At 68.9% G+C, this 94,629-nt stretch carries 88 protein-coding genes and 10 pseudogenes; 54 read left to right on the top strand and 44 right to left on the bottom strand.

Annotated elements, in window-relative coordinates; all coding sequences use genetic code 11:
- A pseudogene (locus ALI22I_RS05525) lies at window positions 1-338 on the top strand (thiopurine S-methyltransferase); the annotation flags it as partial.
- Between the two features lie 120 nt (window positions 339-458).
- On the opposite strand, the gene ALI22I_RS54455 reads toward ALI22I_RS05525, so the two are convergent.
- From ALI22I_RS54455 to ALI22I_RS05505, 3 genes are all read right to left on the bottom strand, one after another.
- The gene (locus ALI22I_RS54455; protein WP_274522751.1) at window positions 459-587 is read right to left on the bottom strand and encodes a hypothetical protein; all 129 of its coding nucleotides are present in this window, start codon (window positions 585-587) and stop codon (window positions 459-461) included.
- A gap of 957 nt (window positions 588-1,544) precedes the next feature.
- Entirely contained in the window at window positions 1,545-3,593 is a 2,049-nt protein-coding gene (locus tag ALI22I_RS05510; RefSeq protein ID WP_077004438.1) for a heavy metal translocating P-type ATPase, read from the bottom strand.
- A 3-nt stretch (window positions 3,594-3,596) separates the two neighbouring features.
- Window positions 3,597-3,998 (bottom strand): ArsR/SmtB family transcription factor, encoded by a 402-nt coding sequence (locus ALI22I_RS05505; RefSeq protein ID WP_077004437.1) that lies wholly within the window; start codon window positions 3,996-3,998, stop codon window positions 3,597-3,599.
- 405 nt (window positions 3,999-4,403) lie between these two features.
- Here ALI22I_RS05505 and ALI22I_RS05500 point away from each other — a divergent pair, with 405 nt between their 5' ends.
- Window positions 4,404-5,108, top strand: coding sequence for a DUF3152 domain-containing protein (locus tag ALI22I_RS05500; protein ID WP_077004436.1), 705 nt, complete (start codon window positions 4,404-4,406; stop codon window positions 5,106-5,108).
- Window positions 5,109-5,183: 75 nt separating this feature from the next.
- Here ALI22I_RS05500 and ALI22I_RS05495 read toward each other — a convergent pair whose 3' ends face one another.
- Window positions 5,184-5,729, bottom strand: coding sequence for a TetR/AcrR family transcriptional regulator (locus ALI22I_RS05495; RefSeq protein ID WP_077004435.1), 546 nt, complete (start codon window positions 5,727-5,729; stop codon window positions 5,184-5,186).
- Window positions 5,730-5,883: 154 nt separating this feature from the next.
- Between ALI22I_RS05495 and ALI22I_RS05490 the strand changes: the two genes are divergently transcribed.
- Entirely contained in the window at window positions 5,884-7,059 is a 1,176-nt protein-coding gene (locus ALI22I_RS05490; RefSeq protein WP_077004449.1) for a cytochrome P450, read from the top strand.
- Window positions 7,060-7,064: 5 nt separating this feature from the next.
- Window positions 7,065-7,694, top strand: coding sequence for a class I SAM-dependent methyltransferase (locus ALI22I_RS05485; protein WP_077004448.1), 630 nt, complete (start codon window positions 7,065-7,067; stop codon window positions 7,692-7,694).
- A 1,319-nt stretch (window positions 7,695-9,013) separates the two neighbouring features.
- Here ALI22I_RS05485 and ALI22I_RS05480 read toward each other — a convergent pair.
- Window positions 9,014-9,823, bottom strand: a complete 810-nt coding sequence (locus tag ALI22I_RS05480; RefSeq protein WP_238598128.1) for a tyrosine-type recombinase/integrase — start codon at window positions 9,821-9,823, stop codon at window positions 9,014-9,016.
- Window positions 9,824-9,991: 168 nt separating this feature from the next.
- Complete coding sequence (locus ALI22I_RS05470; RefSeq protein WP_179118107.1) at window positions 9,992-10,291, bottom strand: AbrB/MazE/SpoVT family DNA-binding domain-containing protein; 300 nt, start codon at window positions 10,289-10,291, stop codon at window positions 9,992-9,994.
- Between the two features lie 486 nt (window positions 10,292-10,777).
- Between ALI22I_RS05470 and ALI22I_RS05465 the strand changes: the two genes are divergently transcribed.
- The 4 genes and pseudogenes from ALI22I_RS05465 to ALI22I_RS05455 all read left to right on the top strand — a co-directional run.
- On the top strand, window positions 10,778-11,353 hold the full coding sequence (locus ALI22I_RS05465) for a Uma2 family endonuclease (RefSeq protein WP_179118106.1): 576 nt from the start codon (window positions 10,778-10,780) through the stop codon (window positions 11,351-11,353).
- A gap of 242 nt (window positions 11,354-11,595) precedes the next feature.
- On the top strand, window positions 11,596-11,796 hold the full coding sequence (locus ALI22I_RS53110; protein WP_238598127.1) for a hypothetical protein: 201 nt from the start codon (window positions 11,596-11,598) through the stop codon (window positions 11,794-11,796).
- A gap of 75 nt (window positions 11,797-11,871) precedes the next feature.
- Window positions 11,872-12,621: an integrase core domain-containing protein gene (locus tag ALI22I_RS52080; protein WP_238598126.1), complete on the top strand. Its 750-nt coding sequence runs from the start codon at window positions 11,872-11,874 to the stop codon at window positions 12,619-12,621.
- 38 nt (window positions 12,622-12,659) lie between these two features.
- A pseudogene (locus ALI22I_RS05455) lies at window positions 12,660-13,043 on the top strand (transposase); the annotation flags it as partial.
- 39 nt (window positions 13,044-13,082) lie between these two features.
- Here the strand turns inward: ALI22I_RS05455 and ALI22I_RS05450 are convergent.
- Entirely contained in the window at window positions 13,083-15,887 is a 2,805-nt protein-coding gene (locus ALI22I_RS05450) for an AfsR/SARP family transcriptional regulator (protein ID WP_338013464.1), read from the bottom strand.
- Between the two features lie 150 nt (window positions 15,888-16,037).
- Between ALI22I_RS05450 and ALI22I_RS05445 the strand changes: the two genes are divergently transcribed.
- Both ALI22I_RS05445 and ALI22I_RS05435 read left to right on the top strand, forming a co-directional pair.
- Entirely contained in the window at window positions 16,038-16,616 is a 579-nt protein-coding gene (locus ALI22I_RS05445; protein ID WP_077004432.1) for a DUF2690 domain-containing protein, read from the top strand.
- Between the two features lie 990 nt (window positions 16,617-17,606).
- Complete coding sequence (locus ALI22I_RS05435) at window positions 17,607-18,380, top strand: maleylpyruvate isomerase family mycothiol-dependent enzyme (RefSeq protein WP_077004430.1); 774 nt, start codon at window positions 17,607-17,609, stop codon at window positions 18,378-18,380.
- A 31-nt stretch (window positions 18,381-18,411) separates the two neighbouring features.
- Here ALI22I_RS05435 and ALI22I_RS53105 read toward each other — a convergent pair whose 3' ends face one another.
- A complete protein-coding gene (locus tag ALI22I_RS53105; protein ID WP_077004429.1) occupies window positions 18,412-18,669 on the bottom strand; it encodes a hypothetical protein in 258 nt (85 codons plus the stop codon).
- 69 nt (window positions 18,670-18,738) lie between these two features.
- Between ALI22I_RS53105 and ALI22I_RS55365 the strand changes: the two are divergent.
- Window positions 18,739-18,999 (top strand): annotated as a pseudogene (locus ALI22I_RS55365) (recombinase family protein); the annotation flags it as partial.
- An 89-nt stretch (window positions 19,000-19,088) separates the two neighbouring features.
- On the opposite strand, the gene ALI22I_RS05425 reads toward ALI22I_RS55365, so the two are convergent.
- Window positions 19,089-19,595: a helix-turn-helix domain-containing protein gene (locus tag ALI22I_RS05425; protein ID WP_077004428.1), complete on the bottom strand. Its 507-nt coding sequence runs from the start codon at window positions 19,593-19,595 to the stop codon at window positions 19,089-19,091.
- Between the two features lie 460 nt (window positions 19,596-20,055).
- On the opposite strand from ALI22I_RS05425, the gene ALI22I_RS05420 reads away from it, so the two are divergent.
- Both ALI22I_RS05420 and ltrA (ALI22I_RS05415) read left to right on the top strand, forming a co-directional pair.
- Window positions 20,056-20,739, top strand: coding sequence for a hypothetical protein (locus ALI22I_RS05420; RefSeq protein ID WP_202970700.1), 684 nt, complete (start codon window positions 20,056-20,058; stop codon window positions 20,737-20,739).
- A gap of 741 nt (window positions 20,740-21,480) precedes the next feature.
- Complete coding sequence (gene ltrA / locus ALI22I_RS05415) at window positions 21,481-22,734, top strand: group II intron reverse transcriptase/maturase (protein WP_077004427.1); 1,254 nt, start codon at window positions 21,481-21,483, stop codon at window positions 22,732-22,734.
- Window positions 22,735-22,975: 241 nt separating this feature from the next.
- Here the strand turns inward: ltrA (ALI22I_RS05415) and ALI22I_RS53100 are convergent, their stop codons facing one another.
- Window positions 22,976-24,046, bottom strand: a complete 1,071-nt coding sequence (locus tag ALI22I_RS53100; RefSeq protein WP_077004426.1) for an integrase core domain-containing protein — start codon at window positions 24,044-24,046, stop codon at window positions 22,976-22,978.
- A gap of 82 nt (window positions 24,047-24,128) precedes the next feature.
- On the opposite strand from ALI22I_RS53100, the pseudogene ALI22I_RS05405 reads away from it, so the two are divergent.
- A pseudogene (locus tag ALI22I_RS05405) lies at window positions 24,129-24,561 on the top strand (error-prone DNA polymerase); the annotation flags it as partial.
- 958 nt (window positions 24,562-25,519) lie between these two features.
- Here ALI22I_RS05405 and ALI22I_RS05400 read toward each other — a convergent pair.
- A complete protein-coding gene (locus ALI22I_RS05400; protein ID WP_077004424.1) occupies window positions 25,520-25,795 on the bottom strand; it encodes a hypothetical protein in 276 nt (91 codons plus the stop codon).
- A 224-nt stretch (window positions 25,796-26,019) separates the two neighbouring features.
- On the opposite strand from ALI22I_RS05400, the gene ALI22I_RS05395 reads away from it, so the two are divergent.
- The 3 genes from ALI22I_RS05395 to ALI22I_RS05380 all read left to right on the top strand — a co-directional run bounded on the left by ALI22I_RS05395 (window position 26,020) and on the right by ALI22I_RS05380 (window position 28,976).
- Entirely contained in the window at window positions 26,020-26,475 is a 456-nt protein-coding gene (locus ALI22I_RS05395; protein ID WP_077004423.1) for an integrase, read from the top strand.
- Between the two features lie 251 nt (window positions 26,476-26,726).
- On the top strand, window positions 26,727-27,824 hold the full coding sequence (locus ALI22I_RS53095; protein WP_077004422.1) for an integrase core domain-containing protein: 1,098 nt from the start codon (window positions 26,727-26,729) through the stop codon (window positions 27,822-27,824).
- A gap of 480 nt (window positions 27,825-28,304) precedes the next feature.
- On the top strand, window positions 28,305-28,976 hold the full coding sequence (locus tag ALI22I_RS05380; RefSeq protein ID WP_077004444.1) for an AIM24 family protein: 672 nt from the start codon (window positions 28,305-28,307) through the stop codon (window positions 28,974-28,976).
- 152 nt (window positions 28,977-29,128) lie between these two features.
- On the opposite strand, the pseudogene ALI22I_RS47365 reads toward ALI22I_RS05380, so the two are convergent.
- The 4 genes and pseudogenes from ALI22I_RS47365 to ALI22I_RS05355 form a co-directional block, all read right to left on the bottom strand.
- Window positions 29,129-29,948, bottom strand: a pseudogene (locus ALI22I_RS47365) (transposase family protein); the annotation flags it as partial.
- A 130-nt stretch (window positions 29,949-30,078) separates the two neighbouring features.
- The gene (locus ALI22I_RS05370; RefSeq protein ID WP_077004420.1) at window positions 30,079-30,852 is read right to left on the bottom strand and encodes an alpha/beta fold hydrolase; all 774 of its coding nucleotides are present in this window, start codon (window positions 30,850-30,852) and stop codon (window positions 30,079-30,081) included.
- A gap of 527 nt (window positions 30,853-31,379) precedes the next feature.
- A complete protein-coding gene (locus ALI22I_RS53090) occupies window positions 31,380-32,267 on the bottom strand; it encodes a transposase (protein WP_238598125.1) in 888 nt (295 codons plus the stop codon).
- Window positions 32,268-32,545: 278 nt separating this feature from the next.
- On the bottom strand, window positions 32,546-35,416 hold the full coding sequence (locus ALI22I_RS05355; RefSeq protein ID WP_077004419.1) for an AfsR/SARP family transcriptional regulator: 2,871 nt from the start codon (window positions 35,414-35,416) through the stop codon (window positions 32,546-32,548).
- A 295-nt stretch (window positions 35,417-35,711) separates the two neighbouring features.
- Between ALI22I_RS05355 and ALI22I_RS05350 the strand changes: the two genes are divergently transcribed.
- The 7 genes from ALI22I_RS05350 to ALI22I_RS05320 all read left to right on the top strand — a co-directional run bounded on the left by ALI22I_RS05350 (window position 35,712) and on the right by ALI22I_RS05320 (window position 40,598).
- The gene (locus ALI22I_RS05350; RefSeq protein WP_077004418.1) at window positions 35,712-36,458 is read left to right on the top strand and encodes a hypothetical protein; all 747 of its coding nucleotides are present in this window, start codon (window positions 35,712-35,714) and stop codon (window positions 36,456-36,458) included.
- A 24-nt stretch (window positions 36,459-36,482) separates the two neighbouring features.
- Window positions 36,483-36,800, top strand: coding sequence for a hypothetical protein (locus ALI22I_RS05345; protein WP_077004417.1), 318 nt, complete (start codon window positions 36,483-36,485; stop codon window positions 36,798-36,800).
- Window positions 36,800-37,573, top strand: coding sequence for a WXG100 family type VII secretion target (locus tag ALI22I_RS05340; protein WP_077004416.1), 774 nt, complete (start codon window positions 36,800-36,802; stop codon window positions 37,571-37,573). Before ALI22I_RS05345 ends, ALI22I_RS05340 begins: the two co-directional genes overlap by 1 nt.
- 175 nt (window positions 37,574-37,748) lie before the next feature.
- A complete protein-coding gene (locus tag ALI22I_RS05335) occupies window positions 37,749-38,051 on the top strand; it encodes a hypothetical protein (RefSeq protein ID WP_077004415.1) in 303 nt (100 codons plus the stop codon).
- A 37-nt stretch (window positions 38,052-38,088) separates the two neighbouring features.
- Window positions 38,089-39,339 (top strand): hypothetical protein, encoded by a 1,251-nt coding sequence (locus ALI22I_RS50440; protein WP_077004414.1) that lies wholly within the window; start codon window positions 38,089-38,091, stop codon window positions 39,337-39,339.
- Window positions 39,340-39,344: 5 nt separating this feature from the next.
- The gene (locus ALI22I_RS05325; protein WP_077004413.1) at window positions 39,345-40,169 is read left to right on the top strand and encodes an ESX secretion-associated protein EspG; all 825 of its coding nucleotides are present in this window, start codon (window positions 39,345-39,347) and stop codon (window positions 40,167-40,169) included.
- Between the two features lie 24 nt (window positions 40,170-40,193).
- The gene (locus ALI22I_RS05320; protein ID WP_077004412.1) at window positions 40,194-40,598 is read left to right on the top strand and encodes a hypothetical protein; all 405 of its coding nucleotides are present in this window, start codon (window positions 40,194-40,196) and stop codon (window positions 40,596-40,598) included.
- 32 nt (window positions 40,599-40,630) lie between these two features.
- On the opposite strand, the gene ALI22I_RS05315 is transcribed toward ALI22I_RS05320, so the two are convergent.
- The 3 genes from ALI22I_RS05315 to ALI22I_RS05310 form a co-directional block, all read right to left on the bottom strand.
- Complete coding sequence (locus ALI22I_RS05315; RefSeq protein WP_179118105.1) at window positions 40,631-40,858, bottom strand: hypothetical protein; 228 nt, start codon at window positions 40,856-40,858, stop codon at window positions 40,631-40,633.
- Window positions 40,859-40,919: 61 nt separating this feature from the next.
- Window positions 40,920-41,084, bottom strand: coding sequence for a hypothetical protein (locus tag ALI22I_RS50435; RefSeq protein ID WP_179118104.1), 165 nt, complete (start codon window positions 41,082-41,084; stop codon window positions 40,920-40,922).
- Entirely contained in the window at window positions 41,053-41,658 is a 606-nt protein-coding gene (locus ALI22I_RS05310; RefSeq protein WP_077004410.1) for a hypothetical protein, read from the bottom strand. The genes ALI22I_RS50435 and ALI22I_RS05310 overlap by 32 nt, the downstream gene beginning before the upstream one ends.
- Before the next feature lie 186 nt (window positions 41,659-41,844).
- Between ALI22I_RS05310 and ALI22I_RS05305 the strand changes: the two genes are divergently transcribed.
- Both ALI22I_RS05305 and ALI22I_RS05300 read left to right on the top strand, forming a co-directional pair.
- Entirely contained in the window at window positions 41,845-42,879 is a 1,035-nt protein-coding gene (locus tag ALI22I_RS05305) for an endo-1,4-beta-xylanase (RefSeq protein ID WP_077004409.1), read from the top strand.
- 535 nt (window positions 42,880-43,414) lie between these two features.
- A complete protein-coding gene (locus tag ALI22I_RS05300; RefSeq protein ID WP_443216896.1) occupies window positions 43,415-44,110 on the top strand; it encodes an IS630 family transposase in 696 nt (231 codons plus the stop codon).
- On the opposite strand, the gene ALI22I_RS05295 is transcribed toward ALI22I_RS05300, so the two are convergent.
- Window positions 44,055-44,993: a helix-turn-helix domain-containing protein gene (locus ALI22I_RS05295; RefSeq protein ID WP_083751438.1), complete on the bottom strand. Its 939-nt coding sequence runs from the start codon at window positions 44,991-44,993 to the stop codon at window positions 44,055-44,057. The two genes, ALI22I_RS05300 and ALI22I_RS05295, sit on opposite strands and share 56 nt — an antisense overlap.
- Before the next feature lie 190 nt (window positions 44,994-45,183).
- Here ALI22I_RS05295 and ALI22I_RS05290 point away from each other — a divergent pair, with 190 nt between their 5' ends.
- The 5 genes and pseudogenes from ALI22I_RS05290 (at window position 45,184) to ALI22I_RS05275 (ending at window position 50,175) form a co-directional block, all read left to right on the top strand.
- Window positions 45,184-45,486, top strand: coding sequence for a hypothetical protein (locus ALI22I_RS05290; RefSeq protein ID WP_077004407.1), 303 nt, complete (start codon window positions 45,184-45,186; stop codon window positions 45,484-45,486).
- Window positions 45,487-45,564: 78 nt separating this feature from the next.
- Complete coding sequence (locus ALI22I_RS05285) at window positions 45,565-47,544, top strand: glycoside hydrolase family 31 protein (RefSeq protein ID WP_077004406.1); 1,980 nt, start codon at window positions 45,565-45,567, stop codon at window positions 47,542-47,544.
- Window positions 47,545-47,668: 124 nt separating this feature from the next.
- Window positions 47,669-47,845 (top strand): annotated as a pseudogene (locus ALI22I_RS53085) (IS5/IS1182 family transposase); the annotation flags it as partial.
- Window positions 47,846-47,933: 88 nt separating this feature from the next.
- Window positions 47,934-48,356, top strand: a complete 423-nt coding sequence (locus ALI22I_RS52045) for an ABC transporter permease subunit (protein WP_077004405.1) — start codon at window positions 47,934-47,936, stop codon at window positions 48,354-48,356.
- A 16-nt stretch (window positions 48,357-48,372) separates the two neighbouring features.
- Window positions 48,373-50,175: a family 43 glycosylhydrolase gene (locus tag ALI22I_RS05275; protein ID WP_077004404.1), complete on the top strand. Its 1,803-nt coding sequence runs from the start codon at window positions 48,373-48,375 to the stop codon at window positions 50,173-50,175.
- Window positions 50,176-50,377: 202 nt separating this feature from the next.
- On the opposite strand, the gene ALI22I_RS05270 is transcribed toward ALI22I_RS05275, so the two are convergent.
- The 4 genes and pseudogenes from ALI22I_RS05270 to ALI22I_RS55350 all read right to left on the bottom strand — a co-directional run.
- Complete coding sequence (locus tag ALI22I_RS05270; RefSeq protein ID WP_202970696.1) at window positions 50,378-50,815, bottom strand: GH36 C-terminal domain-containing protein; 438 nt, start codon at window positions 50,813-50,815, stop codon at window positions 50,378-50,380.
- 388 nt (window positions 50,816-51,203) lie between these two features.
- Window positions 51,204-51,977, bottom strand: a complete 774-nt coding sequence (locus tag ALI22I_RS55360) for a hypothetical protein (protein ID WP_443216895.1) — start codon at window positions 51,975-51,977, stop codon at window positions 51,204-51,206.
- Window positions 51,978-52,046: 69 nt separating this feature from the next.
- On the bottom strand, window positions 52,047-52,799 hold the full coding sequence (locus ALI22I_RS55355) for an IS630 family transposase (RefSeq protein ID WP_443216894.1): 753 nt from the start codon (window positions 52,797-52,799) through the stop codon (window positions 52,047-52,049).
- Window positions 52,800-53,043: 244 nt separating this feature from the next.
- Window positions 53,044-53,817: pseudogene (locus tag ALI22I_RS55350) on the bottom strand (IS3 family transposase); the annotation flags it as partial.
- 157 nt (window positions 53,818-53,974) lie between these two features.
- On the opposite strand from ALI22I_RS55350, the gene ALI22I_RS05245 reads away from it, so the two are divergent.
- A complete protein-coding gene (locus ALI22I_RS05245) occupies window positions 53,975-54,772 on the top strand; it encodes a leucine-rich repeat domain-containing protein (protein WP_238598119.1) in 798 nt (265 codons plus the stop codon).
- Between the two features lie 172 nt (window positions 54,773-54,944).
- Here the strand turns inward: ALI22I_RS05245 and ALI22I_RS05240 are convergent, their stop codons facing one another.
- Entirely contained in the window at window positions 54,945-55,181 is a 237-nt protein-coding gene (locus tag ALI22I_RS05240; RefSeq protein ID WP_083751436.1) for a YraN family protein, read from the bottom strand.
- Between the two features lie 48 nt (window positions 55,182-55,229).
- On the opposite strand from ALI22I_RS05240, the gene ALI22I_RS05235 reads away from it, so the two are divergent.
- From ALI22I_RS05235 to ALI22I_RS05225, 3 genes are all read left to right on the top strand, one after another.
- Window positions 55,230-55,604 (top strand): hypothetical protein, encoded by a 375-nt coding sequence (locus ALI22I_RS05235; protein ID WP_077004400.1) that lies wholly within the window; start codon window positions 55,230-55,232, stop codon window positions 55,602-55,604.
- Window positions 55,605-55,696: 92 nt separating this feature from the next.
- Window positions 55,697-56,824 (top strand): sensor histidine kinase, encoded by a 1,128-nt coding sequence (locus ALI22I_RS05230; protein WP_143531980.1) that lies wholly within the window; start codon window positions 55,697-55,699, stop codon window positions 56,822-56,824.
- Window positions 56,821-57,447, top strand: coding sequence for a response regulator (locus tag ALI22I_RS05225; RefSeq protein ID WP_077004398.1), 627 nt, complete (start codon window positions 56,821-56,823; stop codon window positions 57,445-57,447). The genes ALI22I_RS05230 and ALI22I_RS05225 overlap by 4 nt, the downstream gene beginning before the upstream one ends.
- Here the strand turns inward: ALI22I_RS05225 and ALI22I_RS05220 are convergent.
- The gene (locus ALI22I_RS05220) at window positions 57,330-58,373 is read right to left on the bottom strand and encodes a glycosyltransferase 87 family protein (RefSeq protein ID WP_274522752.1); all 1,044 of its coding nucleotides are present in this window, start codon (window positions 58,371-58,373) and stop codon (window positions 57,330-57,332) included. The genes ALI22I_RS05225 and ALI22I_RS05220 overlap by 118 nt on opposite strands.
- Window positions 58,374-58,808: 435 nt before the next feature.
- On the opposite strand from ALI22I_RS05220, the gene ALI22I_RS05215 reads away from it, so the two are divergent.
- Window positions 58,809-59,351 carry a VanZ family protein gene (locus tag ALI22I_RS05215; RefSeq protein ID WP_179118103.1) on the top strand — a complete coding sequence of 181 codons (543 nt, stop codon included), beginning with the start codon at window positions 58,809-58,811 and terminating at the stop codon, window positions 59,349-59,351.
- A 2-nt stretch (window positions 59,352-59,353) separates the two neighbouring features.
- On the opposite strand, the gene ALI22I_RS50430 is transcribed toward ALI22I_RS05215, so the two are convergent.
- On the bottom strand, window positions 59,354-59,806 hold the full coding sequence (locus tag ALI22I_RS50430) for a hypothetical protein (RefSeq protein WP_179118102.1): 453 nt from the start codon (window positions 59,804-59,806) through the stop codon (window positions 59,354-59,356).
- Between the two features lie 482 nt (window positions 59,807-60,288).
- Here ALI22I_RS50430 and ltrA (ALI22I_RS47350) point away from each other — a divergent pair.
- Window positions 60,289-61,197 (top strand): annotated as a pseudogene (ltrA, locus tag ALI22I_RS47350) (group II intron reverse transcriptase/maturase); the annotation flags it as partial.
- A 305-nt stretch (window positions 61,198-61,502) separates the two neighbouring features.
- Here the strand turns inward: ltrA (ALI22I_RS47350) and ALI22I_RS05200 are convergent.
- A complete protein-coding gene (locus tag ALI22I_RS05200; protein ID WP_077004394.1) occupies window positions 61,503-62,705 on the bottom strand; it encodes an FAD-dependent oxidoreductase in 1,203 nt (400 codons plus the stop codon).
- Between the two features lie 108 nt (window positions 62,706-62,813).
- Between ALI22I_RS05200 and ALI22I_RS05195 the strand changes: the two genes are divergently transcribed.
- The 3 genes from ALI22I_RS05195 (at window position 62,814) to ALI22I_RS05185 (ending at window position 64,284) form a co-directional block, all read left to right on the top strand.
- Window positions 62,814-63,494, top strand: a complete 681-nt coding sequence (locus ALI22I_RS05195) for a TetR/AcrR family transcriptional regulator (protein ID WP_238598117.1) — start codon at window positions 62,814-62,816, stop codon at window positions 63,492-63,494.
- Between the two features lie 80 nt (window positions 63,495-63,574).
- Window positions 63,575-63,730 (top strand): arsenate reductase/protein-tyrosine-phosphatase family protein, encoded by a 156-nt coding sequence (locus ALI22I_RS05190; protein ID WP_202970694.1) that lies wholly within the window; start codon window positions 63,575-63,577, stop codon window positions 63,728-63,730.
- A 161-nt stretch (window positions 63,731-63,891) separates the two neighbouring features.
- Window positions 63,892-64,284 (top strand): transposase, encoded by a 393-nt coding sequence (locus ALI22I_RS05185; RefSeq protein ID WP_238598116.1) that lies wholly within the window; start codon window positions 63,892-63,894, stop codon window positions 64,282-64,284.
- Between the two features lie 125 nt (window positions 64,285-64,409).
- On the opposite strand, the gene ALI22I_RS50425 is transcribed toward ALI22I_RS05185, so the two are convergent.
- Window positions 64,410-64,553, bottom strand: coding sequence for a hypothetical protein (locus ALI22I_RS50425; protein ID WP_179118101.1), 144 nt, complete (start codon window positions 64,551-64,553; stop codon window positions 64,410-64,412).
- A gap of 89 nt (window positions 64,554-64,642) precedes the next feature.
- Between ALI22I_RS50425 and ALI22I_RS05180 the strand changes: the two genes are divergently transcribed.
- Window positions 64,643-65,878, top strand: a complete 1,236-nt coding sequence (locus tag ALI22I_RS05180; RefSeq protein WP_238598115.1) for an MFS transporter — start codon at window positions 64,643-64,645, stop codon at window positions 65,876-65,878.
- A gap of 316 nt (window positions 65,879-66,194) precedes the next feature.
- Here ALI22I_RS05180 and ALI22I_RS05175 read toward each other — a convergent pair whose 3' ends face one another.
- The 8 genes from ALI22I_RS05175 to ALI22I_RS05140 form a co-directional block, all read right to left on the bottom strand.
- A complete protein-coding gene (locus ALI22I_RS05175; protein ID WP_202970692.1) occupies window positions 66,195-66,914 on the bottom strand; it encodes an SDR family NAD(P)-dependent oxidoreductase in 720 nt (239 codons plus the stop codon).
- On the bottom strand, window positions 66,911-67,843 hold the full coding sequence (locus ALI22I_RS05170) for a fumarylacetoacetate hydrolase family protein (RefSeq protein ID WP_077004389.1): 933 nt from the start codon (window positions 67,841-67,843) through the stop codon (window positions 66,911-66,913). The genes ALI22I_RS05175 and ALI22I_RS05170 overlap by 4 nt, the downstream gene beginning before the upstream one ends.
- A gap of 620 nt (window positions 67,844-68,463) precedes the next feature.
- Window positions 68,464-68,820, bottom strand: a complete 357-nt coding sequence (locus ALI22I_RS05165) for a nuclear transport factor 2 family protein (protein ID WP_077004388.1) — start codon at window positions 68,818-68,820, stop codon at window positions 68,464-68,466.
- Complete coding sequence (locus tag ALI22I_RS05160; protein WP_077004387.1) at window positions 68,817-69,755, bottom strand: VOC family protein; 939 nt, start codon at window positions 69,753-69,755, stop codon at window positions 68,817-68,819. The genes ALI22I_RS05165 and ALI22I_RS05160 overlap by 4 nt, the downstream gene beginning before the upstream one ends.
- Entirely contained in the window at window positions 69,752-70,780 is a 1,029-nt protein-coding gene (locus ALI22I_RS05155) for an amidohydrolase family protein (RefSeq protein ID WP_077004386.1), read from the bottom strand. Before ALI22I_RS05155 ends, ALI22I_RS05160 begins: the two co-directional genes overlap by 4 nt.
- Window positions 70,777-71,901 carry an FAD-dependent monooxygenase gene (locus ALI22I_RS05150; RefSeq protein WP_077004385.1) on the bottom strand — a complete coding sequence of 375 codons (1,125 nt, stop codon included), beginning with the start codon at window positions 71,899-71,901 and terminating at the stop codon, window positions 70,777-70,779. The genes ALI22I_RS05155 and ALI22I_RS05150 overlap by 4 nt, the downstream gene beginning before the upstream one ends.
- 21 nt (window positions 71,902-71,922) lie before the next feature.
- Window positions 71,923-72,891, bottom strand: coding sequence for a cyclase family protein (locus ALI22I_RS05145; RefSeq protein WP_238598114.1), 969 nt, complete (start codon window positions 72,889-72,891; stop codon window positions 71,923-71,925).
- Window positions 72,888-73,868, bottom strand: a complete 981-nt coding sequence (locus ALI22I_RS05140; protein ID WP_238598113.1) for a fumarylacetoacetate hydrolase family protein — start codon at window positions 73,866-73,868, stop codon at window positions 72,888-72,890. Before ALI22I_RS05140 ends, ALI22I_RS05145 begins: the two co-directional genes overlap by 4 nt.
- Here ALI22I_RS05140 and ALI22I_RS05135 point away from each other — a divergent pair.
- Window positions 73,855-74,829: a LysR family transcriptional regulator gene (locus ALI22I_RS05135; RefSeq protein ID WP_238598112.1), complete on the top strand. Its 975-nt coding sequence runs from the start codon at window positions 73,855-73,857 to the stop codon at window positions 74,827-74,829. The two genes, ALI22I_RS05140 and ALI22I_RS05135, sit on opposite strands and share 14 nt — an antisense overlap.
- A gap of 161 nt (window positions 74,830-74,990) precedes the next feature.
- Here the strand turns inward: ALI22I_RS05135 and ALI22I_RS05130 are convergent.
- The 3 genes and pseudogenes from ALI22I_RS05130 to ALI22I_RS05120 all read right to left on the bottom strand — a co-directional run.
- Window positions 74,991-75,134: pseudogene (locus tag ALI22I_RS05130) on the bottom strand (IS5/IS1182 family transposase); the annotation flags it as partial.
- A gap of 201 nt (window positions 75,135-75,335) precedes the next feature.
- Window positions 75,336-76,337, bottom strand: coding sequence for a PDR/VanB family oxidoreductase (locus ALI22I_RS05125; RefSeq protein WP_077004384.1), 1,002 nt, complete (start codon window positions 76,335-76,337; stop codon window positions 75,336-75,338).
- Complete coding sequence (locus ALI22I_RS05120; protein WP_077004383.1) at window positions 76,337-77,470, bottom strand: aromatic ring-hydroxylating dioxygenase subunit alpha; 1,134 nt, start codon at window positions 77,468-77,470, stop codon at window positions 76,337-76,339. Before ALI22I_RS05120 ends, ALI22I_RS05125 begins: the two co-directional genes overlap by 1 nt.
- A gap of 109 nt (window positions 77,471-77,579) precedes the next feature.
- Between ALI22I_RS05120 and ALI22I_RS05115 the strand changes: the two genes are divergently transcribed.
- Both ALI22I_RS05115 and ALI22I_RS53080 read left to right on the top strand, forming a co-directional pair.
- A complete protein-coding gene (locus tag ALI22I_RS05115) occupies window positions 77,580-78,164 on the top strand; it encodes a PadR family transcriptional regulator (protein ID WP_077004382.1) in 585 nt (194 codons plus the stop codon).
- Between the two features lie 127 nt (window positions 78,165-78,291).
- Window positions 78,292-78,675, top strand: a pseudogene (locus ALI22I_RS53080) (transposase family protein); the annotation flags it as partial.
- Window positions 78,676-79,044: 369 nt separating this feature from the next.
- Here ALI22I_RS53080 and ALI22I_RS05105 read toward each other — a convergent pair.
- The 4 genes from ALI22I_RS05105 to ALI22I_RS05090 all read right to left on the bottom strand — a co-directional run bounded on the left by ALI22I_RS05105 (window position 79,045) and on the right by ALI22I_RS05090 (window position 83,144).
- Window positions 79,045-79,824 carry an SDR family NAD(P)-dependent oxidoreductase gene (locus ALI22I_RS05105; protein WP_077004381.1) on the bottom strand — a complete coding sequence of 260 codons (780 nt, stop codon included), beginning with the start codon at window positions 79,822-79,824 and terminating at the stop codon, window positions 79,045-79,047.
- Window positions 79,821-81,128 carry a histidinol dehydrogenase gene (hisD, locus tag ALI22I_RS05100; protein WP_083751447.1) on the bottom strand — a complete coding sequence of 436 codons (1,308 nt, stop codon included), beginning with the start codon at window positions 81,126-81,128 and terminating at the stop codon, window positions 79,821-79,823. The genes ALI22I_RS05105 and hisD overlap by 4 nt, the downstream gene beginning before the upstream one ends.
- A gap of 70 nt (window positions 81,129-81,198) precedes the next feature.
- On the bottom strand, window positions 81,199-82,152 hold the full coding sequence (locus ALI22I_RS05095) for a VOC family protein (protein ID WP_077004380.1): 954 nt from the start codon (window positions 82,150-82,152) through the stop codon (window positions 81,199-81,201).
- The gene (locus ALI22I_RS05090) at window positions 82,149-83,144 is read right to left on the bottom strand and encodes a fumarylacetoacetate hydrolase family protein (protein WP_077004379.1); all 996 of its coding nucleotides are present in this window, start codon (window positions 83,142-83,144) and stop codon (window positions 82,149-82,151) included. Before ALI22I_RS05090 ends, ALI22I_RS05095 begins: the two co-directional genes overlap by 4 nt.
- A 312-nt stretch (window positions 83,145-83,456) precedes the next feature.
- Between ALI22I_RS05090 and ALI22I_RS05085 the strand changes: the two genes are divergently transcribed.
- The 10 genes from ALI22I_RS05085 to ALI22I_RS05040 all read left to right on the top strand — a co-directional run bounded on the left by ALI22I_RS05085 (window position 83,457) and on the right by ALI22I_RS05040 (window position 93,633).
- Window positions 83,457-83,762, top strand: a complete 306-nt coding sequence (locus ALI22I_RS05085) for an antibiotic biosynthesis monooxygenase family protein (protein ID WP_077004378.1) — start codon at window positions 83,457-83,459, stop codon at window positions 83,760-83,762.
- Between the two features lie 47 nt (window positions 83,763-83,809).
- On the top strand, window positions 83,810-84,934 hold the full coding sequence (locus ALI22I_RS05080; RefSeq protein ID WP_077004377.1) for an FAD-dependent monooxygenase: 1,125 nt from the start codon (window positions 83,810-83,812) through the stop codon (window positions 84,932-84,934).
- A complete protein-coding gene (locus tag ALI22I_RS05075; protein WP_077004376.1) occupies window positions 84,931-85,953 on the top strand; it encodes an amidohydrolase family protein in 1,023 nt (340 codons plus the stop codon). Before ALI22I_RS05080 ends, ALI22I_RS05075 begins: the two co-directional genes overlap by 4 nt.
- A gap of 18 nt (window positions 85,954-85,971) precedes the next feature.
- Window positions 85,972-86,928 carry a fumarylacetoacetate hydrolase family protein gene (locus ALI22I_RS05070; RefSeq protein WP_077004375.1) on the top strand — a complete coding sequence of 319 codons (957 nt, stop codon included), beginning with the start codon at window positions 85,972-85,974 and terminating at the stop codon, window positions 86,926-86,928.
- A gap of 224 nt (window positions 86,929-87,152) precedes the next feature.
- Window positions 87,153-88,184, top strand: coding sequence for a LysR family transcriptional regulator (locus tag ALI22I_RS05065; protein ID WP_077004374.1), 1,032 nt, complete (start codon window positions 87,153-87,155; stop codon window positions 88,182-88,184).
- A gap of 66 nt (window positions 88,185-88,250) precedes the next feature.
- A complete protein-coding gene (locus ALI22I_RS05060) occupies window positions 88,251-89,033 on the top strand; it encodes an SDR family NAD(P)-dependent oxidoreductase (RefSeq protein ID WP_077004373.1) in 783 nt (260 codons plus the stop codon).
- Window positions 89,034-89,170: 137 nt separating this feature from the next.
- Window positions 89,171-89,686: a cupin domain-containing protein gene (locus ALI22I_RS05055; RefSeq protein WP_077004372.1), complete on the top strand. Its 516-nt coding sequence runs from the start codon at window positions 89,171-89,173 to the stop codon at window positions 89,684-89,686.
- Window positions 89,687-89,852: 166 nt separating this feature from the next.
- The gene (locus ALI22I_RS05050) at window positions 89,853-91,016 is read left to right on the top strand and encodes a sugar ABC transporter substrate-binding protein (protein ID WP_077004371.1); all 1,164 of its coding nucleotides are present in this window, start codon (window positions 89,853-89,855) and stop codon (window positions 91,014-91,016) included.
- Complete coding sequence (locus ALI22I_RS05045; RefSeq protein WP_083751431.1) at window positions 91,016-92,557, top strand: sugar ABC transporter ATP-binding protein; 1,542 nt, start codon at window positions 91,016-91,018, stop codon at window positions 92,555-92,557. The genes ALI22I_RS05050 and ALI22I_RS05045 overlap by 1 nt, the downstream gene beginning before the upstream one ends.
- Window positions 92,558-92,559: 2 nt before the next feature.
- Window positions 92,560-93,633 (top strand): ABC transporter permease, encoded by a 1,074-nt coding sequence (locus tag ALI22I_RS05040; RefSeq protein WP_083751430.1) that lies wholly within the window; start codon window positions 92,560-92,562, stop codon window positions 93,631-93,633.
- Window positions 93,634-94,305: 672 nt separating this feature from the next.
- Here ALI22I_RS05040 and ALI22I_RS05035 read toward each other — a convergent pair.
- A complete protein-coding gene (locus tag ALI22I_RS05035) occupies window positions 94,306-94,590 on the bottom strand; it encodes an integrase core domain-containing protein (protein WP_202970702.1) in 285 nt (94 codons plus the stop codon).
- Between the last annotated feature and the right edge of the window lie 39 nt (window positions 94,591-94,629).

The following is a 94,629-nucleotide window of genomic DNA, read 5'->3' as shown; positions in this document are numbered from 1 at the left end:
ACATCTTCAAGCTGACGCCGGAGGCACTCGGCCCGGTGGACCTGGTGTACGACCGGGCCGCGCTGATCGCGTTCCCGTACGACATGCGGCGGCGCTACGCCGAGGCGATCACCCGGCTGGTGGGGCCTGGTACCCGGTACTTCATCAACACCCTGGAATACCACCCGAGGCTGTCGACGCCGCCGTTTACCGTCGGGCCGGAGGAGATCGTCGACCGCTTCGGGCACGCGTTCGAGGTCGAGCACGTGGCCGCGGAGCCCAGGCCGAGCCATCGGATGGTCGAGAAGTTCGGCCTGACCAGCCTGGTGGAACACGGCTTCCTGCTCCGTGCACGCTAGCCGTGCGCCCCGGCGAGGCGCCCACCGCAGGGCGACGAGAGCCACAACACCCACGGGCCGGCACTGGCCGACCCCGGTCGTCGGCGGCGCGTGGTCAGACGGTGAGGGTGCCCTGGAGCGTCAGATGGGTGATCCCAGTCGGTCGCGCAGCGGACACCGATCGGGCTTCAGCGCATCGACGAGGTCGGTCACCTCGTCGACTGGTACGCCGACCGCATCGCGGTGCACCTGGTGCACAAGCTCGGTCACGAACCCGACCTCGTCACCGATCCCCGCCGCCCGGCACCGTTCCCGGTCATCGGTCCAGTCCTTGGGCAGGTACAACTCCCGGTCGGACTGAACGCTTCACCTTGCGAGTACGTCTTGGGCTTGGCGGGGTTGCGTGTCAGTGCTGGCGGCCGGGCGTCGCTTCGCTGCTGATCTGAGGAAATCCAGTTGAACGGGTGATAGGCGGGGTGGCAGGTTTGCACGGTGATCTCTGATCTCGCTCCTCGTTTTCTGAGCTGGGATGAAGTGGATCCTTCCCGCCATCCGTTCGACCCCCTCTCGGCAGCGCAGGTGGTGAACTCGCTCGGCCCGGCCCAGCGTGTGCCTCGCCGCCCCGACGTCCCGTCCGCCCACCTGGCGATGGTCGCCTGGGGCCATGGCGAGGGCATGGTCTGGGCCGACGCGATGTCCTACGCCCTCGTCGAGCACTACGGCCATTGGGTGGTGGGCTGGCGCTGGTCACCCGACGAAGGGGACTTCGACGGCGGGCCGGTGGGGAACTGGTGCTGCCCGCAACACTCGATCACCACTCCGGAGGAGACGCTCGCCCGTGTCGTCGCGGCGCTGCGTGAATGGCGTGGGTGGCTGGAGAGTCTCGCCGGGTGGTTCGACGAAGCCTGCGACAGCCACGACCAACCCCGACACCGCGATCGCCGGATGGTCGAACAGCGCGACGGGGCCGACCACGTCGAGAGCGGCGAGAAGCGGTGCGACGAACCGAACACCAGTGCCGTGGCCATCAGTACCTGCGCCCACCAGGGCGCCGAGCCGACCGGCGGACGAGAGCGCCGGTACCCGGTGTCCCCGGTGGCGCGCAGGTGCAGCCCGGCGCGCACACCGAACGCGACGACCAGGCCGGCGGTGTACAGGAAGAAGGCCGTCCAGGCCATCACGATCGTCTCCGCGTGTGGTTCGGGATGGTTGCAAGGTAAGCGGTGGTCAGCAGGCGTCGCAGCAACCCGAGCCGCCCTGCTTGGGCGCGCCCACGATCGTCAGGTTCAGCGTTTGCGGGGTGGGCGGGGGAGCGGTGGTGACCTCGGGCAGCGGTGTGGACTTGGCGGCGCGGATGGCGTTGAGGATGACCAGGACCTCGGCCGCTTCGTGCACGAAGACCACGGTGGCCAGGCCGAGGACGCCGAATGCGGCCAGTGGGATGAGCACTCCGATGATGGCCAGGGAGAGGCCGACGTTCTGGAGCATCACCCGGCGGGCGTGGCGGGCGTGGGCGAGCACCTGGGGCAGGTGGCGGAGGTCTTCGCCCATCAGTGCGACGTCGGCGGTTTCGATGGCGACGTCGGTGCCCATGGCGCCCATCGCGATGCCGACGTCGGCGGTGGCCAGGGCGGGGGCGTCGTTGACGCCGTCGCCGACCATGGCGATCTTGCGGCCGTTGCGCAGGCTGTCGAGCAGGGCGGCTTTGTCCTCGGGCAGGAGTTCGGCGTGGACGGTGGCGATGCCTGCCTGGGTGGCCAGTGCGGTGGCGGTGCGGGTGTTGTCGCCGGTGAGCATCGCGGTGTCGATGCCCAGGCGGCGCAGGCTGCCGATGACCTCGGGTGCTTCGGTGCGCAGTTCGTCGCGCACCGCGATGGCGCCGAGCAGGGTGTCGCCTTGTTCGACCAGCACGACGGTGGCGCCGGCCTGTTGGAGCCGTTCGATCTCGCCTACCAGCGGGCCGGGGGTGATCCAGCCGGGCTTGCCCAGCCGCACCGGGGTGCCGTCGATGCTGCCGGTGAGGCCGTGGCCGGGTACGGCGGTGACGTCGGCGGCCGGTGGCACGGTGTCGGTGGAGGCCAGGATCGCGCGGGCCAGCGGGTGCTCGCTGCGTGATTCCAGTGCCGCGGCCGCTGCGAGCACCTGCTCGCGGGTGGCCTCGCCGGTGGTGAGCACGTCCACGACGCGGGGGGCGTTGCGGGTCAGGGTGCCGGTCTTGTCCAGGGCGACGGTGCCGATGCGGCCCAGTTCCTCCAACGCGGCGCCGCCCTTGACCAGCGCGCCCTGCCGGCTCGCCGCTCCGACGGCGGCGACCACGGTCAGCGGGATGGAGATGGCCAGCGCGCACGGGGAGGCGGCGACCAGCACGACCAGTGCGCGTTCCAGCCACACCAACGGATCCCCGACCAGCGCGCCGACCCCGGCGATGAGCGCGGCGAGGACGATGATCGCGGGCACCAGCGGGCGGGCGATGCGGTCGGCCAGCCGTTGCCCGCCGCCCTTGCGGTCCTGCGCTTCCTCGACGATGTGCACGATCCGCGCCAACGACGAGTCCGACGCCCGCGCGGTGACCTCGACCTCGATCGCGCCGCCGCCGTTGATCGCACCGGCGTGCACCGTGTCGCCGGGTCCGGCTTCGACCGGCACGGACTCGCCGGTGATCGCGGACAGGTCCAGGTTCGTGTGCCCGGTGCGGATCACGCCGTCGGTCGCGGCGCGTTCACCGGGGCGCAGCACCATCCGGTCGCCGAGCACCAGCTCGTCCGGCGCCACCTGCACCTCGACGCCGTCCCGCAGGACCGACGCCGTCGGCGGCACCAGGCCCAGCAGTGCCCGCAGGCCGCGGCGGGTGCGGGCGATCGCGTAGTGCTCCAGGCCCTCCGCGATGGAGAACAGCACCCCGAGCATCGCGGCCTCGGTGATCTGACCCAACGCGACCGCGCCGATCGCCGCGATGGTCATCAGGGTGCCGACCCCGACCCGGCGGCGACGCAGCAGGTTGCGCAGCGTGCCCGGCACGAAGGAGGCCGCGCCGACCACGGCGGAGGCCAAGGCCAGGCCGGAGCCCACCCGTTCGGCGCCGGTCGAGGACACCCACCAGCCGATCCCCAGCAACACCGCGGCCACGGCCGCCAGTTGCAGTTCCCGGACCTGCCACCACTGCTGCGGCCCGTGATCGTCGTGGCCGTGGTCGTCGTGGTCCCCGGCCTCTGGTGCGCTTAACGTGGTGGTCGACTTCGGGCGCGTCTCCTGCGGCCCGCAGCACTCGTCAGCCACGGTTCACCCCTCTGTTCCGTCCTGCGCGGAGCCCGCCATCGCGGCGGGCGCGGTCTGCTGTCCCAGGACTGCGGCGACGAGCACCCGGCCCCGCTCGGTGAGCGCGTACATCACCAACCGGCCGTCGCGGCGCGACGACACCAGCCCGGCGACCTTGAGCTGCCGCAGGTGGTGCGAGGTCAGGTTCTGCGCCGCCCCGACCACCCACGACGCGTCGCACACGCACAACTCCCCTCCGGTGAGCAGGGCGGCGGCGATCGTCAGCCGGGTCGGGTCGCCCAACGCCCGCGCCGCCGCGGCGGCCTGCTCCACCGCGGACAACTCGGGCAGACCGGCCCGGATCTCCTCCGCGTGCGGCAGGTCGAGGCACAGCAGGTCGCAGGTGTCACGACGTTCCACAGTCACATGCACATCCTAACGCTCGTTGATACGTTGGGATAGATCTCGGTGAGAGTGATCCCAACACTCATTGCTATGTTGACACGCCGGAGTCCTCAGGTTCCCGATCCACCGGAGGCCCACGGCAGTGACCGCCGCCCACGACCCGCACGACACCGACGAGCCCACCGGCCGCCGGGCCGGACGAACCCGCGCCCAGCCGTTGGTCGCCTCCTGCAGGCCCGACCTGGCCACCCGCCGCAAGGCCGCGCACCGCAGCCCGTGGCGCGCCTACGGCCCCTTCGTCTACGTCCTGCCACTGCTGCTGGCCCTGTCGGTCATCGCCCCCTCGACCTCACCAGCACCCCTCAGACACCGGACACCGCGAGCCCCCAGGTCGCCGACCCGCGCGACGGCTCGCCGACACCGGCGGTGTCCAATCCCGGCGGCCCCACCGTGCAGGCCGACAGCGCCCCCACCGACCCGCGCCGCACCGCCGTCTCCGCCGAACTCCCCGCCGGCGGACCCTTTCCGACCCGGGGCGCCGGAACCTTCCACGTCGTGCCCGGCACCTCCGACCAGGTCGGCCAGGGACAACTCACCACCTACACCGTCGAGGCCGAGGACGGCATCACCTTCACCGACGGCGACACGGCGTTCGCCACCGCGGTGCAGGCCACCATGTCCCACCCCAAGAGCTGGACCGGAAACGGCACCACCGCCCTGCGCCGCATCGACACCGGAACCCCCGACCTGCGCGTCACCCTCGCCTCGCAGACCACCGCCCGCACCCTGTGCGGCTTCGACATCCCCTACGACACCTCGTGCTTCCTGCGCACCACGCCGGGCCACGTCGTGCTCAACGCCGCCCGCTGGGAACGTGGCGCCCAGTCCTTCCAAGGCGACATCGGCCAATACCGCCGCTACCTCGTCAACCACGAGGTCGGCCACTACTTCAACAACCCCCACCAGCCCTGCGCCGGCAACGGCACCCTCGCGCCGCTGATGATGCAGCAGACCCTCACCACCGCCAACGACGAACTCGCCGTCCTCGTCGCCGGCATCCAGGACGACATCGCCGTGCCCCGTGACGGCAAGGTCTGCAAACCCAACGAGTGGGCGTTCCCCAACCAGTGACACGACGCCGAACCGGCGTCAGGTAACCGCATCGCGCAAGGCCGGACACCGAAGGCGTGTCGAACCCAGGGCCGATCAGTCGGTGCGGGCGGCCTGGATCACTCCGTGGATCGCGTGGCCGATGCGTTCGGCGGCGCGGTCGGGGTCGGGTTGGCCGAGGTCGAGCCAGGCGATGACGGCTTCGAGGGTGAAAGTCGGGACGACTCGCGCCGCCCAGTCCCGCCACGGGCCCTCGGGGATCGCGTCGGCGAGGTGCCGGTGGGCGAGGTCGGTCGAGCCGGACCGGATCGTGTCGATCACGTCGCGGAACTCCGGTTCCCGGGCCGCGTGTCGGAACAGCAGCCGGAACCCGTCGGGATCCGCGGCGGCGGCACGGATCAGCGCGGGCAGGCTGGTGCTGTCGAAGTCGTCGGTTCCCACGGTGTCGGCGAGCCGGGTGCAGGCGCGGTCGAGCACGGCGCGGTACAGCTCGTTCTTCGAGGCGAAGTGCCGGTAGAGGATCACGTGGGTGACGCCGGCTTCGGTGGCTACGTCGTCCAGGCCGGTGGCGGCGTATCCGGTGCGGGCGAAGGCTCTGGTGGCCGCGTCGAGGATCTGCTCCCGCCGCTCGGCGCGCGGCATCCGCCGGACACGTTCGGGCCCGCCTGCCGACGTCCGTCGAGCGGGCTGTCCGGCCTCTGCCACCACATCGACCTCCTCTTGTTAAAGGAAGACTATACAAGTACGTTATTTATGTCGCCTTGTACAAGATGACATAAACTTGATGGAGGTCGCCATGGTCGCCCCGGTCCAGTTGCCCTTCGAGCAGTCGGATCCGTTGCGGGTCGCGGCGGTGCTGCGCGAACTCCAGTCACGCGGCCCGGTCCACCGGGTACGCACCCCCGTGGGTGACGAGGCATGGCTGGTCACCGGCCACGCCGACGTGCGGCGGCTGCTGGACGACGACCGACTCGGCCGCTCCCACCCGGCCCCGGAAACGGCGGCCCGGACGGGGGAGTCGGCGTTGTTCGGCGGCCCGCTCGGCGACTTCGGCACCGAACAGGCCGACCACGCCCGGATGCGGTCCCTGCTACGGCCGCACTTCTCGCCCAGGCACATGAAGGCACTGCGCTCCAGGGTGGAGGCCCTCGCCGCCGGGCTGCTGGACGAGATGGCCGAGCGGGGATCGCCGGCGGACCTGCACGCGGCGGTGGCGGTGCCGTTGCCGATCCTGGTGATCTGCGAGCTGCTCGGCGTGCCCTACGAGGACCGCGACGAGTTCCGCGCGTGGACCGCCGACGCCGCCAACACCCGCGACCGGGCCCGATCCGAACGGGGGCTGGGGGAGCTGTTCGGCTACGGCCTCAAGTTGGTCGCCCGCAAGCGGAACGATCCCGGCGACGACGTGATCTCCCGGCTCTGCGCGACCGACGGGGTATCCGACGCCGAGGCCGCCGGGCTGTCCATGGCGTTGCTGTTCGCCGGACACGAGACCACGGTCGTCCGGATCGGCCTGGGCGCGCTGCTGTTGCTGACCAACCCGGAGCAGTGGCAGGCCCTGCTCGACCAACCCGACCTGGTGCCGAACGCGGTGGAGGAGATCCTGCGGGCGCCCGGCAAGAGCAGCGGCGGGATCCCCCGGTACGCGCGGACCGACCTGGAGATCGACGGGGTCGCCATCAAGGCGGGAGAGCTCGTGCTGCTGGACAACGGCGCCGCCAACCACGACCCGGCCGTGTTCCCCGACCCCGACCGGCTCGACGTCACCCGCTCGGCCGCCGCCCACCTCACCTTCGGGCACGGCGCGCGTTACTGCGTCGGCGCACCGCTGGCCCGCATCGAGCTGCAAGTCGTGTTCTCGCAACTCGTCCGGCGATTCCCGACGCTGAGGTTGGCGGTGGGCGTGGAGGAGTTGCGGATGCGCCGCGACGTGTTGACCGGCGGGTTGGTCGAACTCCCGGTGCGGTGGTGACCGGCATGTCGGTGCACCACCCGATCTTCGCGCGGCTCTACCCGATGATGAGCCAGGCGATGGAGCGGGGCGGCATGGCCGAACGCCGCCAGGCGCTGCTCGCCGACCTCGCCGGCGAGGTGATCGAGGTCGGCCCCGGCAACGGCCTCAACTTCGCGCACTACCCGCCCACCGTCAGCCGCGTCCTGGCCGTGGAACCGGAACCGCGTCTGCGGCAACACGCCCACGACGCGGCGGGACGGGCAGCGGTGCCGGTCGAGGTCGTCGATGGCCTCGCCGAGCGGCTGCCCGCCGAGGACGGCACTGCCGACGCGGTCATCGTGTCGCTCGTGCTGTGCTCGGTGCGCGACCAGCAAACGGCGCTGCGCGAGATCCACCGCGTGCTCAAGCCGGACGGGCAGTTGCGGTTCCTCGAACACGTCCGAGCCGACACACCCGGCCTGGCACGCGTCCAACGTGTCCTCGACGCCACCCTCTGGCCACGACTGGCCGGCGGCTGCCACACCGGCCGCGACACCGCCGCCGCGATCGAACGGTCCGGCCTCACCATCGAGCGCCTCGACCGGTTCCTGTTCCCCGACACCCGCACACCGAGTTCCTTCCACATCCTCGGCACGGCCGTACGCCGCAGCTGAGCACAATGGCACCTGCAGATCGACCCGCACCGCCCGGCATCCCGACGGCCGGGTTCAGGGTCGGGATCGTGCTCGACATAGTGGCGAGAACCTGGCCATGTCCCGGTCAATCCGGTCCGGCGTGCTACCGGCCGTGAGCCGGAGCCTCGTCGGTCCGGCTTGCGCGCACCTGTTCGACAGCACGCCGCCGGGGTCAGCGGGATCAGCTGCGATTCGACCGTCGCCGTGGCGCTGATCCCTGGTGGATACCGCGTACCAGGCTCGCCAACGAGGCATGGCCGATGTCGGGGAAGCAAGTGGCCAGGGTGGTGATCACGTCACCCGAAGCGTGCTCGGGCCCGTCCCTGCCCCAGCAACGGCCCCATGCCTACTCGCCTCGGATCGCGCCGGTGATGCTGGTGAAGATGAGGGCGGCGAAGCCCGGGACACCGGTGCGGTAGGCGACGGGGCGAGGCTGATCGGACGGGGCCCGGAACCGTCGCCGGGAGAGCTGCCTACGCCGTCGAACTCGCCGGCCGTTCCGCCCGAACGCCTGTAGGGGTCCACGGCTCCCGCCCAGGATCGTTCGCGACGACGCCGGGTCGGCAGCCGTGTCCGCCGCGCCAGGGGCCGCGGCGCTGCTTTACCGCGACGGAGGCGATGAGCGGCCGGTGTCAGAGGAACAGGAATCCGATCGCGAGGGCGGCGATGACGGTTCCGAGCGTGACGGCGAGGGTGATCTCGGCCGTGGTGGCGCGGGCCTGGCGTCGGATCCATGTGAAGAAGTAGACGGTGGCGGGGGATGGACACGGCAGCGCCGGTGACGGCGCCGGGTGAGTAGTCGCTCAAGCAGGAGGTCAGCCTGTCCGTCAAACGTCCCAGCAACCGCCGCACAGCAGGGCCGGTGTCGTCGACGGCAGCGTCCCAATCGGCAAGCAACGACCTCGCATTGTCCTTGCGATCCCCGGCCGACCGCGGTGCGCGAAAGGACCACAGTTCGCACTCTCGTGCCACCACCGGAATGCCGACCGTCGCGACGCCTCGTTCTCGGCGGAACGGCAACTCGCCCGCCAAATCGGCAATCCACGACTGCTCTGCCGTCGTCACATCGAGACCTCATCCGTGCCTGCGTTCGCCGACGTCAGCATCTCACGCGACTGATCGTCCGTTGACACGTCGGCACGACTGGTGTCGATCGTCCGCGCGACCGACACCGAGCCGCTCGGGCGCGACGGAAGGCGCCGGTCTACGGAGCTCCGTAGACCGGCACCTAGGCAGCCAGTCTGGCGACCAGATCACCTCACCGGGCGATCAACCAGGTCACCGTTGATCCGGCTCCGTCAGCGGATGGAGTTCGCCGCTGTACTCCGACAACGCGGTCGCCACTTCCTGTGGGAGTCCTTTGATGTAGGTGAGTGTCGAGCCGCCTTTGGTGTCGGTGTGTCCGGCGTAGGCCCGTGCGACCGCGTAGCCGAAGTGGCGTTCGACCAGGTGAGGGTCGTGTGTCGCATCCAGTGCATCGACACGCCGAGTGTGGCGGCCCAGGGCAACCGTGCTCTCACGCGTTTCCAGAGCAGGTCGTAGCGGCGCCCGGTCAACGGTCTGCCGTTGGAGTACCGCAGCAGACGGTCGTCGGGGAGTCGGGCGCCGCGCTCCCGGGCGTGCTCCGTCAGCGCCGCCACGGTGGTCGGGCTGATCGGTTGCCATCGTTCGGTGCCGAACTTCTCGCGCAGCCGGACCGCGCACGCCTGCGTGTTCACGTCCATCAGGCGGATGCCGAGTGCGCCGGACCGACGGCAGGCGGTTTCCAGGTGCAGTCGCATCAGCAGGGAGTCCAGTGCGACGTCCTCGCCGGTGGTGACGACGACGTGGTTGATGGCGGTGACTTCCTTGTGGGTCAACGCCCGGCGCACGGTGGGCAGCCGACGGGGGATCTCCACGTGCATGGCGGGGTTGGCGCCGGGGCTGAGCAGGCCGTCGGCGATGGCGAGTCGGAAGAACATGCGCATCGCCCGCACCGCGGACTCGCCCGCGTACCGGCCCTTGCGTTCGTTCGACCGCACCTGTGCCTGTCGGGTCGCCCGTTGCCGCAGTGCCGACACGTCGCTGGGCTTCACCTCGTCGATCGGCTGCGCACCGAGGGACTCCACGGCGCGGGCCCAGTGCCCCCGTACCTCCGCAGCTGGCCGGGGGAGGCAGCAAGCAGCACCTTCGGCATGTACGCGGAGACGGTCGGGACCGCCTCCGCCGGCAGCAGCTTGGACAGTTCGGCGACCAGCACCGTGAGCCTCTGCAGATCGAACCGGTTGGCACGGTCGTCAGTGGTCACGGGACGCCGCCGGTGCCGTGTGGTGCCGGGCGAGCAGGGCCGTCACCATCGACGTCGGGTGAACGGCCAGCGTGCCGTGTTCCGGACGGGCGAGGAGCACGAGTGAATCGCCGGCCTTCACGCACAGGACCCGACGTGTGGCCGCCGGAATGAACACGTGCCCGCGGATATTGATCCGGAATGGACCTGCGGGGTCGAGTGACACGAGCAGACCGTCGGCGGACACGGCGAGGTCGTAGGCGTCCTCGGACTGCCAACCCAACGCCGCGATCAATTGGCGATCACCCACGCGCCCCGAGTGGTCGATACGACCCATCGCCAGCATCGGACCGCTGTGGTCCTGGGGTGCGGGCAGGGCGGGAAACTGCTGAGCCCGCGGTGTCGATCGAGGGCGTACGACGGGAGGAGCGAACAAGGGGACGGCACGCTGCGTCACGACAGCACCGCCGGCCCGGACGGCTGGAATTCCAGCCGGAGCGGTGTCCGAGAGGGTTTCTCGGAGCGGGAAATCTCCCGCGCAATAAGCGCGGGGAGACATGCGGCGACTTTAGCTCAGTCGCGGTGTGACGCACGCCTAACACGGGAAAATGCACGTGTCGAATCACAGTGCGTCGCCGGTTGAATACCTGACTTCGAGGTCGAGAGGCTGCGGTGGACCTCGCGATTCGGCGGAACCCGCCTGCGAACGTCCCTGTCGCGGTGATTGGTGTGAGGGCCGCTGCGTGGGAGACTGGGTGGGTCAGCAACACACGTACGGGTGCCAGAGGAGGCCGACGTGACCAGTGCTCGCCGGCTGGACGGATACACGGTGGAGGACTGGGAGAGTGTCGATCCCGAGCCGGGTCACCGGATCGAGTTGCATGACGGAAGGTTCGTGGTGAGCGCCGCACCGGCCCTGGGGCACCAGCGCGTCGCGGACCGGCTGTGCCGACTGCTGGACGACGCGGTCGTCGACAGTGGGATGGAAGCCGTCACGGCGGTCGGTGTGCGTGTGGCTCCCCGCGTGGGTTACATCCCGGACGTGGTGGTCTGCACCGAGTTGTTGCCCGCGGACACCACCACGGTGGACGTTGCCGTGGTGGCCCTGGTCGTGGAGGTGGTCAGTCCGTCGACGGCACGGGCGGATCGTCTTACCAAGCCCGAGGCGTTCGCCGCGGCGGGTGTGCCGCGTTTCTGGCGGGTCGAGCTCGGTGAGGGTGGTCCGGTGGTCTACTGCTATCGGCTCGACCAGGGTGTGTACGTCGAGCACGTCACGTTGAAGCCGGGCCAGGCGGGCACGGTGGATCTCGGCGGGGGTGTGGCCGTCACCTTCGATCCGGCCGGTCTGCTCGGGACTCGTCGTCGCGGTTGAGAAACGTCGCAGGTGCGGATGGTCGTGATGTCGCGGACCCGATACGGCGGTGGACGGCGTCGATGACCGGTCTTGTGCTTGCCGAAAATGCCGTCCGGTTTCATGGTGGAACGGTACGGGGATGCCTGTGGGGTGCCAGAACTCTGCGCTGGGGCGCTGAACTGCGGCAATCGTGCACCATCGCTGTAGGGAATGATCGTGGAGCGTGGCGTTACGACTGCTGTACCTGATCTTTGTCCGGCTTGTCGGCTGTGCTCGCTCGATCGTCGGCGACCAAAGATGTGGAGTTGCTGGTGCTGCGGCACGAGGTCGCCGTGCTGCGCCGGGCCAATCCTCGTCCGCGGCTGGAGTGGGCCGATCGCGCGGTGCTCACCGCGCTGGCGCGCCGACTGCCACGGCTGCTGCGCGAGCATCGGTTGGTGGCACCGGGCACCGTCCTGTGATGGCACCGATGCCTGGTCGCGAGGAAGTGGACCTACCCGAACCGCACCGGGCGGCCGCCGATCGACGACACCCTCGTGGCGTTGATCGGGCGGATGGCCCGGGAGAACGCCGGCCGGGGCTACCGCCGGATCCAGGGCGAGCTGCTCACACTCGGCCACCGGGCAGCCGCCTCGACCGTGCGCCGCGTGCTCAAGCGCCTGCGAATACCACCCACGCCCAAGCGTGACACCGACACCTCCTGGCGGCGGTTCCTGCGCGCCCAGGCCGCGAGCATGCTCGCCTGCGACTTCTTCCACGTCGACTGCACGCTCACCCTCAAACGCGTCTACGTCTTCTTCGTGATCGAGGTCGCGACCCGCTACGTGCACATCCTCGGCACCACCACCAACTCCAACGGGCTCTGGACCACCCAACAAGCCCGCAACCTGCTCATGGACCTCGACGACCGGGCCGACGACTTCCGGTTCCTCATCCGAGACCGGGCCGGTCAGTTCACCGCCTCGTTCGACGCCGTCCTCTCCGGCGAAGGCATCCAGGCCATGAAGATCCCACCACGGTATCCACGAGCCAACGCCTATGCCGAACGGTTCGTCGGCACCGTCAGACGCGAAGCCATCGACCGACTACTCATCATCAACGAACACCACCTGCGGACGGTGCTGAACCGCTACGCGGTCCACGACAACCACCGCCGACCACACCAAGCCCGACAACTCACACCACCACGACCGGACCACCCGACCGCAGAACCGGACTGCACGTCGATACGCCGCCGACCAGTGCTCGGCGGCCTGATCAACGAGTACGAACCCGCAGCAGCGTAAGCACAGGTCAGGCCGTGTGGCCGACTTCTGACACCCCACACGCCGGCCGCCTCCTGCTCACCCACCCCGAGAACCTGCGCCCGAAAGACACCACCCTGCTGGACAAGATCGCCGCGGCCTGCCCGGAGATGACCGCACTCGCCAAGCTGATACACGACTTCGCCGCCCTGCTGACACCGGCCGCGGGCAACGACGTGAAACTCACCGAGTGGATCGCGGCGGCCCGCGCCGTCGACCTGCCGCATCTACGCAGTCTCACCAACGGTCTCGAGATCGACCGGTCCACCGTGGACGCCGGCCTCACCCTGCCCTACCACAACGGCCGCACCGAAGGAGTCAACACCCGCACCAAAAGGATCATGAGACAGATGCACGGGCGCGCCGGATTCGACCTTCTCCGCCACCGCATCCTCCTACCCTGACAGACACCCAGCGTCACCACCGACTACGGGCCAGAGCCACTACTGGACAGACCCCTGGTGGCTGGCGTGGCCGAGTGTCTCCAGTTGTCGCTGTACTCGTTCCGCGTCGGCGGCGCGGCCCTGTTGCCGGTACAGCTCCAGCGCTTGCCCCCACACCGCGTGGGCGTGGTCGTGTTGTCCAAGGGCGGCATGGGATTGTCCTATCCGGTCCAGGGTGTTGGCCGCGTAGTTGGTGTTGCCCGATTCGCGGTACCCGAGGAGTGCGAGCCCGTAACAGTCCAAGGCGCGGGTGTGGTCGCTGGTGTGGTGGGCGATGTAGCCCAAGCTGTCCAGGACCGCGGACTCGAGTTCGCGGTGGTGGTGCCGACGGGCCGACTCCAGGGCGGCCTCGCAGCGGGTGCGGGCCGTCCCGTAGTCACCCAGCCTTGCGTAGTACCACCCGGTCGAGTTGAGCGCGGACGCCTCCCGCACCGGCAGGTCCAACTCCCGGAACAGGTGCAGGGCCTGCGTTGCGTGCTCCAGCGCCCTTCTGTACTGGCCCTGTTCCTCCCAGACGCGGGTGAAGCTCTGGTGGATGTGGGCTTGGGACACGCGGTCGGCGGTGCGCTCGGCCAACGCCAAGGCGCACAGCAGGTGTTCCACGCCTTCGTCGTGCAGTCCGACGTAGGCGGCGGCGTGTCCCAGAAGACGGCGGGCCAATATGCGGACGGCGGGATCGTCCTGGTGTTCGGCGGCGGCGGAACCGGTCCGCCATGCCGCGAGCCGTTCGCGGAAAAGCCCTCGGCGCAGGTAGAAGGTGTTGAACGCCCACGCGAGCTGCCACACGAGGTCGTACCTGCCCTGGGCGGCGGCCAGGTGCTGCAAGGCGGGCAGGCTGTGGTGCTCGGCGGTGAGCCAGGCCAGCGCCGCGGCCTCGTCGGCCAGGTCCTCGAGACCGTGGTTCGCGGCGGGTCGATCGAGCCGGATCGGAAGTCGCTGCGGGTTCAGCAGCCGTTCGGCCGCGTGGGCCGTGTGGACGTGGTAGTCGACCAGCCGACGCAGCGCCGCCTCCCGCTCGTCGTCAGGCAACTGCCCGGCGGCGGCGTCGGCGGCGCAGGCGCGGACCAGGTCGTGCATGCGGTAGCGGCCGTGCTCGTCCTGGCTGATCAGCGATGCCTGTTCCAGCCCGCGCAGCACGGTCCTGATCCGGCCTGGCGACAGGCCGGTGAGGCTCGCGGCGGCGGGCAGGCCGATGTCGGGTCCGGGTGCGATGGCGAGCAGCCCGAACACTGCGGCCTGTTCGTCGGTCAGCACCCGATACGACGACAGGAGCACGGTTGGCAGGCTCGCGGCCGGGTCCGTGTCGTCCAGTGCGTCGAGTCCGCTGTCGCGCAGTTCGGCGGCGAAGGCGGCGAGGGACAGGTGCGGCTGGGTGTGGGCACGGCCGGTGATGATGCTCAACGCCAAGGGAAGTCCACCGCACAGCCTGATCAGGGCGTTCGCCGCGGCGGATTCCGCGTCGACCCGCGCGGCGCCGAGTCGGGCGGTCAGCAGGCTGCGGGCCTCGACGTCGACTAGGACGCCGACGGACAGGTGGTGCGCGCCGTGGGCGGTGATCAAGCCGGACAACGTGTTGCGGCTGGTGATCACCACCGAGCAGGTCGGGCTGCCAGGCAGCAGCGAGGTGACCTGCGCGGTGTCGGCGGCGTTGTCCAGCACGAGCAGCATGCGCTTACCGGCGATCAGGCTGCGGAACATGGCGGCTTGGGCGTGCAAGTCGGACGGGATGCGACGCGGATCGACGCCGAGGGCGTCGATGAACCCGCGCAGGGCCGCCTCCGGGTTCATCGGCCGTTCGTCGGGGCTGAAGCCGCGCAGGTCCACGAACAGGTGCCCGTCGGGGAACCGGTCGGCGTGGCGGTGGGCCCAGTGCAACGCGAGCCAGGTCTTGCCGATGCCACCGGCACCGGCGATCACGGAGATGACGACCCCGGCCCTCTCGTTCGAGCTGTCGCGCAGGGTGGCGTCGAGGCGGTCCAGCTCGCCGTGGCGTCCGATGAACGGCCCGGGGGCTGTGGGTAGCTGTCGTGGCACCACCACCGGCGCGACCGCGACATCCGCGGGGGTGGCGGTCAGACCGGGATCCGCGGCCAGGATCCGCCGGTGCAGGTCCTGCAACGCCGGGCCGGGGTCGGTGCCCAGTTCGTCCACCAGCTTGTCCCGCAGTTGTCGGTAGTGCTGCAGCGCGTCGGCGGTGCGCCCGGCCTGGTGCAAAGCCAGCACGTATTGGCCGGCGACCCGTTCGTCCAGCAGGTGTTCGGCGGCCCGCGCGGCGAGCTCGACCACCAGTTGACCGCCGTGGCCGAGGCGCAGTCGGGTGTCGGCCAAGTCGTGCTGCGCGGCCAGCCGTTCCCGCTCCAGCTTGTCGCGTTCGGCTTCGGCCCATTCGCCGTCGACGCCGGTCAGCGCTTGCCCGCGCCACAGTCGCAGCGCCTCGGTCAGCAGGCGCGCCGCGGTGGCGTCCTCGGTCTGACCGAGGGCACGGGTGTACAGGTCGCGGAACACGTGCAGGTCGACCGCCGACGGATCGATCTCCAAGGCGTAACCACCCGGCCGGCGCACGACGTCACCCGCGTCGGCGGCCACCAGCGCCTGACGCAGGCGCGACACGTAGCTCAGCAGTGTCTGCCTGGCCCGCAGCGGCGGCTCGTCACCCCAGACCCGCTCGACCAGTCTGTCCACCGACACCACACGACCGGCGTCGACCGCGAGCACCGCCAGCACACACCGCTGCCGAGCGGGTCCCACGTCGACCGGGTGGCCGTGCGCCAGGACGGTCACCATCCCCAGCAAGTGGAATTCCACCACGTCGCCCCCCGAACTCCGTCCCCACTGCCTGCGTATCGGCTTTCACCAGCGCATTTCAGACTTTTGTCGGTCTATCACACGAACTTCCGCCCATGATGCCACCAAGGCGGCGGCACGTGCCGCCGGAACTCGACAGGGGGATAAGACATGAAACGAGGACTGATCACGACAGCGATCGCGTCGATCGCCGCGGCTTTGGCGCTGGTGAGCGGACCCGTCGCGGCCCTGGCCGATGCCGGTGGCGTTGATGCCGTGCCGGGTGCGACGACGCAGGGCTTCCGGACGGACGGCGCCCTGACCAACCGTGACGACGTGGTGATCCAGGTGGCCGACGGCACCGACCCCAGCGCCACGGGGTGTGCGGCGGACGCCATCACGGCCCGTTCCGACTACGGCGACATCAACGGGGTCAACCGGGTATTCGTGGAGTTGCGCTACAGCCCCAGGTGCAGGACGGCCTGGGCGCGGATGACGTCGGTGAACCTGCCCAACTGCGTGGTGAACGCCGACTGGTGCGGTGGCGCGACCGTCCACCGCAACAGCGACGGCCGTGAGTACTCATGCATCACGCCCAACGGTACCCATGGTTGCTACACGCGTCAGGTCAACGACGCCGGTGTCACCTCCTACGCCCGCGGCTACGTGGACTCGGGCGCGCGCACCGCTTACGCCACCACAGGCTCGTACCTCGCGGCGGCAGCGCGGAGCGCCGCCGTCGGCGGATGACGATCGAAAAGCACGCCGGAAGTACGCGATCGGCGTGACGACACAACCGGGCCGTCGCACCGCAAGGTCGGTGCGACGGCCCGGTCTCACGCACGATGACGCGCTGCGATCACGACCTCGGAGGACGTCGCCACGCCCGCCGCGGCCCTCGCTTCTCCGAAGACGATCAACCCCGCGAGCAGCACCGGCCTACGGCCCCACCGGTCACCGAGGGCGTCGTGTGGCGCGCATGACGGCGTCGTGCAGAGGATCGCAACTGCGTGAAGTGCGGCATGTGGTTCGTCGGTGTCTGCCCAGCGGGCCACCGGTGGTGACACGACGCAAGGCCGCGTCGACGACCCAGTAGGGCAGCAGCCACACCCCAGGGACAGATGCAACCCGGCGATAGTGCGGATCGCGCCGCGCCACAACTCGTCGACACCGAGGCCGGACGCGGCGGCCACCGCGTTCTTGGTCCACGGCGAGCCGTCGGGGCCAAGCCCGGTAAGTGCGAGCATCATCATGCGTTCCCCGCACCGTCCGGCGTGCGGATGGGCGGCTCAGGCGTTGTCAGGGTCGGTGTCGGTGGGGTGGTCGAGTTGGTGTTGGGCGCGTTCGGCATCGGTGTCGCGGCCCGACTTCCGGGACAACTCCGGCGCCTGCTGTCAGGCCGCGACGCCGCCACCGAACGCGCCCAACACCAACTCGACAACCTCGACAGCCGACCTGGAACCGCAACACCAACCCGCCTAAGAACCACTCTGCCCCGGCAGCAGGCTCGGCCATTCCGGGCGACAGCGCCCCTGGCAGCGCCGCCGCCAGGGGGCACCGACCGACGCACCGACGGCACTGCCGATCGCCTTGCTGTCACCACCAGCGGCGACAACGCCGGTGATCGTGACGCCGGCAGAGCCTGCACAGTCGACTGTCGCCGTGCCTTGCCCGGCCGTCGACGCGCTCGTCCGACAAATTCGCTACCCGGCGGCCGGAGCGCCGTGATACACCACCGAGGTGCAAGACATTTTGGAGTTCCCCGAGGTCCTGCGGCTGATCGAAGACCGCTCGGCCGCGTTCCGCGCCGCGATCGCGTCCGCCCCCGACCTTGACGTCCAGGTCCCGACCTGCCCGGACTGGACGCTGCGCGAACTGGCGCAGCACCTCGGCGACGGCCGCCGCCGCCAGGCCGCCATCGTCGCGGCGGGCCCGGGCGCTGAGCCCCCGGCGAGGACGGACCCGAAGGGCGCCCCGACCGCGCCCCGCGACCGCGAAGCCCTGGATGCCTGGCTCGCCGAGTCGACCGAGCTCATGCTCGACGCGATGCGCGAGGCCGGCCCGGACCGCGGCTGCTGGACCTGGTGGGGCCGCTCGCAGGCCCCGGAGGCCAGCGGAGCCGTGGCCCGGCACCAGATCCAGGAGATCGCCGTCCACACCTACGACGCCCAGCTCACCCAGGGGGCCGCACAGCCGCTGCCGACGGACGTCGCGGTCGAGGGCGTCGACGAGTTCCTGACGACCGTCTCGGCGACGACCGTCCCCTGGCCGTTCAAGCCGGCAACCATCGACCTGCACACGACCGAGGGCCGCTCCTGGCGCCTGACCCTCAACGCCGACGGCGTCCGCTGCGACGACCTCGCCGCCGACGCGGAGCCGGGCGACATGGCGATGCGAGGCGCAGCGAGCGAACTGGTCCTCTACTTCTACGAGCGCGTCCCGCTCGACGGCCTGGAGACCACCGGCGACACCGAGCCGATGGAGCAGCTCGCAGACTGGGACCCGAACGCGTAAAACGCGCACTTGTGATGTCGACGTCGGAGTTTCAGGACAGGGCGTCGTCGCGGTTGTGGCAGTTGGAGATGTCGACGCTGTTGGTCGAGGGGTACGGGACGGTGGTGGTCTCGTTCTTCGACGAGGGGGCGTCGCGGCGGCGTAAGTGGTGTAACCGTCCGGAGGCGGCCCGGTTGTTGGCGGCGGTCGGGGATCCGGATCGGGGGTTCGACGCGATCGTGGTGGGGAGTACGAGCGGGCGTTCTGTGGGCGGCAGTTCGACGAGTTGGTGCCGTTGTTGTAGCGGCATGGTGTCCGGGTCTGGTTGCCGGAGGTGGGCGGGCCGGTGGATCTGGAGGATTCGGATCAGCGGCGGTATATGCGGGAGTTGGGTGCGCGGTCGTTGCGTGAGGTGATCCGGGCGCGGAATCGGGCGTTGGCGGCGATGAAGGCGCAGGCGGAGTTGGGGCGGTATCTGGGTGGTCGGCCGCCGTACGGGTACCGGTTGGTGGACGGTGGGCCGCATCCGAATCGGTCTCGTGCGCGGTGGGGGCGGCGGGCTGTGCGGTTGGAGCCGGACCCGGTGACCGCGTCGCATGTGCGGTGGATTTTCGCGCGGCGGCTGGAGGGGCGCAGTGCCGCGGGGATCGCGCGGGAGCTCAACGAGCGGGGTGTGCGGTGTCCGTCGGCGGTGGACCGGGTCCGCAACCGGCACCGGTCGGGGGAAGCTCACTTCGCCCGTGCCTCGATCGTCGGATACTCCTCGTCCAGCCACGTGCGCACTGCGGCGGGCTGCTGTTCGTATGCCCTGCGGGCCGGGCGCTGCGGGGTGAAGCCGTGCCTTCGCAGCCACAGCCCCACACCCTGCTCGGTCATGTCGACCCCGACGACCAGCCGGATCAGTTCGACCACCGCCTGGCGGGTCCACAGCGGCCCGCCGATCAGCAACTCCTCCGGGGTGTAGTCGGCCATCGCCGCGAACAGCGTGCCCCGATCCTCGGGGCTGATCAGCTCGGCCGGTCCCGGCCGCCGCCTCCGACGCACCACCAGGCCGTCCCGGCCCTGCTGTTGGTAGGCACGCCACCAGGTGCCCACCGACCGCACGGAGACCCCGAACACCTCCGCCGCCTGTTTGTAGCCCTCGACCTGCCCGGACTCCAGCGCCGCCACCACCCGCAGCCGCAGCACCTCCTGCTCCGCAGGCGGCAACCGATGCGCACCCTCGACCTCGACCACGCACATCAACCTACAGGCAACCAATCACTTTCGATTCAATACACCGCCTGCCTGTAGCGTAGGGCGACGACCGGAAGTGAATCCTTCACTCGATCGAGTGAAGTGGCCGACACCTGGGGCAAGGCAGGGTCGACACTATCTGTACAGCAAGCCACCACCAAGGAAGGTCTTCGCTTGGGGCGGCATCTGCATGGCGCTCTACCGCAAGACCGACCATCAACGCGCCAACGCCCGACCGCTACACACGCTGCCACAACCGACTACCGGTCAAGCAGGGCTCACCATCTCGAAGTCCGCCGACGGCACAGTCGGGACAGGCTTGATGGCCTGAATGGTGATCTTTCAGGCCGCGTGTAAGACTCAGAGTAATTTGGAGACGACTCGTTGCCCGGAACATTGGATGGAATCCGCTACGGAGATGAGACCTATGTCGAACGCTGAACCGAAGGGTGTCCATGGAATGCTGGTGTTGGGCGAGGAGACGGTCTATCTGTCGCACCTGCCCATGTTCATGGCTCCTCATGACTTCCAGGTCTTGCTCGAAGTCACCCTGAAGAATGAAACAGGCGACGCGCAGCAGGCCTACGCAGCTGACCGCCGGATGACGGGGACGGCCATCTATACATTGGAACCCGAAGCGTTCCACATCTCCGACCTTGTCGCCGACGGCGAACGGCCCAGGATCACCTCGTTCACCGGCACGCTGTTTCGGGGACATTTCGAGCGCGGTGGCACCAAAATCCTTGACAGGGTGACAGTTGAAGTGGATCATGTTATCCATTTTCGGCAGCTTGATCATCGAGCCCTCCGGCCTGCCGCTCTGACTTACCTGGCCTTCGGGAAGAGAAGTGAGCTGTTCCTCTCGCATCTGATCACCGCGCCCCCGGACTTCGATCACCTCATCGCGGTTCAGCAAGTCCGAAGCGTCTCGAGCGCTATGCTCACCGACAATATTCTGCGGACAGGCCGAAGTCTCGCGATCGTCGGAAGGGTCGATCGCCCGGAAGACCGACTACAGGAAGGCGACCAGGTGGCGGCAAGCTTCCTGAATAACGGATCGGATGGGGTTGATCTACGTTTCGTGATGGGGCGGGAGTTCTATGTCGAGGAAGGGGAATTGGCCACACGTGGCCATTCCCACTGAAGTGATCTCGTGTCCTGAACGTGGAGGGATGCTGATGTAGGTAGTGCATCCTGAAGTGGTGCTGCGTGGAGGATAAAGGATCTTGGCCCTTCGGGGTCGCCCGGCGGAGGGTGGCTCCAAACCGCCTCATGCTGCGTTGGCTGAAGACCTTGTGAACATGAACGGAGGCTGGGCTCGGTGAGCTTGGGTTCCGGTGCTGTACGAGCAGATAGAGGAGTGTCTGGACCTCCGGAGTCGCCTTGCGGGAGGAGGCTTCAAACCACCTACCGGGGCCTTGGCTAAAGACCGTGGTCTTGAACGGTGTAGGAAAAGGCGCGGCTGAGATCGTGTCAGGTGTGGGCCGGAAAGATGAGCGATGGGTCGAAACGACCCTCTGCCGACTGAAGCGTCGAAAGCTAATCAGATGACATCGAAACCAGGGTCTGGTCTTTGCTCTGGGATGAGCCTGGGGGTTACCCGTCTACTGCCCAGGTGGTGTCCGGCGTGCAGGCAGCATGAGTCCGGTCCGGGCTCTCGTATGGAACATGTGAAGGCGCGCCCCGATACTGTCACCAGACAATTGGTGGCGAGAGGAAGAACTCCAAGCGGCGGAATCCGCAAGGAGCTGAGTACCGTTGCGTGGGTGCGCTGGCGGACTCGCCCGTAGTAGCTGTGAAGTCCCTGCGTATCGCAGTGGGGGCGGAGCCAAGGGGTGGGGTCGTCCTGGCTGATGCGTGTGATCAACCGTAAGGAAGGAATCGCATGAGTGAGCCGAAGTTGCAGGGCAAATCGCATGACATCCCGAAAAATCTGGTGTGGGATGCGTGGTTGAAGGTAAAGAAGAACGGAGGAGCGGCCGGGGACGATGGTGTGACGATCGATCAGTTCGAGGAGAGGTTGAAAGACAACCTCTACAGGCTGTGGAATCGCATGTCGTCGGGATCGTACTTCCCTGGTCCGGTCCGCGCGGTGGAAATACCGAAGAAGGGAGGAACGAGAGTCCTGGGTATCCCGAACGTGGTCGATCGGGTGGCGCAGACGGTGGCGGTTCTGGTATTTGAGCCGGAAGTGGAGAAGGTGTTCCACGAAGACTCGTACGGATACCGACCTGGCCGGTCACCCCTAGACGCGGTCGCGGTATGCCGTAAACGGTGTTGGGAGAAGGACTGGGTCGTCGATCTCGACGTGAAGGCTTTCTTCGATACGGTCCGGTGGGATCTGGCATTGAAGGCGGTTGCGTGCCACGCAGACCAGAGATGGGTTCTGCTGTATGTGGAGCGCTGGCTTAAAGCCCCGATGCGGATGCCGAGTGGCACCGTCACCGAAAGGACTCAGGGGACGCCGCAAGGCGGCCCCATCTCGCCGTTGCTCGCCAATCTGTTCCTGCATTACGGCCTCGACCTGTGGATCTCCCGGGAATATCCGGGGGTTCGGTTCGAGCGTTTCGCGGACGATGCGGTGATCCACTGTGTGACCGAACGTCAAGCCTGGGAGGTGCGGGGCGCGATCGGTCGTCGGTTCGCCGACATCGGATTGAGTCTGCACCCCGAAAAGACGAAAATAGTGTACTGCAAGGACAGTCGGCGCCGTCGGGGCTACCCGAAGGTGTCGTTTACGTTCTGTGGTTATGCGTTTCGTCCCCGGAAGGCCTTCAACAAGGCAGAGGGAAGGGCGTTCACGAGGTTCCTGCCAGCGGTCGATCCGGGCAAGTTGACGGACATGAGCCGCAAGATGGCCTCGTGGCGGATACATCGGCGCACAACTCTGAACCTGAACGACCTCGCACGTGACGTGAACCCGGCTCTCCGGGGCTGGCTCAACTACTTCACTGTGTTCTATCCGAGCATGGTGATTCCGTTGTGCCGGCGCGCTGATCGTCACCTGATGCACTGGGCAAGACGGAAGTACAAGCGGTTGGAACGCGGTGACAGGCGAGCGCGAGAATGGTTGTGCGGAGTCCGGGAACGGACACCCCGACTGTTTGCGCACTGGGAGTTGCGCTACACGACCTGGTGACTGGACGGCACGAGCCGGATGAATCGAGAGGTTCACGTCCGGATCTGTGAGGGCCGGAGGGCGAGATTCCCTCCGGCTACTCGGCGTCGTGGTGAGCGATGAGGAAAAGGCGCTGGTTAAAGCGTCAGGTAGGGACCGGGAAGGCGAGCGCGAGCGAATCGTCGAGGACGTGTCGAAACTTCAACAGGTGGCATCGGAACCTGTGGGGTGCCTAAAGTCGGCCACGTGGTCTGACCTGTGGTTAGGCCGCTGTGGGTTCGTACTCGTTGATCAGGCCGCCGACGATCGGTCGGCGGCGTATCGATGTGTGGCCCGGCTGTGGGACTGGATGTTCCGGCCGTGGTGGTGCGAGTTGGAGGGCCTGGTGTGGTCTGCGGTGGTTGTAGTGGGCCACGTACCGGTCGAGCACTGATCTCAGGTGGCGTTCGTTGATGATGAGCAGTCGGTCGGTGGCTTCGCGTCGGATGGTTCCGACGAATCGTTCGGCATGGGCGTTTGCTCGCGGACTCTGCGGCGGGATCTTCACGACCTTGATGCCGGCGTCGGCGAGGACGGCGTCGAACGAGGTGGTGAACTGGCCGGCCCGGTCGCGTATGAGGAACCGGAAGTCGTCAGCCCGATCGCCCGGGTCCATCAGTAGGTTGCGAGCTTGTTGGGTGGTCCAGGGCCCGTCGGGATTGGTGGTGGTGCCAAGGATGTGGACGTAGCGGGTGGCGACCTCCATCACGAAGAGCACGTAGACCCTCTTGAGGGTGACCGCACAGTCGACGTGGAAGAAGTCGCAGGCCGGCAGGCTCGCGGCCTGCGCGCGGAGGAATCGTCGCCAGGAGGTGTCGGTGTCGCGCCGGGGCGCGGGCGGTATCCGCAGGCACTTGAGCACGCGACGCACGGTTGAGGCGGCGACCCGGTGACCGAGTTTGAGTAGTTCACCTTGGATACGTCGGTAGCCCCAGCCGGCGTTCTCCCGGGCCATTCGCTCGATCAACGCCACGACGGTGTCGTCGACCGGTGGGCGCCCGGTCCGCTTCGGGTAGGTCCACTTCCTCGCGACCAGGCGCCGATGCCATCGCAGGATGGTTCCCGGTGTCACCAACCGGTGCTCGCGCAGCAGTCGGGGGAGACGGCGCACCAGTGCGGCGAGCACCGCGCGATCGGACCACTCCAGCCGCGGGCGGGGGTTTGTCCGGCGTAGCACGGCGACTTCGTGCCGCAGTACCAGCAACTCCACGTCCTTGGCCGCAGAGGACCGGCCGAGCAGAATCAGCCAGTCACCGAGTCGGACGAAGATCAGGTACAGCAGTCGTAACGCCACACCTCATGATCATGCCCTGGAGGTCCAGCGTGCGCGATCGTCGCAGCTCAGCATCCCAGTGCAGAGTTCTGACACCCCACAGGACAAAACCCTCGGCGTGCCGCTGTTCCAGGAACAGGTCATGCAGATCGCCATCGACGCGGCCGGGTTCAGCCCCGGCGAGGCCGACGAACTGCGCCGGGCGATGGGGTCGAAACGCGCACTGTCCAAGATGGACCGGCTGCGGGACCGGCTCTACCGCGGCGCCGCCGCCAACGGCATCCACGGCGAACTCGCGGACAAGGTCTTCCTCCAGGTCCAGTCCTTCAGCGGCTACGGCTTCCCCCAGAGCCACGCGCTGGCGTTCGCACACCTGGTGTTCACCAGCGCCTGGCTCAAGTGCTACCACCCGGCCGCGTTCTGCGCCGCTCTGCGCCGCTCTGCTCCGCGCCCAACCCATGGGCTTCTACACACCCCAATCGCTGGTCGCCGACGCCCGCCGCCACGGCGTGACCATCCACCGCGCCCGCGTCAACACCACCACCTGGCAGCATAATCAAAATGAGCTGTTCGGCTGGGAGTCGCGGTGCCAGGCACGGTACGGAGGCGCCCAGGCAACTTCCGCCCAGTCACCCGCTACTTGAACCGCACTTCACGAAGCCTCGGCCCCGCGCATGCGGCAGTGGCCGGCGATGAGCGTCGTGCCGCGTACCGCGCTGTTGTCGTCCCTGCGCGAGAGGAGGTGGTCCGCAAGCACGAGCGAGCAGGGCTACAACTGAACACCGGGCCTTTCCCGTGCGAACGGGAGGTGGTTCGGTCATCGCGCAGCCGGTTAGGTCGGTGTGCGTGTCATTTCCCGGGCGAGCGGGGTGGTTCGCTCCGAAGGCCGCGTGCACCTCCACCGAGTGGTCCATCGTGGATGGTCACGTCACGACCGGAGCCGCCACCTTCCGGCACTGCCCCAGTGCACCGCCGACAACGTCAGGCAGGCGACCGCGACGCCGTCCACGCACGACCGCACGGCAGTCGTGCCAGCCGGGACGCCGACCTCCAGGTCCACCGTGGCGTTTGGGGTACGCGGCCAGCCTGAGGAAGGCGACCGTGTCAGCGCGTGGGCCGTTCAACATTTGGGATCGAGTTGGACGAAGATGAGCGAAGACGCCGCCGGTGACTACTGTTGGAACTACCAATTACCAAGAGTCGCCGGCTCACCGCCACCTCCCGAATATGGGCTGACCGCGCCCCGCCCTGAAGCTCCCGCGGGCAATCGCCAGTGCATTCGCTATGCACCTTGGGGCACATCCTGACCGTTCCGCCAGTTCACGCGGCACGAGTTGTCCAAGTCACCCAGGACGCCCGCCACGGCCTGCCGGGGCTGCATTGCAGGTCACCGAGCCCACGCGTCGTCGAGGTCGGCCACCGCAGGCGTCGCACGGGTCTGCGGAGGCCAGTATGAGCCTCCACAGACCCCCTGGGTTCAGCGTCCCTCGTCGCTCACGACCACATGTCGTCGGTCATCTCCGCCCGCGACCAGGACTCGTCGACCGAGTCGCGGAAGGCGTACCAGCCCATCGGCAGGTCCAGCAGGGCCCGCAGGGTCGGGTCGGCGGCCAGCAGGTGGTCGACGCCCACCAGCCGGCCGTCTTCCTCGGTCACCTCGAGCAGCGGCATGAACTGCCAGTCGCCGTCTTCGTCGTGGTAGACCCGCATTACAGGCGTGCCGTCGAGCACGTGGTGGGTGGTGAAGACACCCGTTTTCTCGTCGCTCATGTGTGGTTCGACTTCTTTCCGTTGCACCGCATGCACAACGCCGCTCCGTTGCAAATGGCAAACCCTACGCCGCCCTTCGACTTCGGGTGCCTGTGGTGACGGCCACCTCCCGCCGGTTGTGCTTGGAGCCGGGCGTCGCCTGCTTGGGCTTGACCAGGGTGTGCCGCTCGAAAAGTCGTCGTCGCTGGTGGAGCGGGGTCTCACCGTGTTGAGACCATGTCCGGGTGATCGTGTCCCTGCTGTACAAGGTGACCCGGAGGTTGCTGTCCGTTCCGGCGGTGCTGCTGCGCGGCGAGGCGGCGAAGGAAGCCGAGCTGCTTGTGCTGCGCCACGAGAACGCGGTACTCCGTCGGCAACTCGCGGGCCCGGTCCGCTACGAGCCCGCGGATCGGTTCTGGTTCGCCGCCCTCTCCGGGCTGGTGGACCGTCGACGATGGCCAGAGGTCTTCCCGGTCACGCCGGGCACCCTGCTCGCCTGGCACCGCAGATTTGTGGCTCGTCGGTGGGACTACTCCGCGCGTCGACGCACCGGACGCCCACCGACACGAGTCGCGACCAAGTCGCTCGTACTGCGGCTCGCCCAGGAGAACCCCCGATGGGGTCACCGGCGGATCCAGGGCGAACTGACCCGACTCGGCCACCCACATCGCACCCTCGACGGTCTGGCAGATCCTGCATGACGCGGGCATCGACCCGGCACCACGCCGCTGCGGCCCGACCTGGCGGGAGTTCCTCACCGCCCAAGCCGACAGCATCATCGCGGCGGACTTCCTCCACCTCGACACCGTGCTCGGTCGAAGGCTCTACGCTGTGCCTGCCGACAACTCCATCCATGCAGGTCGAAGCCGTGCGTAGCGTGAGGGGTCGAAGTGCTCGTGGGTGCGGCCGGAGGTCCGCGACGACGTCGACTGACGCGGCATGATGACCGGCCATGCTGCTCCGACTGGCCTACCTGAGCGTGACCAACGCGTTCGCGTTGCTGCGCCTGCTGCCCATGAGCGATCGGGACAAGGACGTGGAGATCCTGGCGCTGCGGCACCAGATCACCATCCTGGAACGCCAACTGGGCAACACCCGCCCACGGTTCTCTCCCGCCGATCGGGCGTTCCTCGCGGCGCTGTTGCACCGACTTCCGGTCGACGCGCTTCGTCGGCTCCGATTGCTGATGCGCCCGGAGACAGTGCTGCGGTGGCACCGGGACCTCATCGCACGACACCACGCGATCAGATCCCGTCCCCAGCGGCCCGGCCGTCCACGCACCGTCCGCTCGATTCGACTCCTGGTGCTGCGTCTGGCGCGGGACAACCCCACCTGGGGCTACCGCCGGATCCACGGCGAACTCCTCGTGCTCGGTATCAGGGTCGCCGCGTCCACGGTGTGGCAGATCCTCAAGGACGCCGGAATAGATCCGACGACCGAGCGGACCACGACGACCTGGTCGGCCGTCCTCCGCTCGCAGGCCGACGCGCTACTGGCCTGCGACTTCTTCGAGACCTGCACGTCGAGCGGCACCCGCCTCTACGTACTCGCGGTCATCGAGCACACCAGCCGACGGATCCGCATCCTGGGTGCCACCGCGCACCCGACCGTGGCCTGGGTCGCCCAGGCCGCGAAGAACCTCGTCATGGACCTCGAGGACGCGGGTACCTGCGTGCGGTTCCTGATCCGCGATCGAGACGGGAAGTTCCCTGCCCTGTTCGACGCCGTCCTCGCCGACGCGGGTATCTCGGTCGTTCTCAGCGGTGTCCGGATCCCGCGGATGAACGCGATCATGGAGAGATGGATCCAGAGCTGCCGCCACGAACTCCTCGACCGCACGCTGATCTGGAACCAACGGCACCTGCTGCACGCCCTGCGCGAGTACGAGCAGTTCTACAACTCGCACCGGCCCCACCAGGGCATCGCCAACGCACGACCACTACACGCGCTGCCACCACCGATCACCGACCAAACCCAGATCACCGACCTCGACATCCGCCGACGACAACGGTTGGGCGGCATCCTCAACGAGTACCACCATGCCGCCTGACCTGCACGGATGACATTTTCGGCAAGTACACGATCCAACCCGGTCGTTTCGACGTCGACAACGACGTAGCGGCTCAATCTCCACCCCGGTTGGCGTGCTGCGTGCGGTCGGAGTCGGTTGGTCGCGAACCGCGGCAGTCATCGACCCGAACCTGTCGAAGATGTCGCGCAGCACCGGAACCATCTGTTGATCGTCCGATGAGAATGAGCCGTTACGGCCGGCGGATCTCAACGTGTCCGTGCAGGCCGTTGTGTTGATGCGCCCGATTTGGTCAGACAGCCACAGCAGTGGGCAGGATGGCGAGGGCGAGCAGCAGCCTGGTCAGATCGACGGAGTGGGCCGCTCGAGCATGAGATGTCCAGGATCGGGACGTGGTCGGCGTCGTCGAGGGCGACGAGGTCGGGTCTCCGGCAAGTGACGCGCACGGCGGTCCCGGCTGGTGTGGGTGCGTCCACCGGTGATCACCTGCACTATCGGGGCATGCGCAGCTCACTGTTCGACCACGCCGAGCGTGCCGGCGAGCCCGGTAGCTTCCAACTGCAGAACGACCGCATGCTCAAGGTGGACCTCACCGGCAGCGGCGGGTTCTTCTTCGCCAAGCAGGGGTCGATGGTCGCCTACCAGGGCGATGTCGATTTCGCCTACGAGGGCAGCGGCAGTCTGGGCAAGCTGTTCAAGAAGGCCCTCACCGGCGAGGGCATGTGGCTGATGAAGGTGTCCGGCAGCGGGGACGTGTTCCTCGCCCAAGACGCCGACGAGGTGTTCGTGCTCTACCTGGAGAACGAGGGCGTGACCGTCAACGGCAAGAACGTGCTCGCGTTCGAGAGCACGCTCAGGTGGGACATCAACCGCGTCGAGGGCGCGTCGATGTTCAGCGGCGGCCTGTTCAACACGACGTTCACGGGCACCGGGGCACTCGCCGTCACCGCCTTCGGGACGCCGGTCGTGCTGAACGTGGACGTGCCGACGTTCGTCGACATGCAGTCCGCCGTCCTGTGGTCCACCTCGCTGCGGTCCTCGATCCGCAGGACCGCCAAGCTCGGCGCCGTTATCGGGCGCGGCTCGGGTGAGGCGTACCAGCTCGCGCTGTCAGGCCAGGGCGTCGTCGTCGTGCAGGCCTCGGAAGGACACCCGGCACCGCCGAAGCAGTGAGGTGCACCAGGTCGGCCCTGATCAACACGGTGATCAGGGCCCGCCCCGCATCAGGTCAAAACCTCGCCACCGATCTCGGAACCCGCATGGAGTCACTGACCGTTTCCGTGTAACCGTTCGTGGCGTTGTGTGATCAACTTCTGGTTGGGTAATGTGGTGCGGCCGCGTTCGTGGTGAAGCAGGACCAGGGCGCCTGCGACGATGTTGCCGATGCGCCACGGGCAGCCGCGGTAGCGGCGGAGGGCCTTGTAGGTGGTCTTGAGCAGCGAGTTGGCTCGCTCGCCCAGGCAGCGCAGCGCGCCATGGACGGCGTTGTAGGACTGCTGGTCGATGGACAGTTGCCCGTCTTTCGGCTTCTTGAACGGGATCGTGAAGGTCTCTGGTTCGCCTTCGTAGCCCAGGTCCGCCAGCGCCAGGGCGCCATCGCTGATCCAGTCGGTGATCCGGGCCAGCAGGTCGGGGTCAGCGCGGGCGGCGCTGGTGTCGTGCTCGCGGCCGGGTCGCACACCGGAGGTCCACAACGGCCACCCGTCCGGGGCGGAGACGACCTGGATGTTCCCGCCGTGCTGGTGGTGTTTGCCGCTCCACCACAGGTCTACCCCGGTCGTAGGGCCAGGGGTGGCGATCCGGTCGGTGTGGATCAGTGCCGTCCACGATCACATGCGAGTGGCCGGCGGCCTTGGCCGCCAACAGCGCCCCGCGTAGCGACGGCCGGCACGCGGCAAGTACCGCGATCCCCTCGTCTCGGTAGTCATACGCCGTGGACACCGCGATGCCGTTGTCCCTGGCCAGAGCCGACATCCGAGTATCGTCCAGGTACCAGCGCAGCACCAGCACGGCCTGCTTGTAGGTCCCCAACGCGCGGGTCCCCTTCCGGGTACCTCGCCGCACACGCTCGGCGTACAGCAGCGCGGACAGGAACAGAACGCTGTCCTCGGATACTTCCAGTACGGCGGTGTATGTGACGCTCATAGCGGCGCGGGATCCCTGTGAAGTTGATCTGCAGGAGGACCACTTCGTGCCAGGGACCCGCGCTCTCAGGGTATCGCCGCACCGCGCACGCCCAGATCACACAGCGTCACGAACCGGAACTCGGAACAGCTCACTGACGGACAATGATTTCCGTGAGCCGTTCCGGCGTACGCAGCGGCAGATAGTGATCAGCCCCGGCCACGATCTCCAGGCGCGCGCCGGGGATGCCCTCGGCGAGTCGGCGGGCGATCACACCGATCTCCGGGTGGTCGTGATCGCCGACGACGATGGTGGTCGGCACCTTGACCCGCTCAAGGTGCTCGACGGCATCTTCCTCTGGGAAGCGGATGTGCCCCTTTTCGACGACCGCTTGCACCTTGGCGTTCTCGGTGACCATGGTCGCGATCGCCGGGTATCCCGGTGCCCGGTCGCCCAGCGGGGCCCATACCGCGAGCTCCATCTCGGCCAGGCGGTCGGGATCGTTTCCCCGGTTCGCCGCCGTGTAGGCGTCCAGCTCAGGAGACTGCGGCCAGTCGTGGCCGCCGGCCGACGCCGCGACGAGCGTCAGCGAGCGCACCCGTTCGGGATGCTCCAACGTGAAGTCGAGCGCGACCTCGCCGCCCATGCTCAGCCCGACCAGTGCGGCGCGCTCGATGCCGAAGTGGTCGAGCACCGCGAGGAGGTCGTCCTCGTAGCTGAACGGCGCGGTCGGCAGCGTCGATCGTCCCAGGCCCCGCGCGTCGTACCGGATCGCGGTGCGGTGGAGCGCGAGTTCAGGGAACACGCTGTCCCATAGGCGGCTGTCGTGGACGGACCCGTGGAGCAGGACCATGGGCGCTCCGTCGCCGGACTTCTCAGTCCACAGGCGGCCCTCACCGGAGACGGGGACGTGCTCGATCGTCATACGACCGATTCGATCACACTTCGGCCTGCTCCACCCCCGACACGGCCGTCCCTGCCAGCCCTTCACACAGCGTGATAGCCCGCTACGCGGAAAGGCCCAGTGGAATGACTCGACCCAGAACCAGTCGCAGAAGGTCACCGCCAATCGCGTTAGGTGGTACTTGTCCTGCTTGGCCAAGAAGGGTTGCGGCTCGGTCCAAGGCATTCGAGAACTACAGCAAAACGCGATTGCGAATAGGAAGGGTCGAGGTATTAATAATTGTGTCGAATAGCGGAGGTTGGAACGTGTGGGGCCTGGGGATGGTGTGGGGTGCCTAAAGTCGGCCATGCGGTCTGACCTGCGGGTCATGCTGCCGCGGGTTCGTACTCGTTGATCAGGCCGCCGAGGACTGGTCGGCGGCGTATGGAGGTGCAGTCCGGCTCTACGATGGTTCGGTCTGGTCGTGGTGGTGTGAGTTGTCGGGCTTGGTGAGGTCGGCGGTGGTTGTAGTGGGCCACGTAGCGTTGCAGCACTGTTCTCAGGTGGTGTTAGTTGAGGATGAGCAGGCGGTCGGTGGCTTCGCGTCTGACGGTGCCGGCGAATCGTTCGGCGTAGGCGTTGGCTCGTGGACACTGTGGTGGGATCTTTACGGCCTTGATGCCCGCGCCGGCGAGGACTGCGTCGAACGGGGCGGTGAACTGCCCGGCCCGGTCTCGCACCAGGAACCGGAAGTCGTCGGCCCGGTCGCCGAGGTCCATGAGCAGGTTGCGGGCTTGTTGCGTTGTCCAAGGGCCGTCCGGGTTCGTGGTGGTGCCGAGGATGTGCACGTAGCGGGTGGCGACCTCCATCACGAAGAACACGTAGACGCGTTCGAGGGTGACCGTGCAGTCGACGTGGAAGAAGTCGCAGGCCAACAGGCCGGCTGCCTGCGCGCGGAGGAACCGCCGCCAGGAGGTGTCGCTGTCACGCCTGGGCGCGGGCGGTATCCGCAGGCGCTTGAGCACGCGGCGCACGGTCGAGGCGGCTATCCGGTGGCCGAGTGTGAGCAGCTCGCCTTGGATCCGACGGTAGCCCCAGCCGCTGTTCTCCCGGGCCATGCGCTCGATCAACGCTACGACGGTGTCGTTCACCGGTGGGCGCCCGGTGCGGTTCGGGTAGGTCCACTTCCTCGCGACCAGGCGCCGATGCCATCGCAGGATGGTTCCCGGTGTCACCAACCGGTGCTCGCGCAGCAGCCGTGGCAGGCGCCGTATCAACGCGGTGAGCACTGCGCGATCGGCCCACTCCAGCCGCGGGCGGGGATTGGTCCGGCGCAGCACGGCGACCTCGTGCCGCAGCACCAGCAACTCCACGTCCTTGGCCGCAGGGGACCGGCCGAGCAGAACCAACCAGCCGACGAGCCGGACGAAGATCAGGTGCAGCAGTCGTAACGCCACACCACACGATCATGCCCTGGAGGCCAGGGTGCATGATCGCCGCAGCTCAACGCCCTGTGCAGAGTTCTGACACCCCACAGGGGAATTTTGCCGTCGCGGTCGCGGATCAGGAACCGTGCGGCGCTGCGCGCGTCTTCGAGGTCCATGACGAGGTTCCTGGCGGCTTGGGCAACCAGGCCGCAGTCGGGTGCGCGGTGGCGCCGAGCACGCGGATCCGGCGGCTGGCGTGCCTGATGACCGCGAGCACGTACAGCCGTGGAACACGAGCACCCCACGGGCTATCCCGAGCCCTTGTCCTGCTCACGCCTCTCACTTGCATGGATGAGGTTATCGGCAGGCACAGCCTTCCGGACCATTGACGCAGTGGCGGTCGCGGTGGTGATCGAATGATCGCGATCGAGGTCGTCGAGTTGTTGCTGGACGCGTTCGGCGTCTTCGTCGCGGCCTTGTTCCCGGTATAGCCCCAGTGCCTCCCTCCACGTCGTGGATGCCTGCTCGTGTTGTCCGAGGGCGGCGTGGGGATGCCCAAGCCTGTCGAGGCTGTCCGCGAGTTGGTAGCGGTTGTCAACGGTGCGGTACAGGGTGAGGGCCTGGTGGTAGTGGCCAACGGCCTGCTGGTAGTGGCCGGTGCGGTGGGCAATGAACCCGAGGCTGTCCAGGGCGTCCGCCTCTCCGTCGGGGTTGTCGTGGTGTCGGTACAGGGTGAGGGCGGCGCGGCAGTGGTCGCGGGCGGTGTCGAAGTCGCCCAGGCGGGCGGCGAACCAGCCCACTCCGCAAAGCGCGTGGGCTTCCCACTCCGGCTGGCCGAGGGCGCGGTGGAGGTTGAGGGCTTGTCGAACGTGGTCCAGAGCACGTTGGTCCTCCCCCCGCCTTTCCCAGACCGCCGCGAGCGTTCGGTGGATGTGTGCCTGTTGGGTGGGGTCGTCGTGGCGTACGGCTAGATCGAGGGCTTGGTCCAAGTGGTCGGTGGCTTCCTCGTGGAGCCCCAGTCTGGCGTAGGCATAGCCGAGGGCTCGGTGAGCGCCGCTGCGGGTGGCGGGGTCGGGTAGGTGGGCGGCTGCATCCACCGCTGCTCGCCACATGGCGAGCGCGTCTCGTAGGTGCCCACTTCGGTAGTGGAAGCTTTCTAGTGCCTGGGCGAGGTGCCAGACGGCGGGATGGTGGCCGAGGACGACGGCGGCACGCTGGGTGGCCAGGAGGTTGGCGTGCTCGGTCTGCAGCCAGGCCGTCGCGGCTGCGGCATCATGCAACGGGTGCGGGTGGACGCCGGGCGCGGGCGGGTCGGGTTCCAGATGTTGGCGGGTGGGCTCTAAAAGGTGATCGGCGGTGTGAGCGGTATGCAGGTGGAAGTCCATGACTCGCACCAGGGCCGCCTCCCGCACGTCGTCGGGCAGGTCGTGGGCGATGCTGGCGGCGTAGGTGCGGACCAGGTCGTGCATCGCGTACCGACCGCCCGGTCGCCGTTCGAGCAGGGACGCGTTCTCCAGCGTCGCCAGCGCCTTGCGTGCGCGGGCCGGGGGCAGGCCGGTGAGGGAGACCACAGCGGGCAGCGTCGTGTCGGGACCGGGTGCGATTCCCAACAGTCCGAACACGGTGCGCTGCTCGTCGGTGAGCCAGCGCAGGGACCATGACAACACGTCGGGGAGACTGGCGGCGGAGTCGGTGTCGTGATCGAGCATCTCCAAGCCCAGCTCGCGCAGCTCGGCGGCGATCTCGGTTAGCGGGATGCCGGGGCGGCTAGCGGCGACGCGGGCGGTGATCGACAGGGCCAGTGGGTAGCCCCCGCACAACTCGACCAGCTCATCGACGGCATCGGCCTCGGCACGGTCCGCGCCGAGGCGTGCGGCGAGCAGGGCACGGGCCTCGACACGGTCCAGGATGTCCAGTTGCAGGTGGCGGGCGCCGTGCCGGTCGATCAGGGAGGCGAGCCTGGTGCGACCGGTGACCAGCACGGTGCAGGTCGGGCTGCCCGGCAGCAGCGGGACGACCTGGTCGACGGTGGCGGCGTTGTCCAGCACGACCAGCATCCGCTTCCCGGCGACCAGGCTCCGGTACAGCGCCGCCTGCGCGTCCAGGTTCGGCGGGATCCGACCGGAGGCGACTCCGAGGGCGTCGAGGAACCCGTGCACCGCCGACTCCGGAGCCATCGGTTCTTCCGTGGGGCTGAACCCGTGCAGGTCGATGAACAGTTGTCCGTCGGGAAACCGGTCCAGGTGGCGGTGTGCCCATGCCAGGGCGAGCCAGGTCTTGCCGATCCCGCCGGTCCCGCCGATCGCCGAGATCACCACCGTGGTGGCGGTTTGTCTTGCCGAACCGGTTTCGAAGAGCAGTCGGTCCCCGTGTAGTCCGGCGGTCAGCGCCTGGTCCAAGCGGGCCAGTTCGGTGCCGCGGCCGGTGAACCATCGTGGCGGCGCGGGCAACTGCCGGGGCACCGGCGGCTCCGCCTTCGCCGCTGTCCCGCTGGTGATCGCCGCGCCCGTGATCGCCGCCAAGGGCGGGGTGAGGGTGGGATCGGTGTCGAGGATGCGCTGGTGCAGATCCTGCAGTGCGGTGCCGGGCTCGGTTCCCAGGTGCTCGACCAGCCGGTCGCGCAGCGCGCGGTAGTGGGCCAGGGCGTCGGCGGTGCGCCCGGCGCGGTGCAGGGCCAGCATCAACTGACTGGCCACGCGTTCGTCCAACGGCCATCGGACGGTGCGGGCGCTTAGGGTAGCCACCAGGTCCTCGCCGTGGCCCAGGCGCAGCAGGGTGTCGGTCAGGTCGCACTCGGCGCCCAGGAGTTGCTGGTGCAGCCGATAGCGCTCGGCCTCCGCCCAGTCGCCCTCAATGCCGGTCAGGGCCTCTCCCTGCCACAGGTCCAGCGCCTGCCGCAGCAGTGCCGCCGCCTGCCGGTCGTCACCGGTACGGGCCTGAGCGCACAGATCGTGAAAGCGCAGCAGGTCGACCGTGAAGCGCTCGACGTCCAGCGAGTAGCCCCCAGGGCGTCGGGCGACGACCGCTGTACCGGCGCTCGCGAGTAACAGACGCAGGCGCGACAGGTAGTTCAGCAACGTCGTCCTGGCACGCAGCGGCGGGTCATCGCCCCACACCCGGTCGATCAGCCGGTCCACCGGGACCACCCGGCCCGCGTCCACCGCCAAGGCCGCCAGCACACACCTCTGCCGCGCCGGCCCGAGCTCGAGCGCGTCGCCGTCGACGAGTACCGCTATTCCACCTAGAAGAATAAATTCCATCTGCCGGTTCCCACAGTGTCGAGTTCCGTTGCGTGACGCGTCCTGCGGCGGTGATACCAGCACTGACCAGCGGATTGTTGGAAAACACGGAAAGTTCACGGAGACGGCGGCACACACTGGAACACACCGGTAGTCCCGGTAGTCGCGACCGGCCGCATGCGCGCTGATCGCCACCCGGCTCGACGTGCACGCGGCGAAGGAGAGACGGAGCTGAATGATGTCCACACGTGGTCGCTACTCCTCCGGTCATGCGAGGCCGACGGCCGACGACTGGCGTCGTGGGTTCGCCGAACCCGACTTCGAGGACGAGGAGCCGCCGGCGCGGGGCCGCAATGCTCCGAACACCTCGCCGGAACCCGGTCCCGGCGCGTTCAGCGGCGCTGACGACAGCGGTGCCATCACGGTGGCGGTGGACCGAGCGGGCCGAGTCGTCGACGTCACGATCGCTCAGAACTGGCGGAACTACATCACACCGCGCGCACTGGGGCAGGCGCTGCTCACCGCCGCCGGTAACGCGATCGTCGAACTCGTGGCCGAACACGTGGAGGGCCTGGATCTCGACCCGATCATCGTCAAGGTCCCGACGGCCCCGACCGCCATCCCGTCCGAGGACTACTACTCGGTGCTGAACGAGATGGCCGACCTGCTGACCCGGGCCGGTCGGGATCTCGAAATCTATCGCGATGAAGCGGAATCCGTGCTGAACGCGACCGCCACCGCGGCTGGGCCGAACGGCAGGGTGTCGGTCACCGTGGCACGCGGCCGGGTCGTCGAGGTGACCGCCGACTCACGGTGGGCCTCGCACGTCCGGTACACCGAGATCCGGTCCGAGGCGCTCGGCGCCTTCCGCGCGGCCGCGCGGCAACTCGGCGACACCGACATCACCACCGTCCAGAAGCCGGCCTCGCTGGCCCGGCTCCAAGAACTGGTCGAACATCTCGCGCATGGCACGCGCGACTGAGTTGAGGGTACGGAGGGACGTCATATGAAATCGGTCGAGGCCGTGTGTGCCACGCTGGTGGAGGACGCAAAAAAATGGCGGGCAGGCGCCGACGCGATGGAAGGTGGGGCGAGGGCGGCTGGCGGTCTGGCGATGGACGAGAGACAGTTCGGCGCGACCGCCGATAACCGTGGGGTCGTTACGGCGTACGCGACGCTCCAGCAGAAGCTCATCAAATTGGTGTCGGGTGCGGTGACCGAGTTCAACAAGATCGGCGACACTCTGTCCCTCACCGCCCAGACCTACCTGATGGAAGACCAGGCGGGCGAGCACGCTATGCGCCGACTCGAGGATCGACTCTGATGGGCGGCGTCGACGGCGCGTTCGACGAAGCCATCTCGTCGATCGAATCTGCCCTCAAGAAGATGCGGAAGGCTCGGGGCGATATCATCGACCACGTCAACTGGGCGCTCAAGTTCCTTCCCGATGGCATCGCCGACCAAGTCCGGAGGGCAACGCAGAAGCTCGACGGTGAAGTTTCCAAGTCCGAAAACTCGATCCTAGACCTCCTGCTGGAACGTGGTTCGCCTGCCGCGCTGCGTGAGGCGGCCTCGGAATGGAACAGCAAGGTCGCCGCGGTTGCGGGGCGGCAAGCCGTGGATCTCGCGTTTGGGAGTATGCCGAGCAACGGTAACTGGAAAGGCGATGCGCAGCTGGCGTACCGGTCGGTCATCGATCAGCAGAACAAGGCGCTCACCGATCTAAAACCCGTATTCGACGAGCTGAACAGCACATTGAACGACATCGCCGACGCGCTGAAGGATTTCTGGATCCAGTTTGCGTCGGCGGTCACCTTGCTGTGCGTAGCGATAATGATTTGTGCCCTCGAGACGATCGGAGTGATCACGATCGAGGCTGCAATAACGACAGGGCTTGCGGCCGTCGGTCTCTTTGTGTCCAGTGTACTAGTCATAGACAGTTTGTTCGAGAGCGCACTGGACAGCAACAAGGCCAGGCTCGAAAAGCTGATCACCACGAACGGTGTCGAAGGTATATGGCCGGCACCCGCTGCCGATTTCAGCGACGCATCCGTGCTCGACGGCGACAATAAGAGCGATTGGGAACCGATCTTCTGACCGCTCCGGGTCTGCCTTGGACCCCCATCCCCGCTTCGATGCGCCGGGTGGCGGGCAAGACCGACCGTCTCGACGCCGTCGAACTCGCCCGCGCCGCCCGCGGACCCACCGAACGGCGACTGCAGCGCAGACGATTTTCACGTGACCATGACCGACGAACCCGAGGGAGATCGCCGTGGCGGGATTCGTATTCGATCCGGCCGGCGTCGAGGCGGTGCTGGAAGACCTGCGGAAGCTGCGGGACGACTTGCTGGAAGACGTGAGTCTCGCGCGATATCTGGTCGAAGTGACCGGGCCGAGAGGCGTGCCGGCGAGCGAGTTGATGACGAACTCGGCGCGATTCTCCGGGGAGATGTTCCGGGTGCACAACGAAGAGTTGCGCTCATTCGTGGATCGGTATATCGGCAAGTTGACCGCGTCACGGGACGAGTACCTGCGCGCCGATGAGAACGGCCGAGACGAGTTCGAGAGGGGATGACATCGTGGGTGAGTGGTATTCCGCCTTGGGGGGCGGTGTGAAGCTGAACGGACACGAGATCTACCGGCGGATCCGTTCAGCCGGAGAGACCTACGCGCTCGGCATGGCGGCCAGTGCGTCGTGGGAGTTGGCGGACCGGTACGTCGAGCGAGTGGCACAGATCAACGCGTTGACCCAGAAGATGGACGCTGCCTGGCACGGGGCGGCGTCCGCCGGCGCGACATCGGCGATGCGGCCGGTGACCAAGGCGTTCGAGGACTCGCACTCGCTGCTGACGACGAGCCGGGACACGTTCGTGGACCAAGCACACGGGTACTGGCGAGCGTTCCGCGAGGTTCAGTACGTCCCGCCAGCCGCGCCGGCCGAGGGCTTGTTCGACGGGTTCGGCCCGGAGTCGGACATCGACCGTGCGATCGCCGACTACAACGACAAGGCCCATAGGAACGTCATGGTCTACAACGGCTACCACAATCAAAGCGTGGCCAACGGTGACCAGATGCCGGCCTCGTACCCCACCGTCCCGTCCGGGGACGGTCCGTCCGTCACGGTGAGCGGGGACAGCCGGGGCCCGACCGCGGATCACCGGTCGGACGGCGCCCGGCCGGGGGTGGACCCGGTTGGGGCGGCGGCTCGGGGAGCCGGCGGCGTCACCGGTTGGGGCGCGGCGGACACCGACGGTCAGCCGGTCCAGGTCGGCACGGTGGCGCCCCAGGCGATAGGAGGTTCCACCACCCAGCCGCACAGTTGGGGACCGCAGGGCACCGTCGTACCGTCGGGCCAGACCGGAGGCGTTCACGTCGAGCCGCGACTCGGCGGGCCCGGCGGAGGGGGTCCCGGTGCGGCCGGGAGCTGGGGAGCCGGTGGGCCGGTGGGGCCCGGTGGATCCGCCGGGTGGGGGCCCGACGCGCGAGGCGGCGTCGGCCTTGTCCCGCCCTTACCCGGTGGTGCCGCAAGCCGATCCGCTCCCGACGGTCGCGCTGAGCTGCCGAGAACGGGCGTTGGCGGGTGGCCGGAGGCCCGCACACGGGTGAGCGGTGAGGCGCCCCGGCCGGTGACCGGTACAGGCGGCGGTCCGGCACTCGGCGGGGGGATGTGGGGCGCGTACCCACATCAGCCCGACGACGACCGGGAGCACCACCGCCGGTACTGGCGTCCGCCGGACTCCGAAGACCTGTTCGGCATCGACGACATGGTCATCGCCCCCTCGGTCATCGGCGCCGAGCCGGCGGACGGCGACGACGACATCGACGGCTACAGGTACGAGTACGGCGACACAGACGAGAACTGACGGCCATGGCACTCCACCCCGTCACCCTCGACGTCCAGACACTGCTCACGATGATCCGCTGGCGGCACGGCGAGCCACACCCGGTCCTGGCACACGAGCCGGCCTGGTACGACGCCGCCGCGCTGCGCGCACTCGACGAGGCGGCAAGCGACGAGCTGAACAGGCAAGGGCTCAGTACCGGCGGGCGGCTGACACCGGAGTTCGACGACGTGGTGGGCGCGCTCTTCCACCCGGACCGCGAGTTCTACGGCTGGGTCAACACGACCATCGCGGGACAACCGCACAGCTGCGGCGTGCTCGCCGGTGTCGCACACCAGCAAGGATTCCTGCTGGTGCGCGAGTACCAGGCCGACAGGGCCGGCACGGTGACATTGTGGGCCGTCGACCCGGACGAGGTGCTCGACCGCTTCCTCACCCGGATCCCACCCGCGCGACCTGCTGACCGGCGACCGGTCAGCGCCGTCTACGACACGATGCCCGCCCCGCCCGCGGAGAAGGCGTTGTCCACCGGTTTCCGCACGACCACGAGGCTGGATGCCGACGCCGTGCAGGAGTTGCTGGCACAACCGCGACTGGGTGCCGGAAGCCTCTACACAGCCATCCGAGGCCGTGGCGGAGCCCGCGTGCGAAGCCGGCAACCGGTCAACTACATCGACACGGTCGAAGGGCGCTGGGTGTTCACACTCAAAAGATCCGGCGGTCGTCGATGGGTGACCGCCCTGCCGGCCACCCGTGAGCTGATCGCCGCCAGGCTCAGCGAGACACTGCGCAGTTTGGAAGAACACTCCGTCAGCGTTATCCAGCAACCTGCCCTTCCCGAGGACGGCTGAACCGCATGGCTGTTCGGGGAGGCGATGCCGCTCCGGTTGTCGGCCCCGTTGCCGAGCGCCGGGCACGCCTGGCTGGCGCGGACCCGTGAGCAGGAGTTCCAGGCGGATCAGACCGGGGCGTTGCTGGTGCTGCGCGGGCTGAAGGCCACCGACGACCCGGTGATGACCTACTTGGCGGTGGCCGGGCCGTTGGTGTTCTTCGTGATCGACCACCTGATCACGCGGGTGCGCAAGGAGATCGACGACATCCCGCACGGCCTGCACATGTCCGACCACCCGACGTCCGACGAGCGCGGCGCCGCCCTGCGGGCGTTGTTCACCGAGCTGCACGGGCCGGCGGTGCTGCAAATCGCCGACGCGTGCGTGCACTGGCTCTCCTCGCGCGAGGACGACATCGTGGCCGCCGCCCGACGTCAGCTGCCGGGCTGAAGCTGCCGGCCTGGGAGTTGCCAGGCTGGCGGTCAGCCGAGGTCGTCCAGCGCCGCCCGCGCCCGCCGCGCCGCCTCGGGTTCGGGCGAGTCCACCGCGATCCGGTAGAACCTCGTCGCCTCACGAATCTCGCCGCGCCCCTCGAACACCCTGGCCAGGTTGAACGCGGCGACCGTGCGTTCGAGCCGCGCGCCATGGTCGAAAGCCTGTCGCCACCACCGCTCCGCCTCCGCCGAACGTCCCCGATCGTCCTCGATCACGCCGATGTTCAACGCCGCCAGCGGGCCGTACTCCGGGTCGCCGAGCGCCGCCTCGTAAGCCTCACGGGCACTGCCCGGGTAACAGGCCGCCGAGCAGGTAGCCGCAGTGCGCGCGGGAGCTGCTCGGTCCCAGTGCCAAGCACTCGCGGAACGCGCGCTTGGCGCCCGGCATGTCGCAGAGGAGGTTGAGCGCGTCACCGAAGCAGAGCAGGGCGATGGGCTTCAACGAGCGGTCGGCCTTCCGCGCCGCCACCTCGTACAGCCTCGCCGCGGCCTGCCGGTCGTGGTCCTGCCGGGGCGAGTTGACCGGCCTGGATCGCCGCGGCGGCGGCCACCGCATCGTCGACGTAGTCCACGATCACCTGGTACGCCTGCCGAGCCCGGCGGCGATCACCGGCCTTCTCCGCGCCGAGGGCGTGCGACGAGGCGATGCCCAGCAGTGCGGGCATGGCGGCGGCACAGCGCTGCCTGCGCCGCTCGGCCGTCGCGCCCGTGAGCTGTCCCAGCAGTTTCCTCGCGACGCCGCTGGAAGCCTCCTTCGCCGTGCCCTTCTCGAAGAAGCCGCCGTATCCGGCGGCCGGGTCGCCGCCGCGGTTCCAGATCGCGGCTCCGTCGCCGATCCGGCTCACGGCCTCGGAATCCATCACGATCGACAGCTCGCCCCGCCCGATCGTGGCCCCGCACAAGAGACACCGCGTGCCGGCGAGGTCTTCGATGCGGTCGGCGACCTGGTCGCTGCCGCTGAAGACGTCGTATTCGACGCAGTGGAGGCACTGTTCCGAGACGAGTGCGACGTTCACCTCTTGCCCCTCTGGTCGGCAGGGAGCCGGACACGTCGGCAGGGTCACGCGCACCGGGATGCCCTCCGGCGGTACGACACGGCCAGCTTCGGCTCGTCGGTACGCCATGACGGTATCGAAAGTTGCTGTCATGATGGCAAAACTTTCTACTCCGCCGCCGGGTCGACGATGATCAACGGAGGAAGCATGAGGAAGTCACTCGAGACCGTGCTGGCCATCGTGCCTGTGGTGGCAGCCCTGGTGGTGGCACCGAACGCTGCCGCGAGCGCCCAAGCCGCCGCGAGCACCACTGCGAGCACTACGGCCAGCACTCTGAAGGACGCCGCATCGATCAGCGGACGCTTATTCGGTGCCGCAGCCGCGGCGAAGCTGCTCGGCGATCCGGACTACGTCACCACGTTGAACCGGGAGTTCAACCAGCTCACGCCCGAGAACGAGATGAAGTGGGACTTCATCGAGCCGAACCGCGGGTTGTTCAACTACACCGCCGCGGACCGCCTGGTCAGCCATGCGGAGAGCCAGGGCATGACGGTGCGCGGCCACGCGCTGGTCTGGCACAGCCAATTGCCGGCGTGGGTGCAGAACATGAACTCGCCCAGCCAACTGCTGGCCGCGGTGCGCAACCACATCTCCAACGTCGCGAGCCACTTCAGCGGCCGCGTCGCCTACTGGAACGTGGCCAACGAGGCGTTCGACGACACCAGTCGGGCCGCACGACGCAACTCGGTGTTCCAGCGGCTGCTCGGCGACGCCTGGATCGAGGAAGCCTTCCACGCCACCAGGGCGGCCGATCCCACCGCGAAGCTCTGCTACAGCGACTACTTCATCGAGGGGCAGAACCCGAAGTCCGACGCCGTCTACGCCATGGTGAAGGACTTCAAGTCGCGCGGCGTGCCGATCGACTGCGTCGGCTTCCAGGCGCACCTGGTCAGCGGCGCCGTGCCAGCCGACATGCGGGCCAACCTCCAGCGCTTCGCCGACCTCGACGTCGACGTGCACCTCACCGAACTGGACATCGCCGGCTCGGGCGCCGCACAGGCCGACTCGTACGCCCAGGTCGTCCGCGCGTGCGTCGGGGTGTCGCGCTGCACCGTGATCACGTTGAGCGGCGTGACGGACAAGTTCTCGTGGCGTGTCAACCAGACCCCGTTGCTGTTCGACCGCTACTACAACAAGAAGTTGGCCTACGACTCGGTGCTCTCGGTCCTGATCGAGGGCTGACCTCCCGACGTCTCCTGTCGTGACGGGTCGGGCACGCGCACTCCGCGTGCCCGACCTGCCCTCCACCGTGCGCTCACCCCGGTCGGTTCGGGCCGTGCTGCCGCGCCCACAGTGCGCCTGATCTGCGGATTTCGCAGTCCTGCACGTCTTTCATCCCACCGCCTGGACAGGATGGCGTACCGCACGGTGTAGACCTGCGGTGCGGTGAGCGTGCGGAAGTCCCTGGTGCGCACGTAATGGTTCGCCGCCCTGTCCGGGTTGGTGGATCGTCGGTGGTGGCGGGAAGTCCTTCCGGTCACGCCGGGCACCCTGCTCGCCTGGCGCCGCAAACTCGTGGCTCGTCAGTGGGACTACTTCGCGCGTCGATGTACCGGACGTCCGCCGAAAGGAAGGCAGCTACAACACCGAATCGCCGATCGCCTTCCCGCCGAACTGCACGCCAACCTCGACGGCGGCCCGTCACCCTGATCCGGGTCGGCTAGTGTCTCGTTACTCTGGTTGCTTTACTCAGAGCTGATGGATCTTGGTGTTGGCTGTGCGGGTGGAGTTGACCGTGGATCAGCGGGCCGGGTTGCGGGCGCTGGTGAACAGGCCGGACGTGCCCGCGACGATCGCGACCAGGGCCCGGATCGTGTTGTGGCGTGCGGAAGGCCACCGGAAGAAGGACATCGCGGTACTGGCCGGGGTGTCGCGGCCGACCGTGGACCTATGGCTCGGCCGCTACGGGACAGAGGGTGTGGCCGGGTTGACCGACCGGTCCCATGCCGCGCCGCGGCAACAGGTTCCCGCCTCGGTGCGTGCCCGGATCCTGGCGCTGAGCCGCACCAGCCCACCGGTCTCGACGGGACTGACGCACTGGTCGAGCCGCGAGATGGCCGCCTACGTCAAACGCACCGAGGGCGTGTACGTCTCGCACCGCTACGTAGCGAAACTGTGGCAGGACAACGAACTCAGACCTCACCGGCAGGGCACGTTCAAGCTGTCCAAGGACCCCGCGTTCGCCGAGAAGGTCGCCGACGTGGTCGGGCTCTACCTCGCCCCGCCCGGCGGGGCCGTCGTGCTGAGCATCGACGAGAAGACCGGCATCCAGGCGTTGGACCGCACCCAGCCGCTCCTGCCGATCGACGCACGACGCCGGCAAGTACGGACGACATTTCGGCGAGCACAGCGTCAGGTCAGTGTCCGTGTCCGTGTCGGAATCGTGCCGGGGTGGTTCCGCACGCGTCGGTGAATACCTGGTAGAAGCGGCTGACCGAGCCGAAGCCCGCGGCCTCGGCCACCTGGCTCGCGGGAATGTCGGTGGTCACCAGCAGTCGACGTGCCTCGGCGAGCCGGTACAGCTTCACGTAGTCACCGATCGTGGTGCGCACGACTTTGCGAAACTGGGTCATGGCGTAGGTCGGGTGGACATTGGCCGCCGCGGCGACGTCCGCCACGGTGATCGGCTCGCGGAAGTGGTGTGCGATGTGCCGCACCATGGACACCGCCTGGCGCAGGGCCGGATCGTCACCGGCGTATCGTCGTACCGGGTCGCCGACCGCGGAATGCGCCAGGCGCCGGACGCGCGCTTGTATCTCAAGCATCGCGATGCGGTGCAGTTCGTCGTCGCCCGCGGCCAGATCAGCGGCCCACTGGGTGAACTTCGCCGGGTCGCTCGCGTCGGCGCGGGCTGCCGGGCTGATCACGGGCACGCCCGAGAGCACGCGGGCGAGGAGCGGTTGCGGCAGCCCCCAGGCCAGGAACTGGTCGAAGGGCACGTGGAGCCAGTGGACGTGCGTCGCCTCGCTCGCCACCACCTGGTGCGGGATCGCGGCCCAGAAGACGGCGAGGCCGCCTGCCTCGACTTCGAGGAGTTCGCCGCCGTAGATGTAGAGCATGGACCCGCCGTCGGCCACGAAGTTGATCTCAAGGTCGTCGTGCCGGTGCGCCGCCGCCATCAGCGTCGGGCGTCCGGACCAGCCGCTCAGGTAGGACGGTTCGTCGACCAGAGTGTCCTGAGGATCCAAGAAGTTCTCACTTCTAGACGGTACAGACATCGCGTGTCCTCGGACCCTATCGTCATGGAGCCGCAGTGCGGATGCCCGCACCGTCGTGCGACCGGCAACCGCCCACATTCCCGTTCCTGATGGAGTCTCGCGTGTTCTCACTCGGCATCGTCGGCGCCGGTCAGTTCGCCGGTTCGTTCGCCAAACTCTGGCGGTCTTCGAACAACTCGACTCGGTCAGCCTGTGGCACGACAAGGCGGGCGCGCACGACGTCACCGCGCAGCTGCACCCCGCGGCCACCCTCACACCGGACGACCCGATGCTCGCCCACCTCGCGCCGGAACTACGCGCCGCCTTCGCCTCCGGCACCGCACCCGTCCACGACCGCTCCCGACTCCCGCGTGAGTTCGCGCACGCACCCAACGGCCACGAAGGCAGTCACCACTTCCTCGCCGACGACTTCGCCACCGCGGTCACGACTCGAACGCCTCCACCGCTGCACGCGTGGACCGCCGCTCGTTACACCCTCCCCGGCGTCATCGCCCACCAGTCGGCCCGCCAGGCCGGAGCGCGCCTGCCCATCCCGGACCACGGAGACGGGCCTGGCCCCCGAACCACGTAGCAACGCCACCATGGACGACACCACGTCGTACCGGACCATTCACACGTGCACGGCACTTTGAGAGGCAGAGGACCGACCTTGTCCTACAGCATCCGTGCGGGCGGCCTGGAACGCCACACCGTCGACGAGATCGTCCGCATCGAGCCCTGGGGGCCGGACGCGGTCCGGGTCCGGGCGTCGTCCGGGGCGATCGACCCCGCCGCCCCCGGCGCGCTGGAGAGCCCCTCGGACTCTCCCGATGCCGAACTGTCCGTCGCCGAGGACGGCTCCGCCCACCTGGTCAACGGCCGCCTCGGCGTCGAGGCCCTCCCGGACGGCCGGCTGAGGTTCCTGGATGCCGCGTCGGGCCGTGAACTCCTCGCCGACAAGACCCCCTACCCCCACTACGCCGGCCCCCGTCTCCATGCCATCGGCGGCCGGACGGAACAGCACTTCGAGGCGTACGACGGCGAGCGGCTGCACGGCCTCGGGCAGCACCTGCACGGGCTCCTGGACCAAAAGGGCTGTGTGGTCGACCTGATCCAGGGCAACACGGTCGCAGCCATCCCGTTCCTGCATTCCTCGCGCGGCTACGGACTGCTGTGGAACAACCCCGCCACGGGCCGGGTGGAACTGGGCGCCGACGCCACCCGGTGGGTCGCCGACGCCGGTGGTCGCATCGACTACTGGATCACCGCCGGCGACACGCCCGCAGCGATCCTGGACGCCTACACCCGGGAGACCGGTCGCCCGCCCCTGATCCCCCAGTGGGCGACCGGCTTCTGGCAGTCCAAGCTGCGCTACCGCACCCAGGACGAGCTCCTGGCGGTTGCGCGGCAGCACAAGGAACGCGGGCTGCCGCTGTCCGTCATCGTCTGCGACTTCTTCCACTGGCCCAAAATGGGCGACTGGCGCTTCGACCCGAGCGAGTGGCCCGATCCAGCGGCCATGGTGGAAGAGCTCGCCGGCCTCGGGGTGACGCTCGCCGTCTCGGTGTGGCCCACCGTCGAGCCCGGCAGTGACACCTACGACGAGCTGCGCTCGACCGGAGGCCTCATCCGGGACGCCGGCGGCGGCCTGCTCACCGTCCCGTGGCCCTCCCACAGCGCCGAGGAGCCGATGCGTGCGATGGCGTACTACGACGCGACCCGTCCCGAGGCACGCGCCGCACTGTGGCAACGGCTGAACGACAACTACCTGTCCGTGGGCGTGGGCTGCTTCTGGCTGGACGCCTGCGAACCCGACCTACCCCGGAAGGCCGCGGACCGCGCCGTCTACGCCGCCGGGCAGGCCGCCGAGGTCGCGAACCTCTACCCGCTGCTGCACACCCGCGCGGTCGCCGACGGCCTGCGCGCGGCCGGCGAGGACCGGCCGTTGTCCCTGGTCCGCTCCGCGTGGGCGGGCAGCCAGAAGCACGGCGCCGCACTGTGGTCCGGCGACATCCCCACCACCTTCGACTCCCTCGCGTGTCAGATCAGGGCCGGACTGAACGTCGCGATGAGCGGCATTCCCTGGTGGAACACCGACATCGGCGGCTTCTTCGGCGGCAACCCCGACGACCCCGCCTACCGCGAGCTGCTGATCCGGTGGTTCCAGTACGGCACCTTCAGCCCTGTGATGCGGCTGCACGGGGACCGCGAGCCGAACTACCCGACGTTCTCCGCGGACATGACCGGCGGGCCGAACGAGGTCTGGTCATACGGACAGCAGGCGTACGGCATCCTCCGGGACCACCTGATGCTGCGCGAACGCCTGCGCCCGTACCTGACCGCGCTGTCCGAGGACGCGCACCGCACCGGCGCACCGCCGATGCGCCCGCTGTTCTTCGACTTCCCCGAGGACCAGCACGCCTGGGACGTGGACGACCAGTTCCTGCTCGGCCCCGACGTGCTCGTGGCACCCGTGTACCTGGCGGACGCACGCACCCGCCAGGTGTACCTGCCCTCCGGCGCCCTCTGGCTCGACCCGGCCACCGGACAACTGCTGGAGGGTGGAACGACACTCGACGCGGACGCCCCACTGGAGCGCATACCCGTCTTCGTCCGCGAGGGAGCCGCCGTCGCGTCGGTGTGGCGCTGACTTCCGGAGGTCGGGACGAATGTACGGAGTGTTCCGTCGGTGGCCGCGCGGGGTGTGTGGCAGGCGGTCCTGACCGCGCTGTCGGCGCCCGTGCGGACGCCGAGGGACTGCTCGTGTGGGACGTGGGGGACGCGTCGGCCGGCCTCGCCGCAGGCCGCGCAAGCTGCATGCGGACAAGGGCTACGACTACCCGGCCTGCCGCGCGAAGCGGCGCAGGCGGGGCGTCATCGCCCGGATCGCCCGCCGCGGCATCGGGTCCGCCAAGCGGCTGGGTCGCCGCCGGTACGTCATCGAACGCACCGGTGATCTGCTACCGCCGAGCCGACAAGCTGGGCCTGCTGACCCACAACACCTCCAAATGAGATGGGGTCTTATTATATCTGGTCCGCGTGTACGTGGCCGAGAGCGTGCCGGTGGAGCTGATCGACGCCGCGCGCATCGACCGGGCGGACGAGTTGCGCGTCTTCTGGCAGATCGTGGTGCCGACGATGCGTTCCGCGATCGTCACCCGTTTTCCTGTTCACCCTGGTCGCGACGTGGAACAACTACTTCCTGCCGAAACCGGCTGGCAGCAGAGCTCAAACATCCGCAGATCGGCAGCAGATGACGTTCGTGGTGGCGGCGGTGGCGGCAATTCCACTCGGTTGACATCACGACAAGTGCTGGAGGTCTGCGACCAGCAGGAAGGACTCACCCCCAGCCCGAAGGTGGGATCACCTGGTGCCCGTATAAGGTTGTTCACCGACTACACATCGCCCTTCGTCCAAAACCGTCGTCGGATCCAGAGACCATTCACCAAAGCCAGACACTGAACGGCACAGGTACGTCATGGAAGACAGAGTTCTCGTCTACACCCGAACACCGCTCGACGAGTACACCGACTCGCTGAGCAACAGCATCCACTTCGCGTTGAGCGAAGACGGAGCACCGTTTGAGCCGCTCAACCAGAACTACGGGATCTTGTTTCCCGAAGCCACGGTGAGCGAGCACAACACGATCCTGGAGAAGGGCGCCAAGAACCCCTTCCTGTTCCGCACGAGAGAAGGCGGGTTCGGGCTGGTCGCCGTCCGTGTCGCACCCCGGGGAGCACAGGACGAGGAAAGCCGTGGCTGTGTCCTGGTGTGGACGTCGACCGATCTGACGGAGTTCCGATCCCGAGGGCTCCTTCGGTTGCACAACTCCCTGCATGTCGATGCCGTCGCGTGTCAGTACGACGAGGCGGTCGGCGCGTACGAGTTTCTGTGGCGAGACGCCGACGGAAACATGTACGTGAACCAGGTTGTCGACCTCGCAGGAGGAGGATCAAAGGGGCCTCGGCCGGCATCCCGGTTCCCGCAGGTTGCGGACCCCTGCAACCTGACGGACATCAACCCGGGGAACGTGCTCGCGGTGGAACCGTCAATCGCGCAAGCCGTTCGGGGCCGGTGGACGCCCCTGGCGCATACGGAAACCCGCGTCCCCAAGACTGTCGTCGCGTCCTCCCTGTCGGAACTGGCCGCGGTGAAGGCGACAGCCGTCTACTCCGACGGCTCCACGGCCGACAAGTCTGTCGCCTGGGACACCAGTGCAGTGGACTTCTCGGCGCCGGGAACCTACCGGGTCTCCGGCACGGTGCAGACTCCCGTTCACCCCTTCCCATTGGCGCGCGGGTACGCGGACCCGGTGATTCTGCCCTGGGAAGGGAAGTACTACTACATCGCGACCAACGACAACGTGGACGACATCGGCCTCTACGTCCGAGAGTCCGAGACGATCAGCGGCTTGTTCGACGACGGGTTCCGCGAGCAGGTGATCCTCGACGCGGACGAGAGCAAGGGCTTCGTGCAGACCTTCTGGGCCCCTGAGTTCCACCAGATCGGCAACGACCTCTATATCTTGTTCGCTGTCAGCGGCACCGAGTGGGGGCCACAGTGCCACATGATGCGACTCAAGAAGGGTCACGACATCATGCAGGCCGACAGCTGGGAGACCCCCGTACGGGTCCGGAAGGCCGACGGCTCCTACTTGGCCGAGAGTGGCAGCATCACGCTGGACATGACCTACTTCAAAGCTGACGAGAGGTGCTTCCTCGTCTGGTCATTCCGGACAGGTCTGGACTCGCCGATGGACTCGGGCAGCATGGTCTGCATCGCGGAGACGACCGTGGCTGATCCCACTCGTCTCATCAGCGAACCGGTGTTGCTGACGCGCCCGCTGTACGGCTGGGAGAACGTGCAGGGGACGATCAACAACGAAGGCCCGTACCCGTTCCTGACCGACGAGACCGTGTACATCACGTACTCCGGTGGAGCGGCCAGAGGCTACACCTACTCCATCGGGATGCTGAGTATTCCCCGAGGCGGTGACTACCTGGATGCCTCCGCATGGTCCAAGGCGATCACGCCGGTCCTGAACTACCAGTCGGTGGAAGGGCTCTATGGTGCCGGGCACAACTCCCTCTTCACCGACTACGACGGCAACACCTGGATCTGCTACCACGCGGTCGCCTCGCCCGTGGGTCACGATGTGGTCTCGTCCGCGATGCACCGAGTCCACTTCGGCAGGGACGGAGTTCCCGTCTTCAACCTCAGCCCGGCCCGCGACCTGCGAGAGGAACTGACCGACGTTCGCCTCGAAGTGGTGGTGCCCTGATGTCGGAGGACAGGCCCTACCTCGGGCTGACGGCATCGGCGAACGGCCTGGGCGGCACCCGGACCTGGTAGGAGGTCCGGGTGCCGTCGTCACACGACGGCGGTGAGGTGGAAGACCAGGGTCTGCACAGGCAGCAAGGTGGGGAGCTGGAGACCCACCTCGGCGAGCAGCCGGCCTGAGAGCACGAGTGGTGCGGTGGCGCTCAGCCGGCTCGGGGCGCCCACTCGATCCGTGGTGCGCCGACGTCGTTACGCACCTGCACCGTGTAGCGGCGGTCGGGGTCGAGCCCGGGCAGCCGCAACCGGTCAGCGAGGGACTCCTCGGGCTGGGCGACCGCCGCGACGGTCCACAGGGCTTGTGATCGATCATGAGCGACGACGCCGCGCACCCGCAACGCGGGGTCGACGTCGTCGGGGTGGATCACGGTACCGCTGTGCAGGAGGTCGCGAAGCTCGCGGTAGAGCGCCCCGTACGCGCGGACCGACTTGAGCTCGGCGTCGTCGCAGCCGAGCAGGTCCCATTCGAGCCCGGCATGGCCTTGGAGGCCGACGGCGGCCCGGAAGGAAAGGTCGGTGACGCGGTGCGAGGAGTGCGCGGGGAGGGGCCGATGTGGGCGCCTGCCCCGCTGGCGCGAACACAAGGGCGTTGCCGCCCGGCACTGCGCCACTCCCACGCCAACCGATCTGCTATTCAGCCAAGTTGGAAACGGCTCATGATCGTGTTACGAGCTCATAGATCGGAAGACGGGCATGTCGGTCTCGAACGGAGCGTCGTAGGGGCCCACAACTGCTGGACGGCCGTTGCGTCGTGGGGCCAGGTCGGTCAGTTCGGGGCATGCTCGGGTGGGGAAGCCGTTGCCGCTGTCGCAGACCACGCGCAGCCTGTCGAAGGTCATCCGCTGCTTGTCGCTCCGTTTGCCGGTGGCTTGTACCGCTCGAAAAGTCGTCGTCGCTGGTAGACCAGGGCTGACACCCGCTTGAGAGCATGCTCCGGTGATCCTGTCCCTGCTGTACGAGGTGACCCGGAAGCTACTGTCCGTTCCGTCGGTGCTGCTGCGCAGCGAGGCGGCGAAAGACGCCGAACTGCTCGTGCTGCGGCACGAGAACGCGGTCCTTCGGCGGCAACTCGCAGGCCAGGTCCGTTACGAGCCCGCGGACCGGTTCTGGTTCGCGGTCCTGTCCAGGCTGCTGGACCGTCGGCGATGGCAGGGGGTCTTCCCGGTCACGCCCGGCACCCTGCTCGACCGGCACCGCAGGTTCATCGCCGGACGGTGGGACCACACCGCGCGTCGACGCACCGGACGCCCACCAACCCCGACGGCGATCAGAGCAGTCGTGCTGCGGCTTGCCGAGGAGAACCCGCGTTGGGGTCACCGACGAATCCAGGGCGAACCAGCCAGGCTCGGCCACCGCATCGCTCCCTCGACGGTCTGGCAGATTCTGCGCGCTGCGGGCGTCGACCCGGCACCACGCCGCGCCGGTCCGACGTGGCGGGAGTTCCTCACCGTCCAGGCCGAGAGCATCATCGCGGCGGACTTCCTCCACCTCGACACCGTGCTCGGCAAGCGGCTCCACGCGTTGGCGTTCCTCGAACACCACACCAGGCGCCCGCACATCACCGGCGTCACCGCCCACCCGACCCGGGAGTGGACGACGCAGCAGGCCAGGAACCTCGCCGCCGACCTCGGAGAGCGGATGGAGTCGCCGCGCTTCCTGCTCCGCGACCGCGACGGCAAGTACGGCCAGACGTTCGACACCGTCTTCCAGGCCGACGACCTGCTCCTGATCCTGGGCGAAGCCCACGCACGACAAGTCCTCAAGACCTACGAAGGCCACTACAACCGGCACCGACCCCACCAAGCCCGGGACCAACTACCACCCCAGGGTCCAGCAGCACCCCGCCGCGATAGACGACCTCGACACCCGCAGACTGCTACGCTCCCGGATCCTGGGCGGCTTCATCAACGAGTACAGACATGCCGCTTGACCAGCAGCGATGACTTTTCGAGCGGCACAGGCTGTGGCCTGTCGGGTGGCGTGGTCGATCTCGTTGGGGTCGGCGAAGCTCTGTCCGGCCAGTGCCTCGCGGCGGAACAGGCGCCACCAGGGTTCCTGGAGGTTGAGCCAGCAGGCTCCGACGGGGATGAACGCGTGTTTGATGCGGGGGTGGTCGAGCAGCCATTCGCGGGTGGACTTGCTGTTGTGGCTGGAGAGGTTGTCGGTGATCACGTGGATGTCGCCGACCGGGTTTGCCTGTTCCGGCATCTCCAGGAACCGTTGGTAGTAGAGGCTGTTGCGCGATGATGCGGTGAGGGTGACGGCCTGGCCGTCGCGCACGCGGATAGCTCCGTAGACCCAGGTCTTCTCCGGTCCGCGGGAGTAGTTCAGGGGTGCTTTGATGCGGTGTCCGTCGCCGGACCATCCGGGTGTGGGCGGGAAGGTGCGCGGTATGACGGGGCCGAGCTCGTCGGCGCAGACTACCGTCGCGTTCTCCGGCGGATCGGTGTAGAGCCCGACGATGTACGTCCTTTTGGGACGAACTCCGGAACCATCGCGCGCCGGCCGCCTGCGACACGCCGACCGCGATCCCGGCCTCCTCGGCGGTGACCCCCTTGGCGATCTCACGCCAGAACCCACGCTCGACCTCCCGCCGAAGCGACGACGCCCCCGGCGACTTCATCGCCGACCTGCCCGTCAACGCTCTCATCCAACCCGCCGACCGCCCCACCCGACACCTCCACGATCGAGGTGTTGCGACGACCGGTTGAATCCACCCTGGACACCGTGGTCGGAGTGGATCACCGTGTCCGCCGCGGCCTCGCGGTTGTGCAGGGCCATGCCGAGCGCGTTGGTCACCAACGCGCTCGGCATGGCGGCTGTCGATCGACCAGCCGACCACCTTGCGGGAGAAGGCATCCAACACCACCGCGCAGTAGACCTTGCCCTCACGAGTGCGGTGCCCGGTGATGTCGGTGATCCACAGCTGGTTCGGCGCGGTGCGGACGAAATCACGGTCGACCAGGTCGGTCGCGGTGGCGGTATCCGGTCGGGGCCGTCGATGTTTGCGGCCCGGAAGTCCTGTGATCCCAGCACGTTTCATGAGCATCTCGACCGCGCCGTGGCTCACCGTGATGCCACGGCCCAGCATCAGCTCGGCGCGCACCCGCCGGGAGCCGTAGACCCCGTTGGAGGCGGTGTGGACCTGCCTGATGAGGTCAGTGAGCCAGGCGTGTCGCACCGAGCGGGCCGACGGGGCCCGACCGCGCCAGGCGTGCAGCCCGGATTCGGATACTCCCAGGATCCGGCAGGCGGTCTGGATCGGGAGCCCGTCCTGGGCCATCGCCGCGATCGCGGCGAATCGGGCTTTTGGGCGCACCGCCTCCTTGCGCAGTTCGGTGGCACGCTGGTGGATCGCCAGTTCGGTCTCCAGTTCGGCGATCCGACGTCGGGCCGAGGCCAGTTCAGCCTTCTCCACCGAGGTCAGGCCCGGTTCCTGTCCGGCGTCGACGAGCGACTGGCGGCGCCAGGTGTAGATCGTCTGGTCGCTGATCTGCAGGTCGTGCGCGACCTGGGCGACGGTGCGGCCGGCTTTGAGCAGGTCGAGGACCTTGCTGCGGAACTCCGGCGGGTAACTCCTGGGCATGCTGACCTCTCCTGGGGGTGATCAGCATGAAGTCCAGTAACCCGACTCCGCAAAACCCAGGGCACATCAATCGCACAACGTCCTGTAATTCCGATGGGAGGACGTCGGCCCTCCGCACACACCGATGGTTGTCGATGATCATCGATATGCTCCTGCGATGACGACGGACGGGGACGCGCCGCAGTTGTTACCCAATCGGTTCGCCGACGCGGTCGGGCCCTCGTCGGGCGGGCCCGACCGGGACCGGTGCCAGTGTGTCGGCCGTTCGAGAATGACCCGGCCGGAGAGCGTCTCCTTCCACGGGGACCGGCAGGACACCACGGCAGAGGGCTGGCGGCACCTGCTGGCGCTGATCGACGAGGCGGCGGCGGACGGTCGGACGGTGTTCGCGCCGTTCACGGAGATGAGCGCTTCGGCGCGACGGCAGGTCGTCACCCTGCCGCCCACGATCGCGAAGCTGACCGCGGTGAAGCGCCTGGTCCTCTACGGCACGAACCTGGTGCGCATCCCGCCCGAGATCGGTGCGATGACCGGCCTGGAGGTGTTCGAGCCCTACACCTCGCACCGGCTGCACTGGTACCCGTACGAACTGACCAGGTGCACGCGGCTTGCCGACAGTACAGTGAGCACGCGCGTCCTGTACGGCAACTTCAAGTTCCGGCCACCGTTCCCGGCACTGCGGCCGGTGACCGGGGCCGGTCAGGCGGACTTCGCCGCGCTCGACCCGGGCGTGTGGGGCGCCGCCGCCGTGCGGACCTGCAGCGTTTGCGACGGACCGGTCGACCGCGAGCTGCGTCAGGTGTGGATCTCCCGTCGGGTTGGCACCGACGTGCTGCCGCTGCTGGTGAACGCGTGCTCCGCGACGTGCGTGGCAACGCTGCCGGAGCCGGAGCGCGGTTACGTGCCGACACCGCACACCGGAGGCCCGGACCTCGTCCAGCCTGCCGGTGGGTAGCAGCCAACGGCCGGCAACCCGGCGCGAATTCCGCACGACGACTCTGGCACACCCGGCAGGCGAAGTGCCTCCGCGTGGTACAGAAGTCGTGGCCGCGCTGTCACGACAACACACGCTCATGCCAACGAGCGGGCATTGAGCCTTTCCGGGTAACCGCATGGGCGTTGTGTGATCAACTGACCCGGCCTGCCGGCGGCCACTCGATCGAGATCACGTCGAAGCGGATCTCCACCCGGCCGATCCGGTGGGCGCTGAGCCGGCGCAGGGCCGATTTGCGGACCCGGTCGAGCTTGTCCGGTGTCACGGCTTCCAGGGGCGTGCCCTGGCTGGTGCCCGAACGGCACTTCACCTCGACCACCACCAGCCGCGCGCCGACTGGCAACCGGACAATGTTTGGAACCTGCGCCATGCCTCGGCTGTAGGAAACGGACACCGGCCTCTGCGTGAAGGGTGGGACGTGTTCGAGTCGAGGGATGACGCGCTGTACGCCCGCGTCCAGGAGCTGGAAGGCCGGGTCGAGCACCTGAGCGGCCTGCTGGGGGCGTTGCTCAACGACGAGCGCCGGTACGAGCCGCGCTTCCTGGCGGCGCTGAACACCGTCTGCCAGGCCAAGTCGTTCGGGCACGTGGCCGTGTACTTCGTCACCGGGCGGACGGCGCGGATGCGGCTGCTGGTCGGCCCGGAGAACCCGCCCACCACCAGCGTCGGCTACGGCGACCACATCAGCGGCATCGTGCGTCCCGGCGAGTTCTGGATGGCCGCCACCCACCGGCGCGGTTTGAAGGCCGGCTTCGAGTGCGTCTTCACGCCCCTGTTCCGGCCGGCGTCCTGACGCGAGCGTCGGGCGACGGAGGCTCCCGGCCTGGCCTCGGGTCGGCTGGATGACCGAAGCAGGTGGCGCGGTCAGGCCATACGGTGTCCGTCGTGGGCGGATTTCGAGGGCAGTGGGCGCTCTCCTTGGCGATTGGGCTGCTACTGGCCGTGCAGTTGCTGCGCGTGATGCGCAACGGCGGGTCGGGTCCTGTCCTGTGGGCGCTTGCGCTGGTGGCCTGCGCGGCGGCGGTGTGGGCGCACAGGCGTCATCTGCTCTGCACCGCGGTGGTGGCTTTGGCGCTGTTGGCATCCACCGTGGTGATCCGGCAGAGCGGTCTCCGGACCGAAGGGCTGTTGAGCCCGCTGACGTTGGCCGAGACGATCGCGGGCATCGTGCTGATCGCGGTGGTCGTGCGCACCGCTCCGCGACGGACTTCGGTGACCACGGTGACGGTGGTCTTCCTGGTCACCGCGCACGCGGCCTGGCTGCGGCACGGGGTGGGCTGGTTGTACAGCAAGTCCAACGTCGTCGGCTGCCTGCTGCTGGGTGTGCTCGCGGTCGGCGCGGCCCTCTACCTGAGGGCACGTGACGTCGAGCGGGAGCGGGTGATCAGCACGGCCGTGGTGGACGCGCAGCGGCAGGAGCGCATCGCGCTGGCCCGCGAACTGCACGACATCGTCGCCCACCACGTCACCGGCATGCTGGTGCAGGCGCAGGCCGCGCTGGAGGTCTCCGACGAGGACCCGGGCGTGGCGCGCCGACTGCTGCCGGGCATCGTGCACAGCGGCACGGAAGCGCTGGGCGCGATGCGCCGGCTCGTCGGCACCCTTCGGGTCGGCGGCGCGGACGACACCACCACCGACCTGCGCGCGGACCTGCTCGCGGTGGTCGAACGGTCCCGTGCCCTGGGCCTGCCGGTGAGCCTGCGCGCGGACCTGCCGCCGAGCGTGCCGCCGGAACTGGGCCGCTCGGTGCTGCGGGTGGTGCAGGAGGCGTTGACCAACGCGCACCGGCACGCCAGGAACCCCACCGCGGTCGACGTGGAGGTGTCCCGGACGCCGACCGCCCTGCGCGTCGTGGTGACCGACGACGGTGACGACGGCCCGCGCCAGGCCGGTGGCTATGGTCTGGTCGGCATGGGGGAACGCCTGGAGCTGCTCGGTGGCCGGTTCTCCGTCGGCCCGCTGGAACGGGGCTGGCAGGTGCTGGCGGAACTGCCACTGGAGGTGCGCGAGTGATCTCGGTCCTGATCGCCGACGACCAGGAGATGGTCCGCGCCGGCTTCCGGATCATCCTGGAGAAGCAGCCGGACATCACGGTGGTCGCCGATGTCGGTGACGGCGTGCAGGCCGTCACCCGTGCCCGCGAACTGCGTCCGGACGTGTGCCTGGTGGACGTGCGGATGCCCGGCCTCGACGGTCTGGAAGTCACCAGGCAGCTGGCCGGGCAGACCAAGGTCGTCGTGGTCACCACGTTCGACCTGGACGAGTACGTGCACACCGCGTTGCAGAACGGCGCGAGCGGGTTCCTCACCAAGGACGCCGGCCCGGCGTTGCTGGTCGAGGCGGTGCGGGCGGCGGCGCAGGGCAACGCCCTGATCTCGCCGCAGGTGACCGTGCGGATGCTCGCGCACTTCGCCCGGTCGACCGACAAGACCGACGTGGGACTGCTCACCGGACGTGAGAAGGACGTCGTGCGGGAGGTGGCGCGCGGGCTGACCAACCAGGAGATCGCGGCCGCGCTCTACCTGTCGCTGTCCACCGTCAAAACGCACCTGACGTCCGTGCACGGCAAGCTGGGCCTGCGCAACCGGGTCGAGATCGCGGCCTGGGCGTGGCGGACGGGCCTGGTCACGCGGTGACCGCACGGCTGTGTGCCGGGAGCGGTTCGTCCGGTGGTCCGCAGCAGCAGCCACACCAGGAAAGCCACGCCGAGCCACACGTAGCTGTTGCCCACCGCGTGCTGCCACCACTGCCAGCGCAATTCCACGTCACCGGTCCGCGGTAGCAGCCAGTGCGGTCCGACCAGGAACACCAGCCCGACCGCGACGCGCACCCCGCCGCGCAGCACCAGGAGCGCGGGCCCGATCCAGACCCAGTGGTGCGACCACGACACCGGGGAGATCAGCAGTCCGGCGGTGGCGACGGCGAGCACGGCGGTGAGGTCGTGCCGGGTGCGGGTGATCACCACCCACGTGACGGCCAGGACGAGCAGGCACAGCACGGCCCACACCGGCGTGCCCACGCCCAGCCGGAAGAGCATGCCGCGCAACGACTGGTTGCCCGTGTAGGCGAGTCCGCCGACCCGGCCGGGGTCCGGCATCGCGTGGAACCAGAAGCACGCGGAGTCCGCGGGCGCCACCGCCCAGCCGACAGCGCCCAGCGCGGCGAACGACGCCACCGCGGTTCCGGCCGCCCGACAACGGCCGCGGGCCAGGAAGAACAGCACGAAGACGGCGGGCGTGAGCTTGACCGCCGCCGCGAGGCCGACCAGCAGGCCCCTCGGCCACGGCGTACGCGGCAGCAGGCAGTCCAGCGCCACCAGTCCGATGAGGACCATGTTGACCTGGCCGAGTTCCAGCGTCCCGCGCAGCGGGTCCAGCAGGAGGAAACACGCGGCGGCGCCGAGCCCGACCGAGGGGTGGGCGGTGTGCCGAGCCGCCGTGACGCAGGCCAACGCGAACAGCACGAGCCCGCCGGCGGTCCACAGCAGCACCGTCACCGGCCACGGCGGCAACATCAGCGAGCCGAACAGCGCCGCCGCGAACGGCGGGTAGGTGAACGGCAGGCCGGACGGGCCGGGGAAGTCCTCCCCGTAGAGCCCGGGCGCCGGCGCGCCACACCTCGCCGCCGATCCGGTACACGCGCAGGTCGACGAGGGACGAGCCGGACCGGAACAGGACGTAGCCCAGGGCGATCACCGCGGACGCGAGCCAGAGCTTCCGCAGCCCCGCCGTGGTCGTGGCCCGATCCAGGAATGGGGCGTGCACGGAACCGGCCTCCAGGAAGTGGGATTTCCACCACGCTGTCAGGAGGGCGATTCCGCCGTCTCAGCCTTTTGGCCGGTGTTGCCTCGGTCGATCGGTCGGAAATGTCGGTGCGGTTCGACGGGGGTGTGGGCACATCGGTCATCCGGCCGCCGGTATCGGTCATCCGACTGATGTGGGACAGGCACTCGGCGCGCAGGGTGGTCGATGTCGGAACACCGTTGATGGAGGGTTTGATGCTTTCGTTCGGCGACCTGTCCGAGACGGTCGACCGGCTGCTGGCCAGGCCGTTCGTGCTGCCGGGCCTGCTGTTGGCCTGCGTGGTGTTCGGTGTGCTCGCGCACTTCGTCGCGCGTAGGTACGGCTGGTACCGCGTGCCGGCGGTGCTGGCCGCGCTGAGCGCCGCACTGGTGTTCGCGGTCACCCTCTCCCGCAGCAGGCCGGACTGGTCCTCGATGCCGGGCGTGATCGTGCAGGAGGAGCCGTTCTGCTACGTCAACGGTTTCTCGGCGTACGGCAATTTCGAAATGCTGAACATCCTGATGTTCGTGCCGTTCGTTTTCTTCGCCATCCTGGCCACTCGTCGTCCGTTCGTCGTGCTGGGTATCGCGGTCGCGACGAGCGCCGGGATCGAACTCGTCCAGACGCTCACCGGCCAAGGCGTGTGCGAGACCCAGGACTTCCTCAACAACACCGTGGGGATCGTCGCGGCCACGGCCGTCACCGCGTTGGTCTGCAAGCTCCTGCCGGCACAGCGGCGGTCCCAGCCCACAGCGTGAGGTCAGCCGTGGAGCGCGGCCAGGACCTGGTCCGCCAGGTGGGCGGGGGTGTGCCGGTCCGACCTGAGGACGAGGGTGTCCGGGGGCAGGCCGGCTCGGGCGGCCAGGCAGCGGTCGACGTTGCGGAGGCGGAAGGCTCGGGCGTTGGCGTCGACCTGCGGGTCGTCGTCGAGGACCTGGGTGTCGATGCGGCGGCGCAGCTCCTCGGCGGCCAGGTCGAGGAAGACGTGCAGGACGGGGACGTCCGCTGCGGCGAGGAGCTTGAAGGACCTCGTCGCGGTAGTCGGTGTCGAGCTGCTGGTGCTGCGGTAGAGGTAGCCGTGTCGCGGCGCGCCAACCCATGCCTGCGGCTGGACTGGGTCGATCGTGCGGTGCTCGCCGCGTTGGTGCGCCGACTGCCACGGCTGCCGCGCGAGCACCGACTGGTGCCGGGTGTCGCCGACCGGTGCTCCCATAGCAGGTTGGGTAGTCGCCGCGCCGGTACGGCGAGCACCGCGCGATCGGCCCACTCCAGCCGCGGGCGAGGAGTGGTCCGGCGCAGCACGGCGACCTCGTGTCGTAGCACCGGCAGTTCGACGTCCTTGGCCGCGGAGGACCGACCGAGGAGCATCAGCCGGCCACCGAGTCGGATGAAGATCAGGTACAGCAGTCGTAACGCCACACCTCGCGATCATGCCCTGAAGGCCAAGCGTGCAGGATCGCCGCAGGTCAGCGTCCCAGTGCAGAGTTCTGGCACCCCACAGGAATCCTCGCCTGAGGTTGGGTGGGGTGGAGGGAGTTCCTCAAGCGGCGGAAACCGTGAGAGGCAGAGTACCGGTCCAGGTCACAGGGGCGGACCGTCCCGTAGTAGTGATGAAGCCCCGGTAATCGGGGTGGAGCGAAGGGGACGGGCCATCCGGTCTCGGTCGCGGGTCAACCACGGTAGTGGGAGGAGCCGGTGAGTGAGACAAGGTCGAAACCGTTTGATATTCCCAAGAAGTTGGTGTGGGAGGCGTATCAGAAGGTCGCGGCGAACAAGGGGGCGGCGGGAGTCGACGGCGAGTCGATCCAGCAGTTCGAGGCGGACCTGAAAGGCAACCTCTTCAAGCTGTGGAACCGGTTGTCGTCAGGCAGTTACTTCCCGCCGCCGGTGCGCGCGGTGGAGATCCCCAAGCCTGGCAAGTCAAACGAAGTCAGGACGCTCGGGGTGCCCACCGTGGCCGACCGGATTGCGCAGACTGTGGCGTGCATGGTGTTGGAACCTGTGGTGGAGCCGCTGTTCCACACGGATTCCTTCGGGTATCGGCCGGGCCGGTCGGCGCATGACGCGGTGGCTGTGGCCCGGAAACGGTGCTGGGAGAACGATTGGGTGGTCGATATGGACATCCGGGCGTTCTTCGACACCATCGACCATGGTCTGTTGATGCGTGCGATCGAGCGTCACACCAGCCTTCCGTGGGTGTTGTTGTATGTGCGCCGGTGGCTGGTGGCGCCGGTCCAACGCGCGGACGGAACGTTGGTGAGCCGGGATCGGGGCAGCCCGCAGGGCTCGTCGATCTCGCCCTTGCTGGCCAACCTCTTCATGCATTACGCGTTCGACATGTGGATGGCCCGGAACTATCCGAGAGTCCCGTTCGAACGGTACTGCGATGACGTGGTGGTGCACTGCCGCAGCAAAGCCCAGGCGGAGCTGGTCCGGGCCAGGAGCTCTGCCCGGCTGGCCGAGTGTGGGCTGGAGCTGCACCCGGTCAAGACCCGGCTGGTGTACTGCAAGGACGTCAAACGCGCGGGCTCGCATGAGCACGAGCAGTTCACGTTCCTGGGGCACACCTTCCGGCCCAGGCTGGCCAAGAGCAAGCACGGCGACTTCTTGTACATGTCGTATTTGTCACACATGAACCTGGTGCAGACAGGAGTTGTCACAAGATCGGGTGACGTCGGTGTTGCGCATCGATTTATCGACGGCGCTCCGACTGTGACGGCAGCGGTGTTGCGCGTGGACGCGCGGCGCTCGGCGGCGCGCAGGAACTTCTTACGCTCCAAAGGGTTCAGGGCGCGTGGTGTCCGGCGGGGCTGGCGTTGCCGGTCGGCGACCGGGCGCTCTGATCGCCGGTGGCTTGGTCGTACTGATGACACTGCTCCGGCGCGGGCACTCGCCGGTGCCCAGCGCGCTCAGTCCGTTATGAGGGACAGTTGCTTGTTGATCTCCTTGGGGTTGGTGTCGCCGGCGACCATCTGCAGGAAGGGGGTGTGGTCGAACACCAGGTCGCGAAGCGGCCGTAGCAGAGCCGGGGTGTGGTGGAAGATCTTGCCGAGCATCCAGGCTTGCTGGACCTGGCGGGCGGTATGCGGCTTGCGAGGGTCCTCATACGCCTGCAGTGCGGCGCGGACGACCGCCAGGTCTGTGAGGTCGACACCGCGCAGGACCGTGCCGAGGAAGTAGCCGTCCTCGATCGACATGCCGGCGCCATAGGCGGCGTATGGCGAGGTTGGGTGGGCGGCATCGCCGACGAGGGTGACCCGCCCCTTGCTCCACTGCTTCAGCCGCGGGCGGTCGCGCAGCACCCAGCGCTGCACGTTCGCGGGGTCGGTCGCGTCGATCAACCCGGGAAGCGGGGCGGGGAATTCGGCAGCGAGCGCAGCGGCGGCGGCTCTGAGGTCGACCGGCGCGGGGGCGTCGGGGTCGGTAGCGGTGAGCATCCACCATTGGTGGCCGTCGCGGCCCTTGTGCCGGATCGAGGTCCAACTGCCCTGGACCGTCGCGCTGTGGGTGAGGACCGACATATTCGGCTGGGTGCCGGGAACGTCGGTGAAGGTGAAGCCGCCGAAGACATGCAGCCGGTGTTCCCGCTTGGGAGCGTCGCCCCACAGCGTGCGGCGGACCAGCGAGTCGATGCCGTCGGCGCCGACCAGCAGGTCGTGCTCGGCGGTGCTGCCGTCGGCGAAGTACAGGGTCACCGCTCGGTCGTCCTGTTCGATGCGCTCGACGCGTTGGTTGAATCGCAGGACGTTCTGGGGGACGGCGGCGAGCATCCGCTCATACAGCTCTGGGCGCAGCAGGCCGATGAAGCCGCCGCCGTAGGCCCGCTTGACCTGCGCGTCGAGCTTGACGTGCGCGCGGACCTTACCGCGGAGATTGCGGAACTCGGTATCGGTGGGGGCGCCGAGGTCGTCGGTGTCAACCCCCAGGCAATGCAGCGCCTTCAGCGGCGGGGGCCAGAGGTTGAGGATGTTGCCAGCCGGGCGGGCCTCCCGGTAGCGCTCGTAGACGACGACCTCGTGGCCGGCCTTCGCGATGCCGAGGGCGGCGGCCATGCCGGCGGGCCCGGCGCCGAGAACGGCAACCCGGCCGGGTGGGGTTGGGGTGGAGGACATACGGCACCTCGTGAGGTTAAAACAGTAGCGAGCGCTACTGTTAGCGTGGAACGCTAGCGACCGTTACAGTTTTGTCAAGCCTCGAGCCGGTAACGATGGAGGATGGGCGTGGCAGACATCGCCACCGATGACTTTGAGGTCCGGCCGCCGAAACAGCGCCGCAGCCGCGAGGCCTGGAACCGGGTGCTCGACGCAGGGGTGATGCTCCTGGAGGACGGCGGCTACGAGGCGTTCACGATCGCGGCCGTGTGCGATCGGGCGGGGGTCGCCCCTCCTGCCATCTACGCCCGTACGAGCACGAAGGACGCCCTCTTCCTGGCGGTCTACGAGCACGGCATCGCGCGCCTGCGCGCCGAGCACGCGGTCTTCGCCGACGTGGACCGCTGGGCCGGACTGGAGCCGGCCGAGCTCGTGCGCTCTGCCGTAGCGGAGATGGTCGGCATCTCGCTGCGTCACACACGGTTCCTCCGGGCCATCGTCCTCACCTCGGCCGCGCACCCCGAGGTCCGGCGGCGCGGCTCCCGTTACAGCCGGGAACTGGGGGAGAGATTCGCGAAGGTCCTGCGCGCCCTAGCGGGCACGATCACGCACGACGCCCCGGAAGCCGCGATCCGGTCCTGCTTCGACACCCTCTTCGCCGCCTCGATGATCCGGGTCGCATATGGCCCCGCGTTTGCCACACCTGTTCCGGTTGACGACCAGCGGTTCGTCTTCGACATGGGGGAAACGGCGGTGCGCTACCTGCTGGGTGGCCAGTACGCCCCCTCTGGCAGCACGTTGCCCCGTTAGGCAGCCTTGCCAGCGGCGCTCTTCGGACGATCGTGGGCCTATGCAGGCCCTGATCCACGAACGCGTCCGCTGCACCGTCCGTGCTGTTCGTCTGCGTCCCCAACGCAGGTCGCTCCCAGATGGCCGCCGCTTTCCTCACCCACCTGGCCGGCGACCCGATCCTGGTCCGCTCCGCCGACTCCGCCCTGGCCGACCAACTCCCGCGGACATCGACAACAGCGAAGGCCCAGTGGTGACAGTTGTCCCTGGCAAGTGACAGGTATCGCTTGCAGTCACACGGGGGCATCAAGTTGATCACGCAATCAGCGCCAGATCCACTTTCAAAGAGCGCCGTCACCTCGGCACCACCACGAATCCGGACGGCCCCTGGACCACGCAACAAGCCCGCAACCTACTGATGGACCTCGGCGACCGGGCAGACGACTTCCGGTTCCTCATCCGCGACCGGGCCGGGCGGTTCACCGCCCTGTTCGACGCGGTCTTCTCCGGCGCGGGCATCCAGGTCGTGAAGATCCCACCACGGTGCCCACGAGCCAACTGCTACGCCGAACGCTTCGTCGGCACCATCCGACGCGAAGCCACCGACCGACTGCTCATCCTCAACGAACACCACCTGCGAGCGGTCCTGAACCGCTACGCAGCCCACTACAACCACCGCCGACCCCACCAAGCTCTACAACTCACACCACCACGACCAGACCGGCCGATCGCAGAGCCGCGCTGCACGTCGACACGTCGCCGACCAGTCCTCGGCGGCCTGATCAACGAGTATGAACCCGCGGCAGCCTGAAGCGCAGGTCAGATGGTGTGGCCGACTTCTGACACCCCACAGGTTCCGGGGCCGCCCGGCACCCAAACCGAGGAAGTTACGACGCCGGTTTATCTACCACCTTTGAGGAACGCAGCACTAGCACGTTAGGGATCGGCGTCGACACGGTGGTGCGGACCGTCGCGCCGGACCGCGTCGCGCACCTCGTCACCGAAAACCGCGCCCCGGTCGCCGAACTCGACCGCCTCCGAGGAGTCGGGATCGTCGTGCACGTCGCCGAGGTCTCGCATCGACGGCGGTGATGCCCGGTATAGGGAGGATTGCGTTCCTGGACGGGTCGGTGGCTGTTCGAATTGTGACGACCGGCACAGGACCCCAGGTGAGGATCGCCATGATGAAGAACGACACCGCTGTCGTCGTAGCGGAGGCGCCAAGGACGCGGCAGGCAGGCGTGACCCAACTCGTGCTGCTGCTGGCGGGCAGCTGCATGGCCGTCCTCGGGTCGGTGCTGATCGCGCCGGTCCTGCCGCAGATGACTGCGGAGTTCGCGGACACACCCGGCGTCGACCTGCTGGTGCCCGTGGCCCTCACCGTGCCTGCGCTGATGATCGGCCTGGCCGCGCCGTTCGCCGGGCTCGTTGTGGACGCGGTCGACCGCAAGCGGCTGCTGCTGGTCGGCATGGTGCTCTACGCGGTGCTGGGCACGGCGCCGCTGTACCTGGACTCGCTCGGCGCGATCGTCGCGACGCGGGTGGGGGTCGGGCTGTGCGAGGCGGCGATCATGACCTGCTGCACGACGCTGATCGGCGACTACTGGTCCGGCGCCCGGCGCAGTCGCTACCTCGGGTTGCAGACGCTGGTGGCGGCGGTGGCCGCGACAGTGTTCTTCGCCGTCGGCGGACTGCTGGGCGCTTCGGGGTGGCGGACCCCGTTCTGGCTGTACGCGGTGGCCCTGGTGATCGTCGTGCCGATGGCGTTCCTGCTGTGGCAGCCCGCGCGTCCCGCAGGCGTGCGCCGGAGGTTGGAGCCGCTGCCGTGGCGCGTGCTGGCCGGGCCGTGCGCCGTGTCGTTCCTCGGCGGTGTCTGGTTCTACACGCTGATCGTGGAACTGTCGTTCGTGCTGACCGGGCTTGGCATCGGCGATCCGGGGACCATCGGTGCGGTGTCGGCGGGCATGTCGTTGGCCACGGCGGCGGGCGCGGTCCTCTTCGGACGGACGGCCGGGCGTGGGCCGCGGGTGCTGCTACCGGTCGAGTTCGTGCTGACGGCTGCGGGAATGGGTCTGGTCGCGGTGGCCGGGTCGCTGCCCGTCGTTGCGGTCGGGGCGGTGCTCACCGGGCTGGGCACGGGCATGCTGCTGCCGACGCTGCTGACGTGGGCGATGAACCGGCTCGACTTCGGTCAGCGCGGCCGCGGCACTGGTATCTGGACCGGGTCGCTGTTCATCGGGCAGTTCCTGTGCCCGCTGCTGATCGCCGCGGTGGCGGCGCTCACCGGTGGACTCCAAGCCTCGATCGGGGTGCTGGGTGTCGCGGCGGCGGTGATGGCCGTGGTCACGTTCCTGGCGTTGCGGGGGAACGACGAGGCGCTGGACGCCGAAGCGCCCCAGGCCTGACGAAGGCCCCGGCGCCGACCTCGGTGTTCGGCGCCGGGGAGCACGGCGGACCAGCCGCCTCGCCGACGCGGACCAACGGACGTGCCGGGCGATCCGTCGTATCGGGGTGGTCGGCGGCGAACAGGTCCGATCGCCCGCACGCCGTGCGCCGCGCTCTCCGCGGCCAGGCGTGCCGACGGCGAGGTGGACGACATCCGGTTCGTGGCGCAGCATGAACGACCACTCCGCAGGCCCCAGCGCGGAGATGAAAGACAGGCGGGTGGCGCCGGCGTTGGCGTAGAACACGGCGCCGCTGCTCAGCGCGATCTTGCCTTGGTCACCGGGCGACCGCGTCCGAGATGGACTTGACCCCGCCGTGGGCGGTCATCCCGCCGTCCACGGCGATCTCGGCGCCGCTGATGAACGACGCGCCGTCGCCCAACAGGAACACCACCAGCGGCGCGACCTCGTCGACCGTTCCGATGCGGCCCAAGGGAGTCTCGGCGATGTTCGCGGCGCGGAACGCGGGGCTCGCGGACCCGGTCATCGGCGTCTCGATGTAGCCGGGGTGCACGGCGTTGACCCGGATGCCGCGCGGGCCGAGTTCCAGGCACGCGGCCTTCGTCAGGCCGCGCAGGGCCCACTTGCTGGTCGTGTAGGCCAGCGGGTAGTGGCCGGTGAGGGCGGCGACCGAGCCGACGTTGACGATCGAGGCGCCCGCGCCCATCAGCGGGGCGAGGTGCTGGATGCCGAGCAGCGGACCGACCAGGTTGACGTCGAGCACGCGGTGCAGGTCCGCGGGCGCCAGGTCGGCCAGGCGCGCCCGCCAGGTGATGCCCGCGTTGTTGACCAGGCCGTGCACGTGTCCGTGCGTCGCCGCCAGTTCCGCGGCCAGGTCGGCCCACGCGCCCGCGTCGGTCACGTCCAGGTGGTGGCACGGGCCTTCGACGTCGAGCGCCCACACGATCGCGCCCGCTTCGGCGAGCGCCCGCGCCTGCGCCGCTCCCTGGCCGCGGCCCGCTCCCGTGACGACGACGACGCGACCCGCGAGGGTCACGATCGCGCCCGCGTGCGGACCCTGGCGGGCGTGACGGGGGCGGCGTCGTGCCCCGCTACCACACGGTTCTCGATCGTGCCGATGCCCTCCACGGTCATCGTCACGACGTCACCGGGCACCAGCGGGTTCTGGGCGGCTCCCCGGCCCCACAGCTCGGCGAGGCAGCCGCCGTTCCCGCACGTCCCGGAGCCCAGCACGTCGCCGGGACGCACGGACGTGCCGCGCGAGGCGTAGGAGACGAGTTCCTCGAACGACCAGCCCATGTTGGACAGCAGGTCGCGGCCGACCTCGACGCCGTTGACGGCCACCGCCATCGACAGCGCCAGGAAGCCGTCGGCGTCGCGGTGCGGCTCCAGTTCGTCTGCGGTGACCAGCACGGGGCCCAGGGTGGACGCGAAGTCCTTGCCCTTTGCCGGGCCGAGCAGCACCTTCATCTCCCGGCGTTGCAGGTCGCGCGCGGACCAGTCGTTCAAGATCGTGTAGCCCGCGATGTGCGACCGGGCCTGCTCGGGTGTCAGGTCCGAGCCCGCGGCGCCGATCACCGCCGCGACCTCCAGTTCGAAGTCGAGCAGCGCGCACCCCGGCGGCACGGCGACGTCGTCGTGCGCGCCGACCAGGGAGTGCGGATTGGTGAAGTAGAACGTCGGGGCCTGGTACCACTCGGGGACGACCTCGCCCGCGATGCCCTCGACGTGCTCCTCGAACGTCACGAAGTCCCGCACGGTCGGCGCCTGCACCGGCGGCAGCAGGCGCAGTCCGGCCAACGGCACGGTGTCGCCCGCCGCGAGTGCCGCAGCGCCCGCGTCGAGCAGGCCGTTGGCGCGCAACAGGTCCAGCACCGTGGTGCCGGGCGGCAGCCGGTGCAGGCGGTCGCCTTCGACGACACCGCAGCGGGTGCCGCCGTCCTCCTCGACGGTCGCGAAGCGCATCGGGTTCCCTAAGGTTGATGTTGTTCGGGGTTGGTGCCCCGGATGCCCAGGGCGATGGGGTGTGGCTGATCGGGTGTCTGCCGCGCGGTGGCTCGAAAGGAATGGCCGCCCCGTCGTTCTGGACGCCCTGGCCACTGATTCAGATCTAATAGGTGCTGGATCGGTTGGCGGTGCCGCTCGGGAGGGCCTGGAGCGGCTGGTCGATGCCTGTGATTCAGACGGCTCGGTGGACGCCTGTTATTGAGACGGCTCTGTGAAGCCCTGCGCACAGACTGGCGCGGGTCGTTGCGGTGCCTTGTCGTTCGGTTCCGCCGACCGGTCCCTTGTGGAGGGTGGCTGCGGCGAGCATGGCCGTCCTGGTGATGATCGTCGTGGTTCGAGCCGCCCGCGCAGGCTCACCTGTCCGTCGAGAGCGAGCTTCGAGCTCCGTGTTTCGTGACCGAGGACTGTGCGGGTCGCTGGGGTCACGAACGGCTCATGGGATGTTGCGCCGAGAGCGCTGCTATTAGATCGTGCGCGTGCCCTGCACAGGCTCTGACCTGGAGTAACACTGTCGGAACGAGGATTGTCGAGGTGGGGATGGGCGGGGTGTTCTGCGGCGTGGACTGGGCCGAGGACCATCACGATGTGTTGTCGTACCAGCCCGCGCCGTCGGCGTGGCTGCGGCCGTGGTCGCCGAGCACGTGCACCGCGAACAGCGACGAGCGGGTGCGCGCGGTGTCGCCGTCGATGTCGATGGTGTGCGCGGCGCTCAGGTGCCACGTGGCCTCGTACCGCCCCAGGCTCCTGGCGGCGAACTCGCTGATCTCGGCCCGACCGCGCGCGATCGTCGGACCGAGCAGCTCCAGCTCACCATCCACTGTGTACAGCTCCGAGTAGCCGTCCCAGCCGCGCAGGTCGAGCCTGCGGGCGAACTCGATGAGCAGGTCGCCGATCAGGGCGCGGTCGACGAGCCACCGGAGCTGCTCGGAACTCATACCGGCGGCGCCACGAACAGGCCCTTGTCCGGGTCGTTGAACGACTTCGCGGCGACGAACTCGTCCATCGCGTTCGCCGTGCCCCACTGGTCGCTGACCTCCGGGTCGCTGAAGTCGTGCAGGCCGGGGTGCCAGGTGTCCTCGTCGAGTGTTTCCAGCTCGGTCGTGTACTCGACGGTGTTGCCCTGCGGGTCCAGGAAGTAGGAGAACGTGTTGTTGCCCGCCTTGTGCCTGCCGGGACCCCAGATCTTCTCCACGCCGGAGCGCAGCAGCCGTCCGGTGCCGCGCATGTACTCGTCGAGTCCGCGCAGCTCGAAGCTCGCGTGGTGCAGTGAGGGGTGCGGGCCGCGGGCGACGGCGAAGCTGTGGTGCCAGGCGTTGCAGCGCATGAACCACATCATGTTGCCCATCCGCGGGTGCATGAGGGTGTCGGACAGCGCGAAACCCAGGTGCCGTTCGTAGAACGCCACGGTGCCCTCGGGGTCAGCCGAGTTGATCACGACGTGGGACAGCCTCACCGGCACCGACTCGCGCTCCTCGACCTTGCGGTGCGCGCGCAGCGCGACGTCGGCCGACACCTCGACCGTGCGGCCCTCGTTGTCGAAGAACCGGAAGCCGTAGCCGCCGCCGGGCGTGAGCAGCACGCCGGGTTCGGACACGAGCTGGACGCCGTCCTGGCCGAGGCGCAGCGCCAGGGTGTCCACGTCGGCCGGCGTCGCCGCGCCGAACGCGATCAGGTCGATCCGCTTGTCGGCGGCCTGGCGCAGCCGGACCACGTACTGCTCCGGCGAGCCCTCAGCGGCCAGGAACGACAGGCCAGAGTCGGTGGCGACCTCGGTGAGGCCCCACAGCCCGGTGTAGAAGCCCTGCTGCGTCCGGAGGTCCGGCACGGCGAGGTCGACGTGCCGCAGGTGGGTGATGAGCCGGTCGGTCATGCGTACTCCTCGACTGTCAGGGTGGCTGGGACCAGTCCCAGCCGGATGGCGTTCCCGTTGAGCACCGCTCGTTCCTCTGCGGGCGGCAGACCGGCCGCGGCGAGCCTCGCTACCGGATCGGGCACTCCCATGTCGAACGGGAAGTCTGAGCCGAGCAGCACCCGGTCCGCCCCGGCCGCCCGGACCAGTGCGCGCAGGGCTTCGGGGGAGTGCACGAGCGAGTCGAAGTGCAGGCGGGTCAGGTAGGTGCTCGGCCGCCCCGAGCAGCCCCGCGCCTCGGGCCGCACCTCCCACGCGTGGTCGGAGCGGCTGAGGAACGTGGGCAGGTAGCCGCCGCCGTGCGCGGCGACGAGTCGCAGGTCCGGAAACCGGTCCAGCACCCCGCCGAAGATCAGGTGCGACAGCGCCACCGCGTTCTCGACCGGCTGCCCGACGGTGTTGGCCAGGTAGAACCGGTCCAGCCGCTCGTCGAGCGTGCAGCCGAACGGGTGCAGGAACACCACGGCCCCCAGCTGCTCGGCGCGGGCCCAGAACGGGTCGAGGCGCGGGTCGGACAGCTCGACGGTCCCGGTCGCGGTGGGGGCGTGCGAGGAGATCTCGACGCCCACGAGCCCGAGCCCGATGGCGTCCTCCAGCTGGTGCACGGCGAGGTCCGGGTGCTGCAACGCGACCAGGCCGAGCCCGGACAGCCGCTCGGGCGCCCGCGCCACGAGCGCGGAGATGCCCCGGTTCGCCAGCGCGGCGATCTCCCCGGCCGTCGCCGGGTCGGCCCAGTAGTGGTACTGCGACGGGGACGGCGACACCACCTGCACATCGATCCCGGCCGCGTCCATCGCAGCCAGCCGCGCCTCCAGGTCCGTGAGCAGCGGCCACGCCTCGCGGACCATGCGCCCGGACACCGCCTCTGACTCCGCGCCGTTGCGCCGCAGGTCGAGCGCGCGCTGCGCCTCACGGCCCGAAGAGCCGCCCACCAGCGCCTCCACCTCGGGCAGGATCGCGTGGGCGTGCACGTCGACGGCGGTCACGCGGGGTCCCTGACGAGCGTCGAGATGTCGCGTATGAGGCCGGGCACGTCGCCGCGCTCGCGGTCCAGCAGCCACTGCCCGATCTGCACCGAGGCGTCGACCACGGCACGGGCGCGGGCGGCGCGGCGAGCGGTGAAGTCCGTCCACAGCGCCTCGTCGAGCCGGTCCGCGGCGAGCAGCAGCTCGGCCAGCACGGCCGCGTCCTCCAGCGCCTGCGCGGCGCCCTGGGCGAGGGTGGGCGGGCACACGTGCACGGCGTCGCCGATCAGCACGACCCGCCCGCGGTGCCACGGGCCGTCCAGGAAATGGGTCTCGAACCGGGTGTAGTTGACCGCGCTCGGATCGGTGAGGTGCTCGCGGATCTCGTCCCACGGCCCGTGGTAGCCGGCGGCGAGGCCGCGCACGATGGCGAGCCGCGCATCGGGCGTGAGCGCGCTGCGGTCGGTCGCGTCCTCCACGAGGTAGGCGTAGAGGCTGTCCTCGCCGGTGGGGCAGTAGCCCGCGATGTGACACGGCCCGCCGTGGACCATGTCGGTCCGGGTGATCGACGCGGGTCTGCGGGTGAACACCCTCCAGATGCCCATGCCCGTCGGCCGGGTCTCCAGTTGGACGCCGAGCGCCTGCCGCGTCCACGAGCGCACGCCGTCGGCCCCGACCGCCAGGTCGTAGCGCCCGTGCGAGCCGTCGGAGAACGTGACCCGCACGCCGGTGTCGTCCTGGTCCAGGTCCGTGCACGTGGTGCCGAAGCGGACCTTCACGCCGAGGGAGGTCGCCCGGTCCAGCAGCACGCGGGCCAGGTCGGGCCTGGGCATCCCGAGGGTCGCGGGCAGGTCGGGTCCGCCGGTGCGGATGTCGGGGATCTCGAAGAGCAGGGTGCCATCGGGCGTGCGCATGCCGACCGAGTTGAACGGGTACCCGGCGGCTAGCACCGCCTCCCATACACCGAGCTGCCGTAGCACGCGCAAAGCGTTGCCCTGCAAGGTGATCCCGGAACCGGTGGTCGTCGCGTCGGTCTTGATCTCGACCAGGTCGACGGCCACCCCCCGCTCGGCGAGCAGGATGGCGGTGGCCGTTCCGGCGGCGCCGCCACCGATGACGAGCACGCTGCTGACAGCGGGCATCACTGCCTCCTTCTCACTTGCTCACTTGACGGCGATGGGGTTGACCGGGGCGCCGACCGCGCCGGTCACCGGGATGGGCGCGGCGGTCAGCCAGAACTCGTACCGGCCGTCGGCGGCGCAGTCGGCCGCCAGCGCGTCGAAGTCCCACATCTCGCCGAGGAACAGGCCGATGTGGGGGATGGCGACCTGGTGCAGCGGCTGGAACGCGTGGTCGAACTCGTTGGGGCGCACCTCGAAACCCCAGGTGTCCGTGGCGATCCCGGCGATCTCGCTGCGGTGCAGCCACGTCGCCGTGGTGAACGACAGACCGGGAGCGGGCCCGCCCGCGTAGTCGCCCCAGCCGTCGCGCCGCGCCCTGGTGAGCTGACCGGTGCGCACGCAGAGCAGGTCGCCGCGCCGCACCCGCACGCCGTGCGCGGCGGCCGTGGCGTCCAGGTGCTCCGCGGTGATGGCGAAGCCGTCGGGCAGTTCGCCGTCCGTGCCCAGCACCCGGCCGACGTCGAGCAGCACGCCGCGGCCCGCGATCAGGCCCGCCACCGTCTCGATGCCGGTGACCCCGTCGCCGAGGCTCGTCACGACGTCACCCGCGCGGCGGCCGTTGTAGGCCATGCCGTGGTCGAAGATGTGGCCGAGGCCGTCCCACTGCGTGGAGGCCTGCAACGGCATGAACACCACGTCGTCCGCGCCGCCGATGCCGTGCGGGAACCCCTGCGTGCCGCGCTCGGCGTCCAGGCCGGTGTCGAGCATCGTGTGGACCGGGTTCGTGCGCCGCCGCCAGCCCTTCTGCGGACCGTCGGCGTCGAAGCTCTGCGCCAGCGAGAACGCCGCGCCTCGCCGGATCAGCTCGGCGGCCGACGCCCTGGTGGCCTCGTCGAGGAAGTTCAGCGTGCCGATCACGTCGTCCTCGCCCCAGCGCCCCGCGTTGGAGCAGAGCTTCGCGGCTGCGGCGATGGCGCCTTCCGGATCGGTCCGGTCCAGGTCGCCGGTCACGGTGCCACGCACCGGACCCGCTGGGTGCCCAGCGCGGTGATGGTGCCCTCCATGACGTCGCCCGCGCGCAGCAGCCGCCCGTGGTGCAGGCCGTTGCCCGCCGGGCTGCCGGTGAGCACGAGGTCGCCGGGCAGCAGCGGCACGGTCCGCGAGGCAGCGGCGACCAGCGCGGCGACGTCGAAGATCATGTCCTTTGTGGACTCGTCCTGCATGGCTTCCCCGTTGAGCCGCAGGGTGATCGTCGGGTTCTCCGGCACGAACTCCGCAGGTACCAGCCACGGCCCGGTCGGCAGGAAGCCGGGAGCGTTCTTCGCGCGGAACCAGTCCGTGCCGATCTCCGGCATGTCCCGGCGGAACACCAGGTCCCGCGTGGTCACGTCGTTGACGATCGTGTAGCCGGCCACGTGCTCCAGCGCATGCTCGCGGTCCACCCGGAACGCGGGCCTGCCGATCACCGCGGCCAGCTCCAGCTCCCAGTCGTGCTGCTCGGAGTACGCGGGCAGCACCAGGTCATCGTGCGGACCGGCGATCACCGTGGGCAGCCCGAGGAAGAAGTACGGCTCGCCCTGCGCGATCCGGCGGTCCATCATCGCCGCGACCTCGGCCCGAACCTGCTCCTCGGGAACGCCCGAGGCGTGCTTCACGGCCAGGTCGATCACGTGGGTCCGGTAGTTGGCCCCCGCCTGGAGGACCTGCCGCGGCGCGACCGGGGCGTGCACCGCGAGGCCGTCCAGTGGCCGCCAACCGTCGGGCTCCGCGGCCAGCGCGCGCAGCCGGGGAAGCGCGGCGTCCCAGTCGGACAGCAGGTCGGAGACGCTCTCGGGCAGCGCCCGCGCGCGGTCGTCCACGACGAGCGCGGTGAAGGGCGGGGCGTCCCCGTCGGACAACACACCGAGGGCGAACACGTCGTTGGGCATGTGCCCACCCTGGTCCGGGCGGTGGACATCAGGGAAGCCGAAGTTCATGATGTCCGACATCAGTCGGGTCGATGAGGAGCTGCTGATGAACCTGGCCACGCTGGACCTGAACCTGCTGGTCCCGCTCGACCACCTGCTGCGCGAGCGCAGCGTCACCCGTGCCGCCGCCCGGCTCGGACTCGGCCAGCCCGCGCTCAGCGCGTCGCTGGCCAGGCTGCGTCGCCACTTCGGCGACGAGCTGCTCACCCGCGTCGGCAACAGCTACGAGCTGACACCGCTGGCCGTGCAGCTCCGCGAACGTACCGGGACCGCGCTCGCGGGCGTCGAGCGAGTGTTCGCCAGCGAGCCCGTGTTCGACCCGAGCACGTCGCAGCGCACCTTCTCGGTGCTGGTGTCGGACTACCCGATGGCCGTGGTCGGCGAGCACGTCGGCCGCATCCTGGACGAGACCGCGCCGCGCGTGCGGCTGCGGTTCGACCGGTACACCACGCCGATGATCGACGCCGCCGAGGAGACCCTGCGGATGGTCGACGGACTGGTGCTGCCGCACGGGTTCGTCTCCGACATGCCGCACCTCGACCTCTGGACGGACGACTGGATGATCCTCGTCGCCCGGTCCAACACCGCCGTCGGCGACTCCCTCACCATGGCCAACCTCGCCGAGCTGCCGTGGGTGCTGACCTACCACGCGCCCTCGGCGTTCACACCCGCCTCGCGCCAGCTCCAGGTGCTCGGCGTCGAACCGCGCGTGCAGCTCGTGGCGGAGAGCTTCCTCGCCCTGCCGTGGCTGATCGTGGGCACTGACCGGATCGCGCTGGTGCAGGCCGAACTGGCGCCGCGGCTCACGTTCGGCGGCGAGGTGCGCGCCCTGCCGTGCCCGTTCGACGCCATGCGCCTCACCGAGGCGCTGTGGTGGCACCCGGTGCACGACCGCGACCCGGAACACAACTGGCTGAGATCGGTGTTCGCCGAAGCAGGCCGCAGGATCGAGACGCGCCGGGCCGACAAGCCGGAGGAATAGGTCTCGGCCCGCGATTCCCGCTCCGCGGCCCCCGGAAAATGTGTCAAGTGCCGGGTTTGATGGAGGGTGTGATCACCCGCTCGGTGTCGAGACGGGTGCGGTTGTGCGGTGATGGTTGGTCTCATGTTCCACGGGCGGGATGAGGCCGAGTTCGCCGTGTAGTGAACCAGCACCAGCAGGGCTTGTCGCCCGGCATCGTGCCTGCGCCACCTGGATCCCAACTCCCGACGGTGCGTGCGGATCAGGCCGGACACGAACCTCAGGGTCCGATGTGACAATGGCAGCGCGGCACGACAGAACAACACGTGAATCCCTGGCTGATGCGGAACGATCTTGGTCGATAGCTCTGCTACCAGGGGCTTCGCCATGCCCGCGGGTCGACACGCCGAGGGGGATCAACCTGTCACGACCGCAAACCCTTGCCCTCCAACGCATCCAGACCAGGATGAAAATGGCTCAGTGGTGTTCATGGAGGTGTCCTGGGGTGAGGGATACGGTATCCCGGATCAGGTGAGGTTGAGGGTGACGGTGGCGCGGTCGCCGGTGGTGCTGGCCACCACACGGGAGACGCAGAGGCACAGTTTGGTGGAGTGCTGCTTCTGCGCTTCGCTGAGGAAGACGTCGCGGTGGTCGATGGTGCCGTCCACCTCGACGACCTTGGCCAGGCAGAGTCCGCATTCGCCCTTGCGGCAGTCCGAGAGCGTGTCGACCCCGGCTGTGTTCAGGGCGTCCAGGATCGAGGTGTCGGGTGCGACCACGACCTCGCGGTCGTGCTGGGGGAGGCGTACCAGGAATTCCTCGGCGCCGAACCGGCCGCTGGACCCGAAGGTTTCGAACCGCAGGTTGGTCTGCGGAAGCGCGTGCTCGGTCCAGCTCGACCTGATCGCGTCCATCAGACCGATCGGGCCGCACATGTAGAGTTCGGTCGTGGCCGGGTTCGGTGCTGCAGCGATGTCGCCGACCAGGTCGGGCACCGACAACGGCGTGCCCTCGTCGTCGACGTGAACGCGGATCCGGTCGCTGTGCTCGGCGCTGAGCTCGTCGAGGTAGGCCATTACCCGGCGGCTGCGGCCGACGACCACGAGGTCGTAGTCGGCGCCGCGGCGGCGCAGCGCGGAGGCCATCGCGACCAGTGCGGTGACGCCGATGCCGCCGGCGACCAGGACGTAACGACTGGCGCCGACCGCGAGCGGGAAGTTCTGCACGGGGCCGGTGACGGTGAGCTCGTCACCGATGGCCAGTGCGTGCATCGCCTTCGAACCACCGCGGGAGGTGGGGGAGAGCTGCACGCTGAGGGTGAGCCGGCGGCCGCCGTTTTCGGACCGGACGACGGAGTAGGAACGGACCTGCCGTCGGCCGTGGATGCGCAGATCGACGTCGACGTGCGTACCGGGGGCCGCGTGCTCGGGGCGCTCGACCTCCAGCACGATCCGGCGGACGCCGTCCGCCACGTGGTCGGCCTCGACGATCTGTCCGCGCTGCCAGCGGGACTGGGACTGGACCGCCATCAGGCACCCCGCCCAACTGCGGGAGCCGCCGACGGCCGCCCCTCGGCTGCCAGCATCCGCTCCAGGATCTGACGCACCCACATCCCGCCGGCGTCGATGTTGAGGCTGTAGAACTCGTGCTCGGGGTTGGCGTCGATCGCACTCTGCTGGGCGCGCAGCATGTCCTCGTCCTCGCCGAAGACGCCGTGCACGCCCTGGCGCAGCTGGGTGGTGATGGTCTGGCTGTCCAGGCAGTAGTTGCGCATGAACGCCCAGAAGTAGTGACAGGTGCGGTCGGTCTCGGGGGTGATCGTGTTCATCACGTAACCGTTGACACCCTGGCTGCGGTCGCCCTCGGGGGCGCCGGTGCCGGCCTTGGCGACGCCCACGTCGATGCAGATCGTGCCCGGCGCTTCGAACCTGATGATCTGCCAGCGGTCGACCTTGCCCTCGAAGCCTGGGAACTTGTCGCGCATGTTCTTCAACCAGAACGGCGGTGCGTCGATGTCGCGCATCCACCGGGTGACGGTGACAGTGTTGCCCTCGTGGACCACGTCGAACTCGGCCTCGGAGAGTGCCTCCTGGCCGATGCTTGAGGAGTGCACGAACTCTTCATGAGTGAGGTCCATCAGGTTGTCGAGCACCAGCTGGTAGTTGCAGTCGGCGTGGATGGTCTCGCCGTCACCGGCCCAGGCCGGGTCGTCCATCCGGTGCATGTCGGGCACGGTGGACGGATCGGCCAGGTCGGGATCGCCCACCCACACCCAGACGTACCGGTAGCGCTCGACGACGGGGTAGGAGGGGACGACCGCGCTCGGGTTGAGGGTCTCCTGCGCGGGCATGCCGGTGCAGCGACCGGTCGAGTTGTAGCGCAGGCCGTGGTAGGGGCACTGCAGCTCGTCGCCGAGGATCTTGCCCTTCGACAGCGGTGCGAGCCGGTGCCAGCAGGCGTCCGCGAGCGCGACGGCTCGGCCCTCGGTGTTGCGCCACAACGCCAGCGGTACGCCGGCGACGGTGCGTGCCAGCGGCTTCTTGGCGGTGACCTCGTGGTCCCAGGCCGCGACGTACCAGCCGTTGCGGGGGTAGTTGAAGATCTTCGCGGCGGCGGTGGTCGGTGCCACCGCTTCCACCGGTGGAGGGGCGGTCAGGGTCATGGGACGACTCCCTATGGAGAGAGGTATCTGCAGCGCGAGTCACAAGTTATCTATGGGTATAGTTAGTTGGCAAGAGCGGATAGCGTGACTGATCCGGAGGGCAGGGACCTTGTCGCTGCGATATGCGCTGATCGCGCTGCTGACCGGTCGTCCGATGACCGGGTACGACCTCTCGAAGAGCTTCAGCCGCTCGGTCGCGCACGTCTGGCACGCCCCGGACTCGCAGATCTACCCCGAGCTCAACCGGATGGAGCGCGACGGACTGCTCGACTCCGTCGAGGTGCCCTGGGGAAAGAAGGGGACCAAGAAGGAGTACCACGTCACCGACGCGGGGCTCGCCGACTTCCGGAAGTGGATGGAATCGCCGCTGGTGCCGCAGCGGCAGCGGGACCCCGCCTACCTGAAGGCGGCGTACTTCGACTTCGCCGACCCCGAGGCGGTGCGCGACCAGCTGCGACAACAGCAGGCGTACTGGGAAGAGCACCTGGCGATGCTTGAGGGCACCCGGGCGACCCTCGTCGACCGCAGTCACCCCACCCTGGCGGCAAGGATCGGCAAGCTGAACGAGCGCGAGGCCGAGCTGACCGTCCGTTACAAGATCTACGCCTACGACGGGCTGATCGCCCACGCTCGCACCGAGCTGGCGTGGATCGAGGACGGCTTCGCACTGGTCGACGAGCTGTACGGCTCCTGACGGGTCTATCCCTGTGGGGTTCCAGAAGTCGGCCATACGGTCTGACCTGCGTTTCGGGTCTGTCAATCGAGCGGCTCTGACCCGTAGTCGGTGGTGACATGGAGTAGCTGACCGCGATCATGATCTTGTGATGGATGTCGACTCCCTTGTGGGGACGGTGTTTTCCGGACTGTCGGCGTTGGTCGTCGAGGACGTGGCGGAGAGCGGCGGCATGGTGGTGGTCACGGCCCGCACCCGGGATGTGGCCGTGCCGTGTCCGGTGTGCGGAACTGCCACGGCGAAGGCGCACGGCTATCACCACCGGGCGGTGAAGGATGTGCCGGTCGACGGCCGCCAGGTTGTCGTGCACCTGCGCGCCCGGCGGCTGGTCTGCCAGGCTCGGAGCTGCCCCCGGCAGACCTTCCGGGAACAGGTTCCGGGACTGCTGGAACGTCACCAGCGCCGCACGGTGCGGCTTGTCCGGATGGGCAACAACGGCGAAGCTGTGCTCTCCGAGCTGATCTCGCAGGCCGTGACGCTGGCCGGCGTGCCAAACCCATCCCCGCGCTGGACGGAGCTGGCCGACCTCGCTCTCATCCGCGTGCGCCTAATTCCTGATAGGCCCTCACCTGAGGCCCGCACGACGGAGGGGTGCCCGCCAGCTCGGGAAGGGGGCTCGAATGGTGGTGGGGCAATGCGCGCGTCGTGAGGTAGGCCGACGCCGGTCAGACCTGGGTGTGGAGGGGGCCCGAGTTGCAGGTGATCGCGTCGGTGAGTGCCTGGGGCAGGTCGAAGGGGTGGCCGGTGGTCTCGGCGTAGGCGCGCGGTGCAGGTTGAGGACGATGCGTTCCGCGTCGGGCAGGACGGGGCCACGTACGTACGGCGGGGCCGGAGCCGTGGGTCACGAGGGGGCGATCATGCCGGCGGAGAGGTCGATGTCCGCGCCGCAGAGTCCGGGCATGGCGAGCATCGCCACCAGGGCCTTCGCCACTTCGTCCTCCTCCACCAATCTGCCCAGGGCCGCCCGGGACGCGAACGCCCGCTCGGCCTCTTCCGGTGTGCTGCCCGTCAGTTCGGCCTCCAGCCGGAAGTTGCGGTCCATGCGCGGGCCGCGCACCGGGCCGGGAGAGAGGGAGTTGACGGCGACACCGTGGGGTCCGACCTCAGCGGCGAGGGTGCGGGTCAGGCCCAGCAGGGCCATCTTGGAGGCTGTGTAGGGGGTGCGGTTGAGGAGGGGGCGTTTGCCGCTGACCGAGGCGATGTTGACGATGTCACCGCGGCCGGCCCCGATCATCGAGGGAAGGAAGGCCCGGCACATCAGGTAGACGCCGCGGACGTTCGCGGAGAAAACCCCGTCCCACTCGTCGGGTTCGACCTCGGTGAGAGGCTTCACCGGGCCCGCGACGCCCGCGTTGTTGACCAGGACGGAGATGTCCTCCTCGGCGAGCGTGTCCGTGAGTGCCGTGACCGACGCCGGGTCCGACACGTCGCACACCGCGGTGCGGGCCGTGCCACCCTCCATGGACACACGGCGAGCCGCACCGGAGAGGGCCTGCTCGTTGCGGCCGACGAGGATCACCCGGGCCCCGGCCTGTGCGAGCGCGAGGGAGAAGGCCCGCCCGAGCGGGCCCCCTCCGCCGGTGACCAGTGCCGTACGGTCTCGCAGGGGCAGGGTGGTCATGCCCGCACCGCCCAGGGCAGTTCGTCTCCCGCGGCCTTGGCGGCCCGTACGTCGCCGGACCGGGCGTGTCCCTCGAACAGCTCGATCCGGGCGGCCCGGCCGCACAGCCGGCCCAGCAGGGCCTGCGACTCGGTGTCCGTGACCTCCTGGTAGGTCACCGTCTTGAGGTACTTGCCGACCCACAGACCGCCGGTGTAGCGGGCGGCGCCGCGCGTGGGCAGCACATGGTTGGTGCCGATGACCTTGTCGCCGAAGGACACGCAGGTGCCCTCGCCGAGGAACAGCGCACCGTACTGGGTCATTCGCTCCAGTGCCTCGCGCGGGTCGGCGGTGAGCACCTCCACGTGCTCGTACGCGAACTCGTCGGCCAGCGTGTACAGCTCGTCCACGGAGTCCACCACGATCACCTGGCCGTGGTCCCGCCACGCCGGCTCCGCGAAGTCCTTTGTCGGCATGCCGGGCAGCAGCCGCTCCACCTCGGCGATGGTCCGCTCGCCCACCTCGCGGGAGGTGGTGATCAGCACGGCGGGGGAGTCGGGGCCGTGCTCGGCCTGGGAGAGCAGGTCGACGGCGCAGATGAACGGGTCGGCATCAGCGTCGGCCAGCACCAGGATCTCGGTGGGGCCGGCGAACAGGTCGATGCCGATCTCGCCGAACAACTGCCGCTTGGCCTCGGCGACGTACGCGTTGCCCGGCCCGGCGATCAGGTCCACCGGTCGCATGGTGTCGGTACCGGCGGCCATCGCGGCGACGGCCTGGACACCGCCGAGCAGCCAGATCTCGTCGGCGCCCGCCAGGTGCGCGGCGGCGACGGTCGCGGCGGGGACCTCGCCGCGGATCGGCGGGGTGCAGGCGACGACCCGGGGCACGCCCGCGACCTTAGCCGTGACGATGGTCATGTGGGCGGAGGCGGTCAGCGGGTAGCGGCCCCCGGGGATGTAGGCGCCCGCGGCCTGGACGGGGATGTGCTTCTGACCGAGCTTCACGCCGGGCAGGGTCTCCACCTCGAACTCGCCCAGGGAGTCGAGTTGGTGGCGGGCGAACGTGCGCACCTGCTCCTGCACGAAGCGGATGTCCTCGATGACCTGGGCGGGCACCGAGGAGACGATCTCCTCGATCTGCTCCGGTGACAGCCGGAAGGACTCCGGGCTCCATCCGTCGAACTTCTCGGAGTACTCGCGCACTGCCGTGTCGCCGCGTTCGCGGATGTCCGCGATGACGTCGGTGACCGTGGCGCGCACGGCGTTCAGATCGACGGTGACCTGTTCCTCGGAAACGGCGGTCTTCAGAAATGTCTTCGCCACGGTGGCGCCTTTCTCGGATGCTTCGGGGGTGTTTCGCCAGAGGGGGCGGCGGGTGCTGATCACATCCCGGTCACACGGGCGGGGCCTCGAACAGCACGTCGGGGTCGTTGAACTGTTCCTTGGCCACCGACTCGCTCATCGGGTCGGCGGTGCCCCACTGGTCCTGCGTCTGCGGATCGTCCACGTCGTGCCGTCCGGGGTGCCACAGGTCCTCCTCCAGGACGGCGAGTTCCGTGGTGTACTCGACGGTGTTGCCGTGCGGGTCGTGGAAGTAGGCGAAGGTGTTGTCGCCCGCCAGGTGGCGGCCGGGCCCCCAGGTCAGCCGTGTCCCGGCGCGCAGCGCCCGTCCGGTGCCGCGCATGTACTCCTCCACTCCGCGCATCTCGAACGACGCGTGGTGCAGGGAGACATGGGGGCCGCGCGCGATGGCGAAGGAGTGGTGCAGCGGGTTGCACCGCATGAAGTACATGAGGTCACCCATGTGCTGCGAGAACAGGGTGTCGGAGAGCCGGAAGCCCAGGTGCCGCGCGTAGAAGTCCCGAAGTCCCGCCGGATCGGTGGAGTTCACCACGCAGTGCGAGAGCCGGACCGGGACCGCCTCCCTCTCCTCGATCTTGCGGTGGACCCTGTTCTCCACGTCCGCGGAGACCTCGACGACCCTCCCGTCGGGGTCGAAGAACCGAAAGCCGTAGCCGCCTCCCGGAGTGTCCATGGCGCCCGGTTCGCTGACCAGCGGGACGTCCGCGGTGCCCAGCCGTGCGGCCAGCTCGTCGACATCGGATACCGAGGCGGCGCCGAAGGCGACCAGATCCATGCGCTTGCGCTGGTCCTTGCGGATGCGGACGACGTACTGCTCGGGGCTGCCCTCGGCCGCGAAGAACGCGATGCCGCTGTCGTTGGCGATCTCGGTCAGTCCCCACACCTCGGAGTAAAAGGTGCGCTGCTGGTCGAAGTCGGGCACGGCCAGGTCGAAGTGACGCAGATGTGTGATGGGCTGGAAGGCGTCGGAAGAAGTCGAGGTCATCGGATGCTCCTGACGGTGTTGCGCTGGTGCCCGAGGCCGGTGATTTCGGCCTCCATGACGTCGCCGGGCGCCAGGAACACGTTCCAGTGGGCGCCATTGCCGGCCGGCGAGCCGGTGAGCAGCAGGTCTCCCGGGCGCAGGGTGCTGGTGGTCGAGGCGTAGGCGATGAGCCGGGGGATGTCGAAGATCATGTCCTTCGTCGACTCGTCCTGGCGTACGACTCCGTTGTGGCGCAGGGTGATCCGGAAGTCGGACGAGTCGCCGACGAAGCTGGCCGGCACCAGGAACGGCCCGGTCGGCAGGAAGGTGTCGGCGTTCTTGGCGGTGAACCAGTCGGTGCCGATGGCCTTCAGATCCGGGCGGTAGAGCCGGTCACGGGTCGTGATGTCGTTGCAGATCGTGTATCCGGCGACATACGACCACGCGTCCTTCGGGGCGATGTTCCGCCCTTCACGGCCGATGACAAGCGCGAGCTCCAGCTCCCAGTCGTGCTGCTCGCCGAGCTCCGGCAGCACCACCTCGTCGTAGGGGCCGCACATCGCGCGCGGCGAGCCGAGGAAGATGTACGGCACGCCGTTGCGGGCGCGTTCGTCCATCATCTTCTCGGCGTCGGCCCGCGCCTCGTCCGGGGTGGCCCCGTGCACGCTCTCCTTCTCGGCCGCGACCAGATCCACCACGTGACGCCGGTAGTTGGCACCCGACTGGAGGATCTGGCCGGGCTCGATCGGGGCGTGCACGCGCAGGTCGGCCAAGTCGTGCCAGGCGCCGTCCGGTGTCTGCGGTTCCTCGGCGAGAGCGGCCAGCCGCGGCAGCACCCCGTCCCAGTCCTCGACCAGCGCACGCACCGACGCCGCCACGTGCGACAGATCGCGCACCCGGGTGGCGGTGACCAGTCCCGGGAACGGATCGCCGCCATCGCGGCTGAAGGTGCCGAGCGCGAACGGCCCGGCGTGTAGGGGTAGACGATCAGGCACGAGCGACTCCTCGTCCATGGGTGACAGGGGAAGTGACAGGAAACGGGATGCGGACAGGGCATCCACTGGGAACGCTAGGCATCAGCGAGTGCCCGGCGGAAATGGTCATCGGCGATGCCAGCCATCACGTTCGGCCGCTACTCCCCGTTACCCCAGATCACGCATGGTTCCCGGCTGGTCCATCGCCGTAGGGCATGGATGACGTGCTGATTCGCGATGCCCGAATCCGTTGACCGCGCGGTCGCCACTCACGGAGGGTCATGCAACGCAGACCCGACGGCGGGCGTTGGGTGTGCTGGACCGTCGCACCCGGAACGTCAGGAGAATCTGGTGATCGTCGAGCACGCGGAACTGGCCGTATCGGCCGGCCAGGAGCAGCAGTTCGAGGCGGCCTTCGCCGAGGGACGCAAGGTTCTGGCCGAGGCCGACGGCTTCCGCTGGGCCGAGTTGCTGCGCTGCGAGGAGCGGCCGCAGACCTACCTGCTGCTCGTCAGCTGGGACAGCGTCGAGGCGCACACCGTCGGTTTCCGCAGCTCCGAGCGGTTCCAGCGCTGGCGTTCCCTGGTAGGCCCGTACTTCGACAAGGCCCCGGTCGTCGAGCACTACCACGAACTCGGGGACCGCTTCACCGGCTGACGGACCGGCCTTCCCATACCTCTCATCTCACACGGCAAGGAATGCCCATGGCAGTGGACAAGGTGCTCGTCGTCGGCGGCGGCATCACCGGAAGCGTGCTGTCGCTCGCGCTGACGCAGCGAGGCGTCGACGTCGACCTGGTCGAGATCTCACCTCAGTGGTTCGGTGTCGGCCACGGCATCACCCTCCAGGGCAACGCGCTGAAGGCGCTGCGCTCGGTGGGCGTCCTGGACAAGGTGCTCGCCCGGGCGGTGCCCTACGACGGTCTGCGACTGCGCCAGGCGGACGGCGAGCTGATCACCGATCTTGCGGTCGCCCACACCGGCGGACCCGACCTTCCCTCGACGGCCGGCGCGCTCCGCTCCGACCTCCAGAACGCCCTGTGCGACGCGGTGTACGCCCAAGGGGTGCACGTCCGGCTGGGCCTCACCGTCGAGCGGTTGGAACAGTCGACCAGCCGTATGGAGGTGACCTTCACCGACGGCACCACGGGGAGCTACGACCTGGTCGTCGGCGCGGACGGCATCAAGTCGCACATGCGCTCCCTGATCGGCATCACCGTCGAGCCGCGCCCGGTCGGCATGTCCATCTTCCGGGTGGTCGCCGACCGCCCGGCCGAGCTGGACTGCCACGAGGTCTACTACGGCGGCCCCCGCTACAAGGCCGGCTACAGCCCCATCTCCCCGGACAAGTGCTACGCCTACCTGCTGGACGAGAACCTGGACGCCTCTCTGGTGGGCCCGTCCGCCCCGGTGTCCCTGCTGCGGGAACGCGGCGAGGGATACGGCGGCACCTGGGGCAGGCTCATCGCCGCGCTGCCCGACGACACGGCGGTCGACTACCGCTGGATCGAGACCGTGATTATCGACGAACCGTGGTACCGGGGGCGGACGATCGTGATCGGTGACGCGGCGCACGCGTGCCCGCCCCTGGTCGCGCAGGGCGCGGCGATGTGCGCCGAGGACGCGGTGGTCCTCGCGGAGCTGCTCGTCGGTGACGACCCGGTCGAGATCGCGCTCAAGGCGTTCATGGCACGGCGGATGCCCCGTGTGCGGATGGTGCTGGAGAACTCCCTGAAGCTGGCCGAGTGGGAGATCCACCCGGAGACGCCGGGGGCCCACCCGGCCCGGCTGATGACCGAGACCCTCGACGCGCTGCGGGCCCCGGCATGATCACGCCTGTCGTGGACTTCCACGGCCACTTGGCCGTCCCCGCGGCGGACGAGCTGTGCGCCGGTACGGAGGGACTCGCGGCCGAGTTCGCAGCCGAGCAGCGGGCGCACGCGCCCGAGTCGCTGGCGGCCAACCGCGCCCAGTTGTCCCGGCTGCGGCCCAAGCTGACCGACGTACGGGCAAGGCTGGCAGACCTCGACGCGATGGGCGTCGACATCCAGGTGGTCGGGCCGATGCCCATGCACCACTACTGGGCCGACGAGGACCTCGCGCAGCGCCTGGCCCGTACGACCAATGAGGCGGTCGCCGCGCACTGCGCGCAGGCTCCGGAGCGGCTGTGCGGCCTGGGCACCGTGCCGCTGCAGCACCCGCACCTCGCGGTGGAGCTGCTTCAGGAGGCGGTCACCGGACTTGGGCTGTACGGGATCAGCGTCTCCACCTCCGTCGACGGCCGCGAGCTGGCCGACCCTGCCCACGACCCGGTGTGGGCCAAGGCCGAGGCGCTGGGTGCGGTGGTGTTCGTCCACCCCTGGGGCTGCTCCCTCGGGGAACGGCTCGCCGTCCACTACCTCGGCAACACCGTCGGCCAGCCCGTGGAGACCACCGTCGCGCTGTCGCGGCTGATCTTCGGCGGCACACTCGACCGCTTCCCGGGGCTGAAGCTGGTCGCCGCGCACGGCGGCGGCTACCTGCCCACGTACATCGGACGGTCCGACCACGCATGGCAGGTACGCCAGGACGCGCGGGGCTGCGCCCACCCGCCGAGCACCTACCTGCGGCGCATGTGGTTCGACGCCTTGGTCTACACGCCCCGGGGACTGCGCCACCTGGTCGAGGAGGCCGGGGCGGACCGTGTCGTTCTCGGCACCGACCATCCCTTCGACATGGGCGTCGAGGACCCGGTGGCGCGCCTGGACGCCGCGGGGCTGGACCCGGGGGCCCGGGCCGCGATCGCCGGCGGCAACGCCATGGACCTGCTGGGGACGGTCCGGCGGGCACCCACCCCCACCCACCACTGAGCACGGGAGAGACACACGATGCGTTTCGCGACATACGAGCACGAAGGCGCCGAGCGCGCGGGTGTCGTCCGGGATGGGGTGATCCACCCGCTGCCGGACGGCACCACGGTGCTGTCGCTCCTGGAGAACGGGACGTTGCGGGAGGCAGGCGAGCGGGCCCTGGCCGGGGACGGCGGTCCGCGGGTCGAGGACGTCCGGTTGCTGCCTCCGCTGAAGCCGCCGTCGATCCGTGACTTCGTGGGCTTCGAGGCGCACATCGAGGGCGTCTCGAAGGCCCTGGACGGTCTGGAGCACATCCCAGAGGAGTGGTATCGGGCGCCGAACTTCTACTTCACCAACCCGCACGCCGCCTACGGCGCCCACGACGAGGTGCCGGTCCCGGCCGGGTGCTCGGTGCTCGACTGCGAACTGGAGGTGGCCGCCGTGATCGGCCGGCCCGGGCGGGACCTCACGCCCGAGCAGGCCGGGGACCACATCGTCGGCTACCTGGTGTTCAACGACTGGTCCGCCCGTGACCTGCAGAAACCGGAGAAGAACCTTGGGCTGGGTTTCTCCAAGGGCAAGGACTTCGCCAACACCCTCGGCCCGTTCCTGGTGACCGCGGACGAGGTGGAGGACCGCAGGGACCCCGACGGGTTCCTCGACCTGGAGATGACCGTCACCGTCAACGGCGACCTCATCGGCCGTGACACCCTCGCCAACTGCTCGTGGACCTTCGAGGAGATGATCGCCTACGCCAGCCGCGACACCTGGGTACGCCCGGGAGACCTGCTGGGCTCGGGCACCTGTGGCTGGGGCGCCCTGGCAGAGCACTGGGGCCGCAACGGCGAGCGGACCCCGCCCCCGCTCACCCCGGGTGACGTGGTGACGCTGACCGTGGAACGGCTCGGCAGCGTGTCCAACCGGATCGTGCCGGGCCGCCAGGACGTCTACCTGCCCCGGGCCCGCAGGCGCGGGCGTACCCCGCGGCCCTGAGCGTGGGAACCGTAGAGCCGCACGTCCACGGGCTGCTGCGGCGGACCGCACCAGCACCACGGGTGGCGTCGCGAATGTTATCCGTGGCACCGATGGCTGGTATGGATCTCGGTAACGGCCGCACGCCACCCCTTCCGTGCCCTGATTGCTCCCGTTAAGCTCACCGCCCTGGTTAATCCCGTGTTTCGGCGCTCGTTCGGTGACATTGCCGGAAGGGGACTCGGATGGGGCTCGGAACGATCGACCTCAACCTGCTGGTGGCGCTCGAAGCGCTGTTGCAGCAGAAGAACGTCACCCGGGCGGGTGAACGCCTGAACACGAGCCAGTCCGCGATGAGCGGCTCGCTGGCGCGGCTGCGCCGACACTTCGACGACGAGCTGCTGGTGCGGGTGGGCCGGGAGTACGAGCTGACGCCGCTCGCGGAGCGCCTTCTGCCCGTCGTGCAGGCGTCCCTGCAGAAGGCCGAGGAAGCCCTGTCCCTGACTCGTCGGTTCATTCCAGCCACCAGCGACCAACGGTTCTCCGCCGTCATGTCCGACTACGTGATGACGGTGATGGTGGAGCCGCTCCTGCGGGTCATCGGGCAGGAAGCGCCGGGCGTGCGCATCGACTTCCACCCCATCACGCCCGGACAGCTGGAGAGCGAGACGCATCTGGCTTGCCACGACCTGCTGATCGCTCCGCTCGGTTACGGGGTGCCCGGGGTCAACGAGGCTGTGCTGCGCGACCGGTTCGTGTGCATCGTCGACCCGGACAACCCACGGCTGGTGGACGGACGGCTGAGCCTTCGGGACCTGGCCGAGATGCCGCACGCGGCGGCCGGATTCGGCAAGAGCCTCACGCCGTCGGACCGCCAGCTGGAGATGCTGGGAGTCACGCCGAAGATCCAGGTCAGCACACCTGGCTTCAGTGTCCTGCCGTTCGTGGTGGGCGGCACGGACCTGGTGGCGCTGGTGCCGGAGCGGCTGGCCCGCCGGTACGCCGACTTCGCGCGCTGCGCCGTCGCACCGGCGCCGTTCCCCAACGAACTGCCGCTGGTCGAGGCAATGTACTGGCATCACAAGCGCCATACGGACCCTGGGCACACATGGCTGCGCGGCGTGGTCCGTCGTGTCGGCGCGGAACTGGCCGAACCCGGCATGCCGGCTCCCGCCGCCGGGGCATCGGCGACCGGCGCTGCCGCCGTTCAAGCCATGGCGGCTCCGGATGCCAGCCATCGGCAACAACCGTTTCCGCATCTCGTCCCCGCTTCCTAGCGTGAGTCCCGTGCCGGGTACGGCCGAGTGCCCGGACGGGACACAGGCGGGAAACAGGAGGAAGCCGTGAGTCGAAGGCGTCTGGAAGGCCGAAGCGTTGTCGTCACCGGTGCCGCCCGCGGCCAGGGTGCCGCCGAGGCAGAGGCCGCGGCCCGCGAGGGCGCCACCGTCTTCGCCACCGACGTCCTCGGCGAGGACGGCGAGGCCCTCGCCGCCTCCCTGACCGCCCAGGGCCTGGACGTCAGCTACCGGCACCTCGACGTCTCCTCACCCGACGACTGGGCCGCTCTCGCCGACTGGCTGGAGGCACTCGGCCGTCCCCTGCACGGCCTGGTCAACAACGCCGGCGTGCCGGTACGCGCGCGGCTCGGCGAGGTCGACGTCGCCGACTGGAACAGGGCCTTCGCGGTCAACACCACCGGCGCCCTGCTGGGCATGCAGGCCATGGCCCCACTGATGCGCGAAGGAGGCTCGATCGTCAACGTCGGTTCGGTCGCCGGCCTCGTCGCCCACCACGCGGTCGCCTACACCGCCAGCAAGTGGGCACTGCGCGGACTGTCGAAGGTCGCGGCGCTGGAGCTGGCTCCCCGGGGGATCCGTACGAACATCATCCACCCCGGATACATCGACACACCGATCATGGCCAACGCCAACCCCGTGTTCGTGAAGGCGCATCTGTCGATGACGCCCATGAACCGGGCCGGGATCCCCGAGGAGGTGGCACCGCTGGTGGTGTACCTCCTCTCCGATGAGTCGGCGTACGTCAACGGCGCCGAGATCACCGTCGACGGGGGATTCTCGGCACACGGCGGCACCAAGGCGTTCACCGACGCGCTCGACGCCGTGTAAAGCCCTCCGCATTTTTCCTCCTCTGACGCCCTGCGGTGTTTTCCGCACCGGACGGCGGGCTGCGCTGTGCCCTTTTCCGGCAGCGCGCCGATTCATTCACCACGCTGATTTCATTCGTTCACTGAAAGGTGAGCTGTATGAGCTGGATCTCTCGCCGGGTCGTCACCGGTCACGACGACAACGGAAAATCGGTGTTCCTCTCGGACGGACCGCCGCCCGTGGTGCGGACCGCACCGGACGGCGCGGTCTTCCACGAGCTGTGGAACACCCGCGAAACGCCGGCCCGTATAGACCCTGACGAACCGGAGCCGACGCAGATCTCCCTGACCGTGCCGCCCGACCCGAACGGGACGAAGATCAGGATCAACGAGTTCCCACCGGGTGCCGTGTCACCGATGCACCGTACGCAGACCGTCGACTACGGCATCGTGCTGCAGGGGGAGGTCGTCCTGGTGCTCGACGACACGGAGACCGTGCTGCGGCCAGGGGACGTGGTCGTGCAGCGGGGCACCGATCACCGCTGGGAGAACCGCTCCCAAGCGGTTGCCCACATGGCGTTCGTGCTTGTCGACGGCGAATTCTCCGGCCAGCTCAGGAAGCGGCTTCCCGAAGGAGTCATGGAACACCTGCTAACGGATCCGAATCACCCCTGACATCGCTGTCGAGGCAGCCGCGGATCAGCAGGAGCGCATGCATCATGTTCCGCGATGGCATTCATGCTGATTCGCAATTTCCCTTGCAGTCGCCCACTGTGTTCAATTCCAGCAACCACCGGCTCCGGAATGGCAATGCTGCCGCCACCGCTCCCCAAGGAGAACCGTGTCAGAACAAAGGCGTTCACTTCCAAGGCTTGCCCTCCCCCTGATCGTCGCGGCGATCACCGCCATCACCGCCGCCTGCGGCGCCTCCCAAAGCACCTCGGCCAGCGGGCCCTCCGACTCCGGGACCTCCAAGGAGGCGCGCGCCGCCCTGGAGACGGCCTTCAAGGGCGCCACCGGCGACTTGCCGGAGGTCACCGCGAAGCCGAAGGCAGGGGTGAACCTCTGGGTCATCTCCTGCGGCCAGCAGCAGCCCGGATGTGTGGAGCCCAGCGAGGCCGCCATGGCGGCCGGCAAGGCCGCAGGCTGGAAGACCAATCTCTGTGACGGCAAGCTCAACCCCAGCGGCTGGGGGGCCTGCATCCGGCAGGCGATCAGCGCCAAGGCCGACGTGATCATGCCCGTGGGCGTCGACTGCCCGGCCGTCCAGGGCCCCCTCGGCGAGGCCAAGAAGGCCAAAATCATCACCATCGGCAACGGCGGCATGGACTGCGACGTAGCTGGCGGCGAGAAGCTGTACTCCGCGGTCACCACCCCCCTCAAGAGCATGACCCTCGCGGACTACCGCGCTCGGATGGGTGCGCTCCAGGCCGACTACGTCATCGGCAAGACCAACGGCAAGGCGAAGGTGCTCCTGGTCAACTTCACCGACCCGATCTGGGGCCCGATGATCAGCAAGGGCTTCCGTGACGAGCTCAAGCAGTGCGCCGGCTGCGAGGTCGTCAAGCAGCTCGACGTCGGCAACCAGGACCTCGTCAACAACACGCTCGGCTCCAAGTTCTCCTCCGCCCTCCTCGGGGCGCCGACCGTGAACGCGGTCGCCTTCCCGATCGACGGCTGGCTGCAGGCGGGCATCGGCCAGGCCATATCCTCCTCCGGACGGCGTGCCCAGCTCACCGTGGTCGGCAACTTCGGCAACGCGGCCAACGCCGACGTCATCCGCAGCGACGGCGCGCAGGACGGCGACGTCGGCTACTCCTCGAAGCAGCTGTCGTGGGCCGCCATCGACGACGCCGTCCGGCTGATGGCGGGCCAGAAGCCCGCAGGGTCGGCGGGCGTCGGCCTCGTCGGCATCGACGCCGACCACAACCTGCCCAAGAAGGGCAGCTCCTACGAGCCGCCCGTCGACTACGTCAAGCACTACACCACCGGGTGGGGGAAGTAGTGAGCCGCCCGCCCGGCACGGCACTGCGGATCACCGGGCTGACGAAGCAGTTCGGCGGTACCACGGTGCTCCACGGCACGGACCTCCGGGTCCGTGCCGGCACCGTCCACGCGCTGCTCGGCGGCAACGGCTCCGGCAAGTCCACCACCATCAAGATCCTCGCCGGCGCCCACAGCGCCGACGGCGGCACGATCGAGGTAGGCGGGCGCAGCTGGGAAGCCCGGAACTTCTCGGCCGCCGCCGCACAGGCGGCCGGGCTCCGCTTCGTCCACCAGGACCTCGGGGTCTTCGACGACCTCACCGTGGCGGAGAACATCGCGCTCGCCTCCGGCTGGCCCACCCGGACGGGCGCCCGGATCAGCTGGAGGGCGCTGCACGACCGGGTCACCACACTGCTGGAGCGGTTCGAGATCGACGCCGACCCCCGCGCCCCGCTCGGCACCCTGCGCCCGGCCGCCCGCACCATGGTCGCCATCGCACGGGCACTGCAGGAGACCGACCGGGAGGACCTCGTCCTCGTCCTCGACGAACCCACGGCGAGCCTGCCCGAGCACGAGGCTAGCTTCCTTCTGGAGTCCGTACGCCGGCGTGCCGACCAGGGGCAGACGGTGATCCTCGTCAGCCACCGCCTGAGCGAGGTCATCGCCGTCACCGACGACTACACCGTGCTGCGGGACGGCCGGGTCGCCGGCACCCTCGTGGACCACCGCCCCACGGAGTCCGAACTGGTGGAGCTCATCGCCGGGCGCGCACTGGACGAGGCCGTGCGTCCTACCGTGAGCAAGAGCCGGCCCCGCCCGGTGCTCACCGTCACCGACCTGACCGGCGGCACGCTCAGTGGCGTTGACCTCGAGATCGGCGCGGGTGAGATCGTCGGCGTCGCGGGCCTGCTCGGCTCCGGCCGCACCTCGCTGCTGCGCACCCTCTTCGGCGACCACCGGCCGACCAGCGGCACCATCGAACTCGACGGCGCCCGGGTGTCCTTCACCGGCCCCGGCGACGCGATGCGCGCCCGAGTCGCCTACGTCCCCGAAGACCGGGGCGCTGATGCCGCGTTCGCGGACCTCCCGCTGCGGGCCAACCTCTCGATGTCGGTGCTCGGCCACTACTGGCGGCGCTGGCGCCTGGACCACGGGGCCGAACGCCGCGACAGCCAGGACCTCGTGAGCCGCTACGGCGTCAAGGCACCCTCCGTCGAGGCGGCGTTCAGCACCCTGTCCGGCGGCAACCAGCAAAAGGCCGTACTGGGCCGCTGGCTGCGCCGCGATCCGCAACTGCTGCTCCTCGACGAGCCCACCCAGGGCGTGGACGTGATGTCCCGCGCCGACATCTACACGGTGATCCGCCGCACCGCAGCCTCTGGCTGCGCGGTCCTCGTCGCCTCCTCCGATCTGGAGGAACTGGCAGCCCTGTGCGACCGGGTCCTCGTGCTGCACCAGGGCCGCGTCGTCGCCGAGGCCGACGGCGAGGGGCTCAGCGCGGACCGCCTCGTCCACCTCGTCCAGCGTTCACCGTCCCTCACCTCCGGAGCCAGGACATGACCATGAGCGGTGTTACCTCTTCCGCATCCTCGCCCCCGACGCCCCCGTCGCCGGCGAAATCCGAGAGGTCCGAGGAGACGGAGCCGACCCGGCGCACCCGGCGGCCCGCCCTGTCGCCGGGCCAGCTCGCCGAGCGGTACACCCTTCCCGCCCTGGCCGTCGCCGTGGCGGTCTTCTTCAGCCTCTACCCGCCGAGTGCCGCGGTCTTCCCAACCTCCGCCAACCTCAGCGTAGTGACCGGCAACCAGTCGGTCATCGCCCTACTGGCACTGGCCGCCCTCGCGCCGCTGGCCGCCGGCTACTTCGACTTCTCCCTCGGGGCGAACGCGGCGACCAGCTCCCTGGTGTGCGCGGCGCTCATGGCCCGCCATGGCGTGGGCGTCGTGCCGGCGGTGCTCGCCGCGGTGGCGACGGGCGTGCTCATCGGACTGGTCAATGGCATCATGGTGGCCCGGTTCCAGATGAGCTCGTTCATCACCACCCTGGGCAGCGCCACCCTTCTCGGCGGGGTCATCCAGTGGTACTCGGGCGGCCAGACCATCAGCGCGGGCGTCTCACCCGCCCTGCTCGACTTCGGCTCCGAGCAGTGGCTGGGTCTACCCCGCGTGGTGTCCGTCGTCGTCGTTCTCGGTGCCCTGATGTGGTATCTGCTGGGCCACACTCCATACGGGCGGGCCCTGTACGCCATGGGATCCAACCCCAGGGCGGCGAACCTGGTCGGCATCCGCGTCCGGCGCAACCTGCTGCTGACCTTTGTCATCGCCGGAGCGCTCGCGGGGATCGCCGGCGTCCTGCAGACCGCCCGTGTCGGCGGAGCCACCGCGGACAGCGGCACCAGCCTGCTCTTCCCCGCTTTGGCCGCGGTGTTCCTGGGCGCGACCGCGATCGAGCCGGGCCGGTTCAACGTGCTCGGCACGATGATCGGCGTGGTGTTCGTCTCCGAGACCGTCAGTGGCCTCACGCTGGCCGGTGCCAGCGACTGGGTCGACCCGGTCTTCAACGGCGCCGCGCTCCTGCTGGCCGTGGGCCTGTCCACCTACTTCGGGCGCAGGCGGGCCGCCGGAGCCGCCGTCTAGCGAGGTGGCTCCGGCGGCTGGCCGGCTACGGAGGGCGTCAGCGGCGGTGCCAGGGCAGAGCCTCCAGGCGTTCGGGGTTCCGGACGGGTGGTTCGGCCCGGCCGCGGCGCGGAGCAAGGCGTGCCTGATCAAGGTGGACCCGTCGGTGAAGTCCGGGTACGTCTGGGCGGACCGGCCGCACGAGTCGTCCTACTCGCCGTCCGAACAGCACCAGTGCAACTCCACCGGCGCGGTGAACACCGTGGCCCGGGAAAGTGCCGGTCGCTACACGGTGCGGTTCCCGGGTCTCGGGACCGACAGCGGAACCGTCGACGTGACCAGCGCGGACGGGAACGACCGGGTCTGCTCGGTGGAGGACTGGGGCCCGCGCCCCAGGACGAACACGACCAGGACGTCCACGTCGTGTGCGTCGACCGCGACGGTACGCCCACCGACTCCTCGTTCACGGCGTCGTTCCTGTTCACCATGGGCGGTTCGGGCTCGATGGCCTACGTCCGGGCGGACAAGCCGTCCTCGCCGCCCTACACCCCGGACTCGAACTACCAGTTCAACCCGGTCGGCGGGCTGAACACGGTGGAGCGGGAACAGGAGGGCACCTACCTCGTCTTCCTGCCCGGGCTGCACGGGAACCCTGTGGGGTGCCAGAAGTCGGCCATATGGTCTGACCTGCGGTTAGGCTGTTGTGGGTTCGTACTCGTTGATCATGCCGCCGAGGATTGGTCGGCGGCGTATCGACGTGTGGTTCGGCTCTGCGATCGGGTGGTCCGGTCGTGGTGGGGTGAGTTGTCGGGCTTGGTGTGGTCTGCGGTGGTTGTAGTGGTTCGCGTAGCGCTGCAGCACCGCCCGCAGGTGGTGTTCGTTGAGGATGAGCAGGCGGTCGGTGACTTCGCGTCGGACGGTGCCGACGAACCGCTCGGCGTAGGCGTTGGCTCGTGGACACCGTGGTGGGATCTTCACGACTTGGATGCCGGTGTCGGCGAGGACGGCGTCGAACGA

Source organism: Saccharothrix sp. ALI-22-I, assembly GCF_001984175.1.
Classification (GTDB): Bacteria; Actinomycetota; Actinomycetes; order Mycobacteriales; family Pseudonocardiaceae; genus Actinosynnema.
The sequence above is the reverse complement of the archived record's forward strand: the minus strand, read 5'-3'. Positions and strand labels throughout refer to the sequence as shown.

Bases quoted from the DNA above. Each gene is read 5' to 3' on its own strand.
- ALI22I_RS05495 (WP_077004435.1), bottom strand. From the start codon at position 5,729: ATGCCGCGCGCCGAGCGGCGGGAGCAGATCCTCGACGCGGCCACCAGA.
- ALI22I_RS05490 (WP_077004449.1), top strand. From the start codon at position 5,884: ATGGTCGCCCCGGTCCAGTTGCCCTTCGAGCAGTCGGATCCGTTGCGG.
- ALI22I_RS05485 (WP_077004448.1), top strand. From the start codon at position 7,065: ATGTCGGTGCACCACCCGATCTTCGCGCGGCTCTACCCGATGATGAGC.
- ALI22I_RS05445 (WP_077004432.1), top strand. From the start codon at position 16,038: ATGAAACGAGGACTGATCACGACAGCGATCGCGTCGATCGCCGCGGCT.
- ALI22I_RS53105 (WP_077004429.1), bottom strand. From the start codon at position 18,669: ATGCCGCTACAACAACGGCACCAACTCGTCGAACTGCCGCCCACAGAA.
- ALI22I_RS05420 (WP_202970700.1), top strand. From the start codon at position 20,056: ATGCTGGTGTTGGGCGAGGAGACGGTCTATCTGTCGCACCTGCCCATG.
- ltrA (WP_077004427.1), top strand. From the start codon at position 21,481: ATGAGTGAGCCGAAGTTGCAGGGCAAATCGCATGACATCCCGAAAAAT.
- ALI22I_RS05400 (WP_077004424.1), bottom strand. From the start codon at position 25,795: ATGAGCGACGAGAAAACGGGTGTCTTCACCACCCACCACGTGCTCGAC.
- ALI22I_RS53095 (WP_077004422.1), top strand. From the start codon at position 26,727: ATGCTGCTCCGACTGGCCTACCTGAGCGTGACCAACGCGTTCGCGTTG.
- ALI22I_RS05380 (WP_077004444.1), top strand. From the start codon at position 28,305: ATGCGCAGCTCACTGTTCGACCACGCCGAGCGTGCCGGCGAGCCCGGT.
- ALI22I_RS05370 (WP_077004420.1), bottom strand. From the start codon at position 30,852: ATGACGATCGAGCACGTCCCCGTCTCCGGTGAGGGCCGCCTGTGGACT.
- ALI22I_RS05350 (WP_077004418.1), top strand. From the start codon at position 35,712: ATGATGTCCACACGTGGTCGCTACTCCTCCGGTCATGCGAGGCCGACG.
- ALI22I_RS05345 (WP_077004417.1), top strand. From the start codon at position 36,483: ATGAAATCGGTCGAGGCCGTGTGTGCCACGCTGGTGGAGGACGCAAAA.
- ALI22I_RS05340 (WP_077004416.1), top strand. From the start codon at position 36,800: ATGGGCGGCGTCGACGGCGCGTTCGACGAAGCCATCTCGTCGATCGAA.
- ALI22I_RS05325 (WP_077004413.1), top strand. From the start codon at position 39,345: ATGGCACTCCACCCCGTCACCCTCGACGTCCAGACACTGCTCACGATG.
- ALI22I_RS05320 (WP_077004412.1), top strand. From the start codon at position 40,194: ATGCCGCTCCGGTTGTCGGCCCCGTTGCCGAGCGCCGGGCACGCCTGG.
- ALI22I_RS05305 (WP_077004409.1), top strand. From the start codon at position 41,845: ATGAGGAAGTCACTCGAGACCGTGCTGGCCATCGTGCCTGTGGTGGCA.
- ALI22I_RS05295 (WP_083751438.1), bottom strand. From the start codon at position 44,993: ATGTGGGCGGTTGCCGGTCGCACGACGGTGCGGGCATCCGCACTGCGG.
- ALI22I_RS05290 (WP_077004407.1), top strand. From the start codon at position 45,184: ATGCTCGCCCACCTCGCGCCGGAACTACGCGCCGCCTTCGCCTCCGGC.
- ALI22I_RS05275 (WP_077004404.1), top strand. From the start codon at position 48,373: ATGGAAGACAGAGTTCTCGTCTACACCCGAACACCGCTCGACGAGTAC.
- ALI22I_RS05245 (WP_238598119.1), top strand. From the start codon at position 53,975: ATGACGACGGACGGGGACGCGCCGCAGTTGTTACCCAATCGGTTCGCC.
- ALI22I_RS05240 (WP_083751436.1), bottom strand. From the start codon at position 55,181: ATGGCGCAGGTTCCAAACATTGTCCGGTTGCCAGTCGGCGCGCGGCTG.
- ALI22I_RS05215 (WP_179118103.1), top strand. From the start codon at position 58,809: ATGCTTTCGTTCGGCGACCTGTCCGAGACGGTCGACCGGCTGCTGGCC.
- ALI22I_RS50430 (WP_179118102.1), bottom strand. From the start codon at position 59,806: ATGGGAGCACCGGTCGGCGACACCCGGCACCAGTCGGTGCTCGCGCGG.
- ALI22I_RS05200 (WP_077004394.1), bottom strand. From the start codon at position 62,705: ATGTCCTCCACCCCAACCCCACCCGGCCGGGTTGCCGTTCTCGGCGCC.
- ALI22I_RS05185 (WP_238598116.1), top strand. From the start codon at position 63,892: ATGGACCTCGGCGACCGGGCAGACGACTTCCGGTTCCTCATCCGCGAC.
- ALI22I_RS50425 (WP_179118101.1), bottom strand. From the start codon at position 64,553: ATGCGAGACCTCGGCGACGTGCACGACGATCCCGACTCCTCGGAGGCG.
- ALI22I_RS05170 (WP_077004389.1), bottom strand. From the start codon at position 67,843: ATGCGCTTCGCGACCGTCGAGGAGGACGGCGGCACCCGCTGCGGTGTC.
- ALI22I_RS05165 (WP_077004388.1), bottom strand. From the start codon at position 68,820: ATGAGTTCCGAGCAGCTCCGGTGGCTCGTCGACCGCGCCCTGATCGGC.
- ALI22I_RS05160 (WP_077004387.1), bottom strand. From the start codon at position 69,755: ATGACCGACCGGCTCATCACCCACCTGCGGCACGTCGACCTCGCCGTG.
- ALI22I_RS05150 (WP_077004385.1), bottom strand. From the start codon at position 71,901: ATGCCCGCTGTCAGCAGCGTGCTCGTCATCGGTGGCGGCGCCGCCGGA.
- ALI22I_RS05135 (WP_238598112.1), top strand. From the start codon at position 73,855: ATGATGTCCGACATCAGTCGGGTCGATGAGGAGCTGCTGATGAACCTG.
- ALI22I_RS05140 (WP_238598113.1), bottom strand. From the start codon at position 73,868: ATGTCGGACATCATGAACTTCGGCTTCCCTGATGTCCACCGCCCGGAC.
- ALI22I_RS05125 (WP_077004384.1), bottom strand. From the start codon at position 76,337: ATGGCGGTCCAGTCCCAGTCCCGCTGGCAGCGCGGACAGATCGTCGAG.
- ALI22I_RS05120 (WP_077004383.1), bottom strand. From the start codon at position 77,470: ATGACCCTGACCGCCCCTCCACCGGTGGAAGCGGTGGCACCGACCACC.
- ALI22I_RS05105 (WP_077004381.1), bottom strand. From the start codon at position 79,824: ATGACCACCCTGCCCCTGCGAGACCGTACGGCACTGGTCACCGGCGGA.
- ALI22I_RS05095 (WP_077004380.1), bottom strand. From the start codon at position 82,152: ATGACCTCGACTTCTTCCGACGCCTTCCAGCCCATCACACATCTGCGT.
- ALI22I_RS05090 (WP_077004379.1), bottom strand. From the start codon at position 83,144: ATGGACGAGGAGTCGCTCGTGCCTGATCGTCTACCCCTACACGCCGGG.
- ALI22I_RS05080 (WP_077004377.1), top strand. From the start codon at position 83,810: ATGGCAGTGGACAAGGTGCTCGTCGTCGGCGGCGGCATCACCGGAAGC.
- ALI22I_RS05075 (WP_077004376.1), top strand. From the start codon at position 84,931: ATGATCACGCCTGTCGTGGACTTCCACGGCCACTTGGCCGTCCCCGCG.
- ALI22I_RS05070 (WP_077004375.1), top strand. From the start codon at position 85,972: ATGCGTTTCGCGACATACGAGCACGAAGGCGCCGAGCGCGCGGGTGTC.
- ALI22I_RS05065 (WP_077004374.1), top strand. From the start codon at position 87,153: ATGGGGCTCGGAACGATCGACCTCAACCTGCTGGTGGCGCTCGAAGCG.
- ALI22I_RS05055 (WP_077004372.1), top strand. From the start codon at position 89,171: ATGAGCTGGATCTCTCGCCGGGTCGTCACCGGTCACGACGACAACGGA.
- ALI22I_RS05040 (WP_083751430.1), top strand. From the start codon at position 92,560: ATGAGCGGTGTTACCTCTTCCGCATCCTCGCCCCCGACGCCCCCGTCG.